The organism is Pandoraea nosoerga (genome assembly GCF_902459585.1).
GTDB classification, from domain to species: domain Bacteria; phylum Pseudomonadota; class Gammaproteobacteria; order Burkholderiales; family Burkholderiaceae; genus Pandoraea; species Pandoraea nosoerga.
The window spans coordinates 115,343-230,685 of the sequence record NZ_CABPSC010000002.1; the positions used below are offsets into that span (position 1 = coordinate 115,343).

At 67.5% G+C, this 115,343-nt stretch carries 95 protein-coding genes (2 of these 95 running past the window's edge); 58 read left to right on the plus strand and 37 right to left on the minus strand.

The features are described 5' to 3' along the window. Positions 1 to 901, minus strand: the 5' portion of a protein-coding gene (locus PNO31109_RS03515) for an NAD(P)H-hydrate dehydratase (RefSeq protein WP_150554267.1). 794 nt of this gene lie to the left of the window's left edge; the window shows 901 of its 1,695 coding nt (coding positions 1–901); the start codon lies at positions 899 to 901; its stop codon lies off the left edge, out of view. A gap of 407 nt (positions 902 to 1,308) precedes the next feature. Beyond that, positions 1,309 to 2,607, minus strand: coding sequence for a D-amino acid dehydrogenase (locus tag PNO31109_RS03520; RefSeq protein ID WP_338119335.1), 1,299 nt, complete (start codon positions 2,605 to 2,607; stop codon positions 1,309 to 1,311). Between the two features lie 259 nt (positions 2,608 to 2,866). Here PNO31109_RS03520 and purL point away from each other — a divergent pair, with 259 nt between their 5' ends. Then, entirely contained in the window at positions 2,867 to 6,898 is a 4,032-nt protein-coding gene (gene purL, locus PNO31109_RS03525; RefSeq protein WP_150554269.1) for a phosphoribosylformylglycinamidine synthase, read from the plus strand. 235 nt (positions 6,899 to 7,133) lie between these two features. Here the strand turns inward: purL and PNO31109_RS03530 are convergent, their stop codons facing one another. The 6 genes from PNO31109_RS03530 to PNO31109_RS03555 form a co-directional block, all read right to left on the minus strand. Beyond that, positions 7,134 to 7,928 carry a peptidylprolyl isomerase gene (locus PNO31109_RS03530; protein ID WP_150554270.1) on the minus strand — a complete coding sequence of 265 codons (795 nt, stop codon included), beginning with the start codon at positions 7,926 to 7,928 and terminating at the stop codon, positions 7,134 to 7,136. Positions 7,929 to 7,990: 62 nt separating this feature from the next. Further along, positions 7,991 to 8,254 (minus strand): BolA family protein, encoded by a 264-nt coding sequence (locus PNO31109_RS03535; RefSeq protein WP_150554271.1) that lies wholly within the window; start codon positions 8,252 to 8,254, stop codon positions 7,991 to 7,993. A gap of 17 nt (positions 8,255 to 8,271) precedes the next feature. Next, positions 8,272 to 8,805 carry a septation protein A gene (locus tag PNO31109_RS03540; RefSeq protein ID WP_150554272.1) on the minus strand — a complete coding sequence of 178 codons (534 nt, stop codon included), beginning with the start codon at positions 8,803 to 8,805 and terminating at the stop codon, positions 8,272 to 8,274. Between the two features lie 185 nt (positions 8,806 to 8,990). Next, positions 8,991 to 9,416: a YgiW/YdeI family stress tolerance OB fold protein gene (locus PNO31109_RS03545; protein ID WP_174966261.1), complete on the minus strand. Its 426-nt coding sequence runs from the start codon at positions 9,414 to 9,416 to the stop codon at positions 8,991 to 8,993. 224 nt (positions 9,417 to 9,640) lie between these two features. Further along, on the minus strand, positions 9,641 to 10,063 hold the full coding sequence (msrB, locus tag PNO31109_RS03550; RefSeq protein ID WP_150554274.1) for a peptide-methionine (R)-S-oxide reductase MsrB: 423 nt from the start codon (positions 10,061 to 10,063) through the stop codon (positions 9,641 to 9,643). 124 nt (positions 10,064 to 10,187) lie between these two features. Beyond that, positions 10,188 to 11,705 carry a protein adenylyltransferase SelO gene (locus tag PNO31109_RS03555; protein WP_150554275.1) on the minus strand — a complete coding sequence of 506 codons (1,518 nt, stop codon included), beginning with the start codon at positions 11,703 to 11,705 and terminating at the stop codon, positions 10,188 to 10,190. A gap of 362 nt (positions 11,706 to 12,067) precedes the next feature. Here PNO31109_RS03555 and PNO31109_RS03560 point away from each other — a divergent pair, with 362 nt between their 5' ends. From PNO31109_RS03560 to PNO31109_RS03600, 9 genes are all read left to right on the plus strand, one after another. Then, entirely contained in the window at positions 12,068 to 13,696 is a 1,629-nt protein-coding gene (locus PNO31109_RS03560) for a 3-(methylthio)propionyl-CoA ligase (protein WP_150554276.1), read from the plus strand. Positions 13,697 to 13,966: 270 nt separating this feature from the next. After that, positions 13,967 to 14,956, plus strand: coding sequence for a branched-chain amino acid ABC transporter permease (locus PNO31109_RS03565; protein ID WP_150554277.1), 990 nt, complete (start codon positions 13,967 to 13,969; stop codon positions 14,954 to 14,956). Further along, positions 14,956 to 16,308, plus strand: coding sequence for a branched-chain amino acid ABC transporter permease (locus PNO31109_RS03570; RefSeq protein ID WP_244958120.1), 1,353 nt, complete (start codon positions 14,956 to 14,958; stop codon positions 16,306 to 16,308). The genes PNO31109_RS03565 and PNO31109_RS03570 overlap by 1 nt, the downstream gene beginning before the upstream one ends. Positions 16,309 to 16,394: 86 nt before the next feature. Beyond that, a complete protein-coding gene (locus PNO31109_RS03575; RefSeq protein ID WP_241013853.1) occupies positions 16,395 to 17,126 on the plus strand; it encodes an ABC transporter ATP-binding protein in 732 nt (243 codons plus the stop codon). Further along, positions 17,119 to 17,853, plus strand: a complete 735-nt coding sequence (locus PNO31109_RS03580; RefSeq protein WP_150554278.1) for an ABC transporter ATP-binding protein — start codon at positions 17,119 to 17,121, stop codon at positions 17,851 to 17,853. The genes PNO31109_RS03575 and PNO31109_RS03580 overlap by 8 nt, the downstream gene beginning before the upstream one ends. A gap of 100 nt (positions 17,854 to 17,953) precedes the next feature. Continuing rightward, positions 17,954 to 20,050 carry a 3-hydroxyacyl-CoA dehydrogenase NAD-binding domain-containing protein gene (locus PNO31109_RS03585; RefSeq protein WP_150554279.1) on the plus strand — a complete coding sequence of 699 codons (2,097 nt, stop codon included), beginning with the start codon at positions 17,954 to 17,956 and terminating at the stop codon, positions 20,048 to 20,050. A 93-nt stretch (positions 20,051 to 20,143) separates the two neighbouring features. Next, entirely contained in the window at positions 20,144 to 20,749 is a 606-nt protein-coding gene (pncA, locus tag PNO31109_RS03590) for a bifunctional nicotinamidase/pyrazinamidase (RefSeq protein ID WP_150554280.1), read from the plus strand. Positions 20,750 to 20,912: 163 nt separating this feature from the next. Further along, on the plus strand, positions 20,913 to 21,353 hold the full coding sequence (locus PNO31109_RS03595) for a PaaI family thioesterase (protein WP_150554281.1): 441 nt from the start codon (positions 20,913 to 20,915) through the stop codon (positions 21,351 to 21,353). Positions 21,354 to 21,379: 26 nt separating this feature from the next. Further along, entirely contained in the window at positions 21,380 to 22,375 is a 996-nt protein-coding gene (locus PNO31109_RS03600; RefSeq protein ID WP_150554282.1) for an NADP-dependent oxidoreductase, read from the plus strand. A 60-nt stretch (positions 22,376 to 22,435) separates the two neighbouring features. On the opposite strand, the gene PNO31109_RS03605 is transcribed toward PNO31109_RS03600, so the two are convergent. From PNO31109_RS03605 to ygfZ, 3 genes are read right to left on the minus strand one after another with little or no spacing between them, the layout of a single operon-like run. Continuing rightward, positions 22,436 to 23,314, minus strand: a complete 879-nt coding sequence (locus PNO31109_RS03605) for an NRDE family protein (protein ID WP_150554283.1) — start codon at positions 23,312 to 23,314, stop codon at positions 22,436 to 22,438. After that, positions 23,305 to 23,610, minus strand: a complete 306-nt coding sequence (locus tag PNO31109_RS03610) for a DUF4936 family protein (protein WP_150554284.1) — start codon at positions 23,608 to 23,610, stop codon at positions 23,305 to 23,307. The genes PNO31109_RS03605 and PNO31109_RS03610 overlap by 10 nt, the downstream gene beginning before the upstream one ends. A gap of 19 nt (positions 23,611 to 23,629) precedes the next feature. Next, a complete protein-coding gene (gene ygfZ, locus PNO31109_RS03615) occupies positions 23,630 to 24,787 on the minus strand; it encodes a CAF17-like 4Fe-4S cluster assembly/insertion protein YgfZ (RefSeq protein ID WP_150554285.1) in 1,158 nt (385 codons plus the stop codon). 187 nt (positions 24,788 to 24,974) lie between these two features. Here ygfZ and mltG point away from each other — a divergent pair, with 187 nt between their 5' ends. From mltG to PNO31109_RS03640, 5 genes are all read left to right on the plus strand, one after another. After that, on the plus strand, positions 24,975 to 25,970 hold the full coding sequence (gene mltG / locus PNO31109_RS03620; protein ID WP_150554286.1) for an endolytic transglycosylase MltG: 996 nt from the start codon (positions 24,975 to 24,977) through the stop codon (positions 25,968 to 25,970). After that, a complete protein-coding gene (tmk, locus tag PNO31109_RS03625; protein ID WP_150554287.1) occupies positions 25,967 to 26,638 on the plus strand; it encodes a dTMP kinase in 672 nt (223 codons plus the stop codon). Before mltG ends, tmk begins: the two co-directional genes overlap by 4 nt. Positions 26,639 to 26,687: 49 nt before the next feature. Then, positions 26,688 to 27,728, plus strand: coding sequence for a DNA polymerase III subunit delta' (gene holB, locus PNO31109_RS03630; RefSeq protein ID WP_150554288.1), 1,041 nt, complete (start codon positions 26,688 to 26,690; stop codon positions 27,726 to 27,728). Positions 27,729 to 27,756: 28 nt separating this feature from the next. After that, positions 27,757 to 28,539: a TatD family hydrolase gene (locus PNO31109_RS03635; RefSeq protein ID WP_150554289.1), complete on the plus strand. Its 783-nt coding sequence runs from the start codon at positions 27,757 to 27,759 to the stop codon at positions 28,537 to 28,539. A 71-nt stretch (positions 28,540 to 28,610) separates the two neighbouring features. Next, entirely contained in the window at positions 28,611 to 29,285 is a 675-nt protein-coding gene (locus PNO31109_RS03640; protein WP_150554290.1) for an ankyrin repeat domain-containing protein, read from the plus strand. A gap of 44 nt (positions 29,286 to 29,329) precedes the next feature. Here the strand turns inward: PNO31109_RS03640 and PNO31109_RS03645 are convergent, their stop codons facing one another. The 3 genes from PNO31109_RS03645 to otsB all read right to left on the minus strand — a co-directional run bounded on the left by PNO31109_RS03645 (position 29,330) and on the right by otsB (position 32,633). Further along, positions 29,330 to 30,148: a crotonase/enoyl-CoA hydratase family protein gene (locus PNO31109_RS03645; RefSeq protein ID WP_150554291.1), complete on the minus strand. Its 819-nt coding sequence runs from the start codon at positions 30,146 to 30,148 to the stop codon at positions 29,330 to 29,332. 206 nt (positions 30,149 to 30,354) lie between these two features. Next, positions 30,355 to 31,776 (minus strand): alpha,alpha-trehalose-phosphate synthase (UDP-forming), encoded by a 1,422-nt coding sequence (gene otsA, locus PNO31109_RS03650; RefSeq protein WP_150554292.1) that lies wholly within the window; start codon positions 31,774 to 31,776, stop codon positions 30,355 to 30,357. Further along, positions 31,773 to 32,633: a trehalose-phosphatase gene (gene otsB, locus PNO31109_RS03655; protein WP_150554293.1), complete on the minus strand. Its 861-nt coding sequence runs from the start codon at positions 32,631 to 32,633 to the stop codon at positions 31,773 to 31,775. Before otsB ends, otsA begins: the two co-directional genes overlap by 4 nt. A gap of 361 nt (positions 32,634 to 32,994) precedes the next feature. On the opposite strand from otsB, the gene PNO31109_RS03660 reads away from it, so the two are divergent. Both PNO31109_RS03660 and PNO31109_RS03665 read left to right on the plus strand, forming a co-directional pair. After that, entirely contained in the window at positions 32,995 to 35,634 is a 2,640-nt protein-coding gene (locus tag PNO31109_RS03660; RefSeq protein WP_217433180.1) for a PepSY domain-containing protein, read from the plus strand. Between the two features lie 165 nt (positions 35,635 to 35,799). Then, positions 35,800 to 36,084, plus strand: coding sequence for an acylphosphatase (locus PNO31109_RS03665; RefSeq protein WP_150554294.1), 285 nt, complete (start codon positions 35,800 to 35,802; stop codon positions 36,082 to 36,084). Positions 36,085 to 36,248: 164 nt separating this feature from the next. On the opposite strand, the gene PNO31109_RS03670 is transcribed toward PNO31109_RS03665, so the two are convergent. Then, positions 36,249 to 37,886, minus strand: a complete 1,638-nt coding sequence (locus PNO31109_RS03670) for a methyl-accepting chemotaxis protein (protein ID WP_150554295.1) — start codon at positions 37,884 to 37,886, stop codon at positions 36,249 to 36,251. A gap of 271 nt (positions 37,887 to 38,157) precedes the next feature. Between PNO31109_RS03670 and PNO31109_RS03675 the strand changes: the two genes are divergently transcribed. After that, positions 38,158 to 40,083, plus strand: a complete 1,926-nt coding sequence (locus PNO31109_RS03675; RefSeq protein WP_150554296.1) for a sensor histidine kinase — start codon at positions 38,158 to 38,160, stop codon at positions 40,081 to 40,083. On the opposite strand, the gene trhA is transcribed toward PNO31109_RS03675, so the two are convergent. The 3 genes from trhA to PNO31109_RS03690 all read right to left on the minus strand — a co-directional run bounded on the left by trhA (position 40,074) and on the right by PNO31109_RS03690 (position 42,044). Further along, on the minus strand, positions 40,074 to 40,718 hold the full coding sequence (gene trhA, locus PNO31109_RS03680; protein WP_150554297.1) for a PAQR family membrane homeostasis protein TrhA: 645 nt from the start codon (positions 40,716 to 40,718) through the stop codon (positions 40,074 to 40,076). The two genes, PNO31109_RS03675 and trhA, sit on opposite strands and share 10 nt — an antisense overlap. A gap of 8 nt (positions 40,719 to 40,726) precedes the next feature. Then, complete coding sequence (locus tag PNO31109_RS03685; RefSeq protein WP_150554298.1) at positions 40,727 to 41,281, minus strand: peroxiredoxin; 555 nt, start codon at positions 41,279 to 41,281, stop codon at positions 40,727 to 40,729. A gap of 250 nt (positions 41,282 to 41,531) precedes the next feature. Next, the gene (locus PNO31109_RS03690) at positions 41,532 to 42,044 is read right to left on the minus strand and encodes an Lrp/AsnC family transcriptional regulator (protein WP_150554299.1); all 513 of its coding nucleotides are present in this window, start codon (positions 42,042 to 42,044) and stop codon (positions 41,532 to 41,534) included. A gap of 170 nt (positions 42,045 to 42,214) precedes the next feature. On the opposite strand from PNO31109_RS03690, the gene ilvB reads away from it, so the two are divergent. The 17 genes from ilvB to PNO31109_RS03775 all read left to right on the plus strand — a co-directional run bounded on the left by ilvB (position 42,215) and on the right by PNO31109_RS03775 (position 66,721). Continuing rightward, on the plus strand, positions 42,215 to 44,047 hold the full coding sequence (ilvB, locus tag PNO31109_RS03695) for a biosynthetic-type acetolactate synthase large subunit (RefSeq protein WP_150554300.1): 1,833 nt from the start codon (positions 42,215 to 42,217) through the stop codon (positions 44,045 to 44,047). 280 nt (positions 44,048 to 44,327) lie between these two features. Beyond that, the gene (locus tag PNO31109_RS03700; RefSeq protein ID WP_206111077.1) at positions 44,328 to 45,107 is read left to right on the plus strand and encodes a basic amino acid ABC transporter substrate-binding protein; all 780 of its coding nucleotides are present in this window, start codon (positions 44,328 to 44,330) and stop codon (positions 45,105 to 45,107) included. 150 nt (positions 45,108 to 45,257) lie between these two features. Next, positions 45,258 to 46,010 carry an amino acid ABC transporter permease gene (locus tag PNO31109_RS03705; RefSeq protein ID WP_150554301.1) on the plus strand — a complete coding sequence of 251 codons (753 nt, stop codon included), beginning with the start codon at positions 45,258 to 45,260 and terminating at the stop codon, positions 46,008 to 46,010. Continuing rightward, positions 45,994 to 46,716 (plus strand): amino acid ABC transporter ATP-binding protein, encoded by a 723-nt coding sequence (locus PNO31109_RS03710; protein ID WP_150554302.1) that lies wholly within the window; start codon positions 45,994 to 45,996, stop codon positions 46,714 to 46,716. The genes PNO31109_RS03705 and PNO31109_RS03710 overlap by 17 nt, the downstream gene beginning before the upstream one ends. A gap of 221 nt (positions 46,717 to 46,937) precedes the next feature. Beyond that, complete coding sequence (locus PNO31109_RS03715) at positions 46,938 to 48,179, plus strand: aspartate aminotransferase family protein (RefSeq protein WP_150554303.1); 1,242 nt, start codon at positions 46,938 to 46,940, stop codon at positions 48,177 to 48,179. 299 nt (positions 48,180 to 48,478) lie between these two features. After that, a complete protein-coding gene (astA, locus tag PNO31109_RS03720) occupies positions 48,479 to 49,552 on the plus strand; it encodes an arginine N-succinyltransferase (RefSeq protein WP_174966273.1) in 1,074 nt (357 codons plus the stop codon). Between the two features lie 385 nt (positions 49,553 to 49,937). Next, the gene (locus PNO31109_RS03725) at positions 49,938 to 50,510 is read left to right on the plus strand and encodes an HdeD family acid-resistance protein (RefSeq protein WP_150554305.1); all 573 of its coding nucleotides are present in this window, start codon (positions 49,938 to 49,940) and stop codon (positions 50,508 to 50,510) included. A gap of 137 nt (positions 50,511 to 50,647) precedes the next feature. Continuing rightward, positions 50,648 to 51,133 carry a DNA starvation/stationary phase protection protein Dps gene (dps, locus tag PNO31109_RS03730; protein WP_150554306.1) on the plus strand — a complete coding sequence of 162 codons (486 nt, stop codon included), beginning with the start codon at positions 50,648 to 50,650 and terminating at the stop codon, positions 51,131 to 51,133. A gap of 165 nt (positions 51,134 to 51,298) precedes the next feature. Beyond that, positions 51,299 to 54,004 (plus strand): bifunctional acetate--CoA ligase family protein/GNAT family N-acetyltransferase, encoded by a 2,706-nt coding sequence (locus tag PNO31109_RS03735; RefSeq protein ID WP_150554307.1) that lies wholly within the window; start codon positions 51,299 to 51,301, stop codon positions 54,002 to 54,004. Positions 54,005 to 54,085: 81 nt separating this feature from the next. Beyond that, a complete protein-coding gene (gene corA / locus PNO31109_RS03740; protein ID WP_150554308.1) occupies positions 54,086 to 55,063 on the plus strand; it encodes a magnesium/cobalt transporter CorA in 978 nt (325 codons plus the stop codon). A 243-nt stretch (positions 55,064 to 55,306) separates the two neighbouring features. Beyond that, on the plus strand, positions 55,307 to 56,680 hold the full coding sequence (locus PNO31109_RS03745; protein WP_150554309.1) for a CaiB/BaiF CoA transferase family protein: 1,374 nt from the start codon (positions 55,307 to 55,309) through the stop codon (positions 56,678 to 56,680). A gap of 460 nt (positions 56,681 to 57,140) precedes the next feature. Then, positions 57,141 to 59,381: a TonB-dependent receptor gene (locus PNO31109_RS03750; RefSeq protein WP_150554310.1), complete on the plus strand. Its 2,241-nt coding sequence runs from the start codon at positions 57,141 to 57,143 to the stop codon at positions 59,379 to 59,381. After that, positions 59,381 to 60,115 (plus strand): tetratricopeptide repeat protein, encoded by a 735-nt coding sequence (locus PNO31109_RS03755; RefSeq protein ID WP_150554311.1) that lies wholly within the window; start codon positions 59,381 to 59,383, stop codon positions 60,113 to 60,115. Before PNO31109_RS03750 ends, PNO31109_RS03755 begins: the two co-directional genes overlap by 1 nt. A gap of 453 nt (positions 60,116 to 60,568) precedes the next feature. Further along, entirely contained in the window at positions 60,569 to 61,411 is an 843-nt protein-coding gene (locus tag PNO31109_RS03760; protein ID WP_150554312.1) for a sulfite exporter TauE/SafE family protein, read from the plus strand. 478 nt (positions 61,412 to 61,889) lie between these two features. Beyond that, on the plus strand, positions 61,890 to 62,453 hold the full coding sequence (locus PNO31109_RS03765; protein WP_150554313.1) for a hypothetical protein: 564 nt from the start codon (positions 61,890 to 61,892) through the stop codon (positions 62,451 to 62,453). Between the two features lie 186 nt (positions 62,454 to 62,639). Further along, positions 62,640 to 63,314 carry a response regulator gene (locus tag PNO31109_RS03770; RefSeq protein WP_150554314.1) on the plus strand — a complete coding sequence of 225 codons (675 nt, stop codon included), beginning with the start codon at positions 62,640 to 62,642 and terminating at the stop codon, positions 63,312 to 63,314. A 29-nt stretch (positions 63,315 to 63,343) separates the two neighbouring features. Continuing rightward, positions 63,344 to 66,721, plus strand: a complete 3,378-nt coding sequence (locus tag PNO31109_RS03775) for a hybrid sensor histidine kinase/response regulator (RefSeq protein WP_150554315.1) — start codon at positions 63,344 to 63,346, stop codon at positions 66,719 to 66,721. A gap of 41 nt (positions 66,722 to 66,762) precedes the next feature. On the opposite strand, the gene PNO31109_RS03780 is transcribed toward PNO31109_RS03775, so the two are convergent. After that, complete coding sequence (locus tag PNO31109_RS03780; RefSeq protein WP_150554316.1) at positions 66,763 to 67,668, minus strand: LysR family transcriptional regulator; 906 nt, start codon at positions 67,666 to 67,668, stop codon at positions 66,763 to 66,765. Between the two features lie 113 nt (positions 67,669 to 67,781). On the opposite strand from PNO31109_RS03780, the gene hmgA reads away from it, so the two are divergent. Both hmgA and fahA read left to right on the plus strand, forming a co-directional pair. Continuing rightward, entirely contained in the window at positions 67,782 to 69,101 is a 1,320-nt protein-coding gene (hmgA, locus tag PNO31109_RS03785; protein ID WP_150554317.1) for a homogentisate 1,2-dioxygenase, read from the plus strand. A 93-nt stretch (positions 69,102 to 69,194) separates the two neighbouring features. After that, on the plus strand, positions 69,195 to 70,469 hold the full coding sequence (fahA, locus tag PNO31109_RS03790; protein WP_150554318.1) for a fumarylacetoacetase: 1,275 nt from the start codon (positions 69,195 to 69,197) through the stop codon (positions 70,467 to 70,469). A 92-nt stretch (positions 70,470 to 70,561) separates the two neighbouring features. On the opposite strand, the gene PNO31109_RS03795 is transcribed toward fahA, so the two are convergent. The 3 genes from PNO31109_RS03795 to PNO31109_RS03805 form a co-directional block, all read right to left on the minus strand. After that, complete coding sequence (locus PNO31109_RS03795; protein ID WP_150554319.1) at positions 70,562 to 70,813, minus strand: hypothetical protein; 252 nt, start codon at positions 70,811 to 70,813, stop codon at positions 70,562 to 70,564. A gap of 234 nt (positions 70,814 to 71,047) precedes the next feature. Beyond that, positions 71,048 to 72,298 (minus strand): AI-2E family transporter YdiK, encoded by a 1,251-nt coding sequence (ydiK, locus tag PNO31109_RS03800; RefSeq protein WP_244958121.1) that lies wholly within the window; start codon positions 72,296 to 72,298, stop codon positions 71,048 to 71,050. A gap of 135 nt (positions 72,299 to 72,433) precedes the next feature. Continuing rightward, the gene (locus PNO31109_RS03805; protein WP_150554320.1) at positions 72,434 to 73,777 is read right to left on the minus strand and encodes a hypothetical protein; all 1,344 of its coding nucleotides are present in this window, start codon (positions 73,775 to 73,777) and stop codon (positions 72,434 to 72,436) included. 168 nt (positions 73,778 to 73,945) lie between these two features. On the opposite strand from PNO31109_RS03805, the gene PNO31109_RS03810 reads away from it, so the two are divergent. After that, positions 73,946 to 74,380: a hypothetical protein gene (locus PNO31109_RS03810; protein WP_150554321.1), complete on the plus strand. Its 435-nt coding sequence runs from the start codon at positions 73,946 to 73,948 to the stop codon at positions 74,378 to 74,380. Positions 74,381 to 74,696: 316 nt separating this feature from the next. Here PNO31109_RS03810 and astE read toward each other — a convergent pair whose 3' ends face one another. After that, the gene (astE, locus tag PNO31109_RS03815; protein ID WP_150554322.1) at positions 74,697 to 75,764 is read right to left on the minus strand and encodes a succinylglutamate desuccinylase; all 1,068 of its coding nucleotides are present in this window, start codon (positions 75,762 to 75,764) and stop codon (positions 74,697 to 74,699) included. Positions 75,765 to 75,908: 144 nt separating this feature from the next. On the opposite strand from astE, the gene astD reads away from it, so the two are divergent. The 5 genes from astD (at position 75,909) to PNO31109_RS03840 (ending at position 80,226) form a co-directional block, all read left to right on the plus strand. Then, positions 75,909 to 77,390, plus strand: a complete 1,482-nt coding sequence (astD, locus tag PNO31109_RS03820) for a succinylglutamate-semialdehyde dehydrogenase (protein WP_150554323.1) — start codon at positions 75,909 to 75,911, stop codon at positions 77,388 to 77,390. A gap of 102 nt (positions 77,391 to 77,492) precedes the next feature. Further along, complete coding sequence (astB, locus tag PNO31109_RS03825; RefSeq protein ID WP_150554324.1) at positions 77,493 to 78,857, plus strand: N-succinylarginine dihydrolase; 1,365 nt, start codon at positions 77,493 to 77,495, stop codon at positions 78,855 to 78,857. 199 nt (positions 78,858 to 79,056) lie between these two features. Next, positions 79,057 to 79,410, plus strand: coding sequence for a DUF1488 family protein (locus tag PNO31109_RS03830; protein WP_244958122.1), 354 nt, complete (start codon positions 79,057 to 79,059; stop codon positions 79,408 to 79,410). Between the two features lie 262 nt (positions 79,411 to 79,672). Beyond that, positions 79,673 to 79,882 (plus strand): DUF2964 family protein, encoded by a 210-nt coding sequence (locus PNO31109_RS03835; protein ID WP_150554325.1) that lies wholly within the window; start codon positions 79,673 to 79,675, stop codon positions 79,880 to 79,882. Positions 79,883 to 80,052: 170 nt separating this feature from the next. Then, positions 80,053 to 80,226: a DUF2964 family protein gene (locus PNO31109_RS03840; protein ID WP_244958123.1), complete on the plus strand. Its 174-nt coding sequence runs from the start codon at positions 80,053 to 80,055 to the stop codon at positions 80,224 to 80,226. 74 nt (positions 80,227 to 80,300) lie between these two features. Here the strand turns inward: PNO31109_RS03840 and PNO31109_RS03845 are convergent, their stop codons facing one another. Further along, positions 80,301 to 81,050 carry a class I SAM-dependent methyltransferase gene (locus tag PNO31109_RS03845; RefSeq protein ID WP_150554327.1) on the minus strand — a complete coding sequence of 250 codons (750 nt, stop codon included), beginning with the start codon at positions 81,048 to 81,050 and terminating at the stop codon, positions 80,301 to 80,303. Positions 81,051 to 81,506: 456 nt separating this feature from the next. Between PNO31109_RS03845 and PNO31109_RS03850 the strand changes: the two genes are divergently transcribed. Continuing rightward, positions 81,507 to 82,874, plus strand: coding sequence for a BaiN/RdsA family NAD(P)/FAD-dependent oxidoreductase (locus tag PNO31109_RS03850; protein ID WP_150554328.1), 1,368 nt, complete (start codon positions 81,507 to 81,509; stop codon positions 82,872 to 82,874). Between the two features lie 17 nt (positions 82,875 to 82,891). On the opposite strand, the gene PNO31109_RS03855 is transcribed toward PNO31109_RS03850, so the two are convergent. The 4 genes from PNO31109_RS03855 to PNO31109_RS03870 form a co-directional block, all read right to left on the minus strand. Then, positions 82,892 to 84,061 carry a methyltransferase gene (locus PNO31109_RS03855; protein ID WP_150554329.1) on the minus strand — a complete coding sequence of 390 codons (1,170 nt, stop codon included), beginning with the start codon at positions 84,059 to 84,061 and terminating at the stop codon, positions 82,892 to 82,894. Positions 84,062 to 84,144: 83 nt separating this feature from the next. Further along, on the minus strand, positions 84,145 to 86,220 hold the full coding sequence (locus PNO31109_RS03860; RefSeq protein WP_241013849.1) for an FUSC family protein: 2,076 nt from the start codon (positions 86,218 to 86,220) through the stop codon (positions 84,145 to 84,147). A 21-nt stretch (positions 86,221 to 86,241) separates the two neighbouring features. Continuing rightward, the gene (locus PNO31109_RS03865) at positions 86,242 to 86,892 is read right to left on the minus strand and encodes an HAD-IB family hydrolase (RefSeq protein WP_150554330.1); all 651 of its coding nucleotides are present in this window, start codon (positions 86,890 to 86,892) and stop codon (positions 86,242 to 86,244) included. Positions 86,893 to 86,898: 6 nt separating this feature from the next. Further along, positions 86,899 to 87,144 (minus strand): hypothetical protein, encoded by a 246-nt coding sequence (locus PNO31109_RS03870; protein WP_150554331.1) that lies wholly within the window; start codon positions 87,142 to 87,144, stop codon positions 86,899 to 86,901. A 224-nt stretch (positions 87,145 to 87,368) separates the two neighbouring features. Here PNO31109_RS03870 and PNO31109_RS03875 point away from each other — a divergent pair, with 224 nt between their 5' ends. Together PNO31109_RS03875 and PNO31109_RS03880 are read left to right on the plus strand one after the other, a co-directional pair. After that, positions 87,369 to 88,364, plus strand: coding sequence for an aldo/keto reductase (locus PNO31109_RS03875; protein WP_150554332.1), 996 nt, complete (start codon positions 87,369 to 87,371; stop codon positions 88,362 to 88,364). Between the two features lie 291 nt (positions 88,365 to 88,655). Further along, a complete protein-coding gene (locus PNO31109_RS03880; protein ID WP_150554333.1) occupies positions 88,656 to 89,591 on the plus strand; it encodes a universal stress protein in 936 nt (311 codons plus the stop codon). 161 nt (positions 89,592 to 89,752) lie between these two features. Here the strand turns inward: PNO31109_RS03880 and PNO31109_RS03885 are convergent, their stop codons facing one another. The 5 genes from PNO31109_RS03885 to PNO31109_RS03905 form a co-directional block, all read right to left on the minus strand. After that, the gene (locus PNO31109_RS03885; RefSeq protein WP_150554334.1) at positions 89,753 to 91,012 is read right to left on the minus strand and encodes an NAD(P)/FAD-dependent oxidoreductase; all 1,260 of its coding nucleotides are present in this window, start codon (positions 91,010 to 91,012) and stop codon (positions 89,753 to 89,755) included. A gap of 186 nt (positions 91,013 to 91,198) precedes the next feature. Then, positions 91,199 to 91,849 carry a TetR/AcrR family transcriptional regulator gene (locus PNO31109_RS03890; RefSeq protein WP_150554335.1) on the minus strand — a complete coding sequence of 217 codons (651 nt, stop codon included), beginning with the start codon at positions 91,847 to 91,849 and terminating at the stop codon, positions 91,199 to 91,201. Beyond that, on the minus strand, positions 91,846 to 93,408 hold the full coding sequence (locus PNO31109_RS03895; protein WP_150554336.1) for an efflux transporter outer membrane subunit: 1,563 nt from the start codon (positions 93,406 to 93,408) through the stop codon (positions 91,846 to 91,848). Before PNO31109_RS03895 ends, PNO31109_RS03890 begins: the two co-directional genes overlap by 4 nt. After that, a complete protein-coding gene (locus PNO31109_RS03900) occupies positions 93,405 to 96,623 on the minus strand; it encodes an efflux RND transporter permease subunit (protein ID WP_150554337.1) in 3,219 nt (1,072 codons plus the stop codon). The genes PNO31109_RS03895 and PNO31109_RS03900 overlap by 4 nt, the downstream gene beginning before the upstream one ends. Beyond that, positions 96,620 to 97,891 (minus strand): efflux RND transporter periplasmic adaptor subunit, encoded by a 1,272-nt coding sequence (locus PNO31109_RS03905; RefSeq protein WP_150554521.1) that lies wholly within the window; start codon positions 97,889 to 97,891, stop codon positions 96,620 to 96,622. Before PNO31109_RS03905 ends, PNO31109_RS03900 begins: the two co-directional genes overlap by 4 nt. A 549-nt stretch (positions 97,892 to 98,440) precedes the next feature. Here PNO31109_RS03905 and phbB point away from each other — a divergent pair. Together phbB and PNO31109_RS03915 are read left to right on the plus strand one after the other, a co-directional pair. Then, the gene (phbB, locus tag PNO31109_RS03910; protein WP_150554338.1) at positions 98,441 to 99,184 is read left to right on the plus strand and encodes an acetoacetyl-CoA reductase; all 744 of its coding nucleotides are present in this window, start codon (positions 98,441 to 98,443) and stop codon (positions 99,182 to 99,184) included. 41 nt (positions 99,185 to 99,225) lie between these two features. After that, positions 99,226 to 99,816 (plus strand): hypothetical protein, encoded by a 591-nt coding sequence (locus PNO31109_RS03915; RefSeq protein WP_150554339.1) that lies wholly within the window; start codon positions 99,226 to 99,228, stop codon positions 99,814 to 99,816. Here the strand turns inward: PNO31109_RS03915 and PNO31109_RS03920 are convergent. Next, positions 99,798 to 100,508 (minus strand): phosphatase PAP2 family protein, encoded by a 711-nt coding sequence (locus PNO31109_RS03920; RefSeq protein ID WP_150554340.1) that lies wholly within the window; start codon positions 100,506 to 100,508, stop codon positions 99,798 to 99,800. The two genes, PNO31109_RS03915 and PNO31109_RS03920, sit on opposite strands and share 19 nt — an antisense overlap. 290 nt (positions 100,509 to 100,798) lie before the next feature. On the opposite strand from PNO31109_RS03920, the gene PNO31109_RS03925 reads away from it, so the two are divergent. The 7 genes from PNO31109_RS03925 to PNO31109_RS03955 all read left to right on the plus strand — a co-directional run bounded on the left by PNO31109_RS03925 (position 100,799) and on the right by PNO31109_RS03955 (position 106,849). Next, positions 100,799 to 101,950: an acyltransferase family protein gene (locus PNO31109_RS03925; protein WP_150554341.1), complete on the plus strand. Its 1,152-nt coding sequence runs from the start codon at positions 100,799 to 100,801 to the stop codon at positions 101,948 to 101,950. 330 nt (positions 101,951 to 102,280) lie between these two features. Further along, on the plus strand, positions 102,281 to 102,835 hold the full coding sequence (locus tag PNO31109_RS03930) for a M23 family metallopeptidase (protein WP_174966262.1): 555 nt from the start codon (positions 102,281 to 102,283) through the stop codon (positions 102,833 to 102,835). Between the two features lie 168 nt (positions 102,836 to 103,003). Next, positions 103,004 to 103,129 carry a hypothetical protein gene (locus tag PNO31109_RS22275; protein ID WP_277396687.1) on the plus strand — a complete coding sequence of 42 codons (126 nt, stop codon included), beginning with the start codon at positions 103,004 to 103,006 and terminating at the stop codon, positions 103,127 to 103,129. 71 nt (positions 103,130 to 103,200) lie between these two features. Beyond that, on the plus strand, positions 103,201 to 104,019 hold the full coding sequence (gene tam, locus PNO31109_RS03940) for a trans-aconitate 2-methyltransferase (protein WP_150554343.1): 819 nt from the start codon (positions 103,201 to 103,203) through the stop codon (positions 104,017 to 104,019). Between the two features lie 204 nt (positions 104,020 to 104,223). Further along, the gene (locus PNO31109_RS03945; RefSeq protein WP_150554344.1) at positions 104,224 to 105,114 is read left to right on the plus strand and encodes a helix-turn-helix transcriptional regulator; all 891 of its coding nucleotides are present in this window, start codon (positions 104,224 to 104,226) and stop codon (positions 105,112 to 105,114) included. Positions 105,115 to 105,380: 266 nt separating this feature from the next. Next, positions 105,381 to 106,127, plus strand: a complete 747-nt coding sequence (locus PNO31109_RS03950) for a sulfite exporter TauE/SafE family protein (RefSeq protein WP_206111073.1) — start codon at positions 105,381 to 105,383, stop codon at positions 106,125 to 106,127. A 173-nt stretch (positions 106,128 to 106,300) separates the two neighbouring features. Further along, positions 106,301 to 106,849 carry a nuclear transport factor 2 family protein gene (locus PNO31109_RS03955; RefSeq protein ID WP_241013848.1) on the plus strand — a complete coding sequence of 183 codons (549 nt, stop codon included), beginning with the start codon at positions 106,301 to 106,303 and terminating at the stop codon, positions 106,847 to 106,849. A 130-nt stretch (positions 106,850 to 106,979) separates the two neighbouring features. Here PNO31109_RS03955 and dapA read toward each other — a convergent pair whose 3' ends face one another. After that, positions 106,980 to 107,963, minus strand: a complete 984-nt coding sequence (gene dapA / locus PNO31109_RS03960; protein WP_150554345.1) for a 4-hydroxy-tetrahydrodipicolinate synthase — start codon at positions 107,961 to 107,963, stop codon at positions 106,980 to 106,982. A 530-nt stretch (positions 107,964 to 108,493) separates the two neighbouring features. Here dapA and PNO31109_RS03965 point away from each other — a divergent pair. Then, complete coding sequence (locus PNO31109_RS03965; RefSeq protein ID WP_174966263.1) at positions 108,494 to 109,114, plus strand: DUF4142 domain-containing protein; 621 nt, start codon at positions 108,494 to 108,496, stop codon at positions 109,112 to 109,114. Positions 109,115 to 109,422: 308 nt separating this feature from the next. Beyond that, on the plus strand, positions 109,423 to 112,656 hold the full coding sequence (locus PNO31109_RS22090) for a VTT domain-containing protein (protein WP_241013847.1): 3,234 nt from the start codon (positions 109,423 to 109,425) through the stop codon (positions 112,654 to 112,656). Between the two features lie 10 nt (positions 112,657 to 112,666). Here the strand turns inward: PNO31109_RS22090 and PNO31109_RS03975 are convergent, their stop codons facing one another. Then, positions 112,667 to 113,143: a VOC family protein gene (locus PNO31109_RS03975; RefSeq protein WP_150554347.1), complete on the minus strand. Its 477-nt coding sequence runs from the start codon at positions 113,141 to 113,143 to the stop codon at positions 112,667 to 112,669. A 627-nt stretch (positions 113,144 to 113,770) separates the two neighbouring features. Here PNO31109_RS03975 and PNO31109_RS03980 point away from each other — a divergent pair. Continuing rightward, on the plus strand, positions 113,771 to 115,177 hold the full coding sequence (locus PNO31109_RS03980; RefSeq protein WP_174966264.1) for a diguanylate cyclase: 1,407 nt from the start codon (positions 113,771 to 113,773) through the stop codon (positions 115,175 to 115,177). Positions 115,178 to 115,186: 9 nt separating this feature from the next. On the opposite strand, the gene PNO31109_RS03985 is transcribed toward PNO31109_RS03980, so the two are convergent. Continuing rightward, positions 115,187 to 115,343 carry the end of an FRG domain-containing protein gene (locus PNO31109_RS03985; protein ID WP_150554349.1) on the minus strand. 629 nt of this gene lie beyond the right edge of the window, so the window shows 157 of its 786 coding nt (coding positions 630–786); the start codon falls outside the window, past its right edge — the gene reads right to left on this strand; it ends in the stop codon at positions 115,187 to 115,189.

Consider the following 115,343-nt stretch of genomic DNA (forward strand, 5'->3'; position numbering starts at 1 on the left):
CGTAACTGCCCTTGTGCGAGGCGTGGCGGCGCAGCGGAAGGTCGGCGCCGAAGACGTCCGGCGCGCTCGTGGCAAGTGTCGCAAGTGTGGGGCGGGCGGTAGGGGTGGCAGGGGCGGCAGGGGCAGCCTCGAGCGCCTCCTCGGCGCCCAACGACGCGACGAGTACCATGCCCGCAACGTCGCGGCCCTTGCCGGTAAACAATCCCGGGCACGCGCCGAGCATGGCGATCGTGACATCGGCGTGAATGACCGCGCCGTCCGCCATGCCCGTGGCTGCGCCGAGCCCGCTCGGAATGTCGATCGCGAGAACCGGCGTGCCGTGCGCGTGGGCATAGGCGATGTTCCCGACGAGGGCCGCGGCAGCACCATCGAGCGGACGCGACAGGCCAATGCCGAACAGGCCGTCGACGATCCACGCATAGGTGGCCGGGTGCGGCCACACCGCCGGCGCCGGGCGGATCGGCACGCCCGCCGTCATGGCCTGCGCGTGGGCCCAGCGGGCGTCGTCCGTCGCGGGTGCGGCGCATTGCCAGACGTCGACCAGTACGCCGCGCCGATGCAGGTCATGCGCGGCGACGTAGGCGTCGCCACCGTTGTTTCCGGGGCCGGCGAGCAGCAGCACGGGCTGACGACCGGCGCTGGCCAGGACCGGCAGTCGTGCGTAGAGCCAGTCGGCGACGGCGGCGCCCGCGCGCGCCATGAGCGTGTGCGGCGGTAGTTTGGCCGCCGCGGCGCGCTCCACGTCGCGCAGCGTCGCCGGAAGATACAGCGCGAGCGACGTGCCAGGGTCGCAAACCGTTGCGGTGTGGGTGAGCGATGCGGGCTGCGTCAACGCGGGCGGACGCGCGAGCGGACTCGGATTGAGCGCGGCGGGAACATCGATGCGCAGTGGGTTCGGCATGACAGGCGGGGCTCCCGGAGAATGCGGCGCGATCGCCCGAAGGGACGACGGACGCCGATGGCGGGCTCGGCGCCATGCCGGAGGGCCGACGTCGCGAACCTGCGCCTCAACGCAGGCATTATGCCGCCAACCTCGTCATCTGCCTGCCGGTGGGAATCCCGACCTCGTGTCGGCAATGTCTGACGTGCGCGGCGGGGCGCACGAGGCGGCTGCGGCGCCGGGTGCTGACGCGCGGACCATCGACGTGCGCGGCCATCGCATTCGGCGGCACGATCCACACGATCGGGCATGCTTCACACGATCGGGCACGCTCCACACGATCCGGCACGATTCGGCACAATCAGCGCGACTGGCTGCGGATGGCGCAGTTTAGCGCAGTTTAGCGCGGTTTGGCGCGCCAGCGGGGCTCAGCGATCGCGGCGAGCGTGGCGATCGTAGCGGGCGAGCGTGAGCCCGTCGAGATCGATCTCGGGCGTCTGGCCGGAGATCACGTCGGCGAGAATGCGCCCCGACCCGCAGGCCATGGCCCAGCCGGTGGAGCCGTGGCCGAGGTTGAGGTAGATGCCCGGCAGGTGCGTCGGCCCGAGCAGCGGCGGGCCGTCCGGCAGCATCGGTCGCGCGCCCACCCAGGCGCGCGCCTCGCGGTACTTGCCGGCGCCCGGGAACCAGTCCGTCGCCACCTTGTAGAGCGTGGAGATGGCGCGCTCGCGCAGCACCAGTTCGGTGTCGCCGAGCTCGGCCGTCCCGGCAATGCGCAACCGGTTGCCCTGCGGCGTGATGGCGGTCTTGTACGACTCGTCCATGACGGCAATGCGAGGGCTGAACAATTCCGTCTTGACGGGCACCGTGATCGAGTAGCCCTTGATCGGCCAAAGCGGCACGTCGATGCCGAGCGGGCGAAGCAGGGCGGTGCTCGCCACGCCGGCCGCGATCACCACGGCGTCCGCTTCGAGCCTCGCCGTCTGGCCGGGCACGCCGCTTGCGGCCGTCTCGACGGTGACGCCCGCACGCCCCACGTTCGGGCGCACCGACAGCACGGTCGTCTCGGTGGCGAGCGTCACGCCGAGCTCACGCGAGATCTGGGCCAGGCGCTTGGTGAACAACGGGCAGTTGCCGGTCTCGTCGCGCGGCAGATGCAGCCCGCCCGCAAGCGGCGCGTCGTTGGAGATCGCGGGTTCGAGCTTGCGGCATTCGTCGGCGGTGAGCAGGCGGTGCGGGACTTCGTTCTCGGCCAGCATGGCGCGCGCCGGCTCGTTCAACTTGATCTCGCGCTCGGTGCGAAACAGTTGCAGATAGCCCTGCGTGTGCTCGTATTCGAAGACGTGGACGTCGCGCAGGTCGTGCAGGCAACGCTGGCTGTAGAACGCCAGGCGCTGCATGCGCTCGCGGTTGGCGCGATAGCGCTCGAGCTTGCACTCGCGCAGCCAGCGCGCGGCCCAGCGCCAGGTGCCGGCCGACAGGCCGGGGCGGAAGATGAGGGGGCTCGCGGCGCTGAACATATAGCCGAGCAGCTTGCGCGGCATGCCCGGCGCGGCCCAGGGAGTGACGTAGCCCGGCGCGATGACGCCCGCATTGCCGAAGCTGCTCTCCTGCGCGACCGTGCTGTTGCGCTCGACGAGCGTGACCGTGTGCCCCGCGGCGGCCAGATAGTAGGCGGTGCATGTGCCGATAACCCCGCCGCCGATAACGATGACCTTCATTCCCAACCGTCTGGTGTGTGGCGAACGCCCGCCCGTTCGCTTGTTAGTGTCGTTCTTGGTTGTGCGGCCCGGACCCGTGGGGCCTCGCGCCGGTGTTCCAGTGTGTGTCCATCGCGGGGCGCATAGGTTACCAGAGAGCGGCCCGGACCGGGCGGGTAGATGGCGGAATTCGGTCGCGCGCACTCGGGTATAGCCCAGGGTAAGCAGGGTATAATCCCGGTTTGTCGTTCCCCCGCGTTTTGAACGCCTCGCCTTCCGTCCTTCCATGACTCACATTGCCTGCTTCGCCGGCGCCTTGGCGCTTTCCGAATTCCGCCAGCAACGTCTTCTGCAGACCCTGCAAGCCATCGACAGTTCGATCGTGCGTATCGACGCCCGCTACGTACACCTCGTGGCCAGCGCCGAACCGCTGTCGAGCGAAGACGAGGCGCGCGTGGCCGGGCTGCTCACCTACGGTGAGCCGGTGCGTGAGGAGCCGGTGGGCGATCAGTTGCTGGTGATTCCGCGCCTGGGCACGATTTCGCCGTGGGCGAGCAAGGCGACCGACATCGCGCACAATTGCGGCATCGCCCACGTGCGTCGTATCGAGCGCGCCGTCGAATACACCATCGGTGTGAAGTCCGGCCTGCTCGGTGGCAAGAAGTCGCTCGCGGCCGACGTGCTGGCCCGCGTGGCCGACGTGCTGCATGACCGCATGACCGAGACGGTGGTCGCCACGCGCCGTGACGCCGAGGCGCTCTTCGTCGAGCTGCCCGCCAAGCCGCTGCAGACGGTCGACGTGATCGGCGCCGGTCGCGGCGCGCTCGAAGCGGCCAACCGCGATCTGGGCCTGGCGCTCGCCGACGACGAAATCGATTACCTGGTCGACGCGTTCACGACGCTCGAGCGCAATCCGACCGACGTGGAGCTGATGATGTTCGCGCAGGCGAACAGCGAACATTGCCGCCACAAGATCTTCAACGCACAGTGGACCATCGACGGCCAGCCGCAGGACAAGTCGCTGTTCCAGATGATCAAGAACACGCATCAGTTGCATCCGCAGGGCACGATCGTGGCCTATTCGGACAACGCTTCGGTGATGGAAGGCGCCGAAGTGGAGCGCTGGTATCCGCGCGGCGCCGACGGCAAGTACGACCGCAGCGTGGAACTCACGCATACGCTGATGAAGGTCGAGACGCACAATCACCCGACGGCGATTTCGCCGTTCCCGGGCGCGTCGACGGGCGCGGGCGGCGAAATTCGCGATGAAGGCGCCACGGGCCGCGGCTCCACGCCGAAGTCCGGCCTGACCGGTTTCACGGTGTCGAACCTGGCACTGCCCGACGCGCGTGAAGCCTGGGAGAACGATCTCGACGTGACGGTGCCGCCGTCGCTGCGCAAGCCCGACGACAAGGGTGCGGACTACGGCCGCCCGGACCGCATCGCCTCGCCGCTGCAGATCATGATCGACGGCCCGCTCGGCGGCGCCGCGTTCAACAACGAATTCGGCCGCCCGAACCTGGGCGGTTACTTCCGCGCTTACGAGCAGAACGTCGGCGGCCGTGTTCGCGGCTACCACAAGCCCATCATGATCGCGGGCGGCATGGGCAACATCGCGGCGCAGCACACTCACAAGCACGACCTGCCGGCCGGCACGCTGCTGATCCAGATCGGCGGCCCGGGCATGCGCATCGGCATGGGCGGCGGCGCCGCGAGCTCGATGGCGACCGGCACGAACACCGCCGAACTCGACTTCGATTCGGTGCAGCGCGGCAACCCGGAAATCGAGCGTCGCGCGCAGGAAGTCATCAACTGGTGCTGGCGCCAGGGCGAGGCCAACCCGATCCTGTCGATTCACGACGTGGGCGCGGGCGGTTTGTCGAACGCATTCCCGGAGTTGGTCGACGGTGCCGACAAGGGAGCCCGTTTCGATCTGCGTCAGGTGCAGCTCGAAGAGTCGGGCATGTCGCCGGCCGAAATCTGGAGCAACGAAGCGCAGGAGCGCTACGTGCTGGCTATCGCGCCGGACGACTTTCCGGCGTTCCAGGCCGTGTGCCAGCGTGAGCGCTGCCCGGTCGCGGTGGTCGGCGTGGCGACGCAGGAGCGGCAGCTCAAGCTCGTCGACCCGATGCACCCCGAGTCGCCGGACCCTGTCGACATGCCGATGGACGTGCTGCTCGGCAAGCCTCCGCGCATGCATCGCGACGTCAAGCGTGTCAAGGCGGCGCTGCCGCCGGTGGACGTGACGGGGCTCTCGCTCGACGAAGTGGCACGTGCCGTGCTGCGCCATCCGACGGTGGCGAGCAAGTCGTTTCTCATCACCATTGGCGACCGCACCGTAGGCGGCCTGACCGCGCGCGACCAGATGGTCGGTCCGTGGCAGGTGCCGGTGGCCGACTGCGCCATTTCGCTGATGGATTACGCGGGCTATCGCGGCGAAGCAATGACGATGGGCGAGCGCACGCCGCTGGCCGTCATCGACGCGCCGGCCTCGGGCCGCATGGCGGTTGGCGAAGCCATCACCAACATTGCGGCCGCCCCGATCGCGTCGCTCGACCGGATCAAGCTGTCGGCCAACTGGATGGCCGCATGCGGCACGGAAGGTGAGGACGCCGCGTTGTTCGACACGGTCAAGGCCGTCGGCATGGAGCTTTGTCCGGCGCTGGGCCTGTCGATTCCGGTCGGCAAGGATTCCCTGTCGATGCGCACCAAGTGGGAAGACGCCGGCCGCGCCAAGGACGTGGTCGCGCCGGTCTCGCTGATCGTCTCGGCGTTTGCCCCCGTCGAAGACGTGCGCGGCCATCTCACGCCGCAACTGCGCCCGGTCGCCGAGGTTGGCGAGACGGTGCTGATCGCGATCGATCTCGGCCGCAACAAGAACCGTTTGGGCGGCAGTATCCTCGCGCAGGTCACGCAGCAGATCGGCGACGTGGCGCCCGATCTCGACGATCCGGCGGACCTCCGGCGCTTCTTCGACGCCATCCAGGCGCTCAACCGCGCAGGCAAGCTGCTCGCCTATCACGATCGTTCGGACGGCGGCCTGTTCGCCACGGTGGCCGAGATGGCGTTTGCCGGCCATGTGGGCGTGTCGCTCAACGTCGACATGCTCACCCTCGACGAGGGTTTCGAGTCGGACTACGGCGACGCCAAGGACTGGGCGAAGCAGACGATCGGCCGCCGCGAGGACAAGACGCTGCGAGCGCTCTTCGCCGAGGAACTGGGCGGCGTGATCCAGGTGCGCGCCGCCGAGCGCGACGCGGTACTGCAAACGCTGCGCGAAGCCGGTCTGTCGGCCTGCACGAACGTGATCGGCAAGCCCAATACGAACGACGTCATTGAAATCTATCGCGACGCCAGGAAAATCTTCGGCGCGCCGCGCGCCGAGCTGCAGCGCGTGTGGTCCGAAGTGAGCTGGCGCATCGCACGCCTGCGCGACAACCCGGCTGCGGCTGACGCGGAATACGAAGCGCTCAACGATACGAGCGATCCGGGCCTGTCGCCGAAGCTCACGTTCGACCCCAACGAGGACATCGCCGCACCGTTCATTGCGACGGGCGTGCGCCCGAAGATCGCGATCCTGCGCGAGCAGGGCGTGAACTCGCATCTGGAGATGGCGTATGTGCTGGACAAGGCCGGCTTCGACACCTACGACGTGCACATGAGCGACCTGCTCGCGGGCCGCCACTCGCTCGAAGCGTTTAAGGGCTTCATCGCCTGCGGCGGTTTCTCTTACGGGGACACGCTCGGCGCCGGTGAAGGCTGGGCGAAGACGATTCTGTTCAATCCGGCGCTGGCCGAGCAGTTCGCCGGCTTCTTCAATCGTGCGGACACGTTTGCGCTGGGGGTCTGCAACGGTTGCCAGATGATGAGCAACCTGTCGAACCTGATTCCGGGCGCGGCGGCGTGGCCCAAGTTCACGTACAACCAGTCGAAGTACGAGGCGCGTCTCACGCAGGTGGAGGTGCTCGATTCGCCGTCGCTGTTCTTCAAGGACATGGCCGGCTCGCAACTGCCGATCGTCGTCGCGCACGGCGAAGGCTTCGCCAACTTCGGTCTGCAGGGCAACATCGATCAGGCGATCGCCGCGATGCGCTTCGTCGATCACCGCGGTCAGCCGACCGAGCAGTATCCGTTCAACCCGAACGGCTCGCCGCGCGGCCTCACGTCGGTGACGACTGCCGACGGTCGCTTCACGGTCATGATGCCGCACCCGGAGCGCGTGTTCCGCACGGTGCAGATGAGCTGGGCGCCGGCGCAGTGGGGCGAAGACAGCCCGTGGATGCGCATGTTCCGCAACGCGCGCCGCTGGGTGGCCTGACGTTGCGGTGGCGCATTGCCGATGGCGCGGCGCCGTAACACCATAACGTCATCGGGCCACGGCGCCATCACACCATCGCACCGTATCGCCGTATTGCCGTATTGCCGTATCGACCGCCTGTCCCGCGATGGGGCAGGCGTTTTTTGTTCACCGCCGGCCCTGCTGCCGTGAAGGAATAAAAAAACCCGCCGTGCGAACGGCGGGTTTTTCCGCAAAGGGCGTCGCGCGTCTACGCTTATTGAATCTTGGCCTTCTTCTCGAGGCCGTCGATGAAGCCTTGCAGCTTCTCTTCCTGCATCTGCTGCATGAGTTGCGGCTTGACGTCGGACAGCGGCGGAATCTGCGCGTCGCGCGTGTCGTCGAGCTCGATCACGTGATAGCCGAACTGCGTCTTGACCGGCGTCTGCGAGTACTGACCCTTTTGCAGCTTCTGCAGCGCGTCGGCGAACTCGGGCACGTAGGCATTGGCAGGCGACCAGTCGAGATCGCCGCCGTTCTGTGCCGAACCGGGGTCCTTCGAGTATTGCTTCGCAAGGTCGGCGAACTTCGCCCCGCCCTTGAGCTTGGCGATGATTTCCTTGGCCGTGTCTTCGCTCGGCACCAGGATGTGGCGCGCGTGATATTCCTTGTCGCCGAACTGCTTCTTCAGCTGGTCGTAGCGTGCCTGCACCTCGGCGTCGGTGATCGGCGAGCGCTTCTGGAAGTCGGCGATCAGCGCGCGAATGAGCACGCCTTGCTCGGCCAGCTTGAGTTGCGCCTTGACGTCGGCCTGTTTGGCCAGACCGTTGCTCACGGCCGCTTGCGTGAGAATTTCGCGCTTGACCAGCTCTTCGCGCACTTGCTGTTGCAGTTGCGCAGAGTTCGGCTGACCCTGGCGCACCATTTCGCGCACCATGGCGTCGGCGCGCGACACGGGCACCGGCGTACCGTTTACGACGGCAACGTTCTGGGCAAAAGCGGGGAGGGTAACGGCGGTCAGCGACACGGCGGCGCCGAGCGCCAGCGCCGTGCGGGCGAGTTTCAATGCCATGCTGTTTTTCCTAACGAATGACGAAGGCAAGATTAATCGACGGGGGACGCGTTTCACGCGGATCACGCTTCGCCCGGGGCGAGCGCGACGATGGCGAGGGCGTGGATGCCGTTCTGCATCAAATCGGCTAGCGCATCATACACCAGCCGGTGGCGCGCCACGCGGTTGCGTCCGGTAAATGCCGCGGAGACGATCCGCAGGTTGTAATGCCCGCCGGAAGCGGCGCCGGCATGGCCGGCGTGGCGGGCGCTGTCGTTCTCCAGTGAGAACTCGAGCGGGGCGAGCGCAGCGGTGAGCCGCGCCTGGATTTGCTCTTCGATGCTCATTGCCGTGGCTCCCCGGATTACTCGTCCTGCTTGATGTACTTCGCAAGCCACAGGCTTTGCACGACGATGAACACCACCATCAGCCCCATGCCGCCGAAAAGCTTGAAGTCGACCCAGGTGTCGGTCGAGAAGTGGTAGGCAATCACGAGGTTGAGCGCGCCCATTGCGAGGAAGAACAGCGCCCAGCTGAAGTTCACGGCGCGCCAGAGATTCTCGGGCAGAGCCATCTGCTTTTCCATCATCGCGCGAATGAGGTTCTTGTCGAAGACCAGTTCCGCCACGAACAGCGTCACGCCGAACAGCCAGTACAGCGCCGTCGGCTTCCACTTGATGAAGGTCTCGTCGTGCAGCAGCATGGTCGCGCCGCCGAACACCACGATGATGGCGAGGCTCACCCATTGCATGGGCTCGACCTTGCGGTGACGCAGCCACATCCAGATGACCTGCACGATCGTGGTGGCGATCGCGATGCCGGTAGCCACATAGATGCCGGCGAACTTGAAGGCGACGAAAAAGAGGATGACCGGTAGCAGGTCGAAAAGAAATTTCATGAAGTCTCGGCTAGGGCGCTTCAGGCTTGCTGCGTCGGCCGCATGCGGCCGGCCGCGGCGAGCCCTGATCGAGCGCGCTCGGACGCGCGTCGGCGCGATTGACGGAAAGCCGCATTATATTTCAAAGCCCCGCGTTCGCCGAAATGGGCGGCGCCGCAGAGACACGGTGCCGCGGATTCGGACGATTACCTGACGATCTCGATGCGCTTCACCTCGATGTCGTTGGGACGGAAACGGTGGCGGTCGACTTCGCCGGTGATCCGAACGCGCGTCCTGTCATTGATGACCTGGCCCGGCGGCAGATACTTGTCGTCGAGGTCGATCTCGATGGTCTTGCCGGCATCGTCGCGGAACGTGTAGTGCTCGTGCCGGAGTTTGTTGACGATGAATCCCTCGATCACCGCGGTGGCGTCGTCCGGTGCGGCGAGCGCCTGCTCGACCGTCACGGCATGAGGCATGGCGGCCGGCACGGCGATTGTGCCGCCCGCGGCGGCGGGCTGTGCCGACGGCCCCGTGTACTGGGCTTGCGCCTGGCCGACGAGAGCGCCGCTGCCGGCGATCAGCAGCGCGGCGGCGGCGAACGAACGAAGAGGGTCGGATTTCCCGGGCATGGATCGGCTCCTGTTTTGCGTTGAACACATACGCAGCTTAACAGCCGGAACTGCCGATTCTTGCAAGAATGCCCTGGTATTCGCGACATTTCACTGATCTGGCACAAGAAATGAGCGGATTCCAGGGCGGGGGGCCGAGGTGTGGCCGCCGAGTGGCCGCCGAGTGGCCGCCAAGTGGCCGTCAGGCGGCCGCATTGGTCACGATTGGGGTGGGCGGGCCTGGTTCAGGCGTCCCCTGGCTTGTCGGACGCGCCGTCCCTGTCCTCGAAGTTGAGCGACGCCGAGTTGATGCAGTAACGCAGGCCGGTGGGTTGCGGACCGTCTTCGAACACGTGGCCCAGATGAGCGTCGCAGTTGTGGCAGCGCACTTCCACGCGCACCATGCCGTGGCTGTAGTCCATCACCTCGTCGATGCTCGCCTTGTCGATCGGCTTCGAATAGCTCGGCCAGCCACAACCCGCGTCGAACTTCTCGGTGGACTCGAACAGCGGCGCGCCGCAGCACACGCAGCGATACGTGCCGTCCTTCCAGTGGTCCCAGTATCGGCCGGTGAAGGCGCGTTCGGTGGCGGCGTGGCGGGTGACCTGGTACTCGACGTCGTCGAGTTGGGCGCGCCAGTCGGCATCGGATTTTTCCACTTTGCTCATGAGAGTCTCCTGATGGGCGCCGGCATGTGGGTGGCCGACGCGCGTCGAATGTCTTTCGGACCTGTCGCAGATGGGGGCGCGGCGCCGTTTTTGCAATGCCCGGCCGGTCTTCCGCGCCGGCCGCTCAGGACGAGCAGCTCACTTCGAGCTGTCCGGCCCAGTCGGGCGGCAGATCGGCGTAGCGCTCGAATTCCGGCTGCTCGTCGTAAGGGCGCGAGAGCACGCGAAGGAGCGTGTCGACTTCGGAGAAATCTTTCTCGCGGGCCTGCCGGATGGCGATCTCGGCCAGATGGTTGCGCAGCACGTATTTCGGATTGACCAGGCGCATGGCCACCGCGCGCTTCGCGTCGGTGCTGCCTTCGTGCCGCAGGCGCGCCCGATAGTTCGCCGCCCATGCATCGAAGCCCTCGCGGTCGATGAACATGTCGCGAATGCGCGCATCCGCTGCGGGGTTCTCGAGCTCCAGCGCTGCCAGCGTCCGAAACAGGCGCGTGAAGTCGACCCGCCCCTCGTGCATCAACCGGAACAAGCCGTTGATGAGCGTCTCGTCGTCGGCGTGCGACTCGCGCAAGCCGAGCTTGGCGCGCATGCGCAGGTCGATCTCTTCGGCAAAGCGCGTCTTGAAGAGCGGCAACACCGACTGCGCCTTCTCGATGGCGGCCTCGCCCTCGCCGAAGAGCGGCAGCAGCGCCTGCGCGAGACAGAACAGGTTCCAGTACGCCACGTTCGGCTGTGCCTGGTACGCATAGCGTCCCTGCGTATCCGAGTGGTTGCAGACGTGATGCGCGTTGAATCCGTCGAGGAAGCCGAACGGGCCGTAGTCGATCGTAAGACCCAGGATCGACATGTTGTCCGTGTTCATGACGCCGTGGCAGAAGCCCACGGCCTGCCAATGCGCCACCAGCTCGGCCGTCGCATCGCATACTTCGCCAAGCAGCGCCAGGTATGGGTTTGCCTGGTCGCGGCAGTGCGGATAGTGGTGATCGATGGTGAAGTCGGCAAGCTGGCGCAACGCGTCGTGCCGATCGTTGGCCCAGAAATGCTCGAAATGCCCGAAGCGGATGAAGCTCGGCGACAGGCGCGTGACGACGGCGGCCGTCTCGATCGTCTCGCGGCGTACCGGCGCGTCGGAGCCGATCACGCACAGTGCGCGCGTGGTCGGCACGCCGAGATGGAACATCGCCTCGGAGCCCAGAAATTCGCGGATCGACGAGCGCAGCACGGCGCGTCCGTCGCCCATGCGCGAATAGGGCGTGAGCCCGCTGCCCTTGAGCTGGATCTCCCAGCGCCCGCCCGGGCCGTCGGCCTCGCCGAGCAGCAGCGCGCGGCCGTCGCCGAGCTGGCCGGCCCATACGCCGAACTGATGGCCCGAATAGACGCTCGCGAGCGGATCGCCGCCCGGCAGCGGGGTGTTGCCCGCAAACGTCGCGACGAACCGGGGGTCGCGCGCGGCGTCGGGGGACCACCCGAGCAGGCGCGCGGCGTCGGCAGAGAACCCGACCAGGTAGGGGTCGGGCAGCGGCTGCGGGGAGAGTCGCGTGTAGAACTCGGCGCCGAGCCCGGCAAACCGGTTCGCGAGCGGCAGCGGTCCGAAGGGCTTGAGCGAAGGGGACACAGCGTCGGGGCGGTCAGATGCCGGCATTGGGGACGTTCCTGAGGGTGAACAAACATTCTACTTGAGGTGTCCGTAGTGCGCTGCCGGTGCTGCCGGCTCGCCTATGATGACAGCGCATCTCGCCGCGGGCGCTTCGCTCGCGCGACTGTTGCGCCGCACAAGCGATGGGCGTTGACCCGGCGCCCGCCCGCGTCAAGAATGATCCGCAGGCCGCATGGACGCCGCCGAAGGTGCCCCGCCCGCGCGAGACCCGGGTCCGATGCACGCGTGAGTCCATGTTGGCCGACGCCATCCGTTTTCGATAGTCGTTCTCGATAGCCTGTCTCGATAGCCGTTTTCGACGTATCCCCGTAGTTCCGGTATTCCCGACTTTTCTGGAGATTCGACGCATGGCAACACCGCTCCTCGGTCAGATGATGGCCGCGCCGCTATCGATTTCCTCGCTGATCACGCACGCTGCCCGTCACCATGGCGACACGGAAATCGTGTCGCGCCGCGTCGAGGGCGACATCCACCGCTACACATGGCGCGACGCGGAACTGCGCGCCCGCCGGCTCGCGCAGGCGCTGCGCCGGCTGGGCGTGGGCGACGGCGAGCGGGTGGGCACGCTGGCGTGGAACGGGTATCGCCATCTCGAGCTGTATTACGCCGTGTCCGGCATGGGCAGCGTGGTGCACACGATCAACCCGCGGCTGTTTCCCGAGCAGATCGCGTACATCGTCAACCACGCGGAAGACAGGTTCGTCGCGTTCGACATCAACTTTCTGCCGCTTGTCGAGACGATCGCACCGCAGTGCCCGACGGTGCAGGGCTGGATTGCGATGACCGACCGGGCGCATCTGCCGGATTCGACGCTGCGCCTGCTGTGCTATGACGACCTGCTCGCCGCGGAAGACGGCGAGTTCGCCTGGCCGTCGCTCGACGAGAACACGGCCTCGGGCCTGTGCTACACCTCGGGCACGACAGGCAACCCCAAGGGCGTGCTCTACAGCCATCGCTCGACGGTGCTGCACGCGTTTGGCGCGTCGTTGCCCGACGCCATGGCGATGTCCGCGCGCGACGCCGTGCTGCCGGTCGTGCCGATGTTTCACGTCAATGCGTGGGGGCTGCCGTATTCGAGCGCGCTGGTCGGCGCCAAGCTTGTTTTCCCCGGCAAGGATCTTGACGGGAAGTCGCTCTACGAATTGTTCGAAGCGGAAGGCGTGACGTTTTCCGCCGGCGTGCCGACGGTGTGGCTCGGCTTGCTGGCGCATGTCAAGTCGATCGGGGCTCGCTTTTCCACGCTCGAGCGCACCGTGATCGGCGGCTCGGCGTGCCCGCCCGCCATGCTGCAGACCTTCGAGAAGGACTACGGCGTGCGCGTCATCCATGCCTGGGGCATGAGCGAGATGTCGCCGCTCGGCACGCTGTGCCATCTGCGCAAGCATCATCGCGATCTGCCGCCCGAGGCGCAGCAGCGCATCCTGGAGAAGCAGGGCACTGCCATCTATGGCGTCGATCTGAAGATCGTCGGGCCCGACGCCGAGGAACTGCCGTGGGACGGCAAGGCATTCGGGGATCTGTATGCCCGCGGACCGTGGGTGATCGACCGCTATTTCCGCACGGCGGCGTCGCCGCTGGTGGACGGCTGGTTCCCCACGGGCGACGTGGCCACGATCGACCCGGAGGGTTACGTGCAGATCACCGACCGCAGCAAGGACGTGATCAAGTCCGGCGGCGAGTGGATCAGCTCGATCGACGTCGAGAACATCGCCATGGCGCATCCCGAGATTCACGAAGCGGCCTGCATAGCCATCCGGCATCCGAAGTGGGAAGAGCGGCCGCTGCTTGTCGTCGTGCGCAAACCCGGTTCGTCGCTCACGCGCGAAGCGGTGCTCGCGTTCTACGAGGGGCGAGTGGTGAAGTGGTGGATCCCCGACGACGTGGTTTTCGTCGAGGAGATTCCGCACACTGCAACGGGCAAGATGCTCAAGCTCAAGCTGCGCGAACGGTTCCGCGATTATCAGGTGCCGTCCTGAATGCGGCGCATGGTGGGCGCTGGAGTGGCGGGGGGACGGTGGGGCGGCTGACCGATCGGGCGCTCGGAATCGTCCGACGCGACGAGCGCGTCGGTCCGAAATACAGCAACGGCGCGGTTTCGCGGGTCGTTCCGGTCGAGTTCGCAATCGAGTTCGCGGTTGATTTCGCGGTCGATTCCGATCGCACGCGCCCCTTATAATGTCACGCTGGATTTCCCCGGACGCGGCGGTTCGCGCCGCGTCTTTCCCTGGCTTTCCGAAGGAGACGCAGTGCATCTGCTGAGTGCCACCGCCGGCCTCGTGTTGGTGAACGGCGCGAGCTACGGCTTGCTGCTGTTCATGCTCTCGAGCGGTTTGACGCTGATCTTCAGCATGCTCGGCGTGCTCAATTTCGCGCATGCCAGCTTCTACATGCTCGGGGCGTACTTCGCCTATGCGCTGTCGGGGGCGATCGGCTTCTGGGCGGCGCTCGCGGTGGCGCCGCTCGTCGTCGGTGCGCTCGGTGCGGTGTTCGAGCGCGGCGTATTGCGGCGTCTGCGCTCGCGCGGCGCGCTCGCCGAGCTGCTGGCCACGTTCGGGCTGGCGTATGTGGTGGTGGAACTCGTCCAGCTTGCCTGGGGACGCGGGCCGGTGGAATACGGCGTGCCGGACGCGTTCGAGGGCGTGCTCGTCCCTGTGGCCGGCATTGCGGTGCCGGCTTACCGGTTGTTTCTGATGGGGCTTGCGTGTGCGATCGCGCTGCTGGTCTGGGCAGCGTTTCGCATGACGCGTGCCGGACTCATCGTGCAGGCCGCCCTGTCGCAGCCGGCCATGACGCAGGCGCTCGGATATGACGTCCCGGCGCTCTACACGGGCGTGTTCGCCTGCGGGGCGGCGCTCGCGGCACTGGCCGGTGCGGCCGGCGGCAATGTGCTGGTGACCGAGCCCGGCATGGCGGCGACCGTGGGCAGCGTGATTTTCGTGGTCGTCGTCGTAGGCGGGCTCGGTTCGCTCGGCGGCGCGTTCGTGGCGTCGCTGCTCATCGGCGTGTTGCAGACGTGGGCGGTCACGAGCGATGCGAGCCTCGCGTCGTGGTGGGGCGGTGCGATCGGCGGCGGACCGGACACCGGGGGCGAAGGCCGCTGGGCCGCCGTGACAGACCTGATGGCGCCGCTTGCGCAGTTGACGGTGGCGCAGCTTGCGCCGGCGGTGCCGTACCTGCTGATGGTGGCGGTGCTGCTGTGGCGTCCGCGCGGCCTCTTCGGCGTGCGGGAGGGCTGATGCGTCGGGCCGCCTCCGTTCGTCTGGCATTCGGGCCGTGGCGTGCGCGCGCGAGCCTGTGGCTCGCGTTTGCGGCGCTGCTCGTGGTCGCGCCATTGTGTTTTCCGTCCAACGCCGCGCTCACGGTGATGACGCAGATGGGCACGGCCGCCATTCTCGCGCTTTCGTTCAATCTGTTGCTCGGATCCACGGGGCTGCTGAGCTTTTGCCATGCCACGTATGCGGGCGTTGGCGCTTATGCGGGCGTGTGGTGCATGAACGGGATCGGCCTGCACGCGTGGCCCGTGTCGATGGCTGTCGTGCCGCTCGCGGGCGGCCTGGCGGCCGGGCTCGCGGGCGCGACGCTCGGCTACGTGACGACGCGTCGCGCCGGCATGACGTTCGCCATGATCACGCTCGGCGTTGCCGAACTGGTGTGGGTGGTGGCCGCGATGGTGCCGGCATGGTTCGGCGGCGAGCGCGGCATTCCGACCGACCGCACACTCGGCGCGCCCTGGCTCGGTGTGACGTTCGCAACGCAACGCGAGGTGTACGGCCTCGTGGCGATGTGGCTCTTCTTCTGTACGGCGGCGATGTATGGCGTGACGCGAACGCCGTTGGGATTTCTGGCGCGCGCCGTGCGCGACAACGCGGGGCGGGTGGCGTTTCTCGGTCAGTCGCCCGCTGCCGTGCGTTACCGCATGCAAATCATCGCGGCGGCGTTTGCCGGCGTGGCAGGCGCGCTCGGTGCGCTCAACTTCGAACTGGTCAGCGCAGACGCGTTCAGTCTGGAGCGTTCCGGAACCGTGCTGGTGTTCACCGTCCTGGGCGGCACGGCCTATTTTGCGGGACCGATGCTGGGCGCAGTCCTCGGCGTATTCGTGACGGTGGTGCTCGCCACGATCACGCGGGCGTGGCAGTTGTACCTGGGGCTGGCCTTTCTCGCGGTGGTGAGGTTCGCGCCGGGCGGGGTCGCCGGACTCGTCGCGCTACACGTTCGTGCGTGGCGTGCGGGTCTGGTGCGTGCGTTGTGGCTGCCGTATTCGGTGCTCGGTATGGGGCTCTTGCTCTTCGCGGGCGGTCTGACGGCCATCGTTGAAATGACTTATGCGTCGCGTCTGGCGGATAGCGCCGGGCCCTGGACGGCAGGCAGTGCGCACGGCCTGCCGGGTCTGGCCATGTGGGCTTGCGCGGCGGCCGCAGCGGCCGTGGGCTTGGCCGTGCTCGTGCGAGGGTGGCGGCGCCTGCGCATGGCGGCAACGCGCGCGGGGATGGCCGGGATGGCAGCAAGCGCGGGAATGGTGGGCATGGCGGGAATGGCGGAGATGGCGGAGATGGCGGAGATGAGGGAGATGACGGAGATGACGCGGTGAGGCGGCGTGATGCCGGCGCCGCGCCGTTGCCCGGGCAAGCCCTCAGCGTGCGCGGCGTGCGCAAGTCATTCGGACGAACCCGGGTGTTGAACGGCGTCGATCTCGCGCTCGCGCCGGGCGAGCGTCTGGCGATCATCGGGCCGAACGGCGCAGGCAAGAGCACGTTGTTCGACGTCATCACGGGCAGGACGCGCGCCGACGGCGGACGCGTATTGATGGGCGGGCGCGACATCACCCGGTGCGCCCCCCACCGGATCAGCCGCCTCGGACTGTCGCGCAGCTTTCAGACGTCGCAATTGTTCGGCCAGATGAGCGTCATCGATCATCTGCGTTGCGCCGCGTTGTGGCCCGACGGGCATCGGTACACGTTCTGGCGCCGCATGCGCGGTCTCGCGGACGTCACGCGCCGCAGCGAGGGGTGGCTCGCGCGCCTCGGGCTTGAGGACCGGCGCGACGTGCCGGCTGGGGCCCTCAGCTATGCGGAGCAGCGCGTGCTCGAGGTCGGCCTGTGCGCGGCGTCGGCAGGCAGCGTGATGCTGCTCGACGAGCCGACGGCCGGCATGAGCCAGTCGGAGTCGGCGCGCATGGTCGCGCTGATCGCGGCGCTCAGTCGCGGCCGCTCGCTGTTGATGATCGAACACGACATGAAAGTGGTGTTCTCGCTGGCGGACCGCATCGCGGTGCTTGCGCGGGGAACGGTCATTGCGTGTGACTCGCCGGCCCGGATTCGCGAGCATCCGGACGTGCGCATGGCCTATCTCGGTGAGTACGCGGATGCGCTGGACGACGCCGGTGCGCGCGAGGCGCGCAATGCTTGAGCTGATCGACGTTCGCGCGGGTTACGGCGGCAGCCGCGTGCTTCACGGCGTGACGATGCGCGTGGCGCCGGGCGAGATCGTGGCGCTGCTCGGCCGCAACGGCGCGGGGCGCTCCACGCTGGCACGCGCCATCATGGGGCAACTGCCGCGCCAGGGCGAAATTCGCTGGCACGGTCGGTCGCTGAGCGCGCTCGCCCCGCACGAGATTGCGCGCCTGGGTATCGGCTACGTGCCCGAGACGCGCGACGTTTTCGGCCCGCTGACCGTCGCGCAGAATCTGCTGCTCGGGCAGCGCGGCGCAAGGGTGCCGGCGATATCGTTGCCCACGGCGCCCGCGCCGGGCGTCGGCGACACGCTCACGCTCTCGCAGGCGTTCGAGCGTTTCGAGGAGCTTGCGCCGCGTCGGGATACGCCGGCCGGTGCGCTGTCCGGCGGCGAGCAGCAATTGCTCTCGCTGTGCCGGGCCATGATGGCCGGCCCGGGGCTGCTGATCGTCGATGAACCGACCGAAGGGCTGGCGCCGCGCGTCGTCGCGCGCATTGGCCGCATCCTGACCGATTTGCGCGCCACGGGCGTGGCAATCCTGCTCATCGAACAGAAGCTCACGCTTGCGCTTGGCTGTGCGCAACGGGTCGCCGTCATGGGGCGCGGCACATTGGTGTTCGAAGGCGCGCCGCAAGCGCTGGCGGCGGCCGAGGGCATTCGCCGCGAATGGCTCGAGGTGTAGGGCTGCGCTAGAATCGAACGATCGTCCTGCCGCGTTCTGTACGTTCTGCACGTTCGCGGCTCCCGCAACGACGCAAACAAGTATCAGGATAGAGACAACGATGAGCACGGCATACGAGGTTCGGGACGGCGTGGCCGTCATTACGCTGGAAAATCCGCCGGTCAACGGGCTGGGACACGCCACGCGCGCCGGCATTGCCGAAGGCCTGACGCGGGCGCAGGCCGACCCGCAGGTGCGCGCCATCGTTTTGATCGGCGGCGGCAAGGCATTTTCCGGTGGCGCCGACATCCGTGAATTCAACACACCGAAGGCCACGCAGAGTCCGCTGCTGGTTGACGTCATCGCGGCGCTCGATGCCTGCAAGAAGCCGGTCGTCGCCGCGGTGCATGCCGTCGCCATGGGCGGCGGGCTCGAACTCGCGCTCGCGTGCCACTACCGCGTGGCACTCCCGGGCGCGCAGATCGCGTTGCCCGAAGTGAAGCTGGGGCTCCTGCCCGGCGCGGGCGGCACGCAGCGTCTGCCGCGCGCCGTCGGCGTTGCCCGTGCGCTCGACATGGTCGTCACCGGCCGTGTCGTGAAGTCCGAAGCGCTCGCCGGCACGTTGTTTGCGAAGATGTTCGAAGGCAGCCATGACGATTTGCGCGAGGGCGCGATCGCGTTTGCCAACGACATGGCGGCGCGGGGCGGCGCACTCCCGCGTTTGCGCGACGCGGCCATCGAGGATGCCGACGGCTCGGCGAAGGCCGCCATCGAGGCGGCACGCGAAAAGGTGCAGCGCGAGCAGCCGCATTTCCCGGCCCCGCATAAGTGCGTGGCGGCCGTGGAGGCGGCGCTGCGGCGTCCGTTCGACGAAGGTGTGAAGTTCGAGCGCGAATGTTTCGTGGCGCTGGTCAGCTCGCCGGAGTCGAAGGCGCTGCGGCATGCGTTCCTCGGCGAGCGCGCGGCCGCCAAGATCGCCGACGTGCCCGACGATACGCCGGTGCGCACTATCGAGCGCGTTGCGGTGATCGGCGCAGGGACCATGGGCGGCGGCATCGCCATGACGTTCGCGAATGCGGGGCTGCCGGTGACGCTGGTCGACACGACCGAGGCGGCGCTCTCGCGCGGCGTCGAGGCGATGCGCGGCAACTACGGGCGTGCCGTCACGCGCGGCAAGCTGAGCGCCGAGGAAGCGGACAAGCGTCTGGCGCGTATTCGGGGCAGTACGGATTTCGCCTCGGTGGCCGACGCCGATCTGATCGTCGAAGCGGTGTTCGAGGACATGGCCGTCAAGCAGGTGGTGTTCCGCGAGCTCGACAAGGTGGCGAAGGCAGGGGCCATTCTGGCGTCGAATACTTCCACGCTCGACCTCGATGCACTGGCGCAGACCACGTCGCGTCCGCAGGACGTGATCGGCATGCACTTCTTCAGCCCGGCCAACGTCATGCGCCTGCTCGAGGTCGTGCGCGGGGCGAATACGGGCAAGGACGTGCTCGCCACGGTCATGAAACTGGCCAAGCGCATTGGCAAGCTCGCCGTGGTGGCGCGCGTGTGCGACGGATTCATCGGCAACCGCATGCTCGAGCCGTATTTCAAGCAATCGCAGTGGATGGTCGAGCAGGGCGCCACGCCCGCGCAGGTCGACGCCGCCATCGAGCGCTTCGGCTTCGCGATGGGGCCGTTCCGCACGAGCGATCTGACGGGCAACGACGTGAGCTGGGCGATTCGCAAGCGCCGTCATGCCGAGCATCCCGGCATTGCGTACCCGAAGATCGCCGACGTGCTGTGCGAGGCGGGCCGTTACGGGCAAAAGACGCACGCCGGATGGTACGACTATGCGCAGGGGGATCGCACGCCGCGCGAGTCGGCCAAGGTGGCGCAGATGGTCGAGGACTATCGCCGCGAGCATGGTATTACGGCCCGCACGTTTTCGGACGAGGAAATCGTGGATCGGCTCGTGTACGCGCTGGTCAACGAGGGCGCCAAGGTGCTCGCCGACGGCACGGCGGCGCGCGCATCCGACATCGACATGGTCTATCTGAATGGCTATGGGTTCCCGCTGTGGCGCGGCGGCCCCATGCTCTACGCCGATATGGTCGGGCTGGACAGGGTGCTCGCGCGGGTGCGCGAGTTCGAGAAGGCCGAACACGGCGAGGACTGGGCGCCCGCGGCGCGCCTGGTCGAACTGGCCGACGCCGGCAAGCGGTTCAATGGGTGACGGTCGGACGACCGTAATGAAGTCGCAACGAGGCCGTAACGATGACGAGCGGCGACGCCGATGAAGGCATGAGAACGACGTGAGGACGATGGGATGAAACCGATGGACGAGGTGCTGCTCGTGATCGACGTGCAAAACGACTTCATGCCCGGCGGCGCGTTGGCGGTGCCGCGCGGTGACGAAGTGGTGCCGGCGATCAACGCGCTCGCCAGTACGTTTGCGCACGTCGTGCTCACGCAGGACTGGCATCCTTCGGATCACGTCTCCTTCGCCGAAAACCACGCGGGACGCCAGGCGTTCGAGACGATTCGGCTGCCATACGGCGAGCAGGTGCTCTGGCCCGCGCACTGCGTGCAGGGCACACACGGCGCGGCGCTGCATGCGGCGCTGCACGCACCGCATGCCCAGGCGGTCGTGCGCAAGGGCTATCAGGCCCACGTCGATAGTTACTCCGCGTTCGTGGAGGCGGACCGCAAGACGCCCACGGGGCTCGCCGGTTACCTACGCGACAAGGGCGTGAGGCGCGTGCATTGCGTGGGGCTGGCGACCGATTTCTGCGTCGCCTGGAGCGCGCTCGACGCGAAGGCGGCGGGCTTCGACGTTTGCGTAATCGAACATGCGTGCCGGGCCATCGACCTCGATGGCTCGCTCGCGGCGGCATGGGCGTCGCTCGCAGCAGCAGGCGTGGCGCGCGAGTGACGGCGCATCGGCGCAAGAGCCGCATGCGGTGTGCGCCGACGGGCGGCAAGGCCCGTGGGTCCAATGACAATTCGGTACGCCCCCGCTAGGGGCGTGTGCCTTTGACAAACGGCGGAATGATGAAAACGTTTTACCAGGCAGGGCACTACGGCCGGGGCGCGCAATGACGGCGCTCTCGATCCGGTCGGGCTTCATCGATCACCTCGGCATCGAACTGCTGCGCGCCGAGGGCGGCGAGTCGGAGTTGCGGCTTGCACTCGCACCGCAGCATCTCAATAGCTGGGAAGTGATGCACGGCGGCGTGACGATGGCGTTGCTCGACGTGGCGCTGAGCACCGCCTGTCGGAGTACGGCGCCGCAGGGCACGGGCGTTGTCACGATCGAGATGAAGACGAGCTTCATGCAGCCGGGCGCGGGAGAGATGCGCGCGTTCGGGCGCCTGCTGCATCGGTCCACGACAATGGCCTATTGTGAAGGCGAGGTGCGCGATGCCGAGGGCAAGCTGGTGGCCAAGGCGATGGGCACTTTCAAGTATTTGCGTCGTCTCGCGGTGGGGCGCGACATTCGTCAGCAGCGTCGTCCCGACGATCCGCGCGGCGACTGATCCGAAGCTCCCAACGGAGGAATGCCATGACGATCAACCGCCAGATTCTTCTGGTCTCACGCCCCAAGGGCGAACCCACGCTCGAGAACTTCCATCTGGCGGCGCCCGAATTGCCCGAGTTGGGCGAAGGTCAGGTGCTCGTGCGCAATTTCTATCTGTCGCTCGATCCCTACATGCGCGGTCGCATGAACGACACGAAGTCTTACGCGCCGCCTCAGCCGCTCGACACGGTAATGATCGGCGCGACCGCCGGCGAGGTGATCGAGTCGCGGCATCCGGACTGGCAGCCGGGCGACGCCGTCACGGCCATGTTCGGCTGGCAGGAGTACGGCATTTCGGACGGCTCGAATCTGCGGCGAATCGACGTGGCGCGCGTGCCAATGAGCGCCTATCTGGGCGCCGCGGGCATGCCGGGCGTCACGGCGTGGTACGGCCTGAAGCGCATCATCGCACCGAAGGCGGGCGAGACGGTGGCGGTCAGCGCGGCCTCGGGCGCCGTCGGCAGCGTGGTCGGGCAACTGGCCAAGCGCGCGGGATGCCGGGTTGTCGGCATCGCGGGCGGCGAGCACAAGTGCGCGTATGTCGTCGAGACGCTGGGCTTCGACGCGTGCATCGACTACAAGGCGGGTCATCTCGACGAGGCGCTGCGCGACGCGGCGCCCGACGGCATCGACGGATATTTCGAGAATGTGGGCGGTGCGGTGCTCGACGCCGTCCTCATGCACCTGAACGCTCACTCGCGCATCGCGCTGTGCGGCATGATCGCCGGCTACAACGGCGATCCGATTGCGCTGAAGCACCCGGCGCTGCTCCTGACGAACCGCGTGCGCCTCGAGGGTTTCATCGTCACCGAGCATATGGATGTCTGGCCGCAGGCGCTGACGGAGTTGGCCGACGCGATCGCCGCGGGTGAGCTGCGATACCGCGAGACGATGGCGCAGGGCATCGAGAACGCGCCGGCGGCGTTCCTTGGCCTGCTCAGAGGCGAGAATTTCGGCAAGCAGATCGTCAGGTTGGTGTGACGGGCCGCGCTCGCGTACCTGCGGCGCGCCAGGGCGCGGCGGCGCGCACCCCGGCCCGCGTCAGATTGGCGTGGCCTCGAAGCGATAGCGTTGCAGGTCGCGCAGTTCGTCGGGGCGCTGGCCGGGCGCGACGGTCGATTCGGTAAGCTCGATCACGCCGTTGCGGTGATACCGAAGCAACGTCGTGCACCGCGTGCCGTAAGCGGGTGAGGTGATGAACGCGGCCGAGAGTTTCTTTTCCCAGGCGGGCGGCACACCCGTCCTGGGCAGCGCATCGTCGAGCGCTTCGGTGGTGTCGCGCATGAGGCCGAGCAGCGCGAGGTCGTCGGCGTCGTGGCCGAGCGCGTCGGCCAGTGCGTCGCGTCGGCTCACCAGCTTCGGCCATGGCGTATCGAGCAGCGCGTTCGACAGGCCATGGACGCCCGGGGCGATCGCGTGCGCCATGGGTCTCACGCACGCGGCGGCCTGCGGCGCACCGTTCGCGCGCGTGACGGGCCTCCCGGATTCCGGCAACTCGGCCAATGCCGCCCTCGCCGCCGTATCCCGATTCCCGAGCCAGAACAGCTTACCGGCGGGCAGATCTCCGGTGAGCAAATTGAATCCCGCGTATTCGTGAGCGTGCCGCTCCACACGTGTAAGATCGTCGTCGAACGGCGTGGCGTCGAGCATGGCGCAGACGAGCAGGCCGCGCGACGGTGCATCCTTCGGCGCCATCGGCGCGCGGCCGTCACGGAAGTTGGTCAGCGCGGCGAAGCGCCCGGCGCGATTGACGCCCATCCAGGTGCCGCCGCCGCGAAGGTCGCGCCCGGCGAGCACGTCGCGCCGGTCGCGCCACCAGTGCATGGGTTCGGCGGGGCGCTCGAAGAATTCGTCGCGATTGGCGAGCAGCACCAGCGGCGTGGCAGCGTCAGGCCGCCAGGAGAAAACGATCAGGCACATGGGCTCGGGGCGTCGACAAAGCACTCGATGTGAAGGCCGCCCTCGATGAGCGCCGCGAGTCCGCATTCGCGGGCCAGTTCGGGCAGCGCCGTCACGAACGCTGCGTCCACGCCGTCGTATCGCTCCATCCACGTGAGGGCGCCTGCGGCGGCATCGTTGGCCGATGCATCGGCGCGCCACTGCAGGCGCCCGCCAACGCCGAAGCGCTCGGCCACCAAGGCGAAGCACCGCGCGACGGCCTGTCGCGCGGCTGCCGCGTGGCAAGACGGGACGCGGTAGTAGACGTAACAGTCCATCGGCAGGCGAGCGGGCGGCTCAGGAGGCCGCGGCAGACGACGCGGGCGCTTGCGTCGGATCGACGATCGCGTATGGCAGCTCGGCGAACGCGAGGGCAGGGCCGTCGACCGTGCCGAGCCGCACGTCGTCGGCTTCGCGCGAGGCGAGCTTCACCTCGACCAGCGCATCGTAGCCGCCGTGCGGCGCGGGCGCCGCCTGTACGACCATGCCGCAGGGCTGGTCCGGATCGCTCGTCTCGACCAGTTCCTGGCCGGGCGTCGGCGCGCTGCCGTCGACGTGTGCGAGATGCAGACGCCGTTTGATCGTGCCGCGGTACTGGCTGCGCGCCACGACTTCCTGCCCCGGATAGCAGCCCTTGCGGAAGCTCACGCCGCCGACGACTTCCCAGTTCACCATCTGCGGCACGAACTGCTCTTGCGTGGCAGTCGTCACGCGCGCCACGCCGCTGTGGACCTCGAGCCATGCGGCGAGCGCCGGGTCCACGACTGCGTCGGCGGCTTGCGTCAGCGCCTGCCAGACCTGCGCCACGTGCGAGACCGGCACACTCCACAGGAACCGCGAGAGCGAGCGCGCCGCGCCTGCGGCCGGCAGACGCACGAGGCTTGTCGGCGCTTCGCCGAGCACGGCGTGCGAGGCCGCCAGCGGTGCGTCGGGCAACGCGCCGAACGTGCCGGCAAGAACCGCCTCGACACCCGGGCCGCCAACCTGCAACAGGACGTGCGTGCCCGTCGCGTCGGTGAGCTTTGCCTTGGCGCGCAGCACGAACATCGACAGCCGCTTCTGAACGGCGGCTTGCACGGCGGCGTCGCAGGCGAGGTAGATCGTGCCTTCGGGCGATGCATCGCGCCACATCAGGAACGTGGCGAGCAAGCGGCCCTTGGCCGAGCAGTAGCCGGCCAGCCGGGCCTGTGCCGGCGCAAGCCGTTCGACGTCGTTGGTGAGCTGGCCGTGCAGGAAGGCGCCCGCGTCCGCGCCGTTGACGGCGATGAGACCGGTGTCGCTCGCTAGGCAGACGAAGCTGCCGCGCTGCAGCGCCTCGAACTGCACGGCGCGCGCGCTGGCGTGGGACGAAACGTCGGAAGGGTCGGAAGGGCCGGAAGGGCCGGAAGGGCCGGAAGGATCCGAGTAGGCCGCGGCTGCCGCTTGCGGCAGAAGATCATGCCATTGGGAGGTCATAAACGGGGGTGCCTGTCAATCTGTGAGGGTTCGGCAAGTCAAAGTATTATATTGGGTCTTCCGCCAGGACGTGCGAGCCGGCCCCGCGCGCAAAACGCGCGCGCAGGCGCGGCATTCGCTCCCGCGCCTGCGGCGGACCGAGCCCCCCGAACCCGCTGCCGCCGCCACGCGGCTTACCCTGCAATTCATGTCTTTCATCAAACGCCTGTTCGTCCTGCTGATAGTCGCCGCGCTGGCGGCGGGCGGCGCCTTCTATTACTGGGCGCAAGCGCCGCTGCAACTGGACAAGCCCACGCTGGACGTCACGATCAAGCCCTACAGCTCGGTGCGCAGCGTGGCCGCGCAATTGCGCGCGGGGGGCGTGCCGGTGCACCCGCTGCTGTTCAACCTGCTCGCTCGCGTCATGGATGTGGGCACGCGCCTCAAGTCCGGCAACTACGAGTTCGCGACCGGCATTACGCCTTACGAGGTGATGGAAAAGCTCGCGCGCGGCGACGTCAACCAGTATGTGGTGACGATCATCGAGGGCTGGACGTTCAAGAAAATGCGCAGCGAGATCGACGCCAATCCGGCGCTGCGCCACGACACCGCCGGCCTGCCGGATGCCGACGTGATGCAACTGGTGGGCGCCGATCGCGCCGAGGCCGAGGGTATGTTCTTTCCCGATACGTACCTTTTTCCGAAAGGCACCAGCGACATTGACATCTACAAACGCGCGTATCGCCTGATGCGCAAGCGCCTGGACGAGGCATGGGCTTCGCGCGCGCCGGGCCTGCCGTACACGACGCCGTATGAAGCGCTCATCATGGCGTCGCTCGTCGAGAAAGAGACGGGGCAGGCGGCCGAGCGCGGGCAGGTCGCCGCCGTGTTCGTGAACCGCCTGCGCAAGCGCATGCTGTTGCAGACCGATCCCACGGTGATCTACGGCATGGGCGAGCTGTACACCGGGCGTCTGCGCAAGCGCGATCTGCAGACGGACACGCCGTACAACACGTACACGCGCGCCGGCTTGCCGCCCACGCCGATCGCGCTGCCGGGCGTGGCGTCGCTGGCCGCCGCGCTCAATCCGGCGCCGACCGACGCCCTGTACTTCGTGGCGCGCGGCGACGGCACGAGCCATTTCTCGACGAATCTCCAGGAGCACAATCGCGCCGTGGACAAATATCAACGAGGTGAGCAATGACGTCATCCACCGGGACGCCGGCCGCAGTGCCGGGCAAGTTCGTGACCTTCGAAGGTATTGACGGCGCCGGCAAGAGCACGCACGTCAACGCCTTCGTCGAAACGTTGCGCCAGGGGCTCGCGAGCGTGGGGCGCAGTGTCGTGGCGACGCGTGAGCCGGGCGGCACGCCGCTGGGCGAAGCGCTGCGCAAACTGGTGCTCGACGAACCGATGGACCTCGAGACGGAAGCGCTGCTGATGTTCGCCGGCCGTCGGGAGCATCTGGCCAAGGTCATCGAGCCGGCGCTCGCCCGCGGCGATTGGGTGGTGTCCGATCGCTTCACCGACGCCACCTTCGCGTACCAGGGCGGCGGCCGCGGTTTGTCGCTCGAGAAACTGGCGATTCTCGAGCGCTGGGTGCACGGCGCGCGTCAGCCGGATCTCACGATCCTGTTCGACCTCGATCCGGCCATTGCCGCCGCGCGGCTCGCGGGCGCGCGCGCGCCGGACAAATTCGAGCGCGAGTCGGCCGCCTTCTTCACGCGGGTTCGCGAAGCGTACCTTCGTCGGGCGGAGGCTTCGGCCGGACGCTTCGTCGTGATCGACGCCGCGCAGAGCATCGACGCCATCGCGGCCGAGCTCGCCGGCGTGTACGTCCGGCTGGGACTGCCCGGGCACGGAACGCGCTGACGCGCGATAATCGCCGGTAATCCGATACCCTTCCGGCCAAGGAGGCCCCATGCTGTATCCGTGGCAGTCACAGGACTGGACACGCCTTAACGATCTTCGCGCCCAGATGCCGCACGCGTTGCTGCTGCAAGCGGTGCCCGGCATCGGCGAAATCGAGCTCGCGCGCGCACTTGCGCAGGGGCTGCTGTGCGAGTCGCCGCGCGGCGATCACCAGCCGTGCGGCACATGCGGCGCGTGCCAATGGTTTGCCAGCGGTAACCACCCGGACTTTCGCGCCGTGTGCCCGGAGGCGCTCGCCGACACGCTGCCCGGCGCCGAAGCCCGGGCCGAGGCCGAGGGCGACAAGAAGACCAAGACGCCGAGCAAGGAAATCAAGATCGAGCAGGTGCGCGAGGTGATCGACTTCGCGAGCCTCGGCTCGCACCGGCAAGGACGCCGCGTCGTGTTGCTCTTCCCGGCCGAGGCGCTCAATGTGCACGCCGCCAACGCGTTGCTCAAGACGCTCGAAGAACCGCCCGAAGGCGTGGTCTTCCTGCTGGTCACCACACAGCCCGACCGTCTGCTGCCGACGATCCTCTCGCGCTGCCGCCGCATGGTGCTCACGCGCCCGGACGCCGCCCAGGCAACCCAATGGCTGATGGGCGACGCCGGGCTCGATGCGGCGAGCGCCGCAGCCGTGCTTGCGGAGGCCGGCGGCGCGCCGCTCGCCGCCCGCGCGCTCGCCGGACCGGACGAGCGTGGTTGGCGCGACTGGCTGTTGGGACAACTCGCGCAGGGCGGGGCCATCGATGGTTTTGCCTGCGCCGAGCAACTGCACAAGGGCAATCTGCCGGGCATTCTCGACACGCTGCAACGCTGGTGCTTCGACGTTCTGGCCGAGCGCATGGCCGGCACCGCGCGGTTTTTCCCGAGCCACGCCCAGGCGCTGCAGCGCTGCGGCGAGGCGACCGACGACGTTCGCCTGCTCGGGTTCCTGCGCGAACTCGCCCAGCAGCGTCAGGTGCAGAATCATCCGCTCAACACGCGAGTGCTGCTCGAGGCGCTGTTCCTGCAATACAAACAGTTGTTCGGCGGCCCGGCCTCACTTTGACGCGCGCCCCGACGACCGATCGCACATCATGTTCATCGATTCACACTGCCATATCAATTTTCCCGAGCTGGCCGAGCAGATGCCGGCCCTGCTCGAACGCATGCGCGAGAACAAGGTCAGCCACGCGCTGTGCGTGTCGGTCGACCTGCCGACGCTGCCGCAGGTGCTGGAAATCGCCGCGCAGCACGAGAACGTCTACGCGTCGGTCGGCGTGCATCCCGATTACGAGGATACGCCGGAGCCGAGCGTCGACGATCTGGTGAAGCTCGCAGCGACGCCGAAGGTCGTTGCCATCGGCGAGACCGGCCTCGATTACTACCGCCTCGAGGGCCGCACCGTCGACGACATGGAGTGGCAGCGCGAGCGCTTTCGCACGCATATCCGCGCCGCGCGCGCCACGGGCAAGCCGCTGATCATCCACACGCGCTCGGCCGCTGCCGACACGCTGCGCATCATGCGCGAGGAGCACGCCGGCGAGCCGGCAGGCGTCATGCACTGCTTCACCGAGAGCTGGGAAGTGGCCCAGGGCTCGCTCGACCAGAACTTCTATATCTCGTTCTCGGGCATTGTGACGTTCAAGAGCGCACGCGATCTGCAGGACGTCGCGCGCCGCGTGCCGCTCGATCGCATGCTGATCGAGACGGATTCGCCCTACCTTGCGCCCGTGCCGTATCGCGGCAAGCTGAACCAACCCGGCTACGTGCGCCACGTAGCCGAATGCATTGCGGACCTGCGCGGCGAACCGCTGCAGAGGATCGCCGATGCCACCACGGAGAACTTCTTTCGCCTTTTCGCGACGGCCAGACACTGAGTTCCCGGATTCTGCGCCTTCTCTCGTGCCTTCCCTTATGCCTTTCCCCGGACCACCGACAGGAGCTCCCGATGCGTAAATTCTTGATGATCCGAGCCTGGATGTTGCTCAGCGTGCTGTGGCTCGCCGCCTGCGCGAGCGCCGCAACGTCCAACACGGCGCTGGTCAAGGCCGTCGTCTTCAACGATACGAAGGCGGTTGCCGAGGCGCTCAAGGCCGGCGTCGATCCGAACTCGACCGACGAGAAGGGCAATCCGCTGCTGGTCATTGCCATGCGCGAGAAGTCGACGGACGTGGCGCGTTTGCTGATCGACGACAAGCGCACGGACCTGGACGCGACTAACGCGGCCGGCGAGAACGCGATGATGATTGCGTCGCTGCAGGGCCTCGCCCCGATGGTCAAGCGGCTCATCGACAAGGACGCCGAGGTCAACAAGAAGGGCTGGGCGCCGCTGCACTACGCGGCAACGAACGGGCACGACGACATCGTGCAGATGCTGCTCGACGCGTCGGCTTACGTCGACGCCGAATCGCCCAATGGCACCACGCCGCTCATGATGGCGGCGCGCGGCGGACACATCACCACCTGCAAGGTACTGCTCGACGGCGGCGCCGACGTTCGCCTGAAGAACCAGCTCGGCATGACGGCCGTCGACTTTGCCAACCAGGCGCATCAGACGGAAATCGCCGACGGTCTGCGCAAGCGCATGGCGCAGGTGCAGCAGTCGCGTCCGGCCGGCAAGTAAGGCCGCCGCGCGGCCGAGGCCACCCCACGCCGCGCCACGGCGCATCACGACATGTCTCTGGGCGCCCCGTGGCGGCCGGCGCCGCCGAGAAACGCTCGCGCTCCGGCCATTCCCTCCGAGAACACCACGGCGTGTCCCGCTGCGCCCTCCTGGCGCAGCGCATCTTCGAGCGGCAGATCCCATTGGGCGTAGGCAGCCCGGCGGTCGGCGCGCAACGCGCCCTGCGGCAGCGCCGCGAGCTGTTGTGCGAGCGCCACGGCGCCCTGGCGCGCCATGCCCTCTGGCACCAGCCGGTTCACCAGTCCGATTTCAAACGCTTCTCGCGCGCCCACCGCACGGCCGGTCAGGATCAGGTCCAGCGCGCGGCTCATGCCGATCAGGCGTGGCAGGCGCACGGTGCCGCCGTCGATGAGCGGCACGCCGAAGCGGCGACAGAAGACGCCGAACGTCGCCGAGTCGTCCGCGACACGCAGGTCGCACCACAGCGCGAGCTCCAGTCCGCCCGCGACCGCGTGACCGCTCACGGCAGCGATCACCGGCTTGTCGAGGTGTCGCCGCGTGAGCCCCATCGGGCCGTCGCCGCTGCCGTCGGGCGTGACGACGTTGCGCCGCTGCGGGTCGTCGAACGCTGACAGGTCGGCGCCCGCGCAAAAAGCCGCACCCTTGCCGCAGAGCACGGCCACGCTCGCGTTGTCATCCTGCTCGAAGGCGAGCAGGGCGTCGCGCAGCGCCGCGGCCATGTCGCGGTCCACGGCATTGCGACGCCCGGGCCGGGCGAGCGTGATGATGGTGACGGGCCCGTCGGTCTCCACTTCGACACAGGGGGCGGCCGCGGGGTCCGGATGTGCTGAATGTTGGCTCATGGCGGGTCTCCTTACGCGCTCGCAGGGGCCTGGCTGGCGCCGGGCGGCGCGGATGCACCCCTCGCATGCACCGCACGCCGCGCGAACGCCGCCGTCGGCGACGGTCCGGCCCGGCCAGTCGAGGTCGCCGAGTCAGCGGCGCTTGTGCCGCCGCCCGTGCGGGGCGATCGACGCAGGAGCCGCCGACGGCGGCCTCGGGCCGCGCATCAGGCGGCCGCCGGGTGCGCGCAGCGCAGCAGGGCCGGGCAGGCGGCGACCGCCGGCTGACGGAGGTCGGCGATGAAGCGGTCGCGCCATGTAGACAGATTATGCTCGCGAAGCTTCGCCATCATGCTTTCGTAGCGAGACTGCCGCTCGGAGAGCGACATGTTGAGCGCCGTGCGAAGCGCCTCGGCCATGCAGTCGATGTCGTAGGGATTCACGATCAGTGCGCCGTCGAGTTCCTGCGCGGCCCCCGCGAAACACGACAGGACGAGCACGCCCGGGTCGGCCGGATCCTGCGATGCGACGTACTCCTTGGCCACCAGATTCATGCCGTCGCGCAGCGGCGTGACGTAGCCAACCTGCGAGGCGCGGAAGAAGGACATCAGCACCTCGTGGTCGTAGCGCTTGTTCACGTAGCGCAGCGGCGTCCACGCCATGTCGGAAAAACGGCCGTTGATATGGCCCGCCTCCGCCTCCAGTTGACGGCGGATCTCGCCGTACCCGGCCACATCCGAGCGGCTCGGCGGCGCGATCTGCACGAAGCTGACCGTGCCCTGCTGGTTCGGCCACAACTCGAGCATGCGCTCGAAGGCGCGGAAGCGTTCGAGCATTCCCTTCGAATAGTCGAGGCGGTCCACGCTCATGATGAGCTTGCGCTCCTGCAGTCCCTGCTTGAGATCGAGAATGTGCTTGACGGTCGAGCGCGCGGTGGCCTGCTGCTGGATCTCGTCGGGGTAGACGCCGATCGGATACACGCCCGTGCGCAGGGTGCGTCCATAGGCCGTGATAGTGCCGTCGCTGTTCAGCGTGGCGCCCGCATAGCGCACGAGATAGTCGGTAAACGCCGTGCGGTCGATCTCGGTCTGGAAGCCGACGAGATCGTATTCGCACATCGCGCGCACGAGTGCCTCGTGCGGCGGTACGGTCATGAGCACCTGCGGCGACGGGAACGGGATATGCAGGAAGAAGCCGATGCGCTGCTTGAGCCCGATCTGGCGGCACGCCTGCGCGAACGGCAGCAGATGGTAATCGTGCACCCAGATCAGGTCGTCGTGCTCGAGCAGCGGGGCGAGCAGCGAAGCGAAACGGGCGTTGACATGGCGATAGCCGTTGTAGTCGTCGCGTTCGAAGCGGGTGAGGTCGTCGCGGTAGTGGAACGTCGGCCACAGGGTCGCGTTGGAGAAGCCGCGATAGTAGGTGTTGTAGTCGCGTCGCGTGAGCGGCACCGTGGCAAAGGTGACGTTGTTGCGGTGCGCGATCTCGGGCGCGGTGGCCGGCTCGGCGTCGATCTCGCCGTTCCAGCCGAACCACATGCCTCCAGTGTCCTTGAGCGCGTCGAACACACCGATGGCCAGCCCACCGGCGGTCGGTTTGCCCTCGGTGATGGGGGCGACCCGGTTCGACACGATGACTAAGCGGCTCATACTCCATTCTCCTGTGAGGTGTGGCGAGGCGGGCCGTGTCGCAACGTCAGCAGCCAGGCGGTGAGCGCCTCGGGCGACGGCAAACGATGGCGGGCACAGGTCTGCCCCTCGCCGATCTTGATCGTGATGCCGCCAAGGGCGTTCACGTCGGCAAAACCTGCCTCGTCCGTCAGGTCGTCACCGGCGAAAAGCGGTGTGCGCCCGGCGAACGGGGTCTCCTTCAAAAGCGTGGTAATGGCGCTGCCCTTGCTCACATGGCGGGGGCGCAGTTCGAACACGAGCTTGCCCGGCTGCAGCGCGAAGCGCTCGGCGTGCACCTCGGCCAGCGCCGACATGGTCTCGCGCGCCACGCCCGCCAGTTCCGGCGCTCCGCGATAGTGCAGCGCGAGAGCGCTTCCCTTGTTCTCCAGCAGCAGCCCGGGGTGCTGCGCCACGAGCGCCTGCAGCGGCGCGACCATTGCGGCGACCTGCGCGGTGTCTTCGGCGTGGCCCTCGACGCGCCGCCACTGGCCGTCGGCATGGCGGATCTCGGCGCCGTGCAGGCCCGCGGCGGGTACTCGCAGCGGCGCGAGCAGGCCGTCGATGTCGTCGATGGTGCGCCCCGAGACGACCGCCACGGCGCCGGAGGTGCGCTCGAAGAGGCTCGCGAGTACCGAGGCCGTGTCGCGCGGCAGGCGCACCGCGTCGGGACGCCCGGCCAGCGGAGCGAGCGTGCCGTCGAGGTCGAAAAAGAATGCCGTCGTGGCAACGTCGACGACGCAGGTGTCGGCCGGCGTGGTTTCCGAGGCCGCTGGCGTCGCTGACGCCGCTGATGCCGCCGGCCTGGCCGGCTGGTGAGACGCTAAAGGCTGCTGCATGGCACTCCGTCGCTTCGTGCCGCAGGTCGATAGGTCGTATCCGGCGCCGTTCCGAGGGATCAGGCGGGCATGGGCAAGGGTAGACGAGACGTGCGGCGGTTCGGTGGGCGTAAGAGCGCGGTCAGGCCGCGCGGATAGATTCATCCTAATCAGTCAAAAAACGGCAGACAGTCGTCCTATCTATGAAATTACTGTCGGATGAGACCTACAAGGCGTAGAAAGTAAAGTTGATATTGAATATGAGAATCGTTTGCAATAACATGCGATATCGCCGCTGAGCGTCCACCGGGGACGGCGGCACGGCACACACTTGCCACGCACGCGCCATCGCCGGCGTACCGACGTGCGTCGGACGACAAAAATGATGAAAAGACTGTGGTTTCAGCTGCACTGGTTCTTCGGTATTACGGCCGGGCTGGTGCTGGCGGTGGTCGGGCTCACCGGCGCGCTGCTCTCCTATGACGACGAACTGACCCGCGCCTTGAGCCCGGGCGTGATGACGGTGCCCGTGCGGGATACCGCGCCGCTGCCCGTGGCGGAGCTCGTCGCACGCGTGCATGAAGCGGCGCCCGAGCGCCGCATCCTGCTCATGACGCTCACGCGCTCGCCGGAGGACGCCGTTGGCGTGCGGCTGTCCACCGGGGACGGGCCGCGCGGCGAGACGTATTTCGTCGATCCGTACACGGGTCAGATGCTCGGGCGCTCGAAGGCGGACGTGGTCTTCCGCTTCATCATGGACGTCCACCGGTTTCTGACGATCGACGGCATCGGCAAGCAGATCACCGCCGCGGCCACGCTGCTGCTGTTCCTGCTCGCCCTGTCGGGTCTCTATCTGCGGTGGCCGCGACGTGTCGGCAACTGGCGCGCGTGGCTGCACATCGACGTCAAGAAGCGCGGCCGGCCATTTCTGTGGAACCTGCACGCGGTCATCGGCACGGTGGTGCTGGTGCCGTACCTGCTCTCTGCCGTCACGGGGCTGTACTGGTCGTATGACTGGTGGCGCGGCATGCTCTTCACGATCGCAGGCGTGGAGCAGCCGGTGCGCAATCGCCCGGCGCAGGCGCCCAAGGGCGGCAAGAACGGGGCGCGTGACGAGGGCAGGAAAGCCGTGTTGTCTGATCTCGGTTCGACCTCCATCGGCGACATGAGGGTGGTCTGGGACAGCTTCAGCGCACGCGTGCCGAACTACACCAAGGTCTATCTGCGTCCGTCGCAGAAGCCCGGAGGGCCGCTGCAGGTGACGTGGCTCGATGACACCGCACCGCACGAGCGTGCGTTCAGTCGCATGGACGTCGTGCCGGCCTCGGGCGAAATCAGGAACGAGGAACGCTACGGCGAGAAGACGCTCGGCGCTCGGCTGATGACCAGCATCTACGCGCTGCATCGCGGCAGTTTCTTCGGGCAGGCGGGCATCATCATCATGATGCTCTCGAGCCTCATGATGCCGGTCTTCTTCGTGACGGGCTGGATGCTTTACCTCGACCGTCGCAAGAAGAAGCGTGCGCTGGCCGCCTCGCGGGTGGCCGGGGCCGACCACGGCGCGAACACGGCCGCGGGTGCGCTGACGGACGATGGCGTATTGATCGGGTACGCGAGCCAGAGCGGCGTGGCGGAAGGCCTCGCGTGGCAGACGGCCGGCATGCTGCAAGGCGCGGGCGTGCCCGCCCAGATCCAGCCGCTCGCGCGCATCGGCGAGGCGCAGCTCGGGCGCGCCAGGCGAGCGCTTTTCATCGTGAGCACCTTTGGCGACGGCGAACCGCCCGACAGTGCGCGCCGTTTCGCACAACAGTTGATGAATCAGGCCATGGCGTTGCCCGGCTTGCGCTTTGCCATGCTTTCGCTCGGCGACAGTCACTATGAGCGCTTCTGCGGCTTCGGCCGCAAGCTCGACGGATGGCTTCGGGCGCAGGGCGGGGTGGCGGCGTTCGAGCCGATCGAGGTCGATCGCGGCGATCCGGGCGCCTGGGCGCGCTGGCAGGAGCGCCTGGGGGAATGGCTGGGCCGGCCCCTCGGACCCCTTGGCCCCCTTGGCTCCGTTGGTCCCGTTAGTGCTCCTGTCGCGGCGAAGCAGGGTGCGGCGCCGGCCTTTGCGCCGTGGAAACTCGTCGAGCGCCTCGAACTGAACCCCGGCAGCGCCGGGCTGCCCGCGTATCATCTGGCCTTCACTCCACCGCCTGGCGCCACCTGGGTCGCCGGCGATCTGGTCGAAGTGCGGCCGAGCCACACGGCCGCCCGCGTCGAGGCGTTCCTCTCGGGCAGCGTGTGGGCGCCCGACGTGCGCGTGAGTGTGGCCGGACACGCCCTCACGCTTGGCGAGGCGCTGCGCGAGCGAGTGCTGCCCGATGCGGCCCCGCCGGCCGGCGTCGATTTGCAGGACTGGCTCGAGCACCTTGCCCCGCTGCCCGAGCGCGAGTACTCGATCGCCTCCACGCCTGCCGAGGGCAAGCTGATGCTACTGGTGCGCCAGGCGCGTCGCCCGGACGGCTCGCTGGGACTCGGCTCCGGCTGGCTGACCGATGGGGCGGCGCTCGGCGAGGGCGTGACGATGCGCGTGCGGCCGAATCCGGGGTTTCACGGCCCCGACGACGCCCGTGGCATGATCCTGATCGGCAACGGCACCGGACTGGCGGGATTGCGCGCGCACCTGGCCGCGCGCATCGCGCAGGGGCGCGTGCGCAACTGGCTCATCTTCGGTGAGCGCCAGGCGGCGCATGACAGCTTCCACGACGCTACGCTGCGCGAGTGGCTGGCCGAGGGCGGCATCGCGCGGCTCGATCGAGTCTATTCGCGCGATCAGGTGCAGCGCGTCTACGTCCAGGACAAGGTGCGCGAGTCGGCGCGGGATATTGCCGCGTGGGTGGCGCAGGGCGCATCGATTTACGTGTGCGGCAGTCTCGCCGGCATGGCGCCCGCGGTCGACGCCGCGCTTGCCGAGGCGCTCGGCGCCGAGGTATTGCTCGATCTGTCGGCGCAGGGCCGCTATCGCCGCGACATCTACTAGACGGATACGCGGCGTGTGCTAACTTGGTGAGAGCGAACTTGACGAGAAACAGGGCCTGTGCGATATCAGGCCCTTTTTGATCGTCCGTAAGATCGTCCGTAAATCGTGCATTGGCGAGGCGTGGCGGCTGTGCGCGCATCGTGTCGTTTCATCGTGGGAGGCCCCATGACGGCAACGTGGCAGATCGTGGTGCATGGGCGGGTGCAGGGCGTCGGTTTTCGCGCGGCCTGCGTGGCCGAGGCGCGCAAGATCGGGGTGCGTGGCTGGGTGCGCAACCGCCGCGACGGCACCGTCGAGGCGATCGCGCAAGGCGACGCTGCGCAATTGCTGGCGTTTTGCGAGTGGATGCGTCATGGGCCGCCTGGGGCGCAAGTGTCGTCCTGCGATGTCGACAAGGCCTGGCAGGCGCAGACGCCGCTCGTCGGCTTCGAGCAGCGGGGCAGCCTCTGAGGCCCGTCCCGGCTTGCCGGCGGTGTGATGGGGCAGGGCGGGAAGGGCGGGAAGGCGCAAAGGCGGGGCGGACGCATTTAGCCGCCCCCATTTAACGGGGCATTTGCGATGGACTTCGGCCGGCGCTAGCCGCGTCGCGACCGACGCGAGCGCCCTGCGGGCCATCAGGCGGCGAGGGCGAGCGAGCCGGAAGCGGCGGCGACACTGCCGCTGTCGACGGGTGCCGGCTGCGCAGCGTCGTGCGACGACAAACGGAACAGCGCCACGGATTCGCGCAGACGCGCCGCCTGCACTTCGAGGGCCGCCGCGGCCGCCGAGGCCTCTTCCACGAGCGCCGCGTTCTGCTGCGTCATCTCGTCCATCTGTGTGACCGCGCGGTTGACCTGCTCGATACCGCTCGATTGCTCGACGCTGGCCGCGGAGATCTCACCCATGATGTCGGTCACGCGCTTGACCGACTGCACGACTTCCACCATCGTCGCGCCGGCGCGCTCGACCAGGCGGGTGCCGACTTCCACGCGGCTGCCGGACGCCTCGATCAGCCCCTTGATTTCCTTGGCCGCCGACGCGCTGCGCTGCGCCAGCGTGCGCACTTCGCCGGCCACCACCGCAAAGCCCCGGCCCTGCTCGCCCGCGCGGGCGGCTTCCACGGCCGCGTTGAGCGCGAGGATATTGGTCTGGAACGCGATGCCGTCGATCACCGTCAGGATGTCGGTAACCTTTTGCGACGCCTCGGCGATGTCGCGCATCGTCGTCACGACTTCCTGCACGACCTCGCCGCCGCGCGAGGCGGTGTCCGACGCCGTCACGGCGAGCTGACTCGCGGCGCGCGCATTTTCGGCGTTTTGTTTCACGACGGCCGTGAGCTCCTCCATGCTCGCGGCCGTCTGCTCGAGCGACGACGCCTGCGATTCGGTGCGCTGCGACAGATCGGCGTTGCCTTGCGCGATCTCGCGGGCGCTGGCGTGAATCGCCTCGGTGCTCTCACGCACGGTGCCGACCGTGCTGGCCAGTCCGTCGCGCATGCGGCCCAGCGCGCCGAAGAGCTGCCCCATCTCGTTGTTGGTGCGTTGCTCGACGCGCTGGCTCAGGTCGCCCGCCGCCATGCGCTCGAAATGCGCGATGACCTCGCGGATCGGCCGTAGCACGGCGCGGGCGAGCATGGCGCGCCCCCACAGGGCCAGACACAGCGCGACGACCAGCGTGGCCCCCAGCGCAATGCGCATCACGCTGTAGCGCTGCTGCGCGGCCTCGTAGCGCGCCTTCTGACGCGCGATCTGGATGTCCTGGAGCTCGCGCATGCCCGCGTCGAGCGCGCTGTAAGCGGCCGGCGCGACGCGCGCCTGAATCTGATGGAAGCCGGCCACGTCGCCCTGCTTGAGCGCGTTGAGGGCCGGCGTGACGACTTTGTCGAAGAAGGCCTTGCGTTTCTCGTCGGTGGCCTTGGCGACCTCCGCCTCGTGCGCATCTTCTTTGGGACGATTCAGATAATCCTTCCAGAGGGCATCGGCGGTGGCGATGTATTGGGTGCCGCGCTTGAGCACCTTGTCCGATTCTTCCGGGTCCGCACCCAGGCTGACGTAGGACGCGTATGTCGCCATGGACAGACGAGTCCGCAGGATCTGCTCGCTCGTGCCCTTGAGCTCGGCCAGTGCCGGGGTGTCTTCCGTGGCCATCTTGCTCAGGGAGTCGTTGCTGGAGCTCAGTGCCTGAAGGCCCAGAGCGCTGACGAGGACAAGCAGTGCACCAAGCAAACCTAAGACCAGTGTCAGGCTGGTCCGAATCGTAATGTTCTTATACATATGGATCGATGGATTGTGTGCCCGGGTCGCGTAGGAGTGCGCGCGGCCTCCCCGTCCGTCGGAAAATGCATGACGGGGCATAGGGATTATCGGCAGATGAGAGGCAGAACTTGAGCCGTTCGGCTTCGGGCAAGTCCGAAAGCGCGGGGTACGCAGGCGAAGATCGGAATTTGCTCGACCGCAAGGCGGCGCCAAACGCCCACACTCGGGGCTTCTTCCTGTTCTTCAGGACGCCGAAGCGCATGAATCGTGACGAGGCGTCAATGACGCGATGACTCTCGACAATTTCAAATCCTTGCGGGACAGCGCCGGGGCGGGGCGCGGCGAACACGAAACGGCGGGTTCGGGAAACGGCCTCGGCGCCATGGCGGACGGCATGGGGCTGGCCCCCGGTGCGGCGCACGGCACGGCGCCGATCGATATCGCCACTTTCCGGCTTGCGCTGGTGCACGAGCTCCGGGCGCCGCTGCAGGTGCTGCAGGGGCACCTCGACGCGCTTTGTGCGCAAGCCGAATGCGATGAGGCCGCCGCCCGGGACACGGGTCGGGGCGGGGGCGGTGACGAGGCCGGCGCCCAGGCCGGTGAGGGAGGCGGCCGTCTCACGCGCCGGGGCTTGGCGGACGTCAAGGACCGTTGGGCGCCCGACGGCGGCCAGGTGCCGATTCGCCAGCGCGTTGTTGCAATGCGCAATATGCTCGACGCGGTGGCCTCGGCCGTCGACGACGTACTCGAACTGGGGCAGGGCGACGTGGTGCAACTACCGCTGCGCGAGGCGCCTTTCGAGGTGCGGGCCTGTCTGGACGAAGAGGTCGGCTGGTTTGCGGCGAAGGCGCGCGCGAAGCATCTCGACCTGACGTGCTCCATTGCCGACGACGTCCCCGTCATGCTGCACGGCGATGCCGCGCGTTTGCGGCAGATTTTGCGCGTGCTGATCGACAACGCGCTGAAATACACCGCTTGCGGCGGCGTCGCAATCGCCGCGGCGTGGGCAGGCGCGCAAGGCGCCCGAGACAACGACGCCGCCGGGCGGATCGCAGCGCGGAAGCCCCTGCGCCCGTGCGCAGGATATTTGACCCTGGACGTGGCCGACACCGGCCCCGGTGTTCCGGCCGGCATGGAGAACGCCGTGTTCGCGGCGTTCTCGCGCGCGGACCAGGAAGCGCCCGGGGCCGGCCTGGGGCTGTGGATCGCGCGGCAATGGGCGCAGCGCATGGGCGGCGTACTGCGTGTGGAACCGTCCTCGACTGGCGCACGTTTTCAACTGTGTGTCCCGCTCGCCGCGTTGGCGTCCTGCGCGCCGTCCGGGCCATCCGAGCCACCTGGGTCATCCGAGCCACCTGGGCCATCGGAGTTACCTGGGCCGTCGGGGCCGTCCGCGGACTCGTCCGCTGCCGTGCGCGCATTGCCGCCATGCCGGCCGGGCGCGGCGAGCGAAGTGCCGGCCGTGCCTGTCGACGTGCGGCGCGGGTTGCGCGCAATGGTAGTTGACGATCACGCCCTGAACCGGGCGATCGTCGCCGAGCAACTCGGCGCGCTCGGCTGCGAGGTGCGGTGCGCGGCGGACATCACCGAGGCGCTGCTGCACTGGCTCCGCTGCGACCTCGACGTGGTGCTCACCGACGTTCAGCTTGGCGACGGCTCCGGTTTGACATTGGCCAGGACGCTGCGGGCGCTGGCGCCCGTACTGGCAAGAGACGTGCCGGTCGTGCTGGCGATCACGGGTTCGGTGGTGTCGGCCCGGGCCGCGCGCGAGGCCAGCCTGGACGGCGTGCTGACCAAGCCCGTCTCGCGCCACCGGCTCGCGCGGGCGCTGGCGGCGCGATGGCCGGCGTTCGGCCAGATGCACGGTGCGCAGGACTCAGCGGCGGGTGAGGCTGCCGGCGATACGCTCTCGCGCGGAGCCGCCGTGCCGGCCGGCGCGCGAAGCGTCGCGCTCAAAGACGACCCCTATGCGCGTCGTTTGATGCGAGACGAGATGGCGAAGGATCTGGCGCGTTTTCGCCGTTTGCTGGCGGGGCGGCGCGAGGAAGACCTGCGGGCCGCGCAGGCGGTGGTGCACCGTATGCGCGGCGCGTGCCGGATGTTCGGTGATCCGGTGCTCGTGGCGCGCTGCGAGCGGTTGGCGGCAAAACTCACCGAGACGCTGGTCCGCAGCGGCGCGGCGCCGGCCGGCGACGACGGCGTCGATCAGAGGTAGCGGCACACCGCCAGGTAGTGGCAGGCGGTGCCGCCGATGGCGAACAGGTGCCAGACCAGATGGCCGAACTTGATATGTCCGTCGAGCGAGTAGAAGACCGCGCCGATTGTGTAGGCGGCGCCACCCGCGTAGAGCCATCCGGCGCCCGGCCCCGGAATGGCGGCGAGTACCGGGCCGGCCACGAGCACCGCCACCCAGCCAAGCGCGACATAGAGCAGCGTGGAGACGAGCGGCCGGTCGAGCAGCCCGAGCGACTTGGCGATCAGCCCGGCGATGGCCATGCTCCACACGCCGGTGAGCAGCGGCCAGCCCCATGGGTCATGGAGGATCTTGACGGTAAAGGGCGTGTAAGTACCGGCAATGAACAGAAAGATGGCGCAGTGATCCACGCGCATGAACAGGCGCTTCGCGGGCCCGTCAGGCAGCCCGTGATACAGCGCGGAGGCCAGGTAGACGATGACCATGGTCGCGGCGAATACGCCGATGCCGATCTGTTGCACGGTGGTCGGCATTGGCGGGCGTACCGTCGAGAACAGGAACGGAATGGCCGCGAGGGCCGCGAGACAGGCGATGCCGTGGCTGACGCTGTTGGCGAGCTCTTCGCTACGCGTCTGGGCGCGTGCCGATGCTTTCATGTTTGCCCTCACGGATGGGCGGCGCGCCACTTGCGCACGGCATCGAGCGTGTTGGCCACGTGCTTTTCGGGGTTGAGGCTTACGTAGCTGTAGATCACCTTGCCGTCGGGGGCGATGACATACGAGACACGGTTGGCCAGATCAGGCTTGAGCGCCAGCACGGCGTCGTAGGCGCGCATGATGTGCTGGTCGGTGTCGGCCGCCACCGCGAACTTGCTGCGGCACTCCGACACGGAGAATTTGTTGAGTGTCTCGATGTTGTCGTGCGACACCCCGATCACCGTGGCGCCCATCGACTTGAACGTGTCGGCAGCCTCGGCGAAATCGTGCGCCTCGATGGTGCAACCCGTGGTGAACGCGGCCGGATAGAAGTACAGCACGACGGGGCCTTTCTTCAGGGCGTCGGCGAGGGAAAACGTGAAGACCTGCCCGCCGAGCGACGCCTGTGCGGCGAAGTCCGGGGCCTGCGCGCCGTTCTTGAGGGCTGCGTGTGCCGGGATGAAGCACCAGGCCGTGATACCCAGGACGGCTGCAGCGGCGGTCATTCCTAACCAACGTTTCATGCGTGGCTCCCATAGGTGGATGCTTAAGGATAGAGGCTTGCAACGGCAGTGTGCAACCTTGGGAGCGCAGGCGTCGCGGTCGCGCGACGCCCGTTGCGCTTTTGCCCGACGCACCTCGCCGCCGCCGTATTCCCGTCCTGTCCGCGTCCTGTTCCTGCCCTGTGCGCGTCCTGTGCGCGTCCTGTGCGTGTCCTGTCCGCCTCCTGCCCGCATCCTGTCATCGTCTCGCTGGCGGACGGTCATCGCCACGTCACGAAACGCCGGCACTCCCCATGGCGCCGGCCCCCGAGCCTGGGGCGCGGTCCCCAATGGGCAGCACCGTCGTCGATTTGATCTGCGAGAGCGCAATCATCGAGTTCACTTCCTGAACCATCGGCAATTGCGAGAGGCGCTCGAAGAAGAAGCGCTCGTAGGCGTCGACGTCGCGCGTCACGATGCGCAGCAGAAAGTCCACGTTGCCCATGAGCACGTGGCATTCGAGGACCTCCGGAAACGCCTGGATCGCCTTGGAGAACTCCGGCAGCGCGTTGCGGTTGTGGCCGGCGAGTTTCACGTGCGCAAACAGCATCACGTTCAGGCCCACCTTCTTGCGATCGACCAGCGCGACCCGGCGCTCGATGACGCCTTCCGCGTCGAGCCGATCGATACGCCGCCAGCATTGCGACTGCGACAGGCCGATGCGCTCGCCGATCTGGGCGGCGGACAACGATGCGTCTTCCTGCAGGATTGCGAGAATTTTCTCGTCGAATTCGTCGAGTTGCATGATTTATTCTCAATAAATGGCTTGATTGAATGAATCATGTGAAATTGACCGGATTTTGTCAACGATACGCGAAGCAATTACCGCCCGATGCCCGTAAGCTTGAATGTCATCAGGCGAGCTCGCGCCATGCTCGCCGCTGTTCGTTGACATCCGCAGGAAACCACGTACCCATGAAACTCGATCTGACTCTGCCCGCTGCCGAAACCGTGACTGGCGCCGTCGCCCAGCCCGTTGCTCCGTTGTCCGCCAAAGGGGCGGACCTGATTGCGCGCACGCTGGTCGAGATTGGCATCGACACGGTGTTCTGCTATCCGGGCGGGGCCAATCTCGAGATGCTCGACGCACTCTCGCGCGTGGATATCGCGCTGGTGCGCACGGAGCACGAGCAGGGCTCGGTGTTCGGCGCGCAGGGGTACGCGCGCGCTACCGGCAAGCTGGGTGTATGCCTGGCGACGTCCGGGCCGGGCGCGACCAATCTGGTGACGGGCATTGCGGACGCCGCCAGCGACTCCGTGCCCATTCTGGCCATCACTGGCAATGTCGCGACGCACTGGCTGGGCAAGAACGCGTTCCAGGAAGTCGACATCGTGGCCGTGACCCGGCCGGTGACCAAGCTCGCCCGGCAAGTGCGCGAAGCGCGCGACATCCCGGCGGCACTGCGCGAGGCTGCGGCATGCGCCCTGGCGGGCCGGCCCGGCCCGGTGCTGCTCGACTTTCCCAAGGACATCCAGCAGGCACGCCCCGATCAGCCGACCGACAAGCGTTTTACCGCGCCGGTGCCTGCCGGCATGAGCGACGAGACGGCCGAGCGCATCGCGGCGCTGCTCGCGGCGAGCGAGCGTCCCGTGATCTACGCTGGCGGCGGCGTCATCGCGTCCGGAACGAGCGCGCAGCTCGTGGCGCTGGCCGAAGCGCTCGACTGCCCGGTCGCGCTCACCATGATGGGCCTGGGCGCGATGCCCGATGACCATCCGCTGCTGCTCGGCCCGCTCGGCATGCACGGCGCTCATGCGGCCAATGTCGCGGTCAATGAAGCCGACCTCGTCCTCGCGCTGGGCGTGCGCTTCGACGATCGCGTGATCGGCGACCCGGCGTCGTTCGCGCGCTACGCCAGGATCGTGCACGTCGACGTCGACGCGGCCGAGATCGGCAAGAACAAGCCCGTAACGCTCGGTGTGCACGCCGACCTGCGCGACGCGTTTGCCGGCCTGCTCGCGCATGCGAAGCGTCGCGAAGTGCCGCAGTGGCATGCCTACCTGCGCGAGCGTCGCGCGGCGCATCCCCTGCGTCCCGTGCAGAACGCCGGCGACGGCGCGGGCCAGGACAGGGGCGACGTGCTCACGGGCGTTGACGTCATCACGGCGCTGGCCGCCTTGCTGCCGCGCGAAGCAGTGGTGACGACGGGCGTGGGGCAGCACCAGATGTGGGCGATGCAGCACCTGCGTCTGCGCGAACCTCGCACCTTCCTCTCGAGCGCCGGCTTCGGCACGATGGGCTTCGGCCTGCCGGCCGCGATCGGCGCCAAGGTGGCGTTGCCGAACGTGCCGGTGATCGATATCGACGGTGATGGCAGCCTCAACATGTCGGTCAACGAGCTCTCGACGTGCCGCCGTTACGGGCTGGGCGTCAAGGTGCTGGTCATCAACAACCAGTGGCTCGGCATGGTGCGCCAGTGGCAGGACATGATCTATGCGCGCAACCGGGTGGCGTCTTCGCTGGTCGATCCGAACGCGCCCGATGCGGCCGACGACGGCCGGCCGTACCCGGACTTCGTGACGATCGCCGCGGGCTATGGCGTGGCGGGCGCGCGCGTTACGCGAGCCGCGGACTTGCCGGGGGCGCTGGCGCGCATGCTGGCCGATCCGGGCGAGCCTTATCTCCTCGACGTGCTGGTGGCCCGCGAGGACGACGTCTATCCGATGATCCCCGCGGGCAAGACGTATCGCGACGTCGTTTTCGGACCGGGGCAGGCGGCCGGTCCCATCGCGGCAGGCGCCTTCTGAGAGGGCTGGCGGCAGCGTGCGGGCGGGGCGTCACCCCACGCGCCGCCCTGTGCATCGTTCCATGCATCGTCGCATGCATCGTCGCATGCATCGTCGCATGCGTCGTCATGTGGGCCGTCATGTGCGCTGCCCGCGCGCTCAGGTGTTACCGTCACATGAGAATCGCCCGTCACGTCGCGAGATCGCAACGAGCGAACCCGCTCAGGCGGGTTTTTTTCGTTTCGGCGGTGGCGAGGAGTATCATTGCGCTCTTTTACGAATTCTCGCCAAGGAAATCAACATGTTGACGAAGCGCCTCGTGCTGGCCGCCGCCTGTTTTCTGACGACCTTTGCCGCGGTGCCGGCAGCGCAGGCCGCCGATCCCACGTACACCGTGGGCGCCGGCGGCACGTATCGCCCGTTCGAGTTCGAAACCCCGCAAAAGGAGCTGGTGGGCTTCGACATCGACGTGATCAAGGCGATCGGCAAGGCCGGCGGGTTCAACGTGAAGCTGGTCAGCACGCCGTGGGAAGGCATCTTCGCAACGCTTGACCAGGGCGATCGCGACATCATCATTTCGGGCATCACCATTACCGACAAGCGTCGTGAAATGGTCGACTTCTCGGCGCCGTATTTCCCGGCAGATCAGGTCATCATCACCTCGCCGGGCGCCAAGGTGGCCGGTCTGTCCGACCTGAAGAAGCTGCAGGTGGGCGTGGTCAATTCGAGCACGGGCGACATCTCCGTGTCGGAAGAGCTGGGCAAGGCGAGTACCGCCATCCGCCGCTTCGACAACACGCCGCTCATGCTCGAGGAACTCTATCGCGGGGGCGTGGACGCCGCCGTGGGCGACGTCGGCGTGATCAAGTTCTACATCAAGAGCCACCCGGAAAAGCCGTTCAAGCTCGTGTACGACAGCAAGTTCAAGCGTCAGTACTTCGGTATCGCGGTCAAGAAGGGCAACAAGGCGGTGCTCGACAAGGTCAATGCGGGCCTGAAAAAGATCGTGGCTGACGGCACCTACGCCAAGATCTACAAGCAGTGGTTCGACGCCGACGTGCCGGCGCTGCCGCAACAATAAGCAACGCGTGTAAGATTCGCGCCACGCGCGCCAGATATCTGGCTCCTCGCGGCCCGTGAGCTGATCGTCGTCCTGCGACGTCAACCCCCGGGCCGCGAGCGTTTTTCCGCCGGCCGGCCGGTTCGTTTCATTTTGTGAGAAAGGTGCTTCATGGGTGGGTTCCAGTGGAACATCATCAGCGAATACATGCCCCTGTTCGTCGAGGGCACGCTGATGACGCTCAAGTGCACGGTGATCTGCGTGATCGCCGGCACGTTACTCGGGCTCGTGCTCGGCGTCGGCCGTCTGGCCGAGGCCCGTCATGGCTTCTACAAGTATTTCCTGCGCTACGCGGTGCAATACCCCGTGCGTTTCTATGTCAGCTTCTTTCGCGGCACGCCGCTGTTCGTGCAGATCCTGCTGATTCACTTCGCGCTCATGCCGATGCTGATCAACCCCGCGGGCGGCCTGATCGTCAGCGGCGACTTCGCACGCGAGATCCGCTCGCAGTACGGCGCGTTCATGTCCGCGGTGCTGGCCATCTCCCTGAACGCCGGCGCGTATGTGTCCGAGATCTTCCGCGCAGGCATTCAGTCGATCGATCGCGGTCAGGCCGAGGCGGCCCGCTCGCTGGGCATGACCTACATGCAGACGCTGCGCAAGGTCGTGCTGCCGCAGGCGTTTCGTCGCATGCTGCCGCCGCTGGGCAACAACGCCATCGCGATCGTGAAGGACTCCTCGCTGGCCTCGGCGATCGGCCTGGCCGAACTGGCATACGCGGCGCGCACCGTCTCCGGCGCCTACGCTCGCTACTGGGAGCCGTATCTGACGATTTCGCTCATCTACTGGGTGATCACGCTGGTGCTGTCGGCATTTGTTCAACATCTGGAATTGAGGTACGGCAAAGGTGATCGTCGTCAATAACCTGCAAAAGCAGTACGGCGATGCGCACGTGCTGCGCGGCATTTCGTGCCGCATCGAAGAAAGCGAAGTCGTTTGCGTGATCGGGCCGTCGGGCTCGGGCAAGAGCACTTTCCTGCGCTGCCTGAACGGGCTGGAGGACGTGAGCGGCGGCGAAGTGCTCGTCAACGGCTTTCACGTGGAAGATCCCAAGACGGACATGAATGCCATGCGCGCGAGCGTGGGCATGGTGTTCCAGCGCTTCAACCTGTTCCCGCACATGTCCGTGCTCGAGAATCTGATCCTCGCGCCGATGCAGGTGACCGGCATCAAGCGCGCGGAAGCGGTCACGATTGCCGAGCAGCTGCTGCGCAAGGTTGGCCTGCTCGACAAGATCGACGCGTTCCCGAACCAGCTCTCCGGCGGGCAGCAGCAGCGTGTGGCGATTGCGCGCGCGCTCGCCATGAAGCCCACCGTCATGCTGTTCGACGAGCCAACTTCGGCGCTCGACCCCGAGCTCGTGGGCGAAGTGCTCGAAGTCATGAAGTCGCTCGCCGAGGAAGGCATGACGATGGTGGTGGTCACCCACGAAATGGGCTTCGCGCGGGAAGTGTCCGATCGCGTGTTTTTCATCGATCAGGGCGTGATCATGGAAGAAGGGGCGCCGGAGCAGATCTTCTCGTCGCCGAAGCACGAGCGCACGCGCGAATTCCTGCGCAAGGTCCTGTAACGGCCGACGCCATTCTCACGACGCGGCGCGCGCGAAGGGTGTATCCGTGCGCTGCATCTGATTACAATGCGAGGGTACGCGCGCCAAGTGTCGGTCTACGTGATCGACCGCGGCGCGACGCCGGCGTCCTGAGCCCCCAGCCAGGTTTCTTTCATCGAGCAGCGACCGCGATGCGGCCTGCTTCGCAATCGCAGATTGCACTCCGATTTCATGAGGTTGTCATGAGCCAGCCAATCCCCGTGACCCGCCAGACGTTCGACGACGTGATGGTGCCCAATTACGCTCCCGCCCAGATGGTGCCGGTGCGCGGCGAAGGCTCGCGCATGTGGGACCAGGAAGGCCGCGAGTATGTCGATTTCACCGGCGGCATTGCCGTGAACGCGTTGGGCCACGCGAATCCGGAGCTGGTGAAGGTCATCGAGGAGCAGGCGCGCAAGGTGTGGCACATCGGCAACGGCTACACGAACGAGCCGGTGCTGCGTCTGGCGAAAGCGCTCACCGAAGCGACCTTTGCCGACAAGGCGTTCTTCTGCAATTCGGGCCTCGAGGCCAACGAAGCCGCGCTCAAGCTCGCACGGCGCTACGCATACGACCATGCGGCCGAGCGCGGCGGCAAGGAAAAGAGCGAGATCATCTCGTTCTACAACTCGTTTCACGGTCGTTCGCTGTTTACCGTGAGCGTAGGCGGTCAGGCCAAGTACACAGAAGGTTTCGGCCCGTTGCCGGGCGGTATCATGCATCTGCCGTACAACGACCTGGCGACCGTGGAGGCGACCCTCTCGGACGCCACGGCCGCCGTAATCGTCGAGCCGGTGCAAGGCGAGGGCGGTGTGCTGCCCGCCGATCCCGACTTCCTCAAGGGCCTGCGCGCCCTGTGCGACAAGCACGGCGCGCTGCTCATTTTCGACGAGGTGCAGACGGGCGTCGGCAGAACAGGCACCCTCTACGCCTATGAGCAGTACGGCGTGACGCCGGACATCCTGACGACGGCCAAGGCGTTGGGCAACGGCTACCCGATCGGCGGCATTCTGACCACGAGCAAGATCGCGGCGAGCTTCTCGCCGGGCACGCACGGCTGCACGTATGGTGGCAATCCGCTTGCCACGGCCGTTGCGGGCCGCGTGCTCGAACTCATCAACACGCCCGAGACGCTCAACGGCGTGAAGTCGCGCCACGACTACTTCATCAAGGGCATCGAAGCGATCAATGCGCGCCACGGCGTGTTTGCCGACGTGCGCGGCATGGGGCTGCTCATCGGCGCGGTGCTCAAGCCGGCATTCGCGGGCCGCGCGAAGGACATCGTCGCCGAAGCCGAGAAGAATGGGCTGATGCTGCTGGTGGCCGGCGGCGACGTGGTGCGTTTCGCGCCGTCGCTCAACATTCCGTTCGCGGATATCGACGCGGGCCTCGCGTCGCTCGACAAGGCGGTCGCGGCGGTGGCCGCCACGGCAAAGGCTGCCTGAGGTGGCCTGACGTCACTCAATGCCGCTTGGCACCGCCGTGTTCGCCGTGTTTGCTGGGGGGGCGCGCTCGTCGGCCGGCTGACGCCGGCCCGCACCGACCCTTCGCGCTGATGTCAGCACAAGGACAGCACGAAGGACACCACGAAGGACACCGGGCCGGACCGACGGAGCCCGTCGCTCCGGCCCATGTTTCATCGACCTCGCCGGATCTGCCCATGACACGCCCATCGAAATCGCTGACGCCGCCCCTGCCGCAAGGTGATCTGCCGTCGCCGGAGGATGTCGCATTGGCGTCGTCGCTGCGGGTGGTGCGGCTGGCGCGCCAGGACGATTTGCCCGCGCTGCTCAAGCTCGCCGAACTGGCCGGCCCGGGCATGACGTCGTTCAAGCCCGACCGGGCGGCACTCGAAGCCCGCCTGGCGCGTGTCGCCGCCACGATCGACGGCCAGGCGCCCACCGCAGCGCAGGGCTATCTGTTCGTGATGGAAGATGTGGAGACGGGCGAGATTGCCGGCGTGTGCGGGCTGGAGGCCGCCGTCGGGCTCGAACAGCCGTTCTACACGTACCGTAAGGACACCATCGTCCACGCGAGCCGTGAATTGAACGTCTGGTCGCGCATGCTGACGTTGTCGCTCTCGAACGACCTCACCGGCTACAGCGAGCTGTGTTCTCTGCTGCTCGATCCCGCATGGCGCGGGCATGGCAACGGCGCATTGCTCTCGAAGGCTCGCTTTCTGTTCATGGCGCAGTTTCCCGAGCGGTTCGGGCCGTATGTCTGCGCCGAACTGCGCGGCTATTTCGACGATGACGGCCAGAGCCCGTTCTGGCGTTCGCTGGGGCAGCACTTCTTCAAGATCGATTTCGATCAGGCGGATTACCTCACGTCGATCGGCAAGAAGTCGTTTGTCGCCGAACTGATGCCGAAGTACCCGATCTACGTCGACTTTCTGTCGCCGCAGGCGCAGGCGGCCATTGGCGTGACGCACCGCGATACACTCCCCGCGCGTCGCTTGCTCGAACAGGAGGGCATGCGCTCGGGCGCCCACGTCGACATCTTCGATAGCGGGCCGGTGCTCGAGGCGCGCGTGGCCGATCTGCGTGCGGCGCGCGACGGCCGTTATCTCAGCGTGAACATCGTGGATCCGGCCGCCAGCCAAAACGGCGGCACCGCGCCGCCGAGCGCCGTGCCTGCCGGCGAGGCGTATCTGGTGGCGCGTCTGGGGCTGGCGAGTTTCCGCGCGACGTTGGTCACCGGCCGTCCCGAGCGACGCAGTTTCGCAATGAGCCCGCTCGCGGCGAAGGCGCTGGGCGTGGAGCAGGGCGATCGCGTCCAGGTGCTGCCGCTCAAGCCGCCGCGCGCCGACGCGATCTGACACGGCGTCATCCGCGCATGCGCCTCGCGCGCGCGGAACCATTGCGCGCCGAGTGTCGCATTCATACGCGCAACGCGCACGTTCTCGGTCACGCAGCGCGCATGCGCACACCCGCGCGAAAGTTCGATGGAGAAAATTCATGAGGGCGGTGACGCCGATTCGGGCGTGCCGGCAAGACGAGATGACGCCGGTCAAAGCGCCTGCTCGCCGTACAAGCATTCGCGCATTTTTCACTTGATCTTGCCGCGTCGCCGTCTCTAGAATGACCTTTCGACGCGCCTCGGATGCCGTTGCCGCCGCCCCCATCGTGCTCGTGCGTAGCTTCGATATGGGCGCGCCAGTGGCTCGCGTTCGCTACCCGCGGTTATTTCACGAGAGGGATGCCATGCTCAGACTTCTGTCGAAATACTGGTGGTTGCTTGTGTTGCGCGGTGTACTGGCCGTGATTTTCGGCATTGCGGCGTTTGCGCTGCCCGGGGTCACGATCGCCGTCCTGGTGCTGTGTTTCGGCGCCTTCTCGTTTGTCGACGGCATCTTTTCCCTGAGCGGGGCGTGGAGTGCGCGCAGCGAGCACGCCGACTGGTGGCTGCCGCTGCTCCAGGGCATTGCCGGCGTCGTCATCGGCGTTCTGACCTATCTCAACCCGGCGCTGACGGCCGTCGCGCTGCTCATCTATATCGTGGCCTGGAGTTTTGTCACCGGCGTGTTGCAGGTGGCGGCAGGCATCGCGTTGCGGCGCGAAGTCAAAGGCGAGCTCTGGGTCATTCTCTCCGGTGTGTTCAGCATCCTGTTTGCCGTCTTCATCATGTGGCAACCCGGCGCCGGGGCGCTCGCGCTCATCTGGGCCATTGGGTCGTGGGCCGTCATCTGGGGCGTGCTCCTCGTGATGGCCGGTATCAAGCTGCGCGGCGCGGCCCATGGGCCGGCGCACGCTGCCCCGGGGCAACTGCGCCCGTAGATCCGCACGCCGGCACACCCGCACACCCGCGGCGCGCCGTTTGCCGATTTTTCTTCGTCCGCGCGGGCGGCTGGGGCCGTCCGGCGCCGACGGCCATCCCCGGCGGCCCGCCGGCCGCCAGACGTCAGGAGTGTCAAATGGCTCTGAATCATACGCGTAACACCCTCGGTGAGAAGATCCGTATCGAGTCGGTCAATCAACTCAATCGGGGGCTGGTCAACGGCATCGACGTTCAGCGTCAGGCCAAGCAGGCGCACTGGAACGTACACGGCCCGGGCTTCATCGAGCTGCACCTGCTGTTCGACGAGGTCTACAACGCCGCGGTCGAATGGGCGGATCTGTGTGCGGAGCGTCTCGTCGCCCTCGGTGGCGTGGCCGACGGTCGGGTGCAGAGCGTTGCGCAGAAGACCGAACTGCCGGTGTACAAGAACGAGTTCAAGCGCGGCATCGATCACGCCGCGGCGCTGGCCGAAGCCCTGGCCGCATACGGCGAAATCATTCGCGGCCTGATCGACGCGTCGGCGGAAATCGGCGACGCCACCACGTCGGACGTATTTACCGAGATCTCGCGCGGCGTGGACGATCACCTCTGGAAGGTGGAAGCGCACTTGCGCGGCGATTGATCCCGCGCAGTCGCCTCGTGCGCACGGCCCCGAGCCGTTTGCGCTGCCGCCGCCGCTCGAGGCGGCGGCCTGCCGCATTGCAATGCGCATGACAAGGAACGCGCGCACCCGGTCGCGCCGGTGCGCGCGTTCGCGCGTGCATTACCCGATCCCCCCGGAGCTCCCATGACCACCCGTAACCTGAGCCAGATGTTTCAGCCCAAGTCGGTCGCCGTGATCGGCGCGTCCAACCGCGAACGCCGCGTGGGGACGACCGTGCTGCACAACGTCATCGACGGCGGCTTTCGGGGCGAGATCTATCCGGTCAATCCGAAGTACGGCGCGCTCGCGGGCAGGAAGTGCTATCGCAACGTCGCCGACTTGCCGCAGGCGCCCGATCTGGCCGTGATCTGTACGCCACCCGCTACGGTGCCCGAGCTGATTCGCGAACTGGGCGCGCGTGGCACACGCGCGGCGCTGGTGCTGAGCTCGGGGCTGGCGCGCGAGCGCGATCGTCATGGCGTAACGCTGCAAGCGCGCATGCTCGAGGCCGCCAAGCCGCACGTGCTGCGCGTTCTCGGGCCAAACTGCATCGGACTGTTGAGTCCCGGCATCGGCTTGAACGCGAGCTTCGCACACATGGGGGCGCGCCCGGGAAAGCTCGCCTTCGTCTCGCAGTCGGGCGCGCTCACCACGGCCGTGCTCGATTGGGCCGACGCGCGCGACATCGGCTTTTCGCACTTCGTCTCGCTGGGCGACGGGGCCGACGTGGACTTCGGCGACATGCTCGACTATCTCGCGAGCGATCCGGGCACGGACGCGATTCTGATGTACATGGAATCGATTCGCGACGCACGCAAGTTCATGTCGGCCGCGCGCGCGGCTGCACGCAACAAGCCGGTTGTCGTGATCAAGTCGGGGCGCGCGCCCGAAGGCGCTCAGGCGGCGGCGTCGCACACCGGCGCACTGGCCGGGGCGGACGATGTCTACGATGCCGCGATCCGGCGCGCGGGCATGCTGCGCGTGGACACGACCGACGAGCTTTTCGCCGCGGTCGAGACGCTCGCGCGCCTGCGCCCCTTCCTTGGCGACAGACTTTCGATCATGACCAACGGCGGCGGCGCCGGCGTGATGGCGACCGACGCACTCGTACTCGCCGGTGGCAAGCTCGCGGCGCTGAGCGACGAGACGCGCGAGGCGCTCGACGCCGTCCTGCCGAAATCGCTCGGTCGCGTGAATCCGGTCGACATCGGCGGCGACGCCGATCTCGAGCGTTACACGAAGACGCTCGCCGCGCTGTGCGAAGACCCGGAGACGGCCGCGGTACTGTTCATACAGGCGCCGACGGCCGTGATGCCGAGCCTCGACGTCGCCCATGCCCTCGCCGCGTTGCCCCGAATGCCGAAGAACGTCTTCACATGCTGGCTTGGCGGCGAGACGGCGGAGCGCGCGCGCCGCGTCTGTCGCGAGGCGGGGCTGCCGACGTATGACACGCCGGAGAACGCCGCGCGGGCCTTCCTTGAAGCCGTGAACTATCGCCGCAACCAGGCGCTGCTCATGGAGACGCCGCCATCGATTCCGCCAGGCTTCGCGCCCGACATCGCGCGGGTGCGCGCAATCGTCGAGAGCGCGATGCGCGAGGGCCGCGAACTGCTCTCCGAGCCGGAAGCCAAGGGCGTGCTCGCCGCTTACGGCATTCCCGTCGTGGAGACGCTCGTGGCGCAGACGCCGGAGCAGGCCGGCGAGCTGGCGCAAGGCATCGGCTTTCCGGTGGCGCTCAAGCTGGTGTCGCCCGACATCTCGCACAAGTCGGACGTCGGCGGCGTGGTGCTCAATATCGAGACGGCGGAGCAGGCAAGGCAGGCCGCGTGTCAGATACGCAAGCGCGCGCTTGCCGCGAGGCCCGACGCCCGCGTGAGCGGCTACGCCGTGCAGCGCATGGTCAACGGGACGGAGGCGTTCGAGCTGATCGTGGGCGTGGCGACCGACAGCGTCTTCGGTCCGGTGCTGCTGTTCGGGCAGGGCGGCACCGCCGTCGAAGTCATTGCCGACCGCACCATCGGCCTGCCGCCGCTGAACCTGAATCTCGCGCGCGACATGGTGGCGCGCGCCCGCGTGTCGCGGCTGCTCGCGGGCTATCGCAATCGCCCGCCGGCCAACCACGAGGCCATCTATCTCACGCTCGTGAAGCTCTCGCAACTCGTATGCGACGTGCCCGAAATCGCGGAGCTGGACATCAACCCGCTGTTCGCGGATTCACACGGCGTGCTCGCGCTCGACGCACGCATCGTCGCGCGCAGGCCCGCGGTGCCGGGGCATGGACGGTTGGCGATTCGTCCGTATCCGCAGGAGCTCGAGAGCACCGTGGACGCCGGCGGCAAGCCGGTGCGCGTGCGCCCCATTCGTCCCGAGGACGAGCCCGCCTACAACGCGTTTTTCCACACACTCACGCCGCAGGACGTGCAGTTCCGCTACTTCGGGCTCATCAAGGAGCTGTCGCACTCGCAGATGGCGCGCGTCACGCAGATCGACTACGACCGCGCGATGACGTTCGTGGCGACCGAAAAGGACGAGAGCGGCAGCACGCGCCTGCTCGGCGTGGTGCAGGCGATGGCCGATCCTGACAACACCGTGGCCGAGTTCGCGGTCACCGTGAGTCCGGCGGCGCAGGGGCGGGGCCTGGGTCGTGCGCTGATGGAGCACATCATCGACTACTGCCGCAAGCGTGGTACTGGGGAACTCATCGGCTATGTCCTGTGCGCAAATACGCGTATGCTGACACTCGCCCGCCATCTTGGCTTCCGGGAGGCCGAGGAGATGGAGGCGGGCATCGTTCATATCCGGCTGCCGCTGCAACAGACGGCGCAGGCGCAGGAGACGCGTGAGGAGTGACGGCCGTGGGCCGCCACGTCGGCCGGATCCGGTGCCTGGGCGCGAACGCGCAGCGGGCGACCGCACCGACCAGGAAGACGAATGCTAGTGAATTGCGTGGCCTACGAGGATGGCCGCAAGATCGCGGATCTGCATCCCGACGAAATCTCGGACTATCTGGAGCGCCCGCAGTGCTTCGTGTGGGTGGCGCTCAAGGACCCCGGGCCGGGTGAACTGGCGCAGATGCAGCACGAATTCGGCCTGCATGACCTTGCCGTGGAAGACGCGCAGCACGGCCATCAACGCCCGAAGATCGAACAGTACGGCGACTCGCTTTTCGCCGTGCTTCACGTGCTCAACAAGGACGCCGACGGCGACTTCACGCTAGGCGAAGTCGCTATCTTTGCAGGGCACAATTACGTGCTCTCGGTGCGCTCGAACGCGACGCAGGGCCTGGGCGCGGTGAGGGCGCGCGCCGAGAAGGAGCCGCACCTGCTCAAGCAGGGCTCGATCTTCGTGCTCTACGCGCTCATGGACGCCATCGTCGACAGCTACTTCCCCGTGTTCGACGATCTCGAAGCGCAGCTCGAAGCGATCGAGGAGCAGATCTTCACGCCCAACGCGCCCACCAAGGGGCGCGCGATCATCGAAGACCTGTACCAACTCAAGCGCCGATTGATCACGCTCCAGCATGCCTGCGTGCCGCTCATGGAAGCCGTGAGCAAGCTGTTCGGCGCCATGGCCCCCAAGCTGTGCGGCGGCATGCAGGAGTATTTCCGCGACGTGTTCGACCATTTGCAGCGCATCACGAAGAACATCGATTTGCTGCGCGAAATGGTCACCACGGCACTCTCGGTCAATCTCGGCATGATTTCGCTGACGGAGAACGAAACGACCAAGCGGCTCGGCTCGTTCGCCGCGCTCTTTGCGGTGCCGACGATGATCGCAGGCATCTACGGCATGAACTTCGCCGACATTCCCGAGTTGAAGTTTGCGTATGGCTACCCGCTTTGCATTGCCGCGATGGTGCTCATCGACGTGCTGCTGTTCCTCAAATTCCGTAAGGCGGGGTGGTTGTAAGGCCGGGGCTTGTGGTGCGCGAGGGCGAGGTCTGCGGCGCGCCGCGAGGGCGCCAGCGTGTGACGCGCACATGTCGCCGACGCCCGTCCATCGCGCTTGTTGCCCCGTGGCAACGGGGCGCGGCCCCTCCTTTTTTCCGCAGTGACCGGCGTTGAACATTTGCACTAGAATTCGCCAACACCGCGCCAGACGGTTGCCAAGGGTAAGAATTACAACAAACGCCAGGCAAATAGGGGTCAGATATTGAACGCACCACTTTCGGGGATCCGCGTCATCGAGTTCTGTCGGGGCGCGGCGGGCGCCTACTGCGGCATGCTGCTCGCTGACATGGGCGCGGACGTCATCATGGTCGATGATCCCGTCGACGAGTTTTCCATCGACAGCCAGAGTCCATTGGGCGCCTCGACGCAGGTCGGCCTGCGGCGCAACAAGCGCTCCGTCGTGCTGGATCTGCTCACGCTCGAAGGACGAAGTCTCGCCCATACGCTGGTGCGCGGGGCGCATGTCGTCATCGAATGTCTGCCGCCGGGCATGCTCGCGCGTGCCGGACTTGGCTACGACGCACTGGCTGCCGTGCAGCCGCATCTCGTCTACGTCTGCATTTCCGCCTTTGGCCAGGATGGCCCGCGCTCGGTGACGCAGCCCGACGTGCCCGCACTGGAGGCGCTGCGCGGCATGCTCGGCACGGCCTCCGGCCGGCTCGAGCCACCGCGCGATTTGCCGGTCGCCGATCTGGCGGCCGGGCTCTACGCGGCGTTTTCGGCCTCGGCCGCGCTCGTCGCGGCGCAACAGCACGGGCGAGGCGTGCATATCGACGTACCCATGCTCGGCGCCACGTTGGCCATTGCCGCGTTGCGGGCCGGCGACGAGGGCGCTGAAGCGGCGCAGCGGGCCGGACTGGTGCCGGCACAGGCTCTCACGTCAACACTGGCACCAACACTCGCACCGACGCTCGCACCGACGCCCACACCGGCACATACATCGGCACATACATCGGCACGCGTGCCGGCCGGCAGTGCCGCGACGGCGGCTTCCCCGGGAATGGGTGAGGCGGCGGGGGGCAGCGCCGTTTCTCCGCTCGCGAAGGCGCTGGGAAATGACGAGGCGCGCTTCGGCGGTCCATCGGCGCCCTGGCCGACGTTTCGCGCCCGTGACGGCTACTTCGGCATGGACCTCGATGGCCCAGCGCATTGGCAGGCGATCTGTGCGCTCGTGCATCGCGTCGATCTGCTTGACGACTCCCGGTTCGCCAACGCGCGCGAACGGGCGCGCCATCAGGCGGCGCTGCGCGATGTGCTCGAAGCCGTGTTCGTGCTCGAAGACCGGAGCGTCTGGCTGGCACGGCTGCACGCGGTCGGCGTGCCATGCACGGCCATCAGCACCTACTCGCGGGTGTTGGCCGACCCGCAGGTCGCCCATATGGGCTGGGTACGCCCCATGGTCCTGCCGAGCGGGGAGATGACGCATACCATTGCGTCGCCGGTGCGGCTCAATGGCCAGAGCCCCGTGGCGCCTATCGATCCGCCGGCGCCCGGAGCGCATACGGGCGATATCCTGGCTGAACTCGGCGTCGCGGACATCGCCGCGCCATCGGCCGACTTCACCGGGCGCCGCTGACAGGCGCGCCGCCTCCTGATCGAGACAGCGGCGCCGTGGCGCCGCCAGTCCCGGCCGGCAAGCGCTGTGCGAGTTCGCGCCATCGCCGTGAACGGCTGGTATCTCCAGAATCTCCTCCCTTTCTTCTCTCGCTCCCCTTATTCCGCTTAGTCGCCTTAGTCGCCTTACTCCTCTTACTCGCCTTACTCGCCTTAGCCCCTCGTGTTCGGAAACATTACAAATTATTTGCCATCGTTATTAAAAATAGGAATAATTCGCATTTCCGAAGAGCGATTCCAGTTCAGTATTTGGCTGATTCGGCGGTGACCGGCCGTGGTAGCCGGCCGGGGGCGGCAGGTGACGGGCGACGCAGGCGCGACGTCGCGCGTCACCGGTTTGCCGGCGGGGGCCGGAGCCACGACAGCCTACGAACGACACGCGGATCGCCCGATGACAGCGATCTCCAAGGGGGAAATCCGAGATGCAAGCAGGACCGATGACGCTGCGCCGCTCGCAACTGAGCGCCGCATTGGTGGGCATTCTGAGCGCGCAGGGCGCGATGGCAGCCGACGCAGGAACCACGCCCGGCGCGGCCGAGGTGCAATTGCCCAGCCTCAATGTCACCGGCGAGCGGGACAGTTTCAAGGTCGATTACTCGTCGTCGCAGAAGTTCACGGCGCCGATCCTCGACACGCCGCGCGCCGTGACCGTCATCCCCGAGCCGCTCCTGCAAAGCACCGGATCGAGCACATTGACCGAGGCGCTGCGTACCGTGCCGGGCATCACGTTCGGGGCGGGCGAGGGCGGCAACCCGCTCGGCGACCGCCCGTTCCTGCGCGGCTATGACACGCAGGGCAGCCTGTTCGTCGACGGCATGCGTGACGTCGGCGCGACCACGCACGAGATGTTCAACACCGAAGCGGTGGAGGTCGTGAAGGGGGCGAGCGGCGCCTACGGCGGCCGTGGCGGCGCAGGCGGCAGCGTGAACATCGTGAGCAAGGAGGCCAAGCTCGGCACGTTCGCCGAAGGCACGGTGGGCCTGGGCAACGCGAAATACAAACGGCTGACGGCCGACGGCAACTGGCAGGTCGGCGACCACGCCGCATTCCGGCTGAACCTCATGGGGCATGACGCCGGCGTGGCCGGGCGCGACGCGATCTACGATTCGCGCTGGGGTATCGCGCCGTCCGTGGCATTCGGGCTGGGCACGCCCACGCGCGTGGTGGCGAGCTTCTATCACATGCAGTCGGACGGCCTGCCCGACTCGGGTATTCCGTACAACTACGCGCCCGGCCGCCGCACGGGGCCTGCCGCCGTCAACGCGAGCAACTTCTACGGGCTCGACGACCGCGACTTCCGCCGCACGTCATCGGACATCGGCACGATCAAGATCGAACACGACATTTCGCCGACGCTTACCGTGCGCAACATGACGCGTTACACCAAGTCGTCGCAAAGCTATATCTGGACGCAGCCCGACGACAGCCAGGGCAACGTGGCCAACGGCAAGGTGTGGCGCCGCGCGAACACGCGAGACAGCAACGTGTGGAGCATTGCCAACCAGACGGAGCTCTTCGGCGAGGCGCACACCGGACGCTTCAAGCACAGCTTCAACATCGGCGCCGAGTTCTCGCGAGAGTCGAGCCGCAAGGACGCCTACGCCGTGGCCGCCGGCAGCGGATCGGGCGCCGCGAACTCGTGTCTGCGAGGGATCGGCGCGGCGTCCGGCTACAACTGCACGAGCCTGTACGACCCGAACCCGTATGACCCGTGGACCGGCAGCATCCGGTTGAACGGCGATCCGGCCTTCCAGCGCACGGTGACGGCCGCGGTCTATGGCTTCGATACCATCGATCTGTCGAAGGAATGGCAGCTCAACCTCGGCGCGCGGGTCGATCGCTATTCCACCGATTTCACCGACACGCGCGCCAACGGCGGCAAGACGACCTCGCGCGACGACACGCTCTTCAACTGGCAGGCGGGCGTGACGTACAAGCCGCTGCCCAACGGCAGCATTTACGCGTCGTATGCGACCTCTTCGGTGCCGGCCGGCTCGCTGCTCGGCGAAGGCAGCGAAGGGCAAAGTCTGCTGCCGGGCCGCGGCGGCGTTGGCGCGAATGCGGCCGATCTCGCCCCCGAGAAGAACCGTTCATACGAGATCGGAACGAAGTGGAACGTGCTCGGCGAGCGTCTGTTGTTTACCGCCGCGTTGTTTTACATCGAGACGACCAATGCCCGCGTAACGATGGCCGACAACACGTATGCGATGGTCGGCGGCAAGAACGTGAAGGGCGTCGAACTCGGCTTCGCCGGCAAGCTCACCGACAAGTGGCAGGTGTTCGGTGGCTACACATACATGAAGAGCGAGCTCACCGACAACGGCACGGGCGCGGCAGCGTCGAACAACGGCAACCAGTTCCCGAACACGCCGCGCAACAGCTTCAGCCTGTGGACGACCTACGACATCGTTCCGGCGGTGACCGTGGGCGGCGGTGCGTTCTACACGTCGAGCGTGTTCGGCGACCCGGCCAACCTGCGTGAGATTCCCGCGTACTGGCGCTTCGACGCGATGGCCGCGTGGCGCATCAACAAGAAGATCACGGCTCAGCTCAACGTGCAGAACGTCTTCAATCGTCGCTACTTCGACCAGGCCTACCCGGCGCACTACGCGTCGATGGCGCCAGGACGCAGCGCAATCGTGTCGCTCACCGCCCGTTACTGATGCACGTTACGCCGTCGCAAATCGCGACGCTCACGCCTGCGCAGATTCGCGAGATTCTCGCGGGGCCGCCGGCAACGGCGCTCGCGTGGCTTGCCGCGGCCTCGCGGGCGGGGCACGTCGAGGCGCAAACGGTGTACGCGCAGTGGTTGCTCGAGGGGCGCGGGAGCGCGCCCGACGCCGCGGCCGCACTCGAGTGGTTCAAGCGCGCCGCGCACGCCGGTCACGGCATGGCAGCGAACATGGTCGGGCGGTGCTATGAGAACGGTTGGGGCGTGTCGGCCAGCGACGACGTGGCGCGCTACTGGTATCGCCAGTCCGCGCGCCGCGACGAGCCATGGGGCATGTACAACCTCGCGACGCTGCTCGCGCTCGGGCGCGGCGGCAAGATGGATCGCAAGACCGCCCTGGCGTGGCTGGAAAAGGCGGCGGGCGTTGGGCACGCCAAGTCGCAGAACCTGCTGGGGGGCTTCTTCGAAGACGGCTGGGAAGTGCCGCGCGACATGACGCGCGCGCTCGACTGGTATCGGCGTGCGGCCTTGGGCGGGGACTTTCGCGGCCAATTCAACGTGGCGCGCCTGCTGATCGGGCAGCGGCAGTTCGACGCGGCGCTGACATGGCTTGCCCAGGTGCCGACGACGGCCACCGCTGCGTTTCTCCAGAAGGCGGCCGATTTTCTGTCCGCAGTGCCGGACGAGCGAATCCGCGCGCTGGCCGCAACATGGGCCGGGGCGTGAACGGCGGCACGGTCGCGCCGTCGCCGCATCCGCCCAGGTATCCGACCCCACGGCCTGGCAGCGCTGCAACACGGCGCTGCAACACGGCGCTGCAAAAGGGCACTCCATAACGGCCCATAACGGCATTCCATAACGGCATTCCATAACGGCGCTCCATAGCGGCGCTCCATAGCGGCGCTCCATAGGCGTCGCGTGCCCGAATGCCGACTGGAACACAGCCCTCCCAAACGGCGAGCGGGGCCTCCACTGCTGACCGCACTCGCCGCACTCACCTCACTCGCCATAGGCACCATCAATACCCACCGAGACCCCCGTCAGGCGGGCATCTGCGCTGCTCTGCGTACCCGGGACTTTTCTGTTTGGGATGATTCCTATATAATTTGACGTCATAAGAATATGACTAATAGTGATTTGGGGATGGCGCCAGGTCACTTTTTTGTTGGATATCGTCCCATGTCCCCCGACCTCGCGAGTGTGTTCCCCGCCGCGGCCCTGCTGGGCGCGGGCGTTGGCCTCGTGCTCGGATTGACGGGCGCGGGCGGCGGCATCTTCGCGGTGCCCGCGCTGGTGTTCGGCCTTGGCTGGGGCGTGCCGCAGGCGGGGCCCGTGGCGCTGCTCGCCGTGGGGGCAAGTGCCGCGGTTGGCAGCGCGCAGGGCTTGCGCGCCGGCCTCGTGCGCTATCGGGCCGCCATGCTCATGGCCGGCATTGGGGTATGCGTTGCACCGCTCGGTACGTGGATGGCGCATCGGTTGCCCGAGCGATGGCTCGTCGGACTGTTCGCAATAGCCATGCTCATCGTGGCTGCACGGATGTACCGCGCCTCACGCGGTGCGCGCGCCCGTGCGTCAACGACAGGCCCGTCCGGCGCCGCAGCGGCGCCGCCGCCGTGCCGGCTCGACCCGGCCACGGGACGCCTGCACTGGACACGTCGCGTGGCCGGCACGCTTGGCACCATCGGCGCCGTCTCTGGATTCGCCTCGGGACTGCTCGGTGTGGGCGGCGGTTTCGTGATCGTTCCGGCACTGCGCCGGTTCTCCGACATCACGGTGCACGGCGTTGTGGCGACGTCGTTGTTCGTCATTGCGCTGATCTCCGCCGGAACGGTCGCCAACGCGTGGTGGCACGGCATGCATCCGGGGGAGCAGGGTTGGACGTTCGTCGTGGGCGCCGTTGCCGGCATGGTCCTCGGCCGGGCGCTCGCGCCGCGCCTCGCCGCCGCGAGGTTGCAGCAGGTCTTTTCCGCCCTCATGGCACTCGTTGCGCTCGGCATGTTCGTGAGAGCCTTCGGCGCTTGATGCCTTGCACGGCGACGCGCAACGTACCGGCCTCGCACGCGAGCGTGTGCGAATGCATGAATGACGCCCGAGGCCGGGCATGCGTTTTCAGGTCGATTTCATTCTCTCGAAAATCACAACGCCTTTCGAGTGAATTGCCGTTTCCAATGAAACGCGCATAGCGGCGCTATTTCCAAACGCAAGTCGGTATTGGCGGCGGTTCGCGCCGGAGGAAATGAATCTTTTCCTTGCGTATCTGTCCATCAGAACGCGCCTGAAGCAAGCAGCGGGCGGGAATTAAGCAATTCCTGCATTAAATCGCCGCGGCATGCGTGCACTGCGCGGTTCGAAAACAGTGATCTGCCTATTCTGAACTAGGATGTTTCCTATAACTGAGTTCGAATTGGCCGGATTTTGTAGATTTATCCTATATTCCTGCTGATCGTAAAACGTGACAGGTAACGTGAATCGCCACGCGTTGCGGGTCAGCATTTCATTGATGACCACGACACACGTTGACGCTTTCCCTTCCGGCTTCGGGCAATCCGCAAAAGCGGTGCGCGCGGTGGTGCGACACGCTCGCACGAGCCTGATCGGTGCCGTGGCGATGCTGTGGCTGGCGGGGTGCAGCGAGTACCAGCCGTCGGCGGCGGGTGGCACGGGGCAGGGCGCCGAGGCGCACAGCGCCGGTGCATCGTTGTCGGCGGCGCATTCTCCGACAGCGACGAAGGAAATCGATACCCGTTTGCGGCCCGTGGCGGCCGCGGTCGCGATGAGCGGGACACCACAAGTGGGCCGCGTCGTGAGCGGAACGTATCGATGGATGGCCGACTGGCCTGAGACCGATAGCGTGCATCTGTGGGAAGCGGCGTCTGGCCCGACACGCATTCGGGTCGTGGGACGCGCCCGCGAAATGATGCCCTCGGCCGGCTTGCGCGGCGCGCGGGTTCGCTACTGTGTCAAGCCGGTCATCGGACAAGGGGAGACGCGGCTCGCGGGGCACAAGACGTGCTCCGCGTGGACAACGGTCGGCGACGCGAGGTCGCCCGACGCCGCGGAATAACGCGAGGCCGGAAGCCGGCAGGACCGGTGCTCCGCAAGACATCGCGCAACGACGAGGCGGTCACTCGCCAGTGACCAACGAGTGTGTCGGCCCGACACGCATTCCTCTTTCAGGAGGCCATGACGCGTAGACGCGGCGGAGGATCGCGCGCGCCCACGGCTGACTTCTTTTAAAAGGATTTTGCACATGATGGTAAAAATTCTGATTGCCGATGATCATCCGATCATCGCCTCCACGCTGCGTGAAATGCTCTCCCCGGATCCCGGCTTCCACGTGTTGCCGCCGGTGTCGAACTCCACCGAATTGTTCAAGGCGCTCGAGACGAATTCCGTCGACGTGCTCATCACCGATTACTGCATGCCGGGAGGCACCTTCGGCGACGGGCTCGTGATGATCAACCGCGTGCGCCGCAAGTATCCGGACGTCAAGATCATCGTCTTCACGTCGATCGAACAGCCGGCCATCATCCACGCGCTCGACAACTGCGGCGTGCTCGGCGTGATGACCAAGTCCGACGATCTGCGCGAAATCACGGTCTGCGTGGAGCGCTGCCGTCGCGGCATGAGCTATCGCGGCGGTCGCGCCGAACAGATCCTCGAGGAGCAGATGCGACGCAAGCCGACGGCGCGCCGCCCGCTTTCGCCCAAGGAAATGGAAGTGCTGCGCATGTATCTGGATGGCCAGAACGTGTCGCAGATCGCGGCGGCGCTCAAGCGCTCGGCCAAGACGATCAATAACCAGAAGCGCATGGCCATGTGCAAGCTGGGTTGCCGCACCGATATGGAACTGTTCAAGCTGCACGTCTCGAGTCCCGTCCAGTTCGATCGCGAAGGCGAAGCCGAAACGGCAACCGCGGCCTGAGCCCGCCACCACGCCGGACGCCGGAGCCTATGCCCACCCGAACCATGATGCGTGACATCGCCATTGCAGGCTGTCTGCTCCGTGCAGGCAGCCTGCTTGCGCTTCTCTTCGGCCTGTCCGTCTGGTGCGCGGCGGTGTCGTATGCGCTGTTCGGCGCGCTCTGGCAGGGCGGCCAAAAGACAGAGGCGTTCTTCGCCGCTGTGGGCCGCGAGATCCGCGATCTGGAGATATTCAACGAGCAGGCGCGCGCCATGGCGCAGTCGACGCAGGCCAGCCGCATGCGACCGGGCGGCGTGACGCAGACGCTGACCGATCGCATCCTCCAACCATTGCTCAGCATGCCCGTGGGCACGGCCAAACGCATCAGCGGCGTGGGTTGGGACGGGCAGTTCGAAATCGTCAAGCTCGCCGAGATTCCGCCCGAGCGCGCGGAGCTCTATGCACGCCTGACCTTGCGGCTCATGGTGCTCGACGCCAACTTCTGGAGCCCGCTCGACAGTCAGGACGAGACGTTCATCATCTCGCCGGACGGCGCCTTCGCGACATATCGCCCTGCCGCCGGCCGCGAAGCTTTCAGTCCCGCCAAGCTGGCGCAGGATGCGCGCGCGATGCTGGGCGAAATCAACAAGGTCGAGCGCTATCACGCGCGCGCCCGCGGCAACAGCGAAGGTCCGTTCTGGACGTACAACTACGAGCATCCGGTCACGCATCTGAAGACCGTGGCGAACTTCACGCCGATTCGCGACCTGCAAGGGCATCTGCTGCTGTACGTCGGCACCAGCATGTCGCCCGAAATGCTCGTGCCGCCGCATATGCGCGACCTCCAGCAGACCGGGCAATCGCTGCAACTGGTGTCCGACGATGGCCTGGTCATTGCCAGCGCCGGCGTGCCGCTCCCGTCTCTGGGGCATTTGCGCAGACTCCTCACGCTGCCGCTCTTCGGCGGCGCCCGCATGTCCCTTTGCACCGACGGCCAGCGCATCGTGTTCGAACGACACCTGCCGTCCGCGCCGTGGTTCGTGCGTTATGCCGCGCAGCCGTCCACGCTGCTGCGCGAGAACGCGACGCTGCTGCTCGGCGCGACCGTGCTACTGCTGCTATATGCGGGCGGCGTATACGCCGGCATGCGCTACATGCGCCAGCGCATCATCGAGCCGGCCAGTCAACGCACGACCACGTTGCTCGAGCGTGACGCCTTCACCCAGACGCTTATCGAGACGGCGCCGGTCGGCATGGCCATCGTCGACCCGTTCGAGCCGGCCGTCGTGATGAGCAATCCGGCGTATGCGGGAACGGTCGACCTGTTGCGGCAACTGGGCGACGGCGAGCTCACCCGCATGTACCGCCAGCTCAACAGCGGCGTGGTCGCGCGGCCGGCGCGGCGTCTGCTCAGCGCCGTCGACGACGCGGGCGAGCGCCACTACGCCGTGAGCTTCGTCGATACGGTGTTTCGCGAGGCGCCGGTGCTCATCGCCACGCTCTCCGACGTGACCGAGCAGCGCCGCTTCGAACTCGAGCAGCGCAAGGCGCGGCTCGCTGCCGAGTCCGCCAATCGGGCCAAGGACGTGTTCCTCACGACCGTCAGCCATGAGATGCGCACGCCGCTCTATGGCACGCTGGCGTCGCTCGAGTTGTTGAGCGCGCAGAAGCTCGGCGACGATCACCGCTACTACGTGGATGTGATGGAAAGCTCCACGCGCAATCTGCTCGACCTGATCAATGACCTTCTCGATTACTCGCGCATGCAGGTCGGGCGTTTCGAGCTCAATGCGCGCGACTGCTCGTTGCTCAAGGAACTCGAAGCGGTGGGGCTGTCGTTCACGGGACGTGCGCGTTTGCAGGGCCTCACGCTCGACTGGATGATCGATCCGGCGCTCGCGCGCGCCGTACATACCGATGCGCTGCGCATCGGCCAGGTGGTCACCAATCTGATCGGCAACGCGATCAAGTTCACGGAGAAGGGACATGTGGCGTTCAGCGCCATGCTCGCACGCGCGGACGCACAGGGCTGCGACGTGACCTTCACGGTAAACGACAGCGGCGTCGGTATTGCCGCGGAGGACCTCGTGGACCTGTTCCGGCCATTCGGCAAGAGTACGAACGAGCCAGGCATGCAGCACGGTACGGGCCTGGGGCTGGCCATCTCGCATCAATTCGTCGGCATGCTCGGGGGCCAGTTGCGGGTGGACAGCCGCAAGGGGGAGGGCACGACGATGACCTTCACGCTGCGGCTGCCATGGGCCGCCGAGAGCGAGGCGCCGCTCGTGATCGAGAGCGGGGAAACATTTGGCTATGTCAGCGCGCTCTCGCGCCGGCACGGGTACCTCGAAGCGTTGATTCGGCGCGCGGGTTTCATTCCCGTGCGCCATGACGATGCCGTGTCGTGGTCCATGGGCGCCGGTCGCAGCGATGACGCCGGTCTGCTGATGTTCGCCGACGAATGGCCGGTGCGCGGCATGGCGGGCGCGAACGTCTACCTGCTGCGTTCGACGCCGGTCGACCGGCCGGCGGGCGCCACGCGCGCGTGGCCGCGCGACATCTCTCTCTTTCAGCAGGCGGAGTTGTGGGAGGCGATGGGTTCGGTGCCGCGCCCCGGTGAGATGTCGCATGGGGAACTGCCGTCCACGACCGATGCGCAGGCGCGCTCGCAGCCGCTGGCCGGCTGGTACGTGCTCGTCGCGGACGATCATCCGATCAGCGGCATGTTGCTCTCTCGGCAACTGGAAGGATTGGGCGCGATGGTCGACTGCTACCACGACCCGCGCGAGGCCCTGGACGCCTTCGATGCCGACTCGCACATGCTGGTGATCACGGACGCCAACATGCCGCACATCTCCGGTTATGCGCTCGCGACGGAGATCAAGGCGCGCGCCTCGCACGTGCCGGTGCTCGTGGCAACCGCGGATGTGACGCTGCGTCACGACGGCGATGCGAAGTCGCCGTATGACGCGATCGTCTACAAGCCCGTCGACGCGCGCTCGCTGCTGCGCGCGGTCGATCTGGTGCGCAAGCGCTACCCGGCGCTGTCCGGCGAAATCGCGCCGTTGCCGGCGCCGCCGACCGAACCGGCCAACGAATCGGCCGCCCACACGCCCGCAGCGAACGAGGGGAGAATGCCGCTCTCGGATATGCTCGACACATTCGTCAACATTGCAGATCAGGACATCGCCAACTGCCGCGCGGCCCTGGCCACCATGTCGCGCGAGACGCTGCGCCACTCCGCGCACCGCCTGCGCGGCGGCTACATGACGTTCGGCCTGGGTTCGCTCGCATCGCTCGCGGCGCAAGTGGAACACCTGGCGCCGCAGGCGTCGTCTGGCCAGATGGAAGCGGCGCTCGACGCGCTCGACGTCGCCTGGAACGAGTGGCTGCGCTCGCAGGGCCACGCCATCGCCACCGACGCGTGACGGCCGGTGCAAGGCGACGCCGACTGGCCGCGCGCGCCGCGCTACTCCACGAAATGCTCCGAGACGATCTGCCGCAGCCACTGATTGCCGGCGTCCTGATGATACCGGCGATGCCAGAACACGTTCGTCTGCAGCGCCGGAAGCCGTAGCGGCGGCTTGACGAAACGCAGCCCGAACGGCTCCGCGGCGCGTTCGGCGAATTTTTGCGGCACGGTCACCACGAGATCGTTGACGCTCACGACATAGGGCACGGCAATGAAGTGCGGCACCCAGAAGTTGGCGTCCGCGCCGAAGCCGGCTTGTGCAAGCAACTGATTGACGCGAGCGTAGGGATTGTCGCCCGTCGACACGAACAAGTGCCGCGCCGCCTGGAAGTCCGCAAGTCCCACGCCCGGCCTGTCCAATGCATGCCCGATGCGAAACATGCTGACGTACTGCTGCCGAAAGAGGCGCCGCTGGAAAAAGGGGCCGGTGAGATCGTCGAACGCGCCAACCGCGAGGTCGATACGGCCTGCAGCCATCTCTTCCTTCAGATCCGGCAACGTCGCGCGCACCGTGCTGATCCGAACGCCCGGCGCGAGCAGGGTGCACAGGTCGACGAGCGCCGGCATGAAGTACACCTCCCCGACATCCGTCATTGCCAGCGTGAAGGCGCGCTGGCTGCTGGCGGGATCAAACGCCTCGCGATGATTGATCGCGCGCGAAATCCCCGCCAATGCGGCCGACACCGGCTCTGCCAACGCCTCGCCGAACGGCGTGGGCTGCATGCCAGCCCCCGTGCGCGTGAACAGCTCGTCGCCAAACGTCTGGCGCAGGCGGGCCAGACCGTTGCTGACGGCGGGCTGCGACAGGCCGAGTTCGCGCGCGGCCTGCGAGATGCTCCGATGCGTGAGCACCGAATGAAAGACGACCAACAGGTTCAAATCGACATCGCGCAAGGAAATCATGGTGCGGTTGATCTATTCATGATGTGAATATAGTGGATTTGTCTATTTATATCGCAAAATGTGATCGCTTGTCGGACAATGGTCGCATTCGAAATCAGGAGACGAGGCAAGTCATGCGCCAAGCCGATCAAATCCAGGGGGAACTGGGTTATTTGTCCGGGTTCCCCAACGAATTCGCGTCCGAGGCCTTGCCCGGTGCGCTACCCATCGGACAGAACTCGCCGCAGCGCGCGCCGTATGGGCTCTACGCGGAACAACTCTCGGGCACCGCATTTACGGCGCCGCGCGGCCATAACCGCCGCTCGTGGGTGTATCGCATTCGCCCGGCCGCCGTGCATCAGCCGTTCACGGCCATCGAGCAGGCGCGCTGGTTGAGCCGCTTCGGCGACGTCCCGACGCCGCCCAACCAATTGCGCTGGGACCCACTGCCGATGCCCGATGCGCCGACCGATTTCGTCGACGGCATGGTCACGATGGCAGGCAACGGCAGTCCGGACGCCGGCCACGGTTGCGGCATTCATCTGTACGCGGCCAACAAGTCGATGGAAGGCCGCTTCTTCTACAACGCCGACGGCGAAATGCTGGTTGTGCCTCAGGAGGGCCGGCTGCGTATCGCGACCGAATTCGGCGTGCTCGAGGTCGAGCCATACGAGATCGTGGTATTGCCGCGCGGCGTTCGTTTTCGCGTCACGCTGCCCGACGGCCGCGCTCGCGGTTACGTCTGCGAAAACTACGGGGCCTTGTTCCGTTTGCCGGACCTTGGCCCGATCGGCTCGAACGGCCTGGCCAACCCGCGCGACTTCCTCACGCCGGTCGCCGCCTACGAGGACGTCGAAGGCGACTTCGAACTGGTGGCCAAGTTCTGCGGCGCGCTCTGGCGCGCCGACATCGGCCATTCGCCGCTGGACGTGGTGGCATGGCACGGCAACTATGCGCCGTACAAGTACGATCTGCGCCGCTTCAACACCATCGGCTCGATCAGTTACGACCATCCGGATCCGTCGATCTTCCTGGTGCTGCAGTCGCAGAGCAACACGCCGGGCGTCGACGACATCGATTTCGTGATCTTCCCGCCGCGCTGGCTCGCCATGGAACATTCGTTCCGCCCGCCCTGGTTCCATCGCAACATCGCCAGCGAATTCATGGGCCTGATCCACGGCGTGTACGACGCGAAGGCCGAGGGCTTCGTGCCGGGCGGTGCTAGCCTGCACAACTGCATGTCGGGCCACGGCCCCGATGCGGATACGTTCGAGAAGGCGTCCGCGGCCGATACGACCAAGCCCCACAAGGTAGACGCCACGATGGCCTTCATGTTCGAGACGCCCGCGGTCATTCGTCCCACGCGCTTCGCGCTGGAGTCGAAGCAACTGCAAGGCAACTACTACACGTGCTGGCAAGGCCTGAAGAAGCACTTCAACCCGAACCAGAAATAAGCGGCGTCGGCTAACGACACCCCTCTTTGGACGGCCGGCCCCGCGCGTCGTGCGCCGTGCCGGCCGCAGCACTTCTCCGAAAAAGGAATTCACATGTCTGCTCTCCCGCAAAGCTGGGTCGCGTCCGCCAACACTGGCGTGACGGACTTCCCGCTGCAAAACCTGCCGTATGGCGTGTTCTCGACGCAGGCGAACCCGTCGCCGCGCGTGGGCGTGGCTATCGGCGACCAGGTGCTCGACCTGGCCGCTCTCGAGGCTGCCGGCGTGCTTGCCGCGGGCGACGCACCCGTTTTCGGCCAGTCGTCGATCAACGCTTTCGTGTCGTTGGGCAGTGCGGCATGGCGCGCCACGCGCGCGCGTCTGACCTCGCTGCTCGCCGCCGACGGTGACGCCGCGCTGCGCGATAACGCCGCCTTGCGTGCGCAGGCGCTCGTGCCCCTGGCCGACGCAACGCTGCATCTGCCGGTGCAAGTACCGGGCTACACCGACTTCTACTCGTCGAAAGAGCATGCCACGAACGTGGGCAGCATGTTCCGCGACCCGGCCAACGCGTTGCTGCCAAACTGGCTCGAAATCCCGATCGGCTACAACGGCCGTGCCAGCTCGGTGGTCGTGAGCGGCACCGACATCCATCGTCCGAACGGACAGATCAAGCTGCCGGACCAACCGCGTCCGATCTTCGATGCGTGCCGCAAGCTCGACTTCGAGCTCGAGACCGGCTTCATCGTCGGTCGTGACACGTCGCTCGGCGAGGCACTCGGCATCGAGGCGGCAGAGGCGGCCATCTTCGGCATGGTGTTGCTCAACGACTGGTCGGCCCGCGACCTGCAACAGTGGGAATACGTGCCGCTCGGCCCGTTCAACGCCAAGACGTTCGGTACGTCCATTTCGCCGTGGGTGGTCACCATGGAGGCGCTCGAGCCTTTCCGTGTCGCCGGTCCGGAACAGACGCCGCAGCCGCTTTCGTATCTGCAACAACCGGGCAAGCATGCGTTCGACATCGAACTCGAAGTGCTGATGCGAGCCGAGGGCGATGCGCAGGCGACGTCGATTTGCCGCACCAACTTCCGCTACATGTACTGGAGCATGGCGCAGCAGCTCGCGCACCACACCGTGTCGGGTTGTAACGTCCGCGTGGGCGATCTGATGGGTTCGGGCACGATCAGCGGACCGACGCCGGACTCGTTCGGCAGCCTGCTCGAACTCACCTGGAACGGCAAGAATCCGATCACGCTCGCCAGCGGCGCGAAGCGCTCGTTCATCGAAGATGGCGACACCATCGTGATGGCCGGCTGGTGCCAGGGCGATGGCTATCGCGTGGGCTTCGGCGAAGTCAGCGGCAAGATTTTGCCGGCCAGGGCGCGATAATCCGCTGCGCCGCCTGCACACCGCCCGGGCGAATACGCTCAAGCGGAACATGCACCGAACACGCGCCGTACCGCTTCGTCGGTCGGCGCGTTTCACTTTGGTGACTCATGCGTTGGCATATGCATGCAGGCGTCGGTGAGCTCCGCTGGCGCGAGATGCTGCCACCATTCGCTCAGGCGCCGGATGCTCAGGCTGGCGGTGACGCGGCAGCGCGTTGGCGTGTAGGCGAGCTCGTCGCCGACGCGTCGCAGTAGCGGCGGGTCGCCAAGCCGCGCGCGACGGGGCACGCGAAGCGATCGCCGCTTGGGCTGGGTGATGTCCTGATGGGGCGAGGTATTGGGCATCGAATGCTCCCGGCATCGTGTGATGACGAGACCATTAAGCCATGCCGGGCCGTTTGGCGACAGGTGAAGCGATCCGAAAAATGCGTCCGCTTTGCGTGACATCGGCGCCGAGACGGGGAGGGACCGTACTGTGCTGCCGCTCGTGCGCCGCTCATGCGCCACTCATGCGCCACTCATGCCGCCCTTGTATGCCTGTCTTGTGGCGGGGTCGGCGGCGCTGCCGGAATCGTGCCGTCAGCCGCGCGTCTCTTCGCGGCCCGCCGCCGCCTTGCTTGCCGATGCGGAGGCCGAGGCCGATACCGGTGCCGAAGGTTCGGCTGCGCGCGTGCTCGGCCCCGGGCCCGTCGACGTTTCCGGCGGGACTGTCGCCGCCTCAGTCGCTGCCCCGGTCGTTGCCCCGGCCGGCGCCCCGGTCGGCGCCATCATCGGCCGGTTCAGGCCCTCGTTGATCCAGGCGGTGAGCAGCGTGTATGTCACGGCGAGAATGACGGGGCCGACGAACAGGCCGACGATGCCGAACGTCAGCATGCCGCCGAGCACGCCGGCGAGAATCAGCGTCATCGGCAGATCCGCACCGCGGCGAATGAGCATCGGGCGCATGACGTTATCGAGCATGCCGATGAAGACCGATAACACGAGCAACAGGGTTGCAAGCGTGGGGCTGTCCTGCCAGTAGAGCCATGCCACGCTCGAGAGCAGTACCGGGAACGGCCCGATTTGCGCGATGCACAGCACCAGCATGAGCGCCGTGAGGAAGCCGGGCAGCGGCACGCCGGTCAGCCACAGTCCCAGGCCGCCGAGCAGCGATTGCGTCACGGCCGTCACCACGATGCCGAGTGCCACCGCGCGAATCGACATGCCGGCCAGCCGCACCGATTCCTCGCCGCGATCGCCTCCCAGACGCCGCGCCATGCGGATAAGTGCGCGCGCCGCGTGCTCGCCCTGCATGAACAGGATGGCCGAGATGATCAGCGTCAGCCCCAGGTGGACGAAGAGCAGGCCGATCGACCCGAGCTTCGCGAAGCCCCATGACGCCGCCTTGACTGCGTAGGGCTGCACCTTGGCGACGAGACCGCCCGGGCCGGCGGCGGCCAGGGCCTGCCATTCGTCGCTGGCGCGCTGGCCGATCACCGGAATGCGCGCGAGCCAGTCGGGCGGCATGGGAAGACCGCGCTGGCCGATCGAATGAACCTGTTCGCTGATGTCGCTCGCGTGTCCGATGAGTGTGCCGATCGCCGCCGTCAGCGGGGCGACGACGATAATCAACATCGCGATGATCATCACGGTGGTGGCGAGCCAGCGGCGGCCCCAGAGGCGGCGTTGCAGGCCAATGAGCATCGGCCAGGTGGAGGCGACGATCGTCACCGCCCAGATCAGCGCGGGCAGGAATGGCAGCAGAACCCAAAGCGTACCGATCATCAACAGGCTGAGCACCAGGATGATCAGCAGATTGCGGGCCAGCTCACTCGGGGTGGTGGAAAACATAGGCGCTCCTGCGGGCGGGGAAAGAAAGCCGCGCGGCAAAGCCGCGTCCGTCGAGCGCATTCGTGCGCAGCGGGCGCGCTCGTGAAGGAAGATGCCATGCCGGGGCAGGCACGGCAAGTGCGTCGCAACACTTCGTCACAAAGCCGTCATCGAAGCAGGCGCGCGATCCGTGCCGTGCGCGTCGCCGGCCGTGGCGCCGCGCTCGAAATCGCTCGAGCCGCCCATGCCGTGCGGCGGTATGCCGGCCGGTGCGACCATGGTCCCATGCCGGCGTGCCGCGGGTGCTGCCGGTCCTGCCGGTGCTGACGGCGCCGACGGCGGCGACCGCGTCGGCGAGACGGTCCCGAGACTCGCATGGCGTTCGCCGGCGCCGGGCATTTCTCCGATCGGCGCCCGGGCTGCGGCGTTCTCCGGCGTGCCGCCGGAGGTGTTCCCGCACGCCTCGTTCGACACATCGGGGCCGAGCGCGTCGTCCCGATCCGCCGCCATGCCGCAGAACGAGCCCGAGGACGAAAGGCCCGAGTCCGCCTGCGAGGCGAGGGTGATGGTGCTGATCTTGGGCCGCCCGCGCCGTCGCATGTAGGCCGTGCTGATGTCCCCGTGTCGCGCAGCCACGCCCTGCAGGCCGATGGCCGTTGCGATCGTGCCGTAGATCGTCGCGAGAAGCGCCTGCGTGTGCCAGTCGATGCCCACGTCCACGTCATCGGACCGGGCGGGCGATGCCGTCGAATTCTCGCCGGCGCCCGGCGAAGGGTCATCGGCGGCTCCGGTGGCTCCGGCGGCTCCGGTGGCTCCGGTGGCACAGGCGCCGTCGTGCAGCGATGCCAGGAAATAGAATCCGAGCGTCAGCGTGAGCCATATGGCGCGCGGCGCCGCCGACGCGAGGAGGAGCCTCATCTCGCGCCAGAAGACGGACCACCCGTCGGGCGCTGCGACGTTCGCACGGGCACCGGCACAGGCGTCGGCGACCAGATCCGCAAACCGGTCCTGGAGGAGCAGTTCCAGTCGCGCATCCTCGGCGGGCATGCTGATTCGTTCGATCGTCGGCTGCAACAGCATGCCGGGAATCGGGGCGAGGAGAATTTCGAGCGCGGCGTGAATCGTGTTGGCGAACCGGTGCGACATCATGCCGGGAAGCGCCGCGGACAGCCCTGCCTCCATGCCCAGCCGCGCACCGTTTCGTATCACGCCGTAACAGAGCACGAACCCCACGACATGGGCGAGAACCTCACGCGCGGGGTGGCGCAGTACCCAACTCAGCGCTTCCTGACCCTGCGCGGGCGTCATGCGCGTGACCTTCTTGCGAAGCGTCGGGTGGCACGCATTGAAGCGGGCCATGCCCATCAGGCTGATGAGGACGACGCCAGCCGCTTCCACCGCGGGCCACAACGCGGCCTGCGTGCGCTCGGGGTCTACGCTGTCGACGAGCAGCGCGATCAGCGTCGAGCCCACGGCGAACGGCAGCGCATCGCGCTCCATGCCTATACGCAGGGAACGCAGGCAGAGGCCCGGACGTTCATGCCGCATGAGCGCATCGAAGCGGCGACGGACGTCGGGCGCATCGAGCCCACGTTGCGCAAGCGCTTGCGCCTCTGCACGCAGGTGCGGTTGCAGCGTTTCGTACCATGGCAATGACAGCACGGGGTCTTGCACCGCGGCCTCGCGTCGCGCGCTCTGAATACCTGGCCCCGCGGCGCTTCCGGGTTGCCGCGGATGTACGCGGCGCCGCAGCGCCGGCGCAGCGATCTCATCACGCAACGCTGCGTAGATATGCTGCGCCCGCGTGAACGTGTCGCCGCGCTCGCCGCGCAGACCGGCGACGGCGCGGCCGTCGCGGTCCGGCCGCACGTTGGCGACATGCCGGGCAGCGAGCGCGAATTCGACGCCGTCGGACGCGAGGCCGGGCGAGTTGCCATTGACGTCGACTTTCCGGCAGGCGTGGGCGCACGAGATGGCCATCTGCTGTTGCACGAGGGCGAGATCGGCGGCGAGGTGACGGGGCGACGCCGTGCAGGGCATGCGTTCGGGCGCGTCGGCGCTGAAACTCGTGGAGCGGGTGCGGCAATTCAGGGAACGCAATAAACCGTGGGGCATGTCGTCGATGGCGGATCGGCTCGGACCGCAGCAGGGCTCGGCTGGGCTCGGTGCGGATACTCGTGCGGCGCCTTCTCGTTGGGAAAAGAACGGGCGATGCTACGCGCATCCCTGTGTGATGACGACGCTCCGACAGGCGTTTGAAGACGTTAAGCCGCGTTTGTGCGTACACGGCGGCGCGCGCTGTCTCGCGCGAACGGCCGTCACTGCCATGTGCGGCCATGCGCCCGTTCCGGGCGCGACACCTCCGGCGCCATAGTCCCGATACGGTAGCGCAACCGCTCGTATGCGCTCGACCGCCGGATCACTCCGGCACTACCATCACGCCCGCGCGCAATCCGTTCGCCACGTTCGGATTGGGAAACACGATGCACTCCTCGGGGTGCGAGACGGTGTACGTGTTTTCACCATCGCGCGCGAGTACGGTGCCTGCGGGGTAGGGCGTGAAGTTTGGCGTGTCGGCAGGCACGTCGAGCACGAAGGCGTCAGTACGGCGCACGATTTCCGCGGCCACGCGAAACCGGCGCGGGCCGGTCGTCCGTGCGTCGTCGCGTTCGCCCATCTCGCCGCCCGACAACCAGCGGCGCAACGCCGCATCGATACCGGCGAAGTCCGCAAGCTGGTTCTGCCCGAACGGGGCGACCTTGCCGAGTTCCAGCGTGCAGCTCTCAGCGCCGAAGCGCGCGCACGTGTAGTAGGAGAACGTCGCCGACGGCTGATCGGTGAGCACGACCGCTTCGATGCCGGTGGCCGCGAGCGTCGCGACCCAGGCGTCGCTGGCCGCGTGTTGCGGCGTGCTCGGCACCACCGCGAAGCGCGGGTAGAGCGATGCGCGAATGGCGGTGTGCATATCGACGTGCCGGCGCACCCTGCGTACACCGTCCACGCCGGCGAAGAACTGCGCCACGATCACTTCGAGCTCTCGGGCGCGCTGCACTGCTGGTGACTCGGCGCGTTTGGCATGTGCGCCCTGGAAGAGCCGGTTGAGGTCGTATTCGAGATATCGCTTGCCGGCGCGCACGGCCTCGGGATTGCCAAGCACGACGAGAACGCGCTCGCGCAGCGTCAGGCGAGCGTCGGCGATATCGCGAAGGATGCCGTCGACGATTTCGATGGGCGCCGTTTCGTCGCCATGAATGCCGCAGGACAGGATCGCGTCGAAGCGATGGCCACGTAAGATGACATCGGACGCGCCACCACCATCATCACCGTTGGCGCCGGCCCTCGCGGCCGGCGCCAGCTCCAGCACGCCGTGTGCGTGGCGCTGCCAGCGCACACCGCACGGATCGACGCCCGCGCCGGGGCTGGTGTCACGCGCGTCGAGCACATCGCTGAGCCAGTCGCGCAGGGCCGAACGAGAGACGGGCGTCATGGCGAGGATCTCCAGGAAAACCAAATTCGTATTCTATGCGTGTCCGAGCCGGGATCGTCACATGATGTTCCGGCCGTGCAATCCGTGTCATCATGATCCGCATCGCACGCCGCGCCTTCGGGCGTGGCCTCAGGGGGGCCGTTCATGACCGATCTGTACATCGAAGGCGTCTGGCGCGCTGCCGACGGCGCCGAGTTCCGTTCTCTGGACCCGATGTCGGGCGATGTCGTCTGGCGCGGTCGCGCGGCCGACGCCAACGACGTCGACGCCGCCGTGCGCGCCGCGCGTCAGGCGCAGCGCGACTGGTCGCGCCGTGGCGCCGAAGCGCGGCTCGCGATCCTCGAGCGCTTCGCGTCCATCGTGGTAACGCATGCCGAAACGCTTGCCGACGCCATCGGTCGCGAAACCGGCAAACCGCTCTGGGAAGCACGGACGGAAGTGGCGACGATGGCCGCCAAGGTGGGCCATTCGGCGAAGGCTTATCACGAGCGCACCGGCGAGCGGCGCAGCGAACTCGCCGACGCCCGGAGCGTCGTGCGCCATCGCGCGCATGGTGTGATGGCCGTCCTCGGACCGTACAACTTTCCGGGGCATCTTCCCAACGGCCATATCGTGCCGGCCTTGCTCGCCGGCAATACGGTCGTCTTCAAGCCGAGCGAGCTCGCGCCCGGCGTGGCCGAGCGAACGATGCAGTGCTGGATCGAGGCGGGCCTGCCGCCTGGCGTGCTCAATCTCGTGCAGGGCGGACGCGACACCGGGGCGGCGCTCGCCGCGCATGACGGCATCGACGGTCTGTGCTTTACCGGGAGCTCCGCTGGCGGTCGCGCGTTGCATCAGCAGTTCGCGGGACGGCCGGACAAGATCCTTGCGCTCGAGATGGGCGGCAACAACCCGCTGATCGTCGATGCACCGGCGGATATCGATGCCGCCGTGCACGTCACGATCCAGTCGGCGTTTCTGTCGGCCGGCCAGCGCTGCACGTGCGCGAGACGTTTGCTGGTGCCGCGCGGCCCGCAGGGCGACGCGTTCGTGGAGCGGTTGGCGTTCGTCACGCAACGCATCCATGTCGGACGGTACGATGCAGAACCGCAGCCCTTCATGGGCGCGGTGGTGTCGCTACGGGCGGCGCGCCGCATGACCGAAGCGCAGGCTGGGCTGATGTCGCTCGGCGCGCGTGTCATCGTGCCGCTCTCGCAGCCCGACGGGCGCAGCGCGCTGCTCACGCCGGGACTGATCGACGTGACGGCCATCGCCGCGCGCGACGCGCTGCCCGACGACGAATATTTCGGACCGCTGCTGCAGGTCATTCGCTACGACACCTTCGAACATGCGATCGCGCTGGCCAACCGCACGCGCTATGGGCTGGCCGCCGGCCTGCTGACGGACGACCCCGCCCGCTATGCGCAGTTCGTCGAAGAGATCCGCGCTGGCGTGGTCAACTGGAACCGGCCGACGACCGGCGCCGCGAGCGCCGCGCCGTTTGGCGGCGTAGGGCTGTCCGGCAATCACCGGCCCAGCGCGTGGTACGCGGCGGACTATTGCGCCTATCCGATGGCGTCGATGGAAGCGACGCACGTCGCGATGCCCGAGCGCCTGAGCCCGGGACTGGACTTCGGCGGCGCCTGAGAGGCGCGCGGTGGGCGGGCGACGCCCGACGTCATCCGACGACGGCACGACGTCGCCTGCCGAGAGGGACTTGTTTGGTCTTTACTGATTTCAGGATTTGACATGACGCGTCTTGCCTTCGAAGCAAACTTCGACGGATTGGTCGGCCCCACCCACAACTACGCAGGTTTGTCGTTCGGCAACGTGGCCTCGGCGAACAATGCGAACCGCACGTCGAATCCTCGTGAGGCAGCCCTGCAGGGGCTCGCGAAGATGAAGGCACTGGCGGACCTGGGATACGCCCAGGGCGTGCTGCCGCCGCAAGAGCGTCCCTCGGTCGCGTTGCTACGCACGTTAGGCTTCTCGGGGAATGACCGCGCCGTGATCCGAGAGGCGGCGCGCACCGCACCGGCGTTGCTTGGCGCGGCAAGCTCGGCCGCGAGCATGTGGACGGCCAACGCGGCCACCGTCAGCCCGTCGGCGGACACGGCCGACGCTCGCGTACATTTCACGGCGGCGAATCTGTGCAGCAAGCTGCATCGGGCGATCGAGCATGAGACGACATCGCGCATCCTGCGTGCCGCTTTCCCCGACGAGTCGCGCTTCGCGCATCACGCCGCGTTGCCCGGCTGGCCGTCGTTGGGTGACGAGGGGGCTGCCAACCATACGCGATTTTGCAGCGCCTACGGCGAGCGCGGCGTCGAGCTCTTTGTGTACGGCCGGGACGATCTGGCCAGTGCGCCGGCGCCGCGCCGGTTTCCGGCGCGCCAGACCCTGCAGGCAAGCCAGGCGATCGCGCGCCTGCACGGGCTGGCGGACGACGATGTGGTTTTCGCGCAGCAGCACCCCGACGCCATCGACGCGGGCGTGTTCCACAACGATGTGATCGCGGTCGGCAACGGCAACGTGCTGTTCTGCCATGCGCAGGCGTTCGTCGATCAACCGGCGGTCCTGGCCACGTTGCGCGAGCGGCTCGCCGCGCGGGGCGTGGCGCTCGAGGTCATCGAAGTCGCGACGGCGGACGTCTCCATCGAAGACACCGTCGGCAGCTATCTCTTCAACAGCCAGTTGCTCGCCCGGTCGCCGCAGGCGGGGGGCGGCATGCGTCTGGTCGTGCCGCAGGAGTGCCGCGAGCGTCCCGCGGTCTGGCGCTACCTCGAATCGCTCGTCGCCAGCGGCGGGCCCATCCGTGAGCTGCATGTGTTCGATCTGCGCGAGAGCATGCGCAACGGCGGGGGACCGGCATGCCTGCGTCTGCGCGTGGTGCTCACCGACGAAGAACGCAAGGCGGTGAACGCCGGGCTATGGATCGACGAGGCGCGCTATGCCGCGCTGACCGACTGGGTGAAGCGCCATTACCGCGACCGGTTGACGGTGGAGGATCTGGCGGATCCTGCGCTGCTCGATGAATGCCGGACGGCGCTCGACGAGCTGACACGTCTGCTGGGGTTGGGCGGCGGCCTCTATCCGTTCCAGCGAGACGCGTAGTGGGCCTGGGGGCGACGGCCGGCCGGCGAGACGATCGTTGGTGAATTTTGTAAAGCCGATAAAAAACAATGGGATAAGGGGATTTGTTGATGTTGATTCTCGATGATGAGACTGACAGACCTCTCGCCAATCGCTGCGCGCGAACCGATTGGCGACGCGATTTTCCGAATCCGCAGCGATGCGCTATGCTGGATGGAACGTGTCGGCCGACACGTCGATCGCGTCATTTCGTCCAACCGGGGGTGCCGCCATGCAAATCGAGTTTCCGGATCACCGACCCGTGTTCAACTACGAAGACCTGACGATCGAGTTTGCCGTCGTCGTCAACGGGCGGCCGATCGACTGCGCGGTGTCGGCCGAGGCGCTGGAGGACCACTTCGGCGCCCATTCCGCGCGCGCCGACGATCTGCTTCATGCCTTCGAGCACGGCCGTACCGACATCGAAGCGCTCACCAAGCAATATCTTTCCATGGGGCTATCCGGCCCGGTGTTGTTGCGCAGCGGGCATTTCCGCTGGGTTCGCGAGGCCAAGCGCCAGGAGGCCCGGCGATAAGCCGCGCCGGCGTCTGCGGTTCCATCGCGGCCCAGTCCTGGCGCGGCATCTCGCGCGCCCTCGCCGTTTCGGTTTCGGCACTCCGCCGAAACCGCCCGGCCGGACGCGCTCGTTGACCTGCGTCAAATGCCGGAGGGGACAGGGCGCCACCGTCATGCTCGGTGCTCCGCTTTCGGCGTACACTGATATTGCCGTTCGGGAGAACGTCCCAACCGGTCTGCGGACGGTGCCATTGTCGATAACTACACTACAAGGAGTCGCCATGGGCTCGGAATTCCGTGTCGTCATCGCCTCGATCGCGGCCTTCATGACGCTGGCGGGCGCATTCGCCACCATCCACGGTTTGTTGTACGACAGGACGCAGGTCATGAACGGCGGCATCGTCACCGTGCTGTTCGGGATCCTCTTCATCGTGGTGATGCTCACGCCGTGGGCCCGCGACGAGGAACGCGACACCGCCGGCAAACCCTGAGTCCGCGGCCTGCCATTCGGCGCAGCGCGTCCTACACTGAAGTGGAGGGACGCCGCCGAAGCCCAGCCGGCATTGCACGGCTCGCGCGGGTCCGCAAGGAGCCCTGCGCCACAGCGCTTCGCAACGTGCGTGGCCTCGTTGTGAGGTGATGTATGTGCTCCGATATCCGCGTGTTCATCGCGTCCGTCGCGGCATTCGTGATGCTGGGCGGCATCTTTGCCACCCTCCATGGCCTGCTGTTCAATCTCCACGAAATTGCGCGTTACGGCGTGGCAGCCGTCCTCCTGGGGGCGACCACCACGGCGACGATGCTCATTCCCTGGGGCGCGCGAGACGAGTCCTGAAACATCGCGCCCGCTTGGGCGCCCCGCGCGCGTCTTCATGGATGCGCCGCGCTTAAGGGGCCCGGGCTGTCCGTCTATGCAACCGGCGCGCGGCGCGCGCGCACGCACAGAAACGCCGGCACCTGCGACAACTCGCCGTAAAGCCGCGGGTCGACGCGCTTCATTTCCGGCTGCGGCCGCGGTTCCACCATCCGCTCGAATTGCCAACCCGCGCCGGCCGCTGCATTGAGAATGTCGGCGAGCGGGCGTCGGAACGATTGCACGAACGGCTTCGGCTCACCGAAGCCGCTCCAATACATGCCGAAGCGGGTCGTCTCGAAGTAGGGGCGATTGCGGTGTGTGCGCTCGTCGAGCCAGTCGCGCATGGGGTGCGCCATCGACCACACGAGGGTCGCGCCCGGTCTTGCCACCCGAGCGAACTCGCGGAACGTTGGGGCGAGATCCTCCACGTAGTCGAGCGCGAGTGCGCTCAGGACGACGTCGAAGCGGCCGTCGTCGAGCGTGGCGAATGGTTGCGCGAGATCCTGCACGTCGAACGTCGCGGCCATTCCTTCGCAGCGCTTGCGCGCGAGCGCGATCATCTCCGGCGTGACATCGATGCCGTGCACCGTGGCGCCATGCTGCGCGAGCCACGCGCTGTTGATGCCGGGGCCGCAGCCGGCGTCGAGCACGTGCAGACCGTGGAGGTTGCTGCCGAGCAATTCGCGCGTGGCGGGGCGCTCATAGAGGGCGTTGTGCGGCTTGGTGAGGGCGATTTCTGCGTAACGTTCGGCGAAACTGGCGTAGGCGGTGCGTACCATCGACGCGGCTTCGGATGACGACATGCGCAACTCCGGGTGGACGCCGCTGCAGCACGCGAAGGACAACGGCGCGCCGCGCGGCAGCGGTAAACGACAAAGGCGGGGGAGCGATTGTAACGCCAAAGACGGGATGGTTTCTCGGAGGCGATGGCGCGTCTGGACGCACCCGGTGGGACACTCGGCCCCCCACGCGGCGCCGTTTGTGGGCCATTCGACTGTGGGGCCATTCGACTGTGGGGCCATTCGACCCCATTCAGCTCCATTCGGCGCCTTCCTGCTGTCTTCCTGCTGTCCTCCTGCTGTCTTTGCGCTTGCCTTCCCGCCCGTGTCGTATTGGCTTCGAATCGCGTGCCGGCTCTGGCACCGATATGGGACAATGACGACCTTCGGCGTCACGCATGCCGACGAGGGGGCACCGGCGCGCCGACGGCGTCCGGCGCCACTGCCGCCATGGCTTACCCCCGCAACATTCTTCCCAGCATGACCGCATCTACCGCCGCCTCGCGCCCCATAGCGCCGTCCGCCCCGTGCGCCCCGTGCGCCCCGTGCGCCCCGTCAAGTGCCTCTCGCAGTTCGCCGGCCGCCACGCTCGCGACCGACGTCGCCGTGATAGGCGCCGGGCCGGCAGGGCTGATGGCGGCCGAAGTGCTGTCGGCGGCGGGCTGGCGCGTGGACGTGTTCGACGCCATGCCGTCGGTCGGCCGCAAGTTCCTGATGGCCGGCAAGGGCGGCATGAATCTCACGCACAGCGAGGCCGCGGACGCGTTCGTGTCCCGCTACGGCAAGCGCGCCGCGGCCGTGGGGCAGTGGCTGCGCCATTTCGGCGCGGACGATGTGCGCACGTGGGCGCATCGCCTGGGCGTCGACACCTTCGTCGGCACGTCGGGGCGCGTGTTTCCCACCGACATGAAAGCCGCGCCGTTGCTGCGCGCATGGCTCACACGCCTGCGCGCGGGCGGCGTGCGGCTGCATGTGCGGCACCGCTGGCTCGGCTGGCTCGGCTGGCCTGAGGCCTCGCCCGCGCAGCCTGGGCCGCTTCGCTTTGCGACACCGCAGGGCGAGCGCCTGGTGCAAGCGAGGGCGGTGGTGCTGGCATTGGGCGGCGCGAGTTGGCCGCAGCTCGGCTCCGATGCGGCGTGGGTGCCCTGGTTGCGCGAGCATGGCGTCGACGTGGCGCCGTTGCGTCCGGCGAACGCCGGCTTCGAAATCGACTGGACGCCGCACATGCGCGAACGGTTCGCCGGCCACCCGGTGAAGTCGGTCACCATGGCGCTGCCTGATGGCACTACGCGACAGGGCGAGTTCGTGATCTCCGAGCATGGCATCGAAGGCAGCCTGGTCTACGCCCTGTGCGCACCGATTCGCGACGCCATCCTCGCCGAAGGCAGCGCTCGGGTGTATCTCGATCTGTTGCCCGACTGGCCGGCGCAGCGAGTGCGCGACGAAGTGTCGCGCCCGCGCGGCTCGCGCTCCATGGCGAGCCATCTGCAAAGCCGGTTGGGGATTGCCGGGGTCAAGGCCGGGCTGCTGCGGGAATGCCTGTCTCGCGACACGTTCGACGACCCGGCCGCGCTGGCGGCGGGCATCAAGCGTTTGCCGTTGACGTTGCGACGCACGCGCCCGATCGCGGAGGTCATCAGCAGTGCAGGCGGGGTGACGCTCGAAGCGCTCGACGAGCGCTTGATGGCGCGCGCGCTGCCCGGCGTGTTCTTCGCCGGCGAGATGCTCGACTGGGAGGCCCCGACCGGCGGCTACCTGCTCACGGCGTGCTTCGCAAGCGCGTGTGTCGCGGCGCAGGGCGCCGCCGCCTATCTCGAGACCTTGCGCCAGGCGAGCGAGCGGTACTGAAGGGGCGGTGCCCCCGGTCAGGACTGCGCCGGCCGCACTCCGAGGCGCCACAGCGAAGTGACTTCGGCGCGCCGCGCGGCATGCAGCGGATCGCCCGCATCGCCGGCTTTGGGATGGCGCGGACGAACGTCGTGGCGCGCCAGCACGACCAGCCCCGCCGCGTGAATCCACGAGAGCAGCGTCTCGCGCGTGCGCAATCCGAGGTGCTCGGCCAGATCAGAGAGGATCAGCCAGCCTTCGCCCGCGGGTGTGAGGTGTGCGGCGAGTCCGTTCAGAAAGCCTTTGAGCATCTGGCTGTCCGGATCGTAGATGGCGCGCTCGATGGGGGCATTGGCCTTGGCGGGCAGCCATGGCGGGTTGCAGACCACGAGCGGTGCACGGCCCTCGGGAAACAGATCGGCGTCCACGATCGTCACCGAGCGTTCGTAGCCCAGGCGCGCGATATTGTCGCGCGCGCACGCGAGCGCGCGCGGATCGCGGTCGGTACCCACGACGTGCTGCACGCCGCGACGGGCGAGCAGCGCGGCGATCACGCCCGTTCCCGTGCCAATGTCGAACGCCAGCGACTTGTCGGGCAGCGGCGCCTGGTCGACGAGATCGAGATACTCGCCGCGTACCGGCGAGAACACGCCGTACCACGGATGGATGGAGGCGCCGAGTGCCGGAATCATCACGCCTTTCTTGCGCCATTCGTGCGCACCGATCAACCCGAGCACTTCGCGCAGCGAGGCGACCGAGGGCGTCCCGTCCGGTGCGCCCCAGGCTTCGGTGCAGGCTTCGCGCACGTCCGGCGCGCGGCGCAGCGCAATGCCGTAATCGGCCTCGAGTGCAATGAGCACCATGCCCAGAATGCGCGCGCGTTGCGCCTGCGCCATGCGGTGCTTGTGGAACGCGTCGGCCGGGCCGGCGGGGGCCGCTGCGTCCTTGCCGCCGGACTTGCGGCGCTGACGGTGAGGCGGGCGGTCCACGCGACGGGCCATGGCCTGCATCAACTGGCGAGCGTTGTGATAGTCGCCGCGATACAGCAGTGCGGTGCCGCCGCAGGCGAGGTGATAGGCGTCGTCGGCGGTGAGCGTGTCGTCGACGACTTCGACGCGACGCGGCGGCATCACGCCGGCCTCGGAGCGCCAGCGCGCGGTGACGGGGCGACCGTCTTCGGTCCAGGCTAGCGTCGGGGTAGTGTTCATGCAGCGTCTTTTTGAAAAACGTGGCGGCGCGCGGAAAAGCGTCTCGCGCGCCCGGAAGTCCGCATTATGCCTGTGTTGCCGGGCTATCGGCCGGAAACCGGACGCTCCGGCCCCAGCGATGCCTCCGGTGCCTGCGGTGGCTGCGGTGCGTCCGGCTCGCCAGATCCGGTCGGCGCCCTCGGCTTGGTGGGCATGGTGGGCATGGTGGACATGATGGGCGTGGTGCGCCCGAGCGAGGCATCGCGCGGGGCGGCACCAGAGAGCAACGCGATCGCTTCTCGCAGGGCGGTGTCCAGCGCGGGTCCGATACCCGCCACGGGCGCGTCGGGCATGACCGGGACCGGTCCGCCATGGCGCAGCGCAGCGGCCAGACGCGTCAGCACGGCCGCGGCGGGATGCACCGGCGCATCGGGATCGTCGCCATGCGCGGCGGTGTCGGTAATCGCGTTGGCCACCCGTTCGAGCGAGACGAGCGCCGGCCACCACCGTGCCGCGCGGCGGCTCACCAACGGCGGTTCGGACAGTGCCCGTTGCAGCGCGATGCGCGTGTCGTCGAGCGCCTTGTATGCGGCGCGGCGGGCGGCGAAGGTGGCGTCCGCGTCGTGCGTGCAGGCAAGCGCCGCGTAGCGGCCGAGCGCGTCGAGCGCGTTCGCCACGCGTTCATCGAGCTGACGGCGCTCCCATTTCGCCCACGGCAGATAGCCCACGAGCAGCACGATGGCGCACGCGGCCACGGCGTCGACGAAGCGCGCGATCGCAATGTCCTGGCTGCCGGGTTGCAACGCGCCCATCACGAGCATCAGGATCGGCAGCAGCAACGCGCTGAAAAGCCCGTAGTTGCGGCGCAGCGCCCACGGCAGGCAGGCCGCCAGCGGCACGAGCGACGCCAGACTCGCCACGCCATTGCGATCGATTGCGACGACCGCCGCCGATACCGCCACGCCCACAATGCTGCCGAGACCGCTTTGCAGCGCCCGGGCAAACACGGATCCGTAGTTCGGCTTGAAGATCACCACGACGATCAGCGGCACCCAGTACGAGCGCGGCAGCGCCGTCACCGCGATGAAGATCTGCGCGACGAGCACACACAGCCCGATGCGCACGAGATAGCGCCACACGTCGGGCCACGGCCACTTCGGCGTCCAGCGCGCATGGGCGCTCGCGCGGGACCGATGCCGCGCGAGCGCCACGAGCGGAGCCTCGGCCGCGTGAACCGCGCCGGTGAGAAGCGGCTGCGCGCGATGCAGTGCAGCGCTCAACGCCGTAGCGCCGTGTGTTTCGGCCGCGGCGGCCGCACTGTCGACGTCGACCGGCCGGTCCCGGGCAATGCTGCGCGCCATGCCGTAGAACGCGCGCCCGAGCGGCGCCGGCACCGGCTGTCCGCTTTGCGCGAGCCCGATCACGGCGGTGGTAATCGGCTCCGCGGCAAGGATCTGGGCGGCGCGCCGCTCCAGGATGTCCCAGCCGTTGGTGGTGCTCGCGCTGGCGCTCAGCAGCGTGTCGTAAGCGGCGGCGATGGCGTTCTCGAGCGAGCGCCGCGCCAGGCGCGCCCGAGGCGTGCCGCTCGCATCGAGCACGTTGGCGAGTTGCTGGTAGATGGCGGCCACGGCATCGCGCTCGGCCGCGCCGGGGTGCCGCAGCCAATGCACGGCCATGAGCAGCATGCTGAACAGGCCCCCCGCCGCGAGCAGCAACGGTGCGCGCCACTCCGGCGGCGGTAGCGCGAGCCCCCAGCCGACGATCAGGTACACCGCGCCTTGCAGCGTCGCGGCGGACGCCACGTTCCCGAACGTACCGAGAAAACTGAGCAAGAGAACCGCGATCTGCAGCAACACATGGGCAAGCCAGGGGTGTGCCACGCCGACGTCGTGAATCAGCATGCCCGCGTAAAAGCCGGCGCCGCCGGTGAGAATGGTGATGAGGATGGAGCGGGCCCGGGCACGATACGGACCGGTGCGGTCGCCGGTGATGGCGGGCAGCGCACCGAGCGCTACGACAGAGGCGTCCGCGCCGTGGCCCAGCGCGGCGCCGACGGCTGTCGGCACGGCGACCGAGAGCGCTGCGTGCACGGCGTCCCAGCGCGAAAACGCCACGGGTTCGAGACGCGTCAGTCGCGACACCCATGCCACGCGGCGGCCGGGATTGGGCGTGCTCGTCATTGGCGCATGAACGGTGAGACGTCAGGACGCGCTCGAGGGCGCGTCGGCATCGGTGAGCGGCATCAGCCTGCCCTCACCGCGGATCCATGCGTAGTCCGCGCGCTCGGCCATCTCCCTGTCGCCGCGGCTGTCGCCATAGACGAACAGCACGCGCGGCGGCGCGGCTCGCCACCACTCCTCGAGGCGGCGGATCTTCTCCGGTCCCCAGCAATTGGGCCGGGCGAACTCGCCGGTGAAGCGATCGTGCGCATCGAAGGCGAGTTCGGTGCTCAGCACGGCGTCAAACCCGAGCGGCGCGGCCCACAGGCGCAGGTAGAGTCCGGGCGAAGCGCTGACCAGCACGATCCGATGACCGTGCGCGCGGTGCTGGCGCAAGCGCGAGAGCATCTCCGGCCGGATCAGCGCGGGCAGATGCTGCGCCGCGAAACGTTGGGCGTCGGCTTCGAGCTGTGTGCGCGTGCGAGCGCCGAAGCAGGCGCGCAGAAAAGCGGCCTTGGCCGTGCCGCGATCGACCAGGCGCAGCGCTGCGCCGATGAGCCATGGCGACGCGCGCAACGCGCCGGCAACGAAGCGCGGCGTGCCCACCGTGGTGCGCACGAACACACGCAGGCTGTCGGTCGTGGAAATCGTCCCGTCGAAATCGAAGGCGGCGACGATGGAGGAATCGCGCATGCGAGATCAGGTCGCGCCGATCGACGCCGCGTCGCGCGAATCGGCGAACGCCACGAGATGCGGCCGGCGCTCGCCCGCCCGGCGGCGCGCCGCCACGGCCTGCGCTCCGCGATGGAACGGCAGCACGTCGGTGCCAACGGCCTCGCGCAGACGATCGGCGCCGCACGGATACCGTCGCTCGAACGGTCGCTCGATCATCGCGTCGGCCGCGTGCAGCGCCGCCACGGGGGAGATGGATTCGGTCGGGCTCATGCCGGGCATTCTATACGGTGCGCGGCGCGCGCGGCAACGCTCCTGAATCGCTGGCTTGGGCGAGGGCGCGAGGCGAACGAAGGAGAGGAGAGAGGAAGGGATGAAGTGTGCGGAGCGCGCAGTTTCCCGGAATCGCGCATACTGTGCGTCGTGCCCGCGCGAGCGGGCAGCGCAGTTTCATGTTTTCAGCGTATTCGCCTGAACCGTACTTTCCGGGAGCTACCGTGCAATACACGAAATTCGGCCGTACCGGCCTGAGCGTATCGCGTCTGTGTCTGGGGACGATGACCTTCGGTCTGCAGACCGAAGAAGCCGCCAGCCACGCCATCATCGACCGCGCGACCGACGCGGGCGTCAATTTCATTGACATCGCCGACGTCTACCCGCTGGGCAGCGACACGTCACTGGCCGGGCGTACCGAGGAGATCGTCGGACGCTGGCTCAAGGGCCGGCGCGAGCGCTTCATCGTGGCGACCAAGGCGTGCGGCCAGATGGGGCCCTCGCCGTGGGACAAGGGCGCGTCGCGCAAGCACCTGCTCGATGCCATCGACGCCTCGCTCCGGCGGCTCGGCACTGACTACGTCGATCTCTATCAACTGCACTCGGACGACACCGACACGCCGATCGACGAGACGCTCGAAGCGCTCGACACCATCGTGAAGTCCGGCAAGGCGCGCTACATTGGCGTGTCGAACTATCTCGCGTACCGCCTCGCGCGCGCACTCGGCCGGGCCGACGTACTGCGCGTGGCGCGCTTCGTCTCGGTGCAACCGCGCTACAACCTGCTGTTCCGCCAGATCGAACGGGAACTGCTGCCGCTCGCGAGCGAGGAGGCACTGGCGGTGATTCCGTACAACCCGCTCGCCGGCGGGCTGCTCACGGGCAAGTATCGCCACGATGCGACGCCCAGCGAAGGGCGCTTCACGGCAACCGTCGGCAAGGCCGGGGCGATGTACCAGCAGCGCTACTGGCACGAACGCGAGTTCGAGACCATCGAGACGCTCAAGGGCATTGCCAGCGAGGCGGGCGAGTCGCTCACGCGTCTTTCGCTCGCGTGGGTGCTCGCCAATCCGGTCGTGACCTCGGCGATCATCGGTGCGAGCCGCGTGGAGCAGCTCACCGAGACGCTCGGCACCATCGACTACGCGCTCGACGCAGAGCTCAAGGCGAAACTCGACGAGGCCTCGCACGCCTATCGCTGGGGAGACGCCGCGCGCTGACGGCCCGCCGACGGCCCGCTGACGGCCCGCTGACGGCACGCTAACGGCACGCTAACGGCAACATTGCCTGCGGCAGAACCCGACCACAGGCCCGCCATGCCGGGCCTGTATCGTTTGCGCTGCGTCAAACCGCGTTTGCGTGCGCGGCGCATTGAACGCGTCGCACTGGTTTTGGTCGCTTATCGAGCGGTATAGTGAGAAGTGTCCGGTGCGCTCCGGTCGGCGCTTTGCGAGTCCGATGCGCGGGCCTCGGCGCCCGGCACCCCCGTCATTTCCAATGCGAGGCTGCTCATGAACAAACGCATTCTCCTGGCGACCGACGGAAGCGAGTCGTCGCGCCGCGCCTTGCGCGAGGCCGCTGCCTTTGCCTGCAGAGGCGACACGATACGCGTCATCCATATGGTGGAAGATCCGGTCAATCTGCTGACCTCCGCGTTCAGCAAGGTAATCGACCTGGAGCAGGTCCGCCGCGACATGCAGACGGAGGGCGAGGAGCATCTGGCGCGCGCCGTGCTGTATCTGCGCGAGGAAGGGCTCGACGCCGAGGCCCATCTGCTCGACCTGCGCACGACGGGCGAGACGGTGCCCGAGGCGATGACGCGCGAGGCCAACGAATGGTCCGCCGACATCATCATCGTCGGCACGCACGGGCGCAGCGGTGTGCGGCGCGCCATGCTGGGCAGCATCGCCGAGCAGATTCTGCGCAACGCCCAAATCCCCGTGATGCTGGTCTCCGGAGAAGCCCGTCCCCACGAGCCGCAGCGCGCCGACGGCCACTACGAACGCGTGCTCGTCGCACTGGACGACAGCGAGACGGCGCGCCGCGCATTCGACTACGCACTGGCGCTGGCGCGCACCCATACCGCGTCGCTGCGCGCGGTGCATGTGCTCGACATGCCCGGCCCGTTTCTCGCCGGGTTCGACCCGGAGCCGCTGCTCAACGCCGTGCGGGCGGTGGGCGATCAAGTACGGACGTGGGCGACGCACAAGATGCGCGAAGCCGGCGTTCCCGGGGAAGTGGAGATCCGCGAGATTCAGCCGATCGGGGAGGGCGTGGCCGATCAGATCGTCGCCGCCGGCAAGGACGCCGACGCCGACGTGATCGTGCTGGGCACCCACGGCCGGCGAGGGTTCCGGCGCTTCACGCTGGGCAGCGTGGCGGAGGATACGGCTCGCCACGCGGGCCGTCCGGTATTGCTGCTGCCCGCGCTGGCGCCGTCCCCGTAAGGGGCAGGCGCGGTGAGGTGCGGTGAGGTGCGGTGAGGTGCGGTGAGGTGCGGTGATGTGCGGTGAGAGGATGGGCAATGGGGGCAATAGGGACAATGGGGCGGGGCCACGGCAAGAGCGCGAGACGGCATGACCGTGCCGCGCCCCATGCGTCGTGAGGCTCAGGCCGCCGGGCCCAACTCGGCGAGCAGCGTCTTGAGCGGCGTGGCGGCGTCGGCCAGACGCGCCGGGTCCACCACCGCGCGGCGTCCGACCAACTCGCGCGCCGCCATGAATTCCTGCGCGCGGTTGATGCTCGCGGCGGCCACCACGGCGCCTTCGCGCAGATAGAACAGCATGAAGACCGCCGCGCCCTGGGCGTCCGGCAGGCGACGCTCGACCACGGTGTCGTGGCCTTCCGTCATGCCGACCATCTGCATCTTGGCGTTGAACTGGTCCGACCAGAACCATGGCGCCGTGGCAACGGCCTTGGGCGCGTCGCCGTGCACGACGCTCGCGGCAACCTTGGCCATCTCGCTGGCGCTGGGCACCGATTCGAGGCGAATGCGGCGGCCAAGCGCGAGATGCTTGTGGTGCGCGCAGTCGCCCACGGCCAGAATGGCCGGATCGCTCGTTCTGGCGAATTCGTCCACGAGGATCCCATTGTCGACCGCCAGTCCGGCGGCCTGAGCGAGTTCGGTGTTCGGGATCAGGCCGATGCCCACGACAACCACGTCGGCCGGCAGGCGCTTCTCACCGGCGAGCACCGTCGTGACATGCCCGTCGGCGTCCTGCTCCAGCGCGCTCACGCCGACGCTGACCTGCACGTCGACGCCGTTCTCGCGATGCAGCGCGGCAAAGAAGCCGGCGAGCTCGGGCTCGGCCACGCGCGCGAGCAAGCGCGGCGCCGCTTCGAGCACGGTCACCGACGCGCCCGCCTTGACGGCGCTCGCCGCCACTTCCAGACCGATATATCCGCCGCCGATCACCACCACGCGCTTGCCTTGCGCGAGGGCTTCGCGCAGGCGCTGCGCATCGGCAATGTCGCGCAGGTAATGGACGTTCGGCGCATCGCCGCCCGGCATCGGCAGACGGCGTACACGCCCGCCGAGGGCGAGCACGAGGTGGTCATAGCCGAGCGTCTGGCCGTCGTCGAACGAAACGGTGCGGGCCGTGCGGTCGATGGCCGTGGCCGTGACGCCCAGGCGCACGTCGATCTCGGCCTTCTCCCAGGCGTCCGCCGGGCGGATCAGCAGGCTCGCTTCGTCGGCCTGCCCGGCGAGAAACGCCTTCGAGAGCGGCGGGCGGCGATACGGCAGATGGGTTTCGTTGCCGGCGAGCACGATGCGGCCGGTGTAGCCGAGTTGACGCAGTGCGAGGGCGGTTTCGCCGCCGGCCTGGCCGGCGCCGAGGATGACGGTGGTGGAATTAGCTTCGGACATTGGCGCGAGAGTGTGTGAATTTGGCCGCCAGTGTAATGCATCGGCGCGCCGCCGGCGTCCCGGATACCGGCAAGATGGCCGCCGCGCCGACCGGCGCCGGGCGCTGGCGACGCCGCCCGGGAGCGACGCAATGCCGCGGCGCCTCGCCGATCGTCTTCAGGTCGCCTCCCGAGACCCGGGCGCGCGTTAGCCCTGCGTGTCCGGCGGCGTGAAGAACACCATCTCGACCTGCTTGAGCAGCGCGGGCCCGAAGGCCTCACCGCCGACTTCCGGCGCGATCAGCTGCATCAGCACGGGCGAGCCGGGCGGCGGATGCAGCGCGTGCGCGAGCACGCAAAAGTACATTGCCGGGTGCTCCGCGCGAATCACCCCGGCCGCCATGCCTTCGACGATGAGTTTCTCCATGCAGTGGTAGACGGGTTCGAGCAAGTGGCGGTACAGCACCGCGCCGCGCTCGCCCGTCTCCGACGCGTGCAGGGAAATGAAGCGCTTGTGCTCGGGATGCTGCATCGCGTGGGCGGCCATCAGCGCAATGGCCTCGCGCAGCCGGTCCCGGACCGGCCGCGTCGTGTCGTCGGCAATGGCTTTCAGGTGAGCCACGGGGGCCGCGAGCGCGGCCTCGAGCGTATCCACACAGGCGCGCCAGAGCTGCTCCTTCGAGCCGAAATGCACGCGCACGAGGCTGGCGTCGACTTTGGCGGCGGCGGCAATGCCGCGCAGGTTCGCGCCGTCATAACCGAGATGCGAGAAAGCGTCGATGGCCGCGCCGAGCAGGGCGGCGCGGCCATCGGGCAGATGTTTGGGGCGTCTGCCCCGTGTCGTGGAGGTGGCGGTCATCGTGTCGCAACGTCTTGCGGCGGGGGCGGCCGTTCGCCGGCCGGTGCGGTCGCTGCCGCCCCGGCGGCCGGCGTCGCCGCATCGGCGAGCGGCTCGGGCGGCACCCCCATCGCGTAAAACAGGAGCGCAGTATCCGACAAACGGGCGCCGGTTGCACGCACCGTCGTCAGATAGGCGTTCCAGTACTGCTGCTCGCGCCCGCGCGCGGCCGACACCGGCAGCGCTCCCAGGCGCACGCGCGCCGCCGTGTCGCGGTAGATCTGCTCGGCCGCGGCGCTGGCGTTGTCGGCGTGCAGCAGCGACGTGTTGTCCGCCTCCAGCGATGCGAGCGTGTCGGCCACGTTCCTGAACGCGGTGAGCACCGTCTGCCTGTATTGCTCGACGGCCGCTTCGTAGGACGCCTGCGCCGCGCGCCGCTGGGCGAGCAGCGCGCCGCCATGGAAGATCGGCTGCGAGATCGACGCGGCCACGCTCCACAACGACCCGGCGTTGGACATCACGGTCGCCCACTTGAAGCCGCCTTTGCCCATCGACGCGCTGAGCGACAGGCTCGGGAACATCTGTGCCGTGGCCACGCCTACTTCGGCCGATGCCGCCTTGAGCGCCATCTCCGCGGCCTGAATGTCCGGGCGCGACTGGAGCAGCGTCGACGGCACCGAGACCGGCACCTTCTCCGGCACCTTCAATTCGCCCAGCGCGATATCGTCGGGCGCCTGATCGGGCGTGCGGCCGAGCAGCACGGCCAGCGCATGGCGCGTGGACTGCCACTGGGCGCGCAAGCCCGGCAGCGACGCACTGAGCGATTCGGCGTTCTGCGCGGCGGCGAGGGCGTCGGCGCGCGAGACCGCGCCGAGGGCTTCGCGCCGCGCCATGTCGTTCGCGTCGGCTTGCGCGAGTTCGGCCAGACGCTCCGTCGCCTTGACCTGAGCGCCGAGCACCGAGGCGCCGATCGCGCCCGAGACGATGTTGGCCGCGAGCGCCTGGCGCGCCGACTCGAGCTGGAACGCCTGCTGGTCGACCTGCGCGGCAAGCGACGCGTTTGCGAAGCGTGAAGCGCCGAAGAAGTCGAACGTATAGCGCGCCTGGATCTGTCCCACGAACATGTTGTACAGCGCGGTCGGCGGCCCGAGCGTCGGAATGCCCAGCGCCCGTTCGCGCGCCGCCTCCCCGCCGAGGTCGACGGAAGGCAGCAGCGACGAGCCCACCTGCGCCTTGAGCTGCTCGCGCGCCGCCTGCAGCGCATGGTCGGCCGCCGCGAGATTGGGGCTGTTGCGCAGACCTTCGTCGACCAGCGCGTCGAGCTTGTCCGAGCGATAGGCGCGCCACCACGCCTTGACGGGCGGCGCGCCCACTTCGAACCGTTGCGACGTGCCCTGCGCCGACACCGTGCGTTCCGGCAGCGCCTGCGTGCCGTAGTGGGCGGGCGAGGGCATGGCGGGCGGCTTGTCGCCGGGCGTGAACGAGCAGGCGGCCAGCCACAGTGACACGAGCGGCAGGGTCAGCAATCGCGGCGCAGCGCATCGACGCGGCGCAGGAGGGGGCAGGGGGCGCGGACTCATGAGCGGTCTCCTTGCGAGCTGCCGGACGCCGCGGCGGCGGTGGCAGGGGGCGCGTGCGACGCGCGTTCGTGGTGGCGCACGCGAAATGCCGCCGCATACAACGCAGGCAGGAAGAATACGGTGAGGACGGTCGCGCTGGTGATGCCGCCCATGAGGGCGGTTGCCATCGGACCGAAGAAGTTGCTGCGCAGCAGCGGGATGAGCGCCAGCACGGCCGCCGCGGCGGTGAGCGTGATCGGCCGGAAGCGTCGCACCGTGGCGCTTACGATCGCGTCGAAGCGCGGGTGCCCGGACGCGATGTCCTGTTCGATCTGGTCGACCAGGATCACCGAGTTGCGCATGATGATGCCGAACATGGCGATCACGCCGAGCATCGCCACGAAGCCGAACGGCTTGCCGAAGAGCAGCAGGGTGGCGACCACCCCGATCATGCCCAGCGGCGCGGTCAGCACCACCAGCATCGTGCGCGCGAAGCTTTGCAACTGGATCATAAGCAGCGTGAGCACGGCGATGATCATGATCGGCATCTGCGCATTGATCGAGGACTGGCCCTTCGCCGATTCCTCGACCGAGCCACCGATCTCGATGCGATAGCCCACGGGCAGCGCCTTGCGAATGTCGGCGAGCTGCTTGTAGACCGCCTCGGTCACGTCGATGCCTTGCTTGCCGGCGCGCACGTCCGAGCGCACCGTAATGGTGGGCTGGCGGTCGCGCTCCCAGATCACGCCATGTTCGAGCGTGTCGACGACCTGCCCCAGCGTGGCGAGCGGCACCGGGCCGTTGGGTGTGGGCATGGCGAGCGTGGCGATTTTCGCCGGGTCCACGCGCTCGGCCCTGGGCGCGCGCAGCGTGATCGAAATCAGCTTGTCGCGCTCGCGATACTGACTGATGTCGTAGCCGGTGAGTGTCATGGCGATGAAGTTCGAGATGTCGGCGGAGCTCACGCCGAGCGCGCGCGCCTTCTGCTGGTCGACTTCGAAGCGCACAGAGCGTTGCGACGGTTCGTCCCAGTCGAACTGAACGTCGACCGTGTCGCCGTTGCGGCGCATCACCTCGGCGACCTGTTCGGAGATTCTGCGCACCGTGCCGATGTCGTCGCCGCTCACACGGAACTGCACCGGAAATCCCACCGGCGGGCCGTTTTCGAGCCGCGACAGACGCGTGCGCACACCCGGCATCGCTTCACGCAGCTTCGGTTCGAGCCATTGAGCGAGCGCTTCGCGTTCTTCCACCGATTTCGCGGTGATGACGAGCTGCGCGAAGTTCGGCGTGGGCAGCTGCTGGTCGAGCGGCAGGTAGAAGCGCGGCGCGCCGGTGCCGACGAAGCTCACCGTGTGATCGATTTCCTTGCGGCCTTCGAGAATTTTCTCCAGCCGCTGCGTCTCGCGCAGGGTCGCCTGGTACGACGCGCCTTCCTGGAGCCGCAGGTCGACCATCAGCTCCGGACGATCCGAGCTGGGGAAGAACTGCTGCGGCACGAGCGAGAAGCCCGCCATCGAGATCAGGAACAGCACCACAGTGATCGCGAGCACCACGAACTTGCGTTCGATGCACCATGTCAGCCAGCCGCGCAGGCGATTGTAGAAGCGCGTGTCGTAGACCTCGTGCTCGTGGTCGTCGCCGTGATGGGCCTCGCGCGCTCGCTCGGGCAGCAGCTTGTAGCCGAGCAGCGGAATGAGCACCACCGCCGCGAGCCACGACGCGAGCAACGCGATCGCCGAGACCTCGAAGATCGAGCGCGTGTATTCGCCGGTGCTCGACTTGGCGAGCGCGATCGGCAAAAAGCCCGAGACGGTCACGAGCGTGCCGGTGAGCATCGGGAAAGCGGTGCTCGTATACGCAAAGGCGGCAGCACGCCTGCGCTCCCACCCCTGCGCGAGCTTCACGGCCATCATCTCGACGGCGATGATCGCGTCGTCCACCAGCAGGCCGAGCGCGAGAATCAGTGTGCCGAGCGAGACCTTGTGCAGCCCGATGTCGAAGAGGTACATGAACAGCGAGGTGACGGCGAGCACGACCGGAATCGAAATCACCACCACCATGCCTGTGCGAAAGCCCAGCGAGACCAGGCTCACGACCAGCACGATCGCCACGGCCTCGGCCACCGCTTCGAGGAAGTCGTCCACCGAGTGCGAGACCGACTGCGACATGCTCGCCACTTCCGTGAGCTTGAGCCCCGCGGGCAGCTGCGCGCGCAGCTCGCCCATCGTGTCGGCAAGCGCGCGGCCGAGGTGGACGACATCCTGACCCTTTTGCATCGTGATGCCGATGCCGAGCACGGGCTTGCCGCCGAAGCGCATTTCCGAGATCGGCGGGTCGACGTAGCCGCGCTTGATGGTCGCGATGTCGCCCAGGCGGAACGTGCGGTTGTTCACGCGGATGAGCGTGTCGGCAAGCTCGGCAACGTTGCGGAACTCGCCGCTCGGGCGCACGACCACGCGATCGTTCGGCCCCTCGATGGTGCCCGCCGGCGACACCGCGTTCTGGTCATTGACGGCCTGCGCGATCTGATTCGGCGAGATGCCCAGGCGCGTGAGCTGCGTGTTGCTGATTTCGACGTAGACGCGCTGGTCCTGGTCGCCGAAGTAGTCGACTTTCGCCACGCCGGGCACGCGCAGGAGCACCGTGCGCAGCGAATCGGCATAGTCGCGCAGCTGCGCAGGACCGAAACCGTCGCCTTCGAGCGTGAAGATGTGCGTGTAGACGTCGCCGAACTCGTCATTGAAGAACGGCCCCTGCACGCCGGGCGGCAAGGTGTAGGCAATGTCGCCGACCTTCTTGCGCACCTGATACCACTCCTCGGCGACTTCGCTCGCCGGCGCGGAGTCCTTCATCGCGAAGAACAGGAGCGACTCGCCGGGGCGCGAATAACTGCGCTGAAAGTCGATCGAGGGCATCTCCTGGAGCTTGCGCGCGATGCGGTCGGTCACCTGGTCCTGCACCTGCTTTGCCGTGGCGCCCGGCCAGAATGTGCGGATCACCATCACGCGGAACGTGAAGGGCGGGTCTTCCGATTGCGCGAGACGCGAGTAGGCGAGGATGCCGAAGATCGTCGCCATGGCGATGAGGAACACGACGAGCGAGCGATGGCGCAGCGCCCACGCGGAGAGGTTGAAGCGCCCCTCCTCGTGGCGGTAGTCCTGCGGTTCGGCCGGCGTTGGCGTTGGCGGTGCGGGGGGCGGGGGTACGGGCGGCTTCCCGTCGAGCGTGCTCATGACGCAAAGTCCTCGGGATGCAGCGGCGCGACGACGCGCACCTTTTCACCGGCGGTGACCGTATGAACGCCTTGCCAGACCACGCGCTCGCCCGGCTGGACGCCGCCGGCGACGGTGACCGTGCGCTCGCCATAACGCGCGATTCTCACGCGGCGCAGCACGAGGGTGTCGTCCGCCTTGACGATCCATACGGCTGGCTGATTGCCATCGTGAAAGAGTGCGGTCGAGGGCAGCGTGATCGGTGGGCCGTCGCTCACGGCGGCGGCCGGGGGCGTGGAAGTTGCGGGCGCGGAAGATGCGGACCCGGAGGAGGCCGCCGAGGGCGCCGACGCGCTCGCCGCCGGTGCGGAGGCAGCGGGCGACACAGCGTGCATGGGCAGCAGGTTGAGCGGCTGTGCGAAGGCCACGTTCGCCGTCATGCCGAGCTTCACGTCGGGGCCGGGCGAGAGCAGCGAGAGCTTGGCGCGGTAAGTCCGGCTCAGCGGATCGGCCGCCGGGGCCACTTCGCGCACGCGCGCCTGCCACGTCTTGCCGGGCACGGCGGGCAGCGACACGGTCGCGGTCTGGCCGATGCGCAGGGCCCCGAGCGCGGCTTCGGGCACGTCGGCAACCACGTCGACGTCCCCCGTCCATGCCAGTTGGTACACCGGTTGACCGGCGCTGACGTTCTGTCCCGTATCGGCCTGCTCGGCCGTGATGACGCCGTCGCGCTCGGCCTTGAGATTGCCGTAGCTCAACTGATCCGCAGCCAATGCCGCCTGCTGGCTTGCCTGATTGCGTTGCGCGAGCGCGCTCGCGTAAGCGTTCTCGGACTGCTCGAGCTGCGCGGGCGCGATCAGGTTCTCGCGCGCCTGCGCACGGTCGCGGGTGACCGTCTGCGTGGCGTAGTCGAGCTGATGCTGAGCCGCGTCGAGCTGCGCGCGGGCGCTCGCGGCGTTTTTCGACAAGTCCGCCGGATCGAGGCGCGCCACGATCTGGCCGGCCTTGACGGCATCGCCCAGGCGCACGGAGCGCTCGATGATCTTGCCGGCGACGCGAAACGACAGCGGCGTGGAATAGCGCGCTTCGATCTGCGCGGGCAGCGACGCAATGGGCGTTTGCTCGGCGGCCTTCGCTGCCACGGCGACGACCGGTCGCGGCGGCGGTTCGGGCGGCGCCTTGCGCGAGCACGCGGCAAGCAAAACGAGAACGGCGGCGGCAAGCGCCGTGGTGGCGACCGTCAGCGCGGGGCGACGGTGGTGTGGGGCAGTATCGGGCAGAGAAGGCATCATGCGCTCATGACTCACCAGGTGAGAAGTCCGGGAAGAAGACCCCCGCGTTCGCGCCCGCCGGCCTTCGCCGCGAGACGGCGAGACGGCGAGACCAGCGCTACCGGCGCGATCCGGAAAAAAATCTACGGGCGATGATATATGGATTGGCCACACGCCGCAACGGTCGCGCGGCGGATTTTGTCGCGTTATTGCCTCGACCTGTGACTATCGATAGGGGCGTGTCATTGGATTGTTTTTGACGGAGGCCGGAAGGCCAACCGGCAAATTATTTTGGAGTACGATCCCAAGCACACACCAACACACTCAGCACCTCCCCACACGTCCACGCTGGCGCGCCGCGATTGCATGCAATCGGACAATCTGCAACGGAATGCGCGCCGGGCACCAGGCCGACGGCCGTCCTCATCGGCGCGTCGTCGAACGCCTGGGAAAAATTATCACGGCGCGGAACGTTCTCGCGCCGCACGAGTCGCATTGCGGCCCCCCGAACGTTCAACGATCGACATTCAACGATCGACGATCGACGTTAACCGGAGATGGAAAGCCATGACAACGCGAATTGCATTGGTGACTGGAGGCATGGGGGGACTGGGCGAGGCGATCAGCCTGCGGCTCTCGGATGCCGGATATCGCGTAGCGGTCACGTGTTCCCCTCGAAACGAGGATTGCGAGGGCTGGGTTGCGCGCATGCGCGAGACCGGCCGCGACTTCGACGCCTATCGCGTCGACGTGGCCGATTTCGTCTCCTGCGCGGCCTGCGCGAAAGCGGTCGAGTCCGACACCGGACCGGTCGACGTTCTCGTGAACAACGCGGGCATCACGCGCGACGCCACGATGCGCAAGATGTCCCCCGAAGACTGGCAGTCGGTATTGCGCACCGATCTGGACAGCGTGTTCAACATGACGCGTCCGATCTTTGGCGGCATGGTCTCCCGCGGCTGGGGCCGCATCATCAATATCGCATCCGTGAACGGCAGCCGCGGCGCCTTCGGCCAGGCGAACTACGCCGCGGCCAAGGCCGGCATGCATGGTTTCACCAAGGCACTGGCGCTGGAGGTGGCCAAGTCCGGTGTGACGGTCAATACCGTCTCGCCAGGCTATCTCGCCACGAAGATGGTCACTGCCGTGCCGCGGGAAGTGCTCGAATCACGCATTCTTCCGCAGATTCCGGTCGGCCGGCTCGGACGCCCCGACGAAGTCGCCGCGCTCGTGGCGTTCCTCGCGTCCGACGACGCCGGTTTCATCACCGGCAGCAACCTTGCCATCAACGGCGGCATGCATATGGAGTGACGCGCGTGGCGCGCGACACTCATCTACCTAGGAGAGTGACGATGTCAAAGGAAACGAATCCGGCGTTGGCGCTGGCGAAGCTGGGCACTGCAAGTGCGCTGGGCGCCTACGGCATTTTTCTCGAAGCCGCGCAGCGTGCGCACCAATTGCAGGCACGGCGCGACAGTGAACTGCTCAAGACGCAAGCCGAAGCGAGTCAATCGTTCGACGACGCCAGGGATTTCAACGCGCTGCTCACCGCGCAGTTGCAATTGCTCAATGGACAGCTCGCGCAGCACAACGAGTTCTGGCGTGAATGGTTCGCCGCATGCGCCGACAACCAGCTGCAGTGGGCCGAGCACTGCCGCAAGATGGGCGAAGACGTTCAGCACGGCATGGCCAGTGCGATGACGCTGCCCGATCTGCTTGGGGCGGGAACGAGCGCGGGCGAGGCGGCGAGGGCGGTCGAAGCGCCGCTGCAAAAGTGGTTCCAGGCGTTCAACGACGCGACGCAAAGCACGATGGACGTGTGGCGCCGCATGTCGGCCGAAGCAGCACAGGCGACGCAAGCGGCGGCCTCGCCGCAGTCGCCGCTCAACGGTCGCGTGCCACCCAGGCGCGGCGGTGCGCAGGCTCAGCGTTCGAGCGCGTAAGCCCCGGGCGCTGTCGCCGGCGCAGTGACGGGCGAGGCTGCCGGGGTGGGCGATGTGGACGGCACGGGCGCCACCGGCTTGCGTGCGTGCCAACTGGCGCGGCGGAACGGCTGATCACGTCCGGAGAGTTTCAGCGCGATGTGGGTGATCCAGCGCTGCGTCGGCACGCGCTCGCCATGCAGCCACATCACGAGCACGAAGAGGCTGGCCGCCATGGGCAGCGCCTTGAGATGCGGCGCGTCGTCGCGACGGCTGAACCAGGCGAAAGCGCCGCATACGGCGAAACCGACCACCCAGCCGGCTACCGTCTCCGAGATCGAGTGCGCCGAGAGCGCGACCCGCGATACGCCCACCGCCACGCTGCCGGCCATCGCCGCGGCCATGCCGAGCACGCGCCAGGGCCACGCCACGCGCCGCAGCAGCAGCCACGCCATCGTCGGGTAAACCGTCGCCGCAAGCATCGTATGACCGCTCACGCCCGTGAAGTCGAGTTCGCGCACGCCCATGCCCCAGCCAAGGAACATGACCTTGGAGACCGCCACGAGGAGCGCGCCCGCGGCGAACATCATGCCCCACGTGACGGCCATGCGCCACGCGCGCGCCGAGAGAAGCCAGAGGGTGAGCGCCGCGGCCGCCGGCACGGTCACGGCGGCGCTGCCGAAATTGGTGATGGTGATCCAGGAGTTAGACATGACAGCCGCAAATCGGCCCGACGGCAGGGCGCCCCGGGCGAAGGCGCTATCTTACGCGTGCGGCGGCGCGAGGCACAAATGGCGTCCCAGGCCGGTCGCGGCAACCGCGTGTCGGACGCCGTTGCCGCGACGGTTCGTCCGACGGCGGCGCACGGCCGGGGTGGCAGCGCTCGCCTGGGCCGCGTGCTCGCCGGCGCGCCTGCCGGGTTTGGGGGCTGATGAATGCGCGAGGTCGTAGTACGATGGCCGCGGATGTGATTCCCCCTCGTCACATCGCTCCAGGAGACTTCATGGCTTTGAACCCGGCGCACGCGAGCCCGCTGCGCCCGCGCAACGACAGCATCGACCTGTTGCGCGGCTTGTCGATCCTTTTCGTCGTCGTCCACCACCTCGCACTCCCATTCCGTCTGCCGCTCGGACCGAGCCTGCTGGGCGACGTGCTGCCGCGTCGCGTGATCAATGGTTTGAGTTTCAACGGATACGAGGCGGTTTTCGTCTTCTTCGTGATTTCCGGTTTCGTCATCACGCGTCGCTCGCTCGAGCGCTACGGTTCGCTCGACGCCTTGCGCTGGCGCCACTTCTATGCCCTGCGCGCCGTGCGCATCTTTCCATTGCTCCTGCTGCTTCTCGCGGTGCTGGCGGTCATGCATTGGCTGGCAGTGCCCGGTTTCGTCATCGACAAGCCGGGGCAGACGCTCGGCGGCGCGCTGGCCTCGGCGCTCACCATGACGCTGAACTGGTACGAGGGCCGCACGACCTGGTTGCCGGGCGCATGGGACGTGCTGTGGTCGCTCTCGATCGAGGAGTGCTTCTATCTGGCGTTCCCACTCGTGTGCCTGGTGTTGCGCGGGCGCTGGCGAATCCTGGCGCTGACGGCGCTGGCCATCTCGCTGCCGTGGACGCGCGCCGCGCTGCAGGCTAACGAAATCTGGCAGGAAAAGGCGTATCTGCCCGGCATGGCGGCGATTGCGTGGGGCGTGCTCACGGCGCTGGCCGTGCAGCGCGTGACGTTGCCGCGCACGGCCGTCCGGGCGATGGGGGCGCTGGGCGTGGCCGGCCTGGTGGCGGTCGTGTTTTTCGGCGGCGCGCTATGGAGCGCGCTGCATGACGGTGTGATGCTGGTGCTCTGCGCGAGCGCGGCGTGCTGGCTGGCGGCGGCGCACGGCTCGACGCGCGCCGTACCGCGCGCATGGCAATGGCTCACGCAAATGGGCCGCTGGAGCTACGAGATCTATCTGAGCCATATGTTCGTCGTGCTTGCGGTAACGCCGGCGTACCTTGCGCTATCGGGCGGCGACATGCGCTGGACGTTCCTCGTCTATCCGCCCGTACTGATCGCGTGCACGGTCCTTGGCGGCCTGTTGCATCGAGGCGTGAGCATCCCGGCGGGGCGCCGCCTGATGCGGCGGAAGGCCGCCCCCGGCGCGGCGAACGTGGTCTGATCGTACCGGTGCCCGCTCGGGCACCGGCTGCATTGCCACCGGCTGCATTGCCATCACCCTGATGGGCGGGCTCCCAAAACACGGTGAGCGGGCGCCCATCGCCTGCCAATTTGGGGTGATTCCCGCCAAATCCCCGTCGTAATGTCCGTAGACTGCGTCGCTTTGGAATTTGTTCTTCGAGCGATGTTTTCTTCTCTATGGTCCTCATGGGCAGCATTGTCGGGCCGAGCCGCCGCGGACCGTGACATCGCGGGTCCGCCCGGGCACGGGCGCGCGCCTCTACGCCGCCGCGTGCCCCGGATCGTCGTCGGCGGTTTGTGTTGCGTGGCGATGCAACTGACCGGTCCCGCATTCGGCGGCGCGAAGTTCGGCGCACAGTTCGGCGCGACCAGCGGCCGGAGCCCGGCGTCGGCCGAGTCGTACATGGAGCCGGTCGCCACAGTGCGCGTGTCGTCGCCGTTCGGGGTGCGATACCACCCGTTGCGGCGCGTCAGCCACCGGCACAACGGTGTGGATCTGGTCGCCCCGAGCGGCACGTCCGTGCATGCCGCGGCCCAGGGCGTGGTCAGGCACATTGGCTACGAGCGACGCGGTTATGGACGCTATGTGGTGATCGATCACCGATACGACAGCGAAACGCGCTACGCCCACTTGTCGCAGACTGCGCGCCACCTCCGAGTCGGAATGACCGTCGAAGCTGGGGAGGTCATCGGCAAGGTGGGGCGCACGGGTATGGCGACCGGCCCGCATCTGCACTTCGAACTGTGGCGCTACGGCGCGCCGGTCGACCCGCTGCCGCTGATCCGCGAGTCGGCTCGTGCGGCCCCTTCGGCCCCTTCGGCCTCTTCCGCTTCTTCCGCTCGTTGGTACCGCCCGCCGATGTGACGCGGGGAAGCCACACGGCCGTCCGACAGGGCTCGCGAATCGCTCGGCAATGTCGGCAATGTCGGCAATGTCGGGATATCGCAAAGAAGGCGGCACGTCGGCCGGTACCACGGATCACGGCAGCGCCCAACGCCTGTCACGGCGACGGACGCGCGGCGGGCGCCGACGGTGACTGGCGATGATGGCTATGCCACCGCCCGATGGCGACGCGACGGCATGACGCACTGGGCGATTACCGACGCCGAGGCGTCGCACCCGCGCGTGTTCGTGGAGGCATTGCAGGCCGGGACCTGATATCGTGAAGGCTGTTCCCGTTTCCCGTTTCTTATTTCCCATCTCCCATCTCGCATCCGAAGGAGCGCGTCATGGCGCAAGTGCCCTCGCCGAATGCCCCTGTCAACCCTGCGTGGCAGGCCGCCCAGTATGTGAAGTTCGAAGACGAGCGCACACGTCCCGTGCGCGACCTCGTGGCCGCCATTCCCGATCTGCCGGGGCGCACTGCCATGCGCGTGGTCGATATCGGCTGCGGGCCGGGCAATTCGACGCAGGTGCTCGCCGCGCGCTATGCGCAGGCCGAAGTGCTCGGCCTGGACAGTTCGCGCGACATGATCGATGCGGCGCGCGCCCGGTTGCCGCAGTTTCGCTTCGAAGTCGCGGACATCGCTCGTTGGCAAGACGAGCAGGGCGAAGCACCGTTCGACGTGATTCTCGCCAACGCCGTGATGCAATGGCTGCCCGATCACGAGACGCTGTACCCGCGTCTGGTCGGGCGCCTCGCCCCTGGCGGCTCGCTGGCCGTGCAAACGCCTGACAATCTCGACGAACCTGCTCATGTGTTGATGCGCGAAGTCGCCGCCGACGCGTGTTGGGCAACCACGCTCAGGGGTATCGAGCGCACCGCGCGCCATGACGCCGCGTTCTACTATGCGCTGCTGCGTGCAACGTGCTCGCGCGTGGACGTCTGGCGCACCACTTACTACCACCCGCTGGCCGCAGGCGCGGCGGCCGTGGTGGAGTGGTTCAAGGGCAGCGCATTGCGGCCGTTCCTGGCAAAGCTCGACGAGGACTCGCGTGAGGCATTCCTCAGCCGCTACACCGACGCCATATCGAAGGCCTATCCGGCGCTGGACGACGGCACGGTGCTGCTGCCGTTTCCGCGGCTATTCGTCGTCGCGACGCGTTGATCGATCCGGCGGGCCGCCTCCGCTTGCGGCCCAGCCTCCGGCGCTTGCCCGCGCTCTTACGCTTGCTTCCTCCTGCTTCCTCCTGCTCTTCCACCGGCGCTGTCTCCCTGCGCACCATGGCCCTCCGAAATCCACCTGCCAGACCGCCAAGGCCCTTCGCCACCCGTGCGGCAAGCGTCCGCGGCCCAGTGTAAAGTAGCGGGCATGAACGCCTCCACCCCACCGCCCCGGCCGTTTCGCAACGCCCCGCTGTACTGGCGCTCGTCGCTCGTGCCGGGGGCGGACATGCTCACGGCCGAGTACAACGATCACACCTTCGCACCGCACTGGCACGACGCCTACACGTTCGCCTGCATCGTGGCGGGCGCGGAGCGCTATTTCTATCGCGGTGGCGAGCACGTGGCCGACGCGGGCTCGATCGCCATCATTCATCCGGGGGAGGTGCATACGGGCGCGCGCGAGACCGACTTCGGCTGGCGCTACCGCGTGTTCTATCTGCCGGTCGATTTCGTGAAGGGCGTACAGCGGCAGTTGGTGCACGCGCACGCGGGGCCGAACACGGCCGAGGACGCCATGCCGTGGTTCGGCGAATATGTCGTACACGACGACGAGGCGTTGCAACGGCTCGTCACCGCACATCGATTGCTGCAAGGCGGCGCGGATCCGCTCGTGGCCGAAAGCGTACTGATCGAGGCCGTGTCGATGATGCTCGTGCGTCACGCGCAGGCGCGGGTGCCGGCGTTGCCCGGGCATCGCGACGCGGTACGCGTGGAGACGATGAAGGCGCGGCTGTCGGCCGATCTGACGGAACCGCTGTCGCTCACGGCCCTGGCTGAGGCTGTCGACCTCTCGCCGTTTCACGCGGCGCGCCTGTTCTCGCGCGAGACGGGCCTCGCGCCGCACGCCTGGCGTAACCAGCTGCGAGTGGTGCGCGCCTTGCCGGCGTTGCGCGCCGGGGCGTCGGCCACCGATGTCGCGCTCGCCCACGGCTTCAATGACCTGTCGCACTTCACCCGGTATTTCCGGCGTGCCTTTGGCGTGCCACCCGGGAAGTGGAGCGCAGGGAGTGCAGGGAACGGAGGAGCGGCGGCGTGAGCGCCGCGACGCTCGCCCGAACCTCACCCGAATGACGCCGACTTCCGGTGATTTCCGCTGACGTCTGGGCTGCCGGGCGCCCGCTCCCGTGGGGCAGTTCCCTTCGGGCAGTTCCTGTGTGGCAGCTCCCGTCTGGCCGCTCGATTTATCGATGGTGCGAGCGTCGATCATGGATTATCGTTCGTCCCTGATTTGTCCTGCGGATGCGGACGCATTCTGGCGACGGGTTGGCAACTGACGAGGCACGAATGCACGAGGGATGGTTAATGCAGTCACTGGCCGCGCATGCCTGGAGCATGGCGATGGTGGCCGTCGTGGGAACGGCGGCAGGCGTGGTGAGCGGCGTGGTCGGGACGGGCTCGTCGATGATGCTCCTGCCGGTACTCGTCTACACATATGGGCCGAAGCAGGCGGTGCCGATCATGGCCGTGGCCGCCATCGTCGGCAACGTGTCGAAGGTGCTGGCGTGGTGGCGCGACATCGACTGGCGCGCGGTGCTCGCATATTCGATGGCCGGAGCGCCGGCCGCGGCGCTCGGGGCCCGCACGCTGTGGAGTCTGCCCGCCACGGCGGTGGACATCGCGCTGGGCCTGTTCTTTGTCGCGATGGTGCCCGTGCGGCACTATCTGCTTCGCAAGCACTGGCGGCTCTCGCTCTGGCAACTGGCGCTGGCCGGGGCCGCGATCGGCTTTCTGACGGGGATCGTGCTCTCCACCGGGCCGCTTAGCGTGCCCGCGTTCGCCGCCTACGGCCTGTCCGGCGGCGCGTTTCTCGGCGCCGAGTCCGCCAGCTCGGTGCTCATTTACGTGGCCAAGGTGCTGATGTTTTCCGGCCTCGGCGCGTTGCCGCCCGAGGCGTGGGCCAACGGTCTGATCGTCGGCGCGACGCTGATGTTGGGCACGGTGCTCGGCAAACGCTTCGTGCTCGGTCTGCCTGCCCGTGTCTTTCAACGCCTGCTCGACGTCATGCTCATCGTGTCGGGCAGTGTGATGCTCAGCGCGGCGTGGCGCTGATCGGGCTCCTTGCGCACATTGCGCACGTCACCCGCCGACGCCCGGGCGCAGCGGGTTGTCGGCGATGTCTGACAGGCGACCGGCCGTGCGAACTGCTAAGCTGATGGCATGGCGTCCGGCTGCCGGAGGCCCACCTGTACCACTGACCGGTTCACGTCTGCACCGCACCCACCATGAAGACGTCAATTGCAACGCTCCTTGCCGTCGTCGCCACAGCTACCCTGGCGCCGATGCCGCTTGGCTTCGCCGCCGGCGGCATGCCGCCGGTGCCCGGCGCCGCGATCTCCGCGGCCGGCTCCGACGGCTTGCGCGCCTCGGTGAACCCGGCGGCCGAGGCGCCCGCCGAGCAACTGGCGTCGAACAAGGACATCGTGCTCGCGTTCTATGAGGCGGGACTCAACCGCAAGGACTTCGAGGCCGCGCGTCAGTACCTGGGGCGGCAGTACATCCAGCACAATCCGAATGCGGCGGACGGCGTCGAAGGCTTCGGCAAGTTTCTCGACTTCCTGCGCAAAAACCAGCCCGATTCGCACAGCGAGATCGTGCGCGCGTTCGCCGACGGCGATTACGTGATTCTTCACGTCAGAAAGGTGCCGTATCCGGGCGCTCAACCCATTGCGATCGTCGACATCTTCCGGCTGGAGAAGGGCAAGATCGTCGAGCACTGGGACGTCTCGCAGCAGGTGCCGGCGAAGACGGTCAGCGGCAACTCGATGTTCTGAGCGCGCGGCGCCGCGAAATTGCGGCGCGACGGCTCAATCGCGGCTCGCCGCGCAGATTCCCGACCGCCTGCGTGAACATGCTTCAGGCGGCTTCGGGGCGTGTCAGGCGACCCCGGCCGCCCCCCGGACCTCAGGCCGCGTTCATCGCGCCCGGGCCGAATTCGGCGTCCACGGCAACAATCGCTTGCGCCAACTGTTGCGCGAGCGCGGGCGATGCACTCGTCATGGGCGCGCGCAACACGTCCGCCAACCATCCCTCTCGTGCGAGCCATGCCTTGACCGGCCCGGGATTCGGTTGTGCGAAGAGCAGCCGGATCACCGGCATGAGCGCGTGGAACAAGGCCCGCGCCGTGTCGAGCTGCCGCGCCTGCACCGCGCGATACAGCGCGACGAAGTGCACCGGGCGGCAATGGGCCGAGGCAATGATGGCGCCGTGTCCCCCCATGGCCAGCGTCGACAGCAGCTGATGATCCTCGCCGGCGAGGACGGCGAGCCGCCCGTCGGCAATGAGCGCCTGCGTGGTGTGCGGGTTGCCGCCGCAGTCCTTGATGCCGCGGATGTTGCCATGGCCGGCGAGCGTGAGCAGCGTGTCGAGCGCGAGCGCCGCCCCCGTGCGGTACGGAATGTCGTAGAGCACGAGCGGCGCGTGCGAGCGGTCCGCCAGCGTCCGGAACCATTCGACGAGGCCTTCCTGAGACGGGCGGATGTAGTAGGGCGCCGGTGCCAGCACGCCGGCGAGCGGCAGGGCGTTCAAAGCATCAAGGCGTGCGAGCGTGTGACCGAGATGATTGCCCGCGAGGCCCGCAATGACGGGCAAGTCGCCCACTTCGTTGAGGACGGTGTCGAACACCGCGAGCTGCTCGGCGTCGTCGAGCGCGGCGGCTTCGCCTGTCGTGCCGCAGATCACGAGGCCGGCAATGCCAGAACGGCGGTAGTGTGCGACCAGACGGCGCAGGGCGGCATGGTCGACCGGTCTGTCGGCGCCTTCGCCCGCGCCTCGCGCTGCGCCGTCGCGAGAGAACGGCGTGACGAGCGGCAGCCAGATGCCCCGAAAGGCCGGCGAGGCGGCGCAATGAGCGGCGGGTGCGGCGGTTTGTGACGGTGCGGCTTGCATGGATGTCTCCGTGACGATACGTAAGCGGGTGATGACCTGTACGGAAACCGTGCAGTCGGGCGACGCTGACGCTTGCGTGGAGAGGGGTTCGGGGCAGAGGCCGATGGTGCGGGTGATGCGGGGATGCTCGAGGCGCCAGGGGCGCAGGGCGGGACTGCCGGGTCCACGTGGCTATTCCGTCGCTCAACTGACGGAACAGCACGCTCCGGTCAGTTGAGCGACTGTTTTTTGCTTTTGACGAGCGCCACCGATTGCCCCATCAGGGCAACGCGCAGTACCGGAGTCGCGTGGTGGCGGAAATTCGTCATGCAGTGACTCTAAACGCAATGTGCGGGTGTCGTCAACTCGACATTGAGATTCTGTTGCCGGTGCGGGCATCGCATAGGAAGTTTCGATGGCGCACGCTCGAACGGCGTCGCAAACCGCGTAGTCGAACAGGCATCGGTCGGGTGCCGGGCGGGGCTGCCGATGCGCGACGCGCCGGCGCCGGACGTTCCACGGTTCAGTGGCTCGATGATAAGGAGGACGATATGCAATCACGACAGACCACAGGGTATGGCGCTTGCCTGACGGGCGTCGCGTTGCTGGTGAGCGCAGCCGTTGCGTTTGCACAGGGATCGCCCCGGAGCGTACCGGCGCAGGGCAGCGCGACGGAGGCCGGCGGCAGCGCGGGACCGTCGCGCGCCCAAGCCACGCGCACCGCCGAGCCGACGACCGGCATTGATGTGGAGTTCGTCGACAAGGCACAGAAGTCCGGCAAAACTGAAGTGCAGGCGAGCCAACTGGCGGTGCAGCGCTCCAGCAATCCGTCGGTCAAGCGCTTCGCGCAGCAGATGGTGACCGACCACAGCAAGGCGAACGAAACGCTGCGGCAACTCGCGGCGAAGAAAGGCGTGAGCGTGCCTAACGACGTGGCCGTCAATCCCGACATCGAAGCGCTCAAGCGAAAGTCCGGCCGGGAGTTCGACGTGGCGTATCTCGCGCTGGCCGGGCCCGATGCGCACGAACAGGCCGTGACCCTCTTCGAGACCGAGTCCGAAAAGGGACAGGACTCAGACTTGCGCGGATTCGCGCGTCAGACGTTGCCTACATTGCGTCATCATCTGAGCGAGGCGCGTGAGGTCTCGGCGAAGATCGAGATGGGCAAGTAGTCCCGACAGAACGCGACGTTGTGGCCAGACCGCCGGAAGATCGGCGGCAGATCGCTGGCAGATCGCCGGTATAGCGTCCGTTTGACATCCGTTTGACATCCGTTTGACATCCGTTTGACATCCGTTTGACGTCCGTTCGGCGTTTGTATGGCGGTGCGCCGTCGCGAACGTTTCTTCGCGCCTGGCGAGCCAGCGCAACGCGGTTGTGCGCGCACGGCGTGCGCCATTCACGTCCGGCCGTGCGCGTTGCCGCTTTGCCACGATGGGAGTGCTGAAACTTGCGCGACGCACGACGAGTCACATCGCGCATGAAAGACGCCAACCCGATGACCTCGCCGCCGGCGACGTCCCCGGCGGCAGACCGCGCCGGGACACCCGAGACAACCGCGACACCCGGAACGTGCGCGGCGCCCATGATCGCCGCACCGCAAGCTTGCGCGCGTGACGGCGACGCCGCCGGGTCCACTGTGCCCGGCACGCCGTTGCGCCTGCGCGAGGGGCGTCACTGCTGGCGTATCGCGCCGGCGGCGCGCATGCGCATGCTCGTGGACGGGCAGGCCTATTTCAGCGCGCTGCGCGAGGCGTTGCGCGCGGCGCGGCATACCGTTTTCATTCTCGGCTGGGACATCGACAGCCGCATGCAACTTCAGCCGCTCGGCGTGGACGACGGCTTGCCCGCCGGTTTGCGCGATTTCCTCGACGCCCTTGTACGGCGCCGAAAAGGGCTGCGCATCTACGGCCTCAGCTGGGACTTCGCCATGCTCTATGCGCTCGAGCGCGAGTGGCTGACGTCGGTCAAGCTCGACTGGCGCACGCATCGGCGGCTGTGCTTCCGGCTCGATGGTCACCACCCGAGCGGGGCGTCGCATCATCAGAAGATCGTAGTGATCGACAATCGGCTCGCCTTCGTGGGCGGCCTCGATCTCACGCGACGGCGCTGGGATACGTCCCGCCACGCACCGGACGAGCCTGGACGGCTCGATCCTGCCGGGCATCCCTATCCACCGTTCCACGACGTGCACGCGCTCATCGACGGCGAAGCGGCGCGCGCCGTGGCCGCTCTGGCCGAAGCGCGCTGGCATCGGGCGACGGGCATGCACGTCGATCTTCGGCTGCCCGATGCGCGAGACGCGCCGTATGCGCCGCTCGATCCCTGGCCGACGAGCGTGGCCCCCGACCTGACGGACGTGGAGGTCGCCATCGCGCGCACGGCCCCCGCGTTCGACGGACGGCCCGCGGTGCAGGAAATTCAGTCGCTCTACCTCGATGCGATCGCCAGCGCGAAAAAACGGATCTACTTCGAGAATCAGTATTTCACGGCGAAATCGATCGGCGACGCGCTGGCGGCGCGGCTGTCGCAGCCCGACTGTCCCGACATTGCAGTCGTCTCGCGCCGCATCGAGGACGGCTGGCTTCAGCAGCAGAGCATGGGGGTGCTGCGCGCGCGTCTTTACCGGCGTCTGCGCGAGATCGATCCGGGCGAGCGTTTCCGCCTGTACTGCCCTGAAGTGCCGGGTGTCGCACCGGCGTGCGTGAACGTGCACAGCAAGGTGATGGTCGTCGACGACGAGCTGCTCGTGATCGGCTCGGCCAACCTCAACAATCGCTCCATGGCGCTCGATACCGAGTGCAATATCGCCATCGCGGCCAATGGCGACGCGCGCGTCGCGGCCGGCATCGCACGCGCGCGCAACCGCCTGCTCGCCGAGCATCTCGATGTCCCCGAGCCGGCCGTCGAGGCGGCGCTGGCGCGCGACGAAGGGCTGCATCGCGCCATCGCGACGCTACATCGGGAAGGCGCCCGCACGCTCGAGGCGTTCGCGCCGGAACTGCACGAGGCCGACGATGCGGCGTCGCCGGGGCCGGTGGTGCTCGACCCGATGGAGCCGATCGACTTCGAGAACGTGATGGGCACCTTCATTGCAACGGAAGCGCGCCCGCGCCTGATTGGGCGGATTGCTTCGCTCATCGTGCTGCTGCTGGCGCTGGCCGGCCTGGCGCTCGCATGGCGCTACACGCCCTTGCGCGAATGGGCCGACGTGCGCCGCGTGCTCGGCTTCGTGGAGCACGTCCACGACCTGCCGCTCGCGCCGCTTGTCATGATGGCCGTGTACATCGTCGGCACGTTGATCATGGTGCCCGTCACGGTATTGATCGTGGTCACGGTCGTGGTCTTCGGTCCAGTCATGGGCGCCCTCTACGCGCTGAGTGGCACGACGCTGGGCGCGATGGCCGGCTATGCCGTCGGACGCGTGGCCGGGCGCGACGCCGTGCGACGCTTCGGCGGCCGGCATCTGAACGCCGTGAGCCAGCAGATCGGCAACCACGGCCTGCTCGCCATGATCGTGCTGCGCCTGATGCCGCTCGCGCCATTCACGTTGGTGAATTTCGTGGTCGGGGCCTCGCGCATCCGGTTGCGGCATTGCCTGCTGGGCACGGTGATCGGCATGGCGCCGGGCATTCTGATTGCCGCCGCGCTCGTGGACCGCGTGGCGGCGCTCGCACAGCGCCCGAGCGGCTGGACGGCGGCGTTGCTCGCGGCGGTGCTCGTGGTGCCCGGCCTGGGCGTGGCCGCGCTCAAGCGCCGTATCGGCGCTGCGCGCAAGTCCGGCAATGGCGACGAAGGCGCCGGCACTCATGCCAGCCCCGTAACCAGCGAGCCCGCGCTGCCCGAGCGTCCCGGGCGGATCAGCCGGGAGCTTTGCGTGGCGAGCTACAACATTCACGGCGGCGTGGGGGCGGACGGGCGCCATGCGCCCGGTCGCGTGCTCGGCGTGCTCGACGAGATCGATCCGGACATCGTGGCGCTGCAGGAAGTCCAGGCGAGTGCGACGGGCGTGGGGTTGCTCGCGCAACTGGCCGAGGCGCGCGGCATGCACGTGATCCCCGGACCGACGCTCACGCGAGGCGGGCTCGAGTACGGCAACGCGATCCTGACACGCTTCGCACCGGTGGCCGTGCGCCACATCGACCTGAGCGTGCCGGGCCGCGAGCCGCGCGGCGCCATCGACGCGACGCTCGTCTGGCACGACGCGCAGGGCCGTGAGATGCAACTGCGCGTGATCGCCACGCATCTGGGGTTGCATCCGGGCGAGCGTCGGGAGCAGGTCAGGCGCCTGCTCGAATGCCTGGCCGGCCAGCCGCGCACCGCGACCGTGCTGCTGGGCGACGTCAACGAGTGGTTCCTGTGGGGACGGCCGCTGCGCTGGCTGCACCGCTATTTCGAGCGCACGCCGCACGTCGCCACGTTTCCGTCGCGCCTGCCGGTGCTCTCGCTCGATCGCATCTGGACTTCGCCTCGCGCGCATCTCGGCGAAGTGCGCCGCCATGCCACGCCGCTGGCGCGCGTGGCGTCGGACCACCTGCCGCTCGTCGCGACGCTGCGCACGTCGATGCCGATGCGCGAACCGGCACCGCGCCGTCCTGCCTCCACGCCCGAATCCACGCCCGAATCCACGCCCGAATCCACGCCGGAATCCATGCCCGATCCTGCACCCGGCCCCGCAGGCGAATCCGCAGCCGCCAGTCCCGACCGGGCGTAAGCGCGGCAGCTCAGGTCGTGGCGATGGCGCGCTCGAGCGCCGCGATGTCGATCTTGTGCATCGTCATCATGGCTTGCATGGCGCGCCGCGCCTGGGCCACGTCGGGGCTGGTCACGAGATCGAGCAGGCGCTGCGGCGTGATCTGCCAGGAGAAGCCCCAACGGTCCTTGCACCAACCGCAGGCCGACTCCGCGCCCCCATTGCCGACGATGGCGTTCCAATAGCGGTCGGTCTCCTCCTGATTTTGCGTGAGCACCATGAAGCTCACCGCTTCGTTCGGTTTGAACTCGGGACCGCCGTTAAGCCCCACGAAGCGCCGGCCCAGCACCGTGAACTCGACCGTCAGCTCGTCGCCTTGGCCGATGCCCGGAATGGGAGAGGGATGCAGCGCATCGACGTGGCTGTCGGGAAATGTCGCGGCATAGAACTCGGCCGCCTCGCGGGCCTGACCGTTATCGAACCATACACAAGTGACGAGTTGGGTCATTGCTGTCTCCTGTCGTGAAGTGAAACCGAAGCGTCAAACCGAAGCGCCAAACCGACGCGAATACCGCGCACGCCGACACAGACGTAATCGCATGCGGTGCCGCGGTGAACCAGAGGAGAAAAAATGGTTACGGAAAACTATATATATGAAGTTTACGGTTCACCCTGATTTTTACTTTTAATTCGTTTTGCGAAGGATTCAAGGAATGAAAATACCAAATGTGGACGCGGTCGATTTCCAGTCTCGGGATTTGCGAATGACGCGTCCGACTACTCAATTGGCGCTCGCGCGTCAACAATGGCGTCGTTGCGACAGATGTCGCCGCGCAAGTTGCCAATTTGAATCGACCAAGTGACAATCAGCGGGAATTGGCGGCACGGCAGTACAGGGGAAATACGGGACATACCCGACGGTACGAGATATATCGACCGTGTCGGCTTTAGCGAACGAGAGTTGGAATTCCGCTCGCTGGGTGGTGTCGCAAATCAAACGTTGCGCCGCGAATACGACGCTGCGAGTCGAAAAGCGCGGCAAGCGAACCAAACCTGCGTGGCGACGCCAGTCTGGATCAAGCAATTGATTTTCTGATCGATGGAATTCGTAACAAAAGACGTCCTCGCAAGTTGCATGGAACTGCTGCTGGATGCGGTGTTTCTCGTCAATCGCGAGGGCACGCTCGTGTACGTGAGCCCGGCCTGCGAACGCATTTTCGGTTATACGTCGCAGGAGCTCATGGGGCGCTCGATGATCGACTTCGTGGCGAAGGAAGATCGCGAGCGCACCCTCGAGGAATCGAAGCGCGTCATCGCCGGCCAGCCCCGGATCGGTTTCGAGAACCGATATGTCCACAAGGACGGCCACTACGTTCATCTCATGTGGTCGGCGCGCTGGTCGGAGGAACACGGCCTGCGTATCGGCGTGGCGCGCGACGTCTCGGCCCGCAAGCGCGCCGAAGCGTTACAGCGCGCCACCTATTCGATCTCCGAGGCGGCGCACGATGCGGCCGACATTCGCACACTGTGTCAGGCCGTACACGCAACGCTGTCCACGTTGTTTCCCATCGACGCGATTGTCGTCGCCACCTGTACGGCAGCGGTGGCCGATTCGATGGACGCGGAAGATGCCGTGGACGGCCTGGGCGGCGAAGACTCGGCTGGCGCCTGGGAGAAGGCGTACCAGTACCGTGAGAGTCCTGAGGTGCCGTTGCTCGACTGGGCGCTGGCGCAGCGTGTCTCGGCGCGCGCGGTGCGCGCCCGGCAGCCGCGGTGGCATCTGATCGACGCGGCGCCGGCTCAGGCGCGCGTCGAGCCGTTCACGCCGAACGACGCGTCCGCCGTCATCGACAAGGACCGGGGGGCGTTGGCGGTGCTGCCCATGCATACGGCGCGCCGGGCCGTCGGCACACTGATGATCTATGGCCCCGCCGGGGCGCTGCAGGCCGAGGCGGCGCAACGTCTGCTCGCCTTCGTATGCGACCAGACCGCGTTGGCCATCGAGCGCAAGCAACTCATCGACGATCTGTACAAGGCCGCGCGTTTCGATGAGCTCACCGGTTTGCCGAACCGCCGCACCTTTGGGGAGTACGCCGCCGACGCCGTGCGGCGCGCGCAGCGGACCAACGGCAAGCTGGCGCTGCTCTTCGCCGACATCGACGGCTTCAAGGGAGTGAACGACGGCATGGGCCACGCGGTCGGCGATCTGCTGCTCAAGGAGATCGGCGGGCGCATGAAGGCGGGCGTGGCCGAGTGCGGCTTCGTTGCGCGGCACGCCGGCGACGAGTTCGTGGCCCTCCTGCATGACGCCGAGATCGTCGAGCGCATCGACTTCGCCGTCAATCGCCTGCGTGCCGGGATCGAGCAGGCCATCTCGGTAAACGGCGTGGATGTCACCGTGCGCGTGAGCGTGGGCGTGGCGGTCTTTCCTGACGACGGCGAATCGATGCACGAACTGATCCGCGTTGCCGATCAGCGCATGTACGCCAACAAGGCCGAGCGCAAATCCGGCGCGGCGGGCTTCCTGCAGCGCCTCATCTGAGCGGCGCGCTCAGCCCAGGGTCTGCGTGGGCCACACCATCTCGATTTCGATGGCGATCGAGCGCGCCAGTCCGTCCAGGTCCGGGAACAGCGAAGCATTGGTGATGTTCATGCGGTAGAGCCATTTCATGGCGTCCGCGCGCAGCGCCACGGGCAGCACGATCTTG

Bases quoted from the DNA above. Each gene is read 5' to 3' on its own strand.
- purL (WP_150554269.1), top strand. From the start codon at position 2,867: ATGACTCACATTGCCTGCTTCGCCGGCGCCTTGGCGCTTTCCGAATTC.
- PNO31109_RS03530 (WP_150554270.1), bottom strand. From the start codon at position 7,928: ATGGCATTGAAACTCGCCCGCACGGCGCTGGCGCTCGGCGCCGCCGTG.
- PNO31109_RS03535 (WP_150554271.1), bottom strand. From the start codon at position 8,254: ATGAGCATCGAAGAGCAAATCCAGGCGCGGCTCACCGCTGCGCTCGCC.
- PNO31109_RS03540 (WP_150554272.1), bottom strand. From the start codon at position 8,805: ATGAAATTTCTTTTCGACCTGCTACCGGTCATCCTCTTTTTCGTCGCC.
- PNO31109_RS03545 (WP_174966261.1), bottom strand. From the start codon at position 9,416: ATGCCCGGGAAATCCGACCCTCTTCGTTCGTTCGCCGCCGCCGCGCTG.
- msrB (WP_150554274.1), bottom strand. From the start codon at position 10,063: ATGAGCAAAGTGGAAAAATCCGATGCCGACTGGCGCGCCCAACTCGAC.
- PNO31109_RS03555 (WP_150554275.1), bottom strand. From the start codon at position 11,705: ATGCCGGCATCTGACCGCCCCGACGCTGTGTCCCCTTCGCTCAAGCCC.
- PNO31109_RS03560 (WP_150554276.1), top strand. From the start codon at position 12,068: ATGGCAACACCGCTCCTCGGTCAGATGATGGCCGCGCCGCTATCGATT.
- PNO31109_RS03570 (WP_244958120.1), top strand. From the start codon at position 14,956: ATGCGTCGGGCCGCCTCCGTTCGTCTGGCATTCGGGCCGTGGCGTGCG.
- PNO31109_RS03580 (WP_150554278.1), top strand. From the start codon at position 17,119: ATGCTTGAGCTGATCGACGTTCGCGCGGGTTACGGCGGCAGCCGCGTG.
- PNO31109_RS03585 (WP_150554279.1), top strand. From the start codon at position 17,954: ATGAGCACGGCATACGAGGTTCGGGACGGCGTGGCCGTCATTACGCTG.
- pncA (WP_150554280.1), top strand. From the start codon at position 20,144: ATGAAACCGATGGACGAGGTGCTGCTCGTGATCGACGTGCAAAACGAC.
- PNO31109_RS03595 (WP_150554281.1), top strand. From the start codon at position 20,913: ATGACGGCGCTCTCGATCCGGTCGGGCTTCATCGATCACCTCGGCATC.
- PNO31109_RS03600 (WP_150554282.1), top strand. From the start codon at position 21,380: ATGACGATCAACCGCCAGATTCTTCTGGTCTCACGCCCCAAGGGCGAA.
- PNO31109_RS03605 (WP_150554283.1), bottom strand. From the start codon at position 23,314: ATGTGCCTGATCGTTTTCTCCTGGCGGCCTGACGCTGCCACGCCGCTG.
- PNO31109_RS03610 (WP_150554284.1), bottom strand. From the start codon at position 23,610: ATGGACTGTTACGTCTACTACCGCGTCCCGTCTTGCCACGCGGCAGCC.
- ygfZ (WP_150554285.1), bottom strand. From the start codon at position 24,787: ATGACCTCCCAATGGCATGATCTTCTGCCGCAAGCGGCAGCCGCGGCC.
- mltG (WP_150554286.1), top strand. From the start codon at position 24,975: ATGTCTTTCATCAAACGCCTGTTCGTCCTGCTGATAGTCGCCGCGCTG.
- tmk (WP_150554287.1), top strand. From the start codon at position 25,967: ATGACGTCATCCACCGGGACGCCGGCCGCAGTGCCGGGCAAGTTCGTG.
- holB (WP_150554288.1), top strand. From the start codon at position 26,688: ATGCTGTATCCGTGGCAGTCACAGGACTGGACACGCCTTAACGATCTT.
- PNO31109_RS03635 (WP_150554289.1), top strand. From the start codon at position 27,757: ATGTTCATCGATTCACACTGCCATATCAATTTTCCCGAGCTGGCCGAG.
- PNO31109_RS03640 (WP_150554290.1), top strand. From the start codon at position 28,611: ATGCGTAAATTCTTGATGATCCGAGCCTGGATGTTGCTCAGCGTGCTG.
- PNO31109_RS03645 (WP_150554291.1), bottom strand. From the start codon at position 30,148: ATGAGCCAACATTCAGCACATCCGGACCCCGCGGCCGCCCCCTGTGTC.
- otsA (WP_150554292.1), bottom strand. From the start codon at position 31,776: ATGAGCCGCTTAGTCATCGTGTCGAACCGGGTCGCCCCCATCACCGAG.
- otsB (WP_150554293.1), bottom strand. From the start codon at position 32,633: ATGCAGCAGCCTTTAGCGTCTCACCAGCCGGCCAGGCCGGCGGCATCA.
- PNO31109_RS03660 (WP_217433180.1), top strand. From the start codon at position 32,995: ATGATGAAAAGACTGTGGTTTCAGCTGCACTGGTTCTTCGGTATTACG.
- PNO31109_RS03665 (WP_150554294.1), top strand. From the start codon at position 35,800: ATGACGGCAACGTGGCAGATCGTGGTGCATGGGCGGGTGCAGGGCGTC.
- PNO31109_RS03670 (WP_150554295.1), bottom strand. From the start codon at position 37,886: ATGTATAAGAACATTACGATTCGGACCAGCCTGACACTGGTCTTAGGT.
- PNO31109_RS03675 (WP_150554296.1), top strand. From the start codon at position 38,158: ATGACTCTCGACAATTTCAAATCCTTGCGGGACAGCGCCGGGGCGGGG.
- trhA (WP_150554297.1), bottom strand. From the start codon at position 40,718: ATGAAAGCATCGGCACGCGCCCAGACGCGTAGCGAAGAGCTCGCCAAC.
- PNO31109_RS03685 (WP_150554298.1), bottom strand. From the start codon at position 41,281: ATGAAACGTTGGTTAGGAATGACCGCCGCTGCAGCCGTCCTGGGTATC.
- PNO31109_RS03690 (WP_150554299.1), bottom strand. From the start codon at position 42,044: ATGCAACTCGACGAATTCGACGAGAAAATTCTCGCAATCCTGCAGGAA.
- ilvB (WP_150554300.1), top strand. From the start codon at position 42,215: ATGAAACTCGATCTGACTCTGCCCGCTGCCGAAACCGTGACTGGCGCC.
- PNO31109_RS03700 (WP_206111077.1), top strand. From the start codon at position 44,328: ATGTTGACGAAGCGCCTCGTGCTGGCCGCCGCCTGTTTTCTGACGACC.
- PNO31109_RS03705 (WP_150554301.1), top strand. From the start codon at position 45,258: ATGGGTGGGTTCCAGTGGAACATCATCAGCGAATACATGCCCCTGTTC.
- PNO31109_RS03715 (WP_150554303.1), top strand. From the start codon at position 46,938: ATGAGCCAGCCAATCCCCGTGACCCGCCAGACGTTCGACGACGTGATG.
- PNO31109_RS03725 (WP_150554305.1), top strand. From the start codon at position 49,938: ATGCTCAGACTTCTGTCGAAATACTGGTGGTTGCTTGTGTTGCGCGGT.
- dps (WP_150554306.1), top strand. From the start codon at position 50,648: ATGGCTCTGAATCATACGCGTAACACCCTCGGTGAGAAGATCCGTATC.
- PNO31109_RS03735 (WP_150554307.1), top strand. From the start codon at position 51,299: ATGACCACCCGTAACCTGAGCCAGATGTTTCAGCCCAAGTCGGTCGCC.
- corA (WP_150554308.1), top strand. From the start codon at position 54,086: ATGCTAGTGAATTGCGTGGCCTACGAGGATGGCCGCAAGATCGCGGAT.
- PNO31109_RS03750 (WP_150554310.1), top strand. From the start codon at position 57,141: ATGCAAGCAGGACCGATGACGCTGCGCCGCTCGCAACTGAGCGCCGCA.
- PNO31109_RS03755 (WP_150554311.1), top strand. From the start codon at position 59,381: ATGCACGTTACGCCGTCGCAAATCGCGACGCTCACGCCTGCGCAGATT.
- PNO31109_RS03760 (WP_150554312.1), top strand. From the start codon at position 60,569: ATGTCCCCCGACCTCGCGAGTGTGTTCCCCGCCGCGGCCCTGCTGGGC.
- PNO31109_RS03765 (WP_150554313.1), top strand. From the start codon at position 61,890: ATGACCACGACACACGTTGACGCTTTCCCTTCCGGCTTCGGGCAATCC.
- PNO31109_RS03770 (WP_150554314.1), top strand. From the start codon at position 62,640: ATGATGGTAAAAATTCTGATTGCCGATGATCATCCGATCATCGCCTCC.
- PNO31109_RS03775 (WP_150554315.1), top strand. From the start codon at position 63,344: ATGCCCACCCGAACCATGATGCGTGACATCGCCATTGCAGGCTGTCTG.
- PNO31109_RS03780 (WP_150554316.1), bottom strand. From the start codon at position 67,668: ATGATTTCCTTGCGCGATGTCGATTTGAACCTGTTGGTCGTCTTTCAT.
- hmgA (WP_150554317.1), top strand. From the start codon at position 67,782: ATGCGCCAAGCCGATCAAATCCAGGGGGAACTGGGTTATTTGTCCGGG.
- fahA (WP_150554318.1), top strand. From the start codon at position 69,195: ATGTCTGCTCTCCCGCAAAGCTGGGTCGCGTCCGCCAACACTGGCGTG.
- PNO31109_RS03795 (WP_150554319.1), bottom strand. From the start codon at position 70,813: ATGCCCAATACCTCGCCCCATCAGGACATCACCCAGCCCAAGCGGCGA.
- ydiK (WP_244958121.1), bottom strand. From the start codon at position 72,298: ATGTTTTCCACCACCCCGAGTGAGCTGGCCCGCAATCTGCTGATCATC.
- PNO31109_RS03805 (WP_150554320.1), bottom strand. From the start codon at position 73,777: ATGGAGCGCGATGCGCTGCCGTTCGCCGTGGGCTCGACGCTGATCGCG.
- astE (WP_150554322.1), bottom strand. From the start codon at position 75,764: ATGACGCCCGTCTCTCGTTCGGCCCTGCGCGACTGGCTCAGCGATGTG.
- astD (WP_150554323.1), top strand. From the start codon at position 75,909: ATGACCGATCTGTACATCGAAGGCGTCTGGCGCGCTGCCGACGGCGCC.
- astB (WP_150554324.1), top strand. From the start codon at position 77,493: ATGACGCGTCTTGCCTTCGAAGCAAACTTCGACGGATTGGTCGGCCCC.
- PNO31109_RS03835 (WP_150554325.1), top strand. From the start codon at position 79,673: ATGGGCTCGGAATTCCGTGTCGTCATCGCCTCGATCGCGGCCTTCATG.
- PNO31109_RS03845 (WP_150554327.1), bottom strand. From the start codon at position 81,050: ATGTCGTCATCCGAAGCCGCGTCGATGGTACGCACCGCCTACGCCAGT.
- PNO31109_RS03850 (WP_150554328.1), top strand. From the start codon at position 81,507: ATGACCGCATCTACCGCCGCCTCGCGCCCCATAGCGCCGTCCGCCCCG.
- PNO31109_RS03855 (WP_150554329.1), bottom strand. From the start codon at position 84,061: ATGAACACTACCCCGACGCTAGCCTGGACCGAAGACGGTCGCCCCGTC.
- PNO31109_RS03860 (WP_241013849.1), bottom strand. From the start codon at position 86,220: ATGACGAGCACGCCCAATCCCGGCCGCCGCGTGGCATGGGTGTCGCGA.
- PNO31109_RS03865 (WP_150554330.1), bottom strand. From the start codon at position 86,892: ATGCGCGATTCCTCCATCGTCGCCGCCTTCGATTTCGACGGGACGATT.
- PNO31109_RS03870 (WP_150554331.1), bottom strand. From the start codon at position 87,144: ATGAGCCCGACCGAATCCATCTCCCCCGTGGCGGCGCTGCACGCGGCC.
- PNO31109_RS03880 (WP_150554333.1), top strand. From the start codon at position 88,656: ATGAACAAACGCATTCTCCTGGCGACCGACGGAAGCGAGTCGTCGCGC.
- PNO31109_RS03885 (WP_150554334.1), bottom strand. From the start codon at position 91,012: ATGTCCGAAGCTAATTCCACCACCGTCATCCTCGGCGCCGGCCAGGCC.
- PNO31109_RS03890 (WP_150554335.1), bottom strand. From the start codon at position 91,849: ATGACCGCCACCTCCACGACACGGGGCAGACGCCCCAAACATCTGCCC.
- PNO31109_RS03895 (WP_150554336.1), bottom strand. From the start codon at position 93,408: ATGAGTCCGCGCCCCCTGCCCCCTCCTGCGCCGCGTCGATGCGCTGCG.
- PNO31109_RS03900 (WP_150554337.1), bottom strand. From the start codon at position 96,623: ATGAGCACGCTCGACGGGAAGCCGCCCGTACCCCCGCCCCCCGCACCG.
- PNO31109_RS03905 (WP_150554521.1), bottom strand. From the start codon at position 97,891: ATGCCTTCTCTGCCCGATACTGCCCCACACCACCGTCGCCCCGCGCTG.
- phbB (WP_150554338.1), top strand. From the start codon at position 98,441: ATGACAACGCGAATTGCATTGGTGACTGGAGGCATGGGGGGACTGGGC.
- PNO31109_RS03915 (WP_150554339.1), top strand. From the start codon at position 99,226: ATGTCAAAGGAAACGAATCCGGCGTTGGCGCTGGCGAAGCTGGGCACT.
- PNO31109_RS03920 (WP_150554340.1), bottom strand. From the start codon at position 100,508: ATGTCTAACTCCTGGATCACCATCACCAATTTCGGCAGCGCCGCCGTG.
- PNO31109_RS03925 (WP_150554341.1), top strand. From the start codon at position 100,799: ATGGCTTTGAACCCGGCGCACGCGAGCCCGCTGCGCCCGCGCAACGAC.
- PNO31109_RS03930 (WP_174966262.1), top strand. From the start codon at position 102,281: ATGCAACTGACCGGTCCCGCATTCGGCGGCGCGAAGTTCGGCGCACAG.
- tam (WP_150554343.1), top strand. From the start codon at position 103,201: ATGGCGCAAGTGCCCTCGCCGAATGCCCCTGTCAACCCTGCGTGGCAG.
- PNO31109_RS03945 (WP_150554344.1), top strand. From the start codon at position 104,224: ATGAACGCCTCCACCCCACCGCCCCGGCCGTTTCGCAACGCCCCGCTG.
- PNO31109_RS03950 (WP_206111073.1), top strand. From the start codon at position 105,381: ATGCAGTCACTGGCCGCGCATGCCTGGAGCATGGCGATGGTGGCCGTC.
- PNO31109_RS03955 (WP_241013848.1), top strand. From the start codon at position 106,301: ATGAAGACGTCAATTGCAACGCTCCTTGCCGTCGTCGCCACAGCTACC.
- dapA (WP_150554345.1), bottom strand. From the start codon at position 107,963: ATGCAAGCCGCACCGTCACAAACCGCCGCACCCGCCGCTCATTGCGCC.
- PNO31109_RS03965 (WP_174966263.1), top strand. From the start codon at position 108,494: ATGCAATCACGACAGACCACAGGGTATGGCGCTTGCCTGACGGGCGTC.
- PNO31109_RS22090 (WP_241013847.1), top strand. From the start codon at position 109,423: ATGAAAGACGCCAACCCGATGACCTCGCCGCCGGCGACGTCCCCGGCG.
- PNO31109_RS03975 (WP_150554347.1), bottom strand. From the start codon at position 113,143: ATGACCCAACTCGTCACTTGTGTATGGTTCGATAACGGTCAGGCCCGC.
- PNO31109_RS03980 (WP_174966264.1), top strand. From the start codon at position 113,771: ATGGAACTGCTGCTGGATGCGGTGTTTCTCGTCAATCGCGAGGGCACG.